Origin of the sequence: Pseudomonas sp. Xaverov 259 (genome assembly GCF_019352915.1) — a bacterium.
GTDB lineage: Bacteria > Pseudomonadota > Gammaproteobacteria > Pseudomonadales > Pseudomonadaceae > Aquipseudomonas.
Window position 1 is genome coordinate 139,031 of sequence record NZ_JAAAFV010000072.1, and the last position, 113,349, is coordinate 252,379.

General features: G+C 59.4%; 108 protein-coding genes and 2 pseudogenes (1 of these 110 running past the window's edge). 34 read left to right on the plus strand and 76 right to left on the minus strand.

Annotated elements, in window-relative coordinates; all coding sequences use genetic code 11:
• Positions 1-433: 433 nt before the first annotated feature.
• Together K0H48_RS29315 and dcd are read right to left on the minus strand one after the other, a co-directional pair.
• The gene (locus tag K0H48_RS29315; RefSeq protein ID WP_017137167.1) at positions 434-634 is read right to left on the minus strand and encodes a hypothetical protein; all 201 of its coding nucleotides are present in this window, start codon (positions 632-634) and stop codon (positions 434-436) included.
• Between the two features lie 107 nt (positions 635-741).
• Positions 742-1,308, minus strand: a complete 567-nt coding sequence (gene dcd / locus K0H48_RS29320; protein WP_138816440.1) for a dCTP deaminase — start codon at positions 1,306-1,308, stop codon at positions 742-744.
• Between the two features lie 389 nt (positions 1,309-1,697).
• Here dcd and K0H48_RS29325 point away from each other — a divergent pair, with 389 nt between their 5' ends.
• A complete protein-coding gene (locus tag K0H48_RS29325; RefSeq protein WP_002554837.1) occupies positions 1,698-1,907 on the plus strand; it encodes a cold-shock protein in 210 nt (69 codons plus the stop codon).
• A gap of 268 nt (positions 1,908-2,175) precedes the next feature.
• On the opposite strand, the gene rpoS is transcribed toward K0H48_RS29325, so the two are convergent.
• From rpoS to K0H48_RS29365, 8 genes are all read right to left on the minus strand, one after another.
• The gene (gene rpoS, locus K0H48_RS29330) at positions 2,176-3,186 is read right to left on the minus strand and encodes an RNA polymerase sigma factor RpoS (protein WP_056857520.1); all 1,011 of its coding nucleotides are present in this window, start codon (positions 3,184-3,186) and stop codon (positions 2,176-2,178) included.
• A 106-nt stretch (positions 3,187-3,292) separates the two neighbouring features.
• Positions 3,293-4,135 carry a peptidoglycan DD-metalloendopeptidase family protein gene (locus tag K0H48_RS29335; RefSeq protein WP_138816441.1) on the minus strand — a complete coding sequence of 281 codons (843 nt, stop codon included), beginning with the start codon at positions 4,133-4,135 and terminating at the stop codon, positions 3,293-3,295.
• Positions 4,136-4,344: 209 nt separating this feature from the next.
• A complete protein-coding gene (locus K0H48_RS29340) occupies positions 4,345-4,980 on the minus strand; it encodes a protein-L-isoaspartate(D-aspartate) O-methyltransferase (protein WP_169850588.1) in 636 nt (211 codons plus the stop codon).
• A 41-nt stretch (positions 4,981-5,021) separates the two neighbouring features.
• On the minus strand, positions 5,022-5,771 hold the full coding sequence (surE, locus tag K0H48_RS29345; protein ID WP_138816442.1) for a 5'/3'-nucleotidase SurE: 750 nt from the start codon (positions 5,769-5,771) through the stop codon (positions 5,022-5,024).
• The gene (gene truD / locus K0H48_RS29350; RefSeq protein ID WP_138816443.1) at positions 5,759-6,817 is read right to left on the minus strand and encodes a tRNA pseudouridine(13) synthase TruD; all 1,059 of its coding nucleotides are present in this window, start codon (positions 6,815-6,817) and stop codon (positions 5,759-5,761) included. The genes surE and truD overlap by 13 nt, the downstream gene beginning before the upstream one ends.
• Positions 6,814-7,287 (minus strand): 2-C-methyl-D-erythritol 2,4-cyclodiphosphate synthase, encoded by a 474-nt coding sequence (gene ispF, locus K0H48_RS29355; RefSeq protein ID WP_012722614.1) that lies wholly within the window; start codon positions 7,285-7,287, stop codon positions 6,814-6,816. The genes truD and ispF overlap by 4 nt, the downstream gene beginning before the upstream one ends.
• 54 nt (positions 7,288-7,341) lie before the next feature.
• Positions 7,342-8,187: an S-formylglutathione hydrolase gene (gene fghA, locus K0H48_RS29360; RefSeq protein WP_017137161.1), complete on the minus strand. Its 846-nt coding sequence runs from the start codon at positions 8,185-8,187 to the stop codon at positions 7,342-7,344.
• A gap of 8 nt (positions 8,188-8,195) precedes the next feature.
• A complete protein-coding gene (locus tag K0H48_RS29365; RefSeq protein WP_105520572.1) occupies positions 8,196-9,308 on the minus strand; it encodes an S-(hydroxymethyl)glutathione dehydrogenase/class III alcohol dehydrogenase in 1,113 nt (370 codons plus the stop codon).
• A gap of 109 nt (positions 9,309-9,417) precedes the next feature.
• On the opposite strand from K0H48_RS29365, the gene K0H48_RS29370 reads away from it, so the two are divergent.
• On the plus strand, positions 9,418-10,314 hold the full coding sequence (locus K0H48_RS29370; protein ID WP_219337729.1) for a LysR substrate-binding domain-containing protein: 897 nt from the start codon (positions 9,418-9,420) through the stop codon (positions 10,312-10,314).
• A gap of 113 nt (positions 10,315-10,427) precedes the next feature.
• Here the strand turns inward: K0H48_RS29370 and ispD are convergent, their stop codons facing one another.
• From ispD to rpsB, 23 genes are all read right to left on the minus strand, one after another.
• Positions 10,428-11,135 (minus strand): 2-C-methyl-D-erythritol 4-phosphate cytidylyltransferase, encoded by a 708-nt coding sequence (ispD, locus tag K0H48_RS29375; RefSeq protein ID WP_219337730.1) that lies wholly within the window; start codon positions 11,133-11,135, stop codon positions 10,428-10,430.
• Positions 11,132-11,410, minus strand: coding sequence for a cell division protein FtsB (gene ftsB, locus K0H48_RS29380; protein WP_058412406.1), 279 nt, complete (start codon positions 11,408-11,410; stop codon positions 11,132-11,134). Before ftsB ends, ispD begins: the two co-directional genes overlap by 4 nt.
• Before the next feature lie 184 nt (positions 11,411-11,594).
• Positions 11,595-12,884 carry a phosphopyruvate hydratase gene (gene eno, locus K0H48_RS29385; protein WP_065928985.1) on the minus strand — a complete coding sequence of 430 codons (1,290 nt, stop codon included), beginning with the start codon at positions 12,882-12,884 and terminating at the stop codon, positions 11,595-11,597.
• Positions 12,885-13,041: 157 nt separating this feature from the next.
• On the minus strand, positions 13,042-13,887 hold the full coding sequence (gene kdsA, locus K0H48_RS29390) for a 3-deoxy-8-phosphooctulonate synthase (RefSeq protein ID WP_219337731.1): 846 nt from the start codon (positions 13,885-13,887) through the stop codon (positions 13,042-13,044).
• A gap of 5 nt (positions 13,888-13,892) precedes the next feature.
• The gene (locus K0H48_RS29395; protein ID WP_056857526.1) at positions 13,893-15,524 is read right to left on the minus strand and encodes a CTP synthase; all 1,632 of its coding nucleotides are present in this window, start codon (positions 15,522-15,524) and stop codon (positions 13,893-13,895) included.
• A gap of 273 nt (positions 15,525-15,797) precedes the next feature.
• Positions 15,798-17,117 (minus strand): tRNA lysidine(34) synthetase TilS, encoded by a 1,320-nt coding sequence (gene tilS / locus K0H48_RS29400; RefSeq protein WP_219337732.1) that lies wholly within the window; start codon positions 17,115-17,117, stop codon positions 15,798-15,800.
• Positions 17,118-17,323: 206 nt separating this feature from the next.
• The gene (locus tag K0H48_RS29405; protein ID WP_065928982.1) at positions 17,324-18,271 is read right to left on the minus strand and encodes an acetyl-CoA carboxylase carboxyltransferase subunit alpha; all 948 of its coding nucleotides are present in this window, start codon (positions 18,269-18,271) and stop codon (positions 17,324-17,326) included.
• A 129-nt stretch (positions 18,272-18,400) separates the two neighbouring features.
• Entirely contained in the window at positions 18,401-21,922 is a 3,522-nt protein-coding gene (dnaE, locus tag K0H48_RS29410) for a DNA polymerase III subunit alpha (protein ID WP_219337733.1), read from the minus strand.
• Positions 21,923-21,999: 77 nt separating this feature from the next.
• Entirely contained in the window at positions 22,000-22,632 is a 633-nt protein-coding gene (gene rnhB, locus K0H48_RS29415; RefSeq protein ID WP_017137151.1) for a ribonuclease HII, read from the minus strand.
• The gene (lpxB, locus tag K0H48_RS29420) at positions 22,629-23,768 is read right to left on the minus strand and encodes a lipid-A-disaccharide synthase (RefSeq protein WP_219337734.1); all 1,140 of its coding nucleotides are present in this window, start codon (positions 23,766-23,768) and stop codon (positions 22,629-22,631) included. The genes rnhB and lpxB overlap by 4 nt, the downstream gene beginning before the upstream one ends.
• A gap of 2 nt (positions 23,769-23,770) precedes the next feature.
• Complete coding sequence (lpxA, locus tag K0H48_RS29425) at positions 23,771-24,547, minus strand: acyl-ACP--UDP-N-acetylglucosamine O-acyltransferase (RefSeq protein WP_056857531.1); 777 nt, start codon at positions 24,545-24,547, stop codon at positions 23,771-23,773.
• Positions 24,544-24,984 (minus strand): 3-hydroxyacyl-ACP dehydratase FabZ, encoded by a 441-nt coding sequence (gene fabZ / locus K0H48_RS29430; RefSeq protein WP_003172281.1) that lies wholly within the window; start codon positions 24,982-24,984, stop codon positions 24,544-24,546. The genes lpxA and fabZ overlap by 4 nt, the downstream gene beginning before the upstream one ends.
• Before the next feature lie 111 nt (positions 24,985-25,095).
• The gene (lpxD, locus tag K0H48_RS29435; RefSeq protein WP_138816453.1) at positions 25,096-26,151 is read right to left on the minus strand and encodes a UDP-3-O-(3-hydroxymyristoyl)glucosamine N-acyltransferase; all 1,056 of its coding nucleotides are present in this window, start codon (positions 26,149-26,151) and stop codon (positions 25,096-25,098) included.
• A 3-nt stretch (positions 26,152-26,154) separates the two neighbouring features.
• Positions 26,155-26,658, minus strand: a complete 504-nt coding sequence (locus K0H48_RS29440) for an OmpH family outer membrane protein (RefSeq protein ID WP_003189173.1) — start codon at positions 26,656-26,658, stop codon at positions 26,155-26,157.
• A 45-nt stretch (positions 26,659-26,703) separates the two neighbouring features.
• Entirely contained in the window at positions 26,704-29,091 is a 2,388-nt protein-coding gene (bamA, locus tag K0H48_RS29445) for an outer membrane protein assembly factor BamA (protein ID WP_138816454.1), read from the minus strand.
• Between the two features lie 74 nt (positions 29,092-29,165).
• Positions 29,166-30,518: a sigma E protease regulator RseP gene (gene rseP, locus K0H48_RS29450; RefSeq protein ID WP_219337735.1), complete on the minus strand. Its 1,353-nt coding sequence runs from the start codon at positions 30,516-30,518 to the stop codon at positions 29,166-29,168.
• 53 nt (positions 30,519-30,571) lie between these two features.
• Positions 30,572-31,762 (minus strand): 1-deoxy-D-xylulose-5-phosphate reductoisomerase, encoded by a 1,191-nt coding sequence (gene ispC / locus K0H48_RS29455; protein WP_219337736.1) that lies wholly within the window; start codon positions 31,760-31,762, stop codon positions 30,572-30,574.
• The gene (locus K0H48_RS29460) at positions 31,759-32,568 is read right to left on the minus strand and encodes a phosphatidate cytidylyltransferase (protein WP_219337737.1); all 810 of its coding nucleotides are present in this window, start codon (positions 32,566-32,568) and stop codon (positions 31,759-31,761) included. Before K0H48_RS29460 ends, ispC begins: the two co-directional genes overlap by 4 nt.
• Positions 32,569-33,324: a polyprenyl diphosphate synthase gene (gene uppS / locus K0H48_RS29465; protein ID WP_017137143.1), complete on the minus strand. Its 756-nt coding sequence runs from the start codon at positions 33,322-33,324 to the stop codon at positions 32,569-32,571.
• 17 nt (positions 33,325-33,341) lie between these two features.
• Positions 33,342-33,899 carry a ribosome recycling factor gene (frr, locus tag K0H48_RS29470; RefSeq protein WP_065886088.1) on the minus strand — a complete coding sequence of 186 codons (558 nt, stop codon included), beginning with the start codon at positions 33,897-33,899 and terminating at the stop codon, positions 33,342-33,344.
• Entirely contained in the window at positions 33,896-34,639 is a 744-nt protein-coding gene (gene pyrH / locus K0H48_RS29475) for a UMP kinase (RefSeq protein WP_003172271.1), read from the minus strand. The genes frr and pyrH overlap by 4 nt, the downstream gene beginning before the upstream one ends.
• Positions 34,640-34,850: 211 nt before the next feature.
• A complete protein-coding gene (gene tsf / locus K0H48_RS29480) occupies positions 34,851-35,714 on the minus strand; it encodes a translation elongation factor Ts (RefSeq protein WP_053254736.1) in 864 nt (287 codons plus the stop codon).
• 191 nt (positions 35,715-35,905) lie between these two features.
• The gene (rpsB, locus tag K0H48_RS29485; protein ID WP_003219330.1) at positions 35,906-36,643 is read right to left on the minus strand and encodes a 30S ribosomal protein S2; all 738 of its coding nucleotides are present in this window, start codon (positions 36,641-36,643) and stop codon (positions 35,906-35,908) included.
• A gap of 388 nt (positions 36,644-37,031) precedes the next feature.
• Between rpsB and map the strand changes: the two genes are divergently transcribed.
• From map to dapC, 3 genes are all read left to right on the plus strand, one after another.
• Entirely contained in the window at positions 37,032-37,814 is a 783-nt protein-coding gene (gene map, locus K0H48_RS29490; RefSeq protein WP_138816458.1) for a type I methionyl aminopeptidase, read from the plus strand.
• A gap of 66 nt (positions 37,815-37,880) precedes the next feature.
• The gene (locus K0H48_RS29495) at positions 37,881-40,583 is read left to right on the plus strand and encodes a [protein-PII] uridylyltransferase (protein WP_138816459.1); all 2,703 of its coding nucleotides are present in this window, start codon (positions 37,881-37,883) and stop codon (positions 40,581-40,583) included.
• 140 nt (positions 40,584-40,723) lie between these two features.
• Positions 40,724-41,923 carry a succinyldiaminopimelate transaminase gene (gene dapC / locus K0H48_RS29500; protein ID WP_219337738.1) on the plus strand — a complete coding sequence of 400 codons (1,200 nt, stop codon included), beginning with the start codon at positions 40,724-40,726 and terminating at the stop codon, positions 41,921-41,923.
• Between the two features lie 56 nt (positions 41,924-41,979).
• Here the strand turns inward: dapC and K0H48_RS30900 are convergent, their stop codons facing one another.
• The 4 genes from K0H48_RS30900 to K0H48_RS29515 form a co-directional block, all read right to left on the minus strand.
• Positions 41,980-42,216: a type II toxin-antitoxin system YhaV family toxin gene (locus K0H48_RS30900; RefSeq protein ID WP_257627151.1), complete on the minus strand. Its 237-nt coding sequence runs from the start codon at positions 42,214-42,216 to the stop codon at positions 41,980-41,982.
• Complete coding sequence (locus K0H48_RS30905; protein WP_368862219.1) at positions 42,140-42,496, minus strand: type II toxin-antitoxin system YhaV family toxin; 357 nt, start codon at positions 42,494-42,496, stop codon at positions 42,140-42,142. Before K0H48_RS30905 ends, K0H48_RS30900 begins: the two co-directional genes overlap by 77 nt.
• A complete protein-coding gene (locus K0H48_RS29510) occupies positions 42,493-42,693 on the minus strand; it encodes a hypothetical protein (RefSeq protein ID WP_219337739.1) in 201 nt (66 codons plus the stop codon). Before K0H48_RS29510 ends, K0H48_RS30905 begins: the two co-directional genes overlap by 4 nt.
• Before the next feature lie 217 nt (positions 42,694-42,910).
• Complete coding sequence (locus tag K0H48_RS29515) at positions 42,911-44,554, minus strand: Na+/H+ antiporter (protein WP_219337740.1); 1,644 nt, start codon at positions 44,552-44,554, stop codon at positions 42,911-42,913.
• A gap of 224 nt (positions 44,555-44,778) precedes the next feature.
• Between K0H48_RS29515 and K0H48_RS29520 the strand changes: the two genes are divergently transcribed.
• From K0H48_RS29520 to K0H48_RS29535, 4 genes are all read left to right on the plus strand, one after another.
• On the plus strand, positions 44,779-45,141 hold the full coding sequence (locus K0H48_RS29520) for an ArsC family reductase (protein ID WP_053137275.1): 363 nt from the start codon (positions 44,779-44,781) through the stop codon (positions 45,139-45,141).
• Between the two features lie 31 nt (positions 45,142-45,172).
• Positions 45,173-46,207 (plus strand): 2,3,4,5-tetrahydropyridine-2,6-dicarboxylate N-succinyltransferase, encoded by a 1,035-nt coding sequence (dapD, locus tag K0H48_RS29525; protein ID WP_219337741.1) that lies wholly within the window; start codon positions 45,173-45,175, stop codon positions 46,205-46,207.
• A 63-nt stretch (positions 46,208-46,270) separates the two neighbouring features.
• On the plus strand, positions 46,271-47,476 hold the full coding sequence (locus K0H48_RS29530) for an aminotransferase class V-fold PLP-dependent enzyme (protein WP_219337742.1): 1,206 nt from the start codon (positions 46,271-46,273) through the stop codon (positions 47,474-47,476).
• Positions 47,473-47,886, plus strand: coding sequence for a SufE family protein (locus K0H48_RS29535; protein ID WP_219337743.1), 414 nt, complete (start codon positions 47,473-47,475; stop codon positions 47,884-47,886). Before K0H48_RS29530 ends, K0H48_RS29535 begins: the two co-directional genes overlap by 4 nt.
• A gap of 124 nt (positions 47,887-48,010) precedes the next feature.
• On the opposite strand, the gene tcdA is transcribed toward K0H48_RS29535, so the two are convergent.
• A complete protein-coding gene (gene tcdA, locus K0H48_RS29540; protein ID WP_219337744.1) occupies positions 48,011-48,832 on the minus strand; it encodes a tRNA cyclic N6-threonylcarbamoyladenosine(37) synthase TcdA in 822 nt (273 codons plus the stop codon).
• A 211-nt stretch (positions 48,833-49,043) separates the two neighbouring features.
• On the opposite strand from tcdA, the gene K0H48_RS29545 reads away from it, so the two are divergent.
• The 4 genes from K0H48_RS29545 (at position 49,044) to K0H48_RS29560 (ending at position 54,281) form a co-directional block, all read left to right on the plus strand.
• On the plus strand, positions 49,044-51,635 hold the full coding sequence (locus tag K0H48_RS29545) for a glycosyltransferase (RefSeq protein WP_219337745.1): 2,592 nt from the start codon (positions 49,044-49,046) through the stop codon (positions 51,633-51,635).
• A 253-nt stretch (positions 51,636-51,888) separates the two neighbouring features.
• Positions 51,889-53,040: a succinyl-diaminopimelate desuccinylase gene (dapE, locus tag K0H48_RS29550; protein WP_056857547.1), complete on the plus strand. Its 1,152-nt coding sequence runs from the start codon at positions 51,889-51,891 to the stop codon at positions 53,038-53,040.
• On the plus strand, positions 53,040-53,849 hold the full coding sequence (locus K0H48_RS29555) for a putative RNA methyltransferase (protein ID WP_219337746.1): 810 nt from the start codon (positions 53,040-53,042) through the stop codon (positions 53,847-53,849). The genes dapE and K0H48_RS29555 overlap by 1 nt, the downstream gene beginning before the upstream one ends.
• 54 nt (positions 53,850-53,903) lie before the next feature.
• Entirely contained in the window at positions 53,904-54,281 is a 378-nt protein-coding gene (locus K0H48_RS29560) for a hypothetical protein (RefSeq protein WP_138816468.1), read from the plus strand.
• A 146-nt stretch (positions 54,282-54,427) separates the two neighbouring features.
• Here K0H48_RS29560 and K0H48_RS29565 read toward each other — a convergent pair whose 3' ends face one another.
• Positions 54,428-54,637, minus strand: coding sequence for a cold-shock protein (locus K0H48_RS29565; RefSeq protein ID WP_003219353.1), 210 nt, complete (start codon positions 54,635-54,637; stop codon positions 54,428-54,430).
• Positions 54,638-54,820: 183 nt separating this feature from the next.
• On the opposite strand from K0H48_RS29565, the gene plsB reads away from it, so the two are divergent.
• The 3 genes from plsB to K0H48_RS29580 are packed head-to-tail and all read left to right on the plus strand — an operon-like array spanning position 54,821 to position 58,507.
• Entirely contained in the window at positions 54,821-57,325 is a 2,505-nt protein-coding gene (gene plsB, locus K0H48_RS29570; RefSeq protein ID WP_219337747.1) for a glycerol-3-phosphate 1-O-acyltransferase PlsB, read from the plus strand.
• Between the two features lie 51 nt (positions 57,326-57,376).
• The gene (locus tag K0H48_RS29575; protein WP_219337748.1) at positions 57,377-57,778 is read left to right on the plus strand and encodes a YbaY family lipoprotein; all 402 of its coding nucleotides are present in this window, start codon (positions 57,377-57,379) and stop codon (positions 57,776-57,778) included.
• Positions 57,779-57,817: 39 nt separating this feature from the next.
• Positions 57,818-58,507: a DUF4197 domain-containing protein gene (locus tag K0H48_RS29580; RefSeq protein WP_138816471.1), complete on the plus strand. Its 690-nt coding sequence runs from the start codon at positions 57,818-57,820 to the stop codon at positions 58,505-58,507.
• Positions 58,508-59,022: 515 nt separating this feature from the next.
• On the opposite strand, the gene K0H48_RS29585 is transcribed toward K0H48_RS29580, so the two are convergent.
• Genes K0H48_RS29585 through K0H48_RS29600 form a run of 4 tightly spaced genes read right to left on the minus strand, consistent with a single transcriptional unit; the run spans position 59,023 to position 62,441 of the window.
• Complete coding sequence (locus K0H48_RS29585; RefSeq protein WP_219337749.1) at positions 59,023-59,616, minus strand: threonine transporter RhtB; 594 nt, start codon at positions 59,614-59,616, stop codon at positions 59,023-59,025.
• A gap of 51 nt (positions 59,617-59,667) precedes the next feature.
• Positions 59,668-60,282 (minus strand): LysE family translocator, encoded by a 615-nt coding sequence (locus tag K0H48_RS29590; RefSeq protein ID WP_138816473.1) that lies wholly within the window; start codon positions 60,280-60,282, stop codon positions 59,668-59,670.
• Positions 60,283-60,315: 33 nt separating this feature from the next.
• Positions 60,316-61,632, minus strand: coding sequence for a serine hydroxymethyltransferase (gene glyA, locus K0H48_RS29595; RefSeq protein ID WP_219337750.1), 1,317 nt, complete (start codon positions 61,630-61,632; stop codon positions 60,316-60,318).
• Positions 61,633-61,676: 44 nt separating this feature from the next.
• Positions 61,677-62,441 (minus strand): ArpA protein, encoded by a 765-nt coding sequence (locus tag K0H48_RS29600; RefSeq protein WP_219337751.1) that lies wholly within the window; start codon positions 62,439-62,441, stop codon positions 61,677-61,679.
• A gap of 165 nt (positions 62,442-62,606) precedes the next feature.
• Here K0H48_RS29600 and K0H48_RS29605 point away from each other — a divergent pair, with 165 nt between their 5' ends.
• Positions 62,607-63,062 (plus strand): Lrp/AsnC family transcriptional regulator, encoded by a 456-nt coding sequence (locus K0H48_RS29605; RefSeq protein WP_138816476.1) that lies wholly within the window; start codon positions 62,607-62,609, stop codon positions 63,060-63,062.
• 105 nt (positions 63,063-63,167) lie between these two features.
• Here K0H48_RS29605 and K0H48_RS29610 read toward each other — a convergent pair whose 3' ends face one another.
• The gene (locus K0H48_RS29610; protein ID WP_219337752.1) at positions 63,168-66,233 is read right to left on the minus strand and encodes an efflux RND transporter permease subunit; all 3,066 of its coding nucleotides are present in this window, start codon (positions 66,231-66,233) and stop codon (positions 63,168-63,170) included.
• Positions 66,234-66,239: 6 nt separating this feature from the next.
• A complete protein-coding gene (locus tag K0H48_RS29615; protein WP_219337753.1) occupies positions 66,240-67,340 on the minus strand; it encodes an efflux RND transporter periplasmic adaptor subunit in 1,101 nt (366 codons plus the stop codon).
• 93 nt (positions 67,341-67,433) lie between these two features.
• Between K0H48_RS29615 and K0H48_RS29620 the strand changes: the two genes are divergently transcribed.
• Complete coding sequence (locus K0H48_RS29620) at positions 67,434-68,069, plus strand: TetR/AcrR family transcriptional regulator (RefSeq protein ID WP_219337754.1); 636 nt, start codon at positions 67,434-67,436, stop codon at positions 68,067-68,069.
• A gap of 98 nt (positions 68,070-68,167) precedes the next feature.
• On the opposite strand, the gene K0H48_RS29625 is transcribed toward K0H48_RS29620, so the two are convergent.
• Entirely contained in the window at positions 68,168-68,950 is a 783-nt protein-coding gene (locus tag K0H48_RS29625) for a class I SAM-dependent methyltransferase (RefSeq protein WP_219337755.1), read from the minus strand.
• A gap of 96 nt (positions 68,951-69,046) precedes the next feature.
• Here K0H48_RS29625 and K0H48_RS29630 point away from each other — a divergent pair, with 96 nt between their 5' ends.
• Positions 69,047-69,667: an energy transducer TonB gene (locus tag K0H48_RS29630; RefSeq protein WP_219337756.1), complete on the plus strand. Its 621-nt coding sequence runs from the start codon at positions 69,047-69,049 to the stop codon at positions 69,665-69,667.
• 1 nt (position 69,668) lies between these two features.
• Here K0H48_RS29630 and K0H48_RS29635 read toward each other — a convergent pair whose 3' ends face one another.
• The 6 genes from K0H48_RS29635 to ppc form a co-directional block, all read right to left on the minus strand.
• On the minus strand, positions 69,669-70,496 hold the full coding sequence (locus K0H48_RS29635; RefSeq protein WP_219337757.1) for an oxaloacetate decarboxylase: 828 nt from the start codon (positions 70,494-70,496) through the stop codon (positions 69,669-69,671).
• 27 nt (positions 70,497-70,523) lie between these two features.
• Positions 70,524-71,384, minus strand: a complete 861-nt coding sequence (locus tag K0H48_RS29640) for a DUF72 domain-containing protein (protein ID WP_219337758.1) — start codon at positions 71,382-71,384, stop codon at positions 70,524-70,526.
• Entirely contained in the window at positions 71,384-71,686 is a 303-nt protein-coding gene (locus tag K0H48_RS29645) for a hypothetical protein (RefSeq protein ID WP_219337759.1), read from the minus strand. Before K0H48_RS29645 ends, K0H48_RS29640 begins: the two co-directional genes overlap by 1 nt.
• 160 nt (positions 71,687-71,846) lie before the next feature.
• A complete protein-coding gene (gene tsaB, locus K0H48_RS29650) occupies positions 71,847-72,533 on the minus strand; it encodes a tRNA (adenosine(37)-N6)-threonylcarbamoyltransferase complex dimerization subunit type 1 TsaB (RefSeq protein ID WP_219337760.1) in 687 nt (228 codons plus the stop codon).
• Between the two features lie 89 nt (positions 72,534-72,622).
• Positions 72,623-73,270: an adenylate kinase gene (gene adk / locus K0H48_RS29655; RefSeq protein ID WP_003189104.1), complete on the minus strand. Its 648-nt coding sequence runs from the start codon at positions 73,268-73,270 to the stop codon at positions 72,623-72,625.
• Between the two features lie 279 nt (positions 73,271-73,549).
• Positions 73,550-76,177, minus strand: a complete 2,628-nt coding sequence (ppc, locus tag K0H48_RS29660; protein ID WP_219337761.1) for a phosphoenolpyruvate carboxylase — start codon at positions 76,175-76,177, stop codon at positions 73,550-73,552.
• A gap of 184 nt (positions 76,178-76,361) precedes the next feature.
• Here ppc and K0H48_RS29665 point away from each other — a divergent pair, with 184 nt between their 5' ends.
• The 3 genes from K0H48_RS29665 to K0H48_RS29675 all read left to right on the plus strand — a co-directional run bounded on the left by K0H48_RS29665 (position 76,362) and on the right by K0H48_RS29675 (position 78,255).
• Positions 76,362-76,706 carry a pilin assembly protein gene (locus K0H48_RS29665; RefSeq protein ID WP_219337762.1) on the plus strand — a complete coding sequence of 115 codons (345 nt, stop codon included), beginning with the start codon at positions 76,362-76,364 and terminating at the stop codon, positions 76,704-76,706.
• A 282-nt stretch (positions 76,707-76,988) separates the two neighbouring features.
• Positions 76,989-77,414 carry a DUF4398 domain-containing protein gene (locus tag K0H48_RS29670; protein ID WP_017137109.1) on the plus strand — a complete coding sequence of 142 codons (426 nt, stop codon included), beginning with the start codon at positions 76,989-76,991 and terminating at the stop codon, positions 77,412-77,414.
• A gap of 55 nt (positions 77,415-77,469) precedes the next feature.
• On the plus strand, positions 77,470-78,255 hold the full coding sequence (locus tag K0H48_RS29675; RefSeq protein WP_138816488.1) for an OmpA family protein: 786 nt from the start codon (positions 77,470-77,472) through the stop codon (positions 78,253-78,255).
• 50 nt (positions 78,256-78,305) lie between these two features.
• Here the strand turns inward: K0H48_RS29675 and K0H48_RS29680 are convergent, their stop codons facing one another.
• The 17 genes from K0H48_RS29680 to K0H48_RS29760 all read right to left on the minus strand — a co-directional run bounded on the left by K0H48_RS29680 (position 78,306) and on the right by K0H48_RS29760 (position 95,303).
• On the minus strand, positions 78,306-78,446 hold the full coding sequence (locus K0H48_RS29680; protein WP_219337763.1) for a hypothetical protein: 141 nt from the start codon (positions 78,444-78,446) through the stop codon (positions 78,306-78,308).
• Between the two features lie 151 nt (positions 78,447-78,597).
• On the minus strand, positions 78,598-78,924 hold the full coding sequence (locus K0H48_RS29685; protein ID WP_069786226.1) for a hypothetical protein: 327 nt from the start codon (positions 78,922-78,924) through the stop codon (positions 78,598-78,600).
• A complete protein-coding gene (locus tag K0H48_RS29690) occupies positions 78,921-79,826 on the minus strand; it encodes an alpha/beta hydrolase (RefSeq protein ID WP_219337764.1) in 906 nt (301 codons plus the stop codon). The genes K0H48_RS29685 and K0H48_RS29690 overlap by 4 nt, the downstream gene beginning before the upstream one ends.
• Positions 79,827-79,906: 80 nt before the next feature.
• The gene (locus K0H48_RS29695; RefSeq protein ID WP_017137104.1) at positions 79,907-81,184 is read right to left on the minus strand and encodes a flavohemoglobin expression-modulating QEGLA motif protein; all 1,278 of its coding nucleotides are present in this window, start codon (positions 81,182-81,184) and stop codon (positions 79,907-79,909) included.
• Between the two features lie 21 nt (positions 81,185-81,205).
• The gene (locus K0H48_RS29700; RefSeq protein ID WP_219337765.1) at positions 81,206-81,766 is read right to left on the minus strand and encodes a hypothetical protein; all 561 of its coding nucleotides are present in this window, start codon (positions 81,764-81,766) and stop codon (positions 81,206-81,208) included.
• Positions 81,767-81,804: 38 nt separating this feature from the next.
• Positions 81,805-82,521, minus strand: coding sequence for a TetR/AcrR family transcriptional regulator (locus K0H48_RS29705; protein WP_138816491.1), 717 nt, complete (start codon positions 82,519-82,521; stop codon positions 81,805-81,807).
• A 95-nt stretch (positions 82,522-82,616) separates the two neighbouring features.
• A complete protein-coding gene (gene lysS, locus K0H48_RS29710) occupies positions 82,617-84,119 on the minus strand; it encodes a lysine--tRNA ligase (RefSeq protein ID WP_219337766.1) in 1,503 nt (500 codons plus the stop codon).
• A 63-nt stretch (positions 84,120-84,182) separates the two neighbouring features.
• A protein-coding gene (prfB, locus tag K0H48_RS29715; RefSeq protein ID WP_096236834.1) for a peptide chain release factor 2 occupies positions 84,183-85,278 on the minus strand; the annotation gives its coding sequence in 2 pieces (ribosomal slippage) (positions 84,183-85,205 and positions 85,207-85,278; 1,095 coding nt in all).
• Complete coding sequence (locus K0H48_RS29720) at positions 85,204-85,548, minus strand: hypothetical protein (RefSeq protein WP_219337871.1); 345 nt, start codon at positions 85,546-85,548, stop codon at positions 85,204-85,206. Before K0H48_RS29720 ends, prfB begins: the two co-directional genes overlap by 75 nt.
• A 469-nt stretch (positions 85,549-86,017) precedes the next feature.
• Entirely contained in the window at positions 86,018-87,019 is a 1,002-nt protein-coding gene (locus K0H48_RS29725) for a PleD family two-component system response regulator (RefSeq protein WP_219337767.1), read from the minus strand.
• Positions 87,020-87,071: 52 nt separating this feature from the next.
• A complete protein-coding gene (locus K0H48_RS29730; RefSeq protein ID WP_219337768.1) occupies positions 87,072-88,082 on the minus strand; it encodes a chemotaxis response regulator protein-glutamate methylesterase in 1,011 nt (336 codons plus the stop codon).
• The gene (locus K0H48_RS29735; protein ID WP_219337769.1) at positions 88,079-90,364 is read right to left on the minus strand and encodes a hybrid sensor histidine kinase/response regulator; all 2,286 of its coding nucleotides are present in this window, start codon (positions 90,362-90,364) and stop codon (positions 88,079-88,081) included. The genes K0H48_RS29730 and K0H48_RS29735 overlap by 4 nt, the downstream gene beginning before the upstream one ends.
• A complete protein-coding gene (locus K0H48_RS29740; RefSeq protein ID WP_138816495.1) occupies positions 90,361-91,062 on the minus strand; it encodes a chemotaxis protein CheW in 702 nt (233 codons plus the stop codon). Before K0H48_RS29740 ends, K0H48_RS29735 begins: the two co-directional genes overlap by 4 nt.
• On the minus strand, positions 91,059-92,312 hold the full coding sequence (locus K0H48_RS29745; RefSeq protein ID WP_138816496.1) for a protein-glutamate O-methyltransferase CheR: 1,254 nt from the start codon (positions 92,310-92,312) through the stop codon (positions 91,059-91,061). The genes K0H48_RS29740 and K0H48_RS29745 overlap by 4 nt, the downstream gene beginning before the upstream one ends.
• Positions 92,309-92,821 (minus strand): chemotaxis protein CheW, encoded by a 513-nt coding sequence (locus K0H48_RS29750; RefSeq protein ID WP_219337770.1) that lies wholly within the window; start codon positions 92,819-92,821, stop codon positions 92,309-92,311. The genes K0H48_RS29745 and K0H48_RS29750 overlap by 4 nt, the downstream gene beginning before the upstream one ends.
• Positions 92,821-94,443, minus strand: a complete 1,623-nt coding sequence (locus tag K0H48_RS29755) for a methyl-accepting chemotaxis protein (protein ID WP_138816498.1) — start codon at positions 94,441-94,443, stop codon at positions 92,821-92,823. Before K0H48_RS29755 ends, K0H48_RS29750 begins: the two co-directional genes overlap by 1 nt.
• Before the next feature lie 149 nt (positions 94,444-94,592).
• Positions 94,593-95,303 (minus strand): tellurite resistance TerB family protein, encoded by a 711-nt coding sequence (locus tag K0H48_RS29760; RefSeq protein WP_065928940.1) that lies wholly within the window; start codon positions 95,301-95,303, stop codon positions 94,593-94,595.
• Between the two features lie 304 nt (positions 95,304-95,607).
• Between K0H48_RS29760 and K0H48_RS29765 the strand changes: the two genes are divergently transcribed.
• A complete protein-coding gene (locus tag K0H48_RS29765) occupies positions 95,608-97,233 on the plus strand; it encodes a glucan biosynthesis protein D (protein WP_219337771.1) in 1,626 nt (541 codons plus the stop codon).
• 53 nt (positions 97,234-97,286) lie between these two features.
• Here the strand turns inward: K0H48_RS29765 and K0H48_RS29770 are convergent, their stop codons facing one another.
• The 3 genes from K0H48_RS29770 to K0H48_RS29780 all read right to left on the minus strand — a co-directional run bounded on the left by K0H48_RS29770 (position 97,287) and on the right by K0H48_RS29780 (position 100,943).
• Positions 97,287-97,472 (minus strand): hypothetical protein, encoded by a 186-nt coding sequence (locus K0H48_RS29770; protein WP_017137090.1) that lies wholly within the window; start codon positions 97,470-97,472, stop codon positions 97,287-97,289.
• Positions 97,473-97,807: 335 nt separating this feature from the next.
• Positions 97,808-98,914, minus strand: coding sequence for an NADH:flavin oxidoreductase/NADH oxidase (locus tag K0H48_RS29775; protein ID WP_065928937.1), 1,107 nt, complete (start codon positions 98,912-98,914; stop codon positions 97,808-97,810).
• Positions 98,915-99,041: 127 nt separating this feature from the next.
• Positions 99,042-100,943, minus strand: coding sequence for a potassium transporter Kup (locus K0H48_RS29780; RefSeq protein ID WP_219337772.1), 1,902 nt, complete (start codon positions 100,941-100,943; stop codon positions 99,042-99,044).
• A 414-nt stretch (positions 100,944-101,357) separates the two neighbouring features.
• Here K0H48_RS29780 and K0H48_RS29785 point away from each other — a divergent pair, with 414 nt between their 5' ends.
• The 4 genes from K0H48_RS29785 to K0H48_RS29800 all read left to right on the plus strand — a co-directional run bounded on the left by K0H48_RS29785 (position 101,358) and on the right by K0H48_RS29800 (position 103,052).
• On the plus strand, positions 101,358-101,681 hold the full coding sequence (locus K0H48_RS29785) for a type II toxin-antitoxin system RelE/ParE family toxin (RefSeq protein WP_219337773.1): 324 nt from the start codon (positions 101,358-101,360) through the stop codon (positions 101,679-101,681).
• Positions 101,678-102,013: an addiction module antidote protein gene (locus tag K0H48_RS29790; protein ID WP_200432985.1), complete on the plus strand. Its 336-nt coding sequence runs from the start codon at positions 101,678-101,680 to the stop codon at positions 102,011-102,013. Before K0H48_RS29785 ends, K0H48_RS29790 begins: the two co-directional genes overlap by 4 nt.
• Before the next feature lie 468 nt (positions 102,014-102,481).
• Positions 102,482-102,766: a class IIb bacteriocin, lactobin A/cerein 7B family gene (locus K0H48_RS31190; protein WP_219337774.1), complete on the plus strand. Its 285-nt coding sequence runs from the start codon at positions 102,482-102,484 to the stop codon at positions 102,764-102,766.
• A 79-nt stretch (positions 102,767-102,845) separates the two neighbouring features.
• Positions 102,846-103,052 (plus strand): hypothetical protein, encoded by a 207-nt coding sequence (locus K0H48_RS29800; protein WP_219337775.1) that lies wholly within the window; start codon positions 102,846-102,848, stop codon positions 103,050-103,052.
• 458 nt (positions 103,053-103,510) lie between these two features.
• On the opposite strand, the gene K0H48_RS29805 is transcribed toward K0H48_RS29800, so the two are convergent.
• A complete protein-coding gene (locus K0H48_RS29805) occupies positions 103,511-104,047 on the minus strand; it encodes a DUF3800 domain-containing protein (RefSeq protein WP_219337776.1) in 537 nt (178 codons plus the stop codon).
• 744 nt (positions 104,048-104,791) lie between these two features.
• Between K0H48_RS29805 and K0H48_RS30910 the strand changes: the two genes are divergently transcribed.
• On the plus strand, positions 104,792-105,088 hold the full coding sequence (locus K0H48_RS30910) for a hypothetical protein (protein WP_257627161.1): 297 nt from the start codon (positions 104,792-104,794) through the stop codon (positions 105,086-105,088).
• A gap of 757 nt (positions 105,089-105,845) precedes the next feature.
• On the opposite strand, the pseudogene K0H48_RS29810 reads toward K0H48_RS30910, so the two are convergent.
• Positions 105,846-106,816: pseudogene (locus tag K0H48_RS29810) on the minus strand (hypothetical protein).
• Positions 106,789-107,243: pseudogene (locus tag K0H48_RS29815) on the minus strand (hypothetical protein); the annotation flags it as partial. The pseudogenes K0H48_RS29810 and K0H48_RS29815, both read right to left, overlap by 28 nt.
• A 181-nt stretch (positions 107,244-107,424) precedes the next feature.
• On the opposite strand from K0H48_RS29815, the gene rimO reads away from it, so the two are divergent.
• The 5 genes from rimO (at position 107,425) to tsaA (ending at position 111,562) form a co-directional block, all read left to right on the plus strand.
• The gene (gene rimO, locus K0H48_RS29820) at positions 107,425-108,753 is read left to right on the plus strand and encodes a 30S ribosomal protein S12 methylthiotransferase RimO (RefSeq protein ID WP_170875830.1); all 1,329 of its coding nucleotides are present in this window, start codon (positions 107,425-107,427) and stop codon (positions 108,751-108,753) included.
• A 158-nt stretch (positions 108,754-108,911) separates the two neighbouring features.
• Positions 108,912-109,379, plus strand: a complete 468-nt coding sequence (locus K0H48_RS29825; RefSeq protein ID WP_138816545.1) for a GNAT family N-acetyltransferase — start codon at positions 108,912-108,914, stop codon at positions 109,377-109,379.
• A gap of 242 nt (positions 109,380-109,621) precedes the next feature.
• A complete protein-coding gene (locus tag K0H48_RS29830; RefSeq protein WP_219337777.1) occupies positions 109,622-110,332 on the plus strand; it encodes an rRNA pseudouridine synthase in 711 nt (236 codons plus the stop codon).
• Positions 110,333-110,401: 69 nt separating this feature from the next.
• Entirely contained in the window at positions 110,402-110,863 is a 462-nt protein-coding gene (locus K0H48_RS29835; protein ID WP_219337778.1) for a DUF1456 family protein, read from the plus strand.
• A 3-nt stretch (positions 110,864-110,866) separates the two neighbouring features.
• Positions 110,867-111,562: a tRNA (N6-threonylcarbamoyladenosine(37)-N6)-methyltransferase TrmO gene (tsaA, locus tag K0H48_RS29840; protein WP_219337779.1), complete on the plus strand. Its 696-nt coding sequence runs from the start codon at positions 110,867-110,869 to the stop codon at positions 111,560-111,562.
• A 148-nt stretch (positions 111,563-111,710) separates the two neighbouring features.
• On the opposite strand, the gene fpr is transcribed toward tsaA, so the two are convergent.
• On the minus strand, positions 111,711-112,490 hold the full coding sequence (gene fpr, locus K0H48_RS29845) for a ferredoxin-NADP reductase (RefSeq protein WP_003189055.1): 780 nt from the start codon (positions 112,488-112,490) through the stop codon (positions 111,711-111,713).
• Between the two features lie 124 nt (positions 112,491-112,614).
• Between fpr and K0H48_RS29850 the strand changes: the two genes are divergently transcribed.
• Positions 112,615-113,349: the 5' portion of a LysR family transcriptional regulator gene (locus K0H48_RS29850; protein WP_026013711.1), read on the plus strand. Its footprint extends 192 nt past the window's final position; 735 of the gene's 927 nt are visible here — the first part of the coding sequence; its start codon is at positions 112,615-112,617; its stop codon lies beyond the right edge, outside the window.

The window sequence follows — 113,349 nt, forward strand, 5'->3', positions numbered from 1 at the left end:
GTCTACAGCACGGCGGCCTGAAAGCCGGCCTGAGTGGTTGAAGCAAGAGCCAGGTCAAGTGCGAAGCAAAAGCCAATCTACCTGATGCAACGCAGTCTAAATGTGGGAGCGGGCTTGCTCGCGAATGCGGTGGGTCAGTTGATTCATCTGTCACTGACCCACCGCATTCGCGAGCAAGCCCGCTCCCACAGTTGACCGCATGCAGTTCTGAATATGAGGTCGACTGCGAATTTGCATGCTCTGAAGAGCTGCTTTTCTGTGGGAGCTGGCTTATCGACTCGTCGCACCGCTGGGATGCAGGCACGTCGGTACATCAGGCACACCGAGTAGATACCATCGCAGCGTTGCGACGAGTCGACAAGCCAGCCCTCATAGGGAATCACTCCTAGGGTCGACTACCACGCTGCTGCGCTGGGCTTTTGAGCGCTTTTAATCAGGCGACAGGTGCGGGAGGCGGCTCATCGGGAAGCACTGGCTCACCGGGCTCGGTGGGCTGCTGTGGCCAATCTTCGTCAGGTTGACCGGGGATGCCGCCCGCATACGCTGGGTCGGCCATCAGGGACCAGGCCAGAACACCAATCTGGTTGGGTTCAAGCCGGGCGAGTTCGGCGCTGATTCGCGGGTCGATCTTCATAAAGTACTCCTCAAGCGTAGCTCGGCGCGTTTTGCACGCGCCGAGGCAGTACACCCAATAGAGTCACTTCACGCAGACTAATTCCCTTTACGTGTAAGACGTTTCGATCAAGCGCGTGGGAGAGTGACGCCGCGCTGGCCCTGATACTTGCCGGCGCGATCTTTATAGGACACTTCACAAGCTTCATCGGACTGCAGGAACAGCATCTGCGCCACGCCTTCGTTGGCGTAGATCTTGGCCGGCAAGGTGGTGGTGTTGGAGAACTCCAGGGTCACGTGGCCTTCCCACTCCGGCTCAAGTGGCGTCACGTTAACGATGATACCGCAGCGCGCGTAGGTGCTTTTACCCAGGCAGATGGTCAGCACGTCACGGGGAATACGGAAGAATTCCACAGTGCGCGCCAGCGCAAAGGAGTTTGGCGGAATGATGCACACGTCGCTTTTAATGTCGACGAAGCTCTTTTCGTCGAAGTTTTTCGGATCGACGATCGCCGAGTTGATGTTGGTGAACACCTTGAATTCATCGGCGCAGCGCACGTCGTAGCCGTAACTGGAAACACCGTAGGAAATCACGGGCGCCGCGCCTTCGCCACGGATCTGGCGCTCAACGAAGGGTTCGATCATGCCGTGTTCTTGCGCCATGCGGCGAATCCACTTGTCCGATTTGATGCTCATGGCGGGTGTCCTGAATAGCGAGGTGGAAAAATTCTGTTGGGCATCTTACCGGGGCCGGCTCTGGGGTTCAAAGGGCGCGGGGGATTTGTTGATGAATGTGCTGCCTGCCATAAGCGGCAGCCAGCGGGGCCGGGACCGTCGTTGCAGTGCCCGGCGACTGTAAATACCACCGCCAGTCACGAAAATAGAGAAACCTTCGGAAATACCATTGGCACGTCCCGGAAAAAGGGTTAAGGTGGCGCCACTGTGCTGCTTGTGTCACTGAGAATCTCTACACGATATGTTGAATTTCGATCCAACCATCTCCAAGAATTTTTCCTGCTCTTTGCACTCAGTCTCGGCCAGGGCTTTTCCTGAGTCGCAGTTAACTTTGTCCAAGGAGATACACCATGTCTAATCGCCAAACTGGTACCGTTAAGTGGTTCAACGATGAAAAAGGCTTCGGCTTCATCACTCCACAATCCGGTGACGACCTGTTCGTTCACTTCAAAGCTATCCAATCCGACGGCTTCAAAAGCCTGAAAGAAGGCCAACAGGTTTCTTTCATCGCTACCCGCGGTCAGAAAGGCATGCAAGCTGAAGAAGTTCAAGTTATCTAACTTGTACTGACTTAGTCGAAAAAACCCCGCCCTTAAAAGCGGGGTTTTTTTATGCCTGATCGTTCCCACGCTCTGCGTGGGAACGCCTCTTGTGACGCTCTGCGTCACGCTGGGGGACGCGGAGCGTGCCGGGCTGCATTCCCACGCAGAGCGTGGGAACGATCAGGCAGTCCGGGCCAAGCACAAAAAAATGTGGGAGCAGGCTTTATGTAGGAACTGGCTTGCCAGCTTCCACATAAAGTCCGCTCCCACATTTGTTCAGCGTCGTTTATTGAAACAACGACTCACTCGACAAGCCATTCTTCTCGAGGATCTCACGCAAGCGTTTGAGGCCCTCTACCTGGATCTGCCGCACCCGCTCACGGGTCAGGCCGATCTCCAGGCCCACATCCTCCAGGGTGCTGCTCTCATGGCCGCGCAGGCCGAAGCGGCGAATCACCACCTCACGCTGCTTGTCCGTGAGCTCCGACAGCCATTGGTCAATGCTTTGGGAAAGATCATCGTCCTGCAACAGCTCACAAGGATCTGTCGGGCGATCATCCGTCAGGGTGTCCAGCAGGGTTTTATCCGAGTCCGGACCCAGCGAGACATCGACCGAAGATACGCGCTCATTCAAGCCGAGCATGCGCTTAACCTCTCCCACTGGCTTTTCCAGCAGGTTGGCGATTTCTTCAGGCGAGGGTTCATGATCGAGTTTTTGTGTCAGCTCACGCGCCGCCCGCAGATAGACGTTGAGCTCCTTGACCACATGGATCGGCAACCGGATCGTGCGGGTCTGATTCATGATCGCCCGTTCGATGGTCTGGCGAATCCACCAGGTAGCATAGGTAGAGAAACGGAAGCCCCGCTCAGGGTCGAACTTCTCCACTGCCCGGATCAAGCCCAGGTTGCCCTCCTCGATCAAGTCCAACAGCGACAGGCCACGATTGACGTAGCGTCGGGCAATTTTCACCACCAGCCGCAGGTTGCTTTCAATCATGCGCTTGCGCCCAGCTGGATCGCCCTTTTGCGACAAGCGCGCAAAATGGACTTCTTCTTCGGGAGTCAGCAAAGGGGAAAAGCCGATTTCATTGAGATACAACTGCGTGGCGTCGAGCGCCCGCGTGTAGTCAATGTACTTGTGTTGCTTCAACGCGGTGGAGTTCTTGGATTTGGTGCGAACTGAAGGAGTTGGAGACCCTTCATCATTCGACATCGATTCCTTTTCGGTGAGTATCTCCATTTCAAGGAGAACCTCATCGTCGATGTCAAACTCCGGCGCTTCTTTACTGAGAGCCATTGTTATAGTCCTTTGGTGAGTTCGACCTCAAGCTCAAGCGACGCCTTTATCCTTGGCAACGCTGGAGCCTGTTCCTTCTACGTGAGGGAACAGGCTGTGCAACACATCAACGACGGGGTAGGAATTGCAGCGGATCTACAGGCTTCCCTTGGCGGCGAATCTCAAAGTGCAGTTTCACCCGGTCTGTACCAGTTGACCCCATTTCGGCAATTGTCTGTCCGACTTTGACCTGCTGCCCCTCCCGAACCAACAGCCTGCGGTTATGACCGTAGGCACTGACGTAGGTATCGCTGTGCTTGATGATGACCAGCTCGCCGTAGCCCCGTAAACCACTCCCGGCGTAAACCACTGTCCCATCAGACGCAGCTAAAACAGGCTGTCCCAAATCTCCGGCGATATCAATGCCTTTATTCAAACTACCGTTTGAAGAGAATTTTCCAATCAACACCCCGTTTGAAGGCCATCCCCAACCGGTCGGCGCCGGCCCGGCAGGTGGCAACGGCGTGGCTGCCGGTTTGCTCGCAACCGTAGGCGCGGCGGTGCCTGCGGGCCGTGTAATGATCGTGGTTTTGCTTGAAGACGAGGCCGAAGATCCGGACTTTGTCACAACTGCCGTAGGCGCTGAACCGGTACGCCCATCGAAACGGATGGTTTGCCCCGGATGTATCGTATAGGGCACAGGAATATTGTTACGAGCTGCGAGCGCCTTGTAATCCCAGCCGTAACGGAAGGCGATCGAGAACATCGTGTCCCCCTTTCGCACCACATATTGCCCGGTGGTGACCGTTGGTTTTTGCGGCACGCTGCTGGCACCGTTTCGGTCGACAACCCGAGCGCCACTGGACGGAGAGCTTGAGCAACCCACCAATAAGGAACTCAAGACAAGGCCAAGCACCAGTCGCTGAAAACTTGTTTTACTCATACGCTGCGCAAGACCTGTGAGACTCACCCGCCGCTCCCTTTGTGCTGGCCGAACATGAATGCCTGTATCAGGCTTGAAATATGTCGCAAGTATAACTGGGCATTGGCTTTTTACCGGCACACGACTGAAACGAAAAATTCATCGTGTTTAAATCCGGCTTCCAATCATGTTGACTCAACAAGCCCCGCCGTAAGACCTATCCCCCTCAACAGAATTCACTGTTTGCGAAGAAATGATCAGGCCAGCGGGCCATTGAGCAGCGGAACGAAGCGCACGGCACCCAATACATGCCGGGAAAAACCTTCGTCCTCACGGATAATGAGCATCAATTGTTGCACTTCACCAGAACCCACCGGGATGACCAGGCGCCCGCCAGGGGCGAGCTGATCGAGTAACGCCTGGGGCACATCGGTGGCGACCGCCGTGACGATGATGCCGTTATACGGCGCCAGCGCCGGCCAGCCTTCCCAACCATCGCCCCAGCGGAACACTACGTTGCGCAGGTTGAGCTCCACCAGGCGCTCCTTGGCGCGGTCCTGCAGGACCTTGATGCGCTCCACCGAGAACACCCGCTCCACCAGCTGCGAGAGTACGGCGGTCTGGTACCCCGAACCGGTACCGATCTCCAGCACCTTGTCCAACGGCCCCGCCGCCAGCAGCAGCTCACTCATGCGCGCAACCATATAAGGCTGCGAGATGGTCTGGTTATGGCCGATCGGCAACGCAGTGTCTTCGTAGGCGCGATGCGCCAGCGCCTCATCTACGAACAGATGCCGAGGCGTGCGCCGGATGACTTCCAGCACTTGGGCGTTGGACAGGCCTTCTTCGTACAGACGCTGGATCAAACGCTCGCGGGTACGCTGGGAGGTCATCCCGATACCACGACGCAACAGGTCGTCTTGTTCACGCGCCATTAACGCAGCCCCTCAAGCCAGCCATCCAGACTACTGAAGGCATCACTGAAGGTGCGATCGAGCTGCAACGGGGTAATCGAAACATAACCTTGCATCACCGCATGAAAGTCGGTGCCGGGGCCGCCGTCTTCGGCATCGCCGGCGGCAGCAATCCAGTAACCTTCCTTGCCACGCGGGTCGACCACCTTCAACGGCGCTGCTGCACGAGAGCGATGGCCCAGGCGGGTCAGCTGGATGCCGCGGATATGGTCGAGGGGCAAATTGGGAATATTGACGTTGAGCACCGTACGCGCAGGCAAGTCCAGCGAGCCATGGGCCTCCACCAGCTTGCGGGCGAAATACGCCGCCGTCGCTAGGTTATCCAGTTGCCGTGAGGCAAACGAAAAAGCGAACGAGGTGCGCCCCAGGAAGCGCCCTTCAAGGGCCGCGGCCACCGTGCCGGAATACAGCACGTCATCGCCCAGGTTGGCGCCCAGGTTGATGCCCGACACTACCAGATCCGGCTCCTGGTCCAACAAGCTGTTGATTGCCAGGTGCACGCAGTCGGTGGGGGTACCGTTCACGCTGATAAAGCCATTGGCCAGAACCTGCGGGTGCAGCGGACGGTCGAGCGTCAGCGAACTGCTGGCGCCGCTCTTGTCCTGGTCCGGGGCAACCACCACGCACTCGGCGTAATCCTGCAGCGCAGCATAAAGCGCGGCAAGACCGGGTGCGGTGGCACCGTCATCGTTTGATATCAGAATACGCATGGGTTGTCCGTCGGCCCCACCGGCACCAGATCAACAAGCTCGCGCACCAAGACAGTGGCGAAGCATCCGGCCGGCAGGACGAATTCCAATTGCAGAATGTCAGGACCGGGATAATGCCACGTCAATCCGCCAATGGGCAGTCGCAGAATGCGACGTTCCTGGCTCATGCCGGCTCTCACCAGCCAATCACGCAGCTCCGGCTCGCTGGCGGCAATGCTTTGCTCAAGCGTGTGGGTCGCGCCGCCGGCCGGTGAATCGCCCTCGCCCCACTGCGGGCCGGTGGGGTGCAGGTCCAGAATCGCCAGGCGCGGGTCGCTGCATTCAGCCTCACCTGCGGGGAAAAAACTGCGACTGTCGGTAAACGCCAGCAGGTCACCGACCTGGGCACGTTGCCAGGATCCATCCGCGACCCGCGCCGCCAACACTTTGTTAAACAAAAAGCTGCGCGCGGTCGACAGCAGCCGCGAACGCACATTGCGCTGCTCCGGCAACGCCTTGCGCGCCGCCCAATCGCGGGCATCCACGACGTTGCCGCCGTTATGCCCGAAACGCTGGGTACCGAAGTAGTTCGGGATGCCGTGCTGGGCGATCAATTGCAAGCGCGCGTCGATGGCGGCGGTATCACCCGCCAATTGCGTCAGGCGCAGGGTAAAGCCATTGGCCGAATGCGCGCCGCGTTGCAGTTTGCGCTTGTGGCGGCCCATTTTGAGGATCTTGAGGGTGTCGTTTTCGGCACCGCTCATGTCCGGGTCAGCCTTGCCTGGCAGTTGCACGCTGAACCACTGACGGGTCAACGCCTGACGGTCCTTGAGCCCGGCGTAGCTGACGGTGCGCAACGGCACGCCGGCAGCCTTGGCGATACGGCGTGCAGCCTCTTCGGTATTCAGGCCGCGCTTTTCGACCCACAGCCACAGGTGCTCACCGTCGCCGCTGAGCGGGATGTCCAGCACTTCGTCGACCTGGAAATCTTCAGCCGTCGCTTTCAGAACCGCGCTGCCCAAGGCTTCGCCATAGGCACGCGGGCCCAGCAATTGCAGATCATTCATGCGCGCAGCAACAAGGCGACGGAGTGCACCGCAATGCCCTCTTCCCGGCCGGTAAACCCGAGCTTTTCGGTGGTGGTGGCTTTCACGTTGACTTGATCCAATTCAATTTGCAGGTCGGCGGCAATCAGCGCGCGCATCGATTCGATGTGGGGCGCCATTTTCGGCGCCTGGGCCACGATGGTGTTGTCGACGTTGCCGACCTTCCAGCCCTTGGCGTGGATCAGGCCGACCACGTGGCGCAGCAAGACACGGCTGTCCGCGCCCTTGAAGGTCGGGTCAGTGTCCGGAAAATGCTTGCCGATATCGCCCAACGCGGCGGCGCCGAGCAAGGCATCGCTCAAGGCATGCAGCACAACGTCGCCGTCGGAATGAGCCAGCAACCCATGGTGGTGTGCAATGCGCACGCCGCCCAAGGTGATGAAATCGCCTTCAGCGAAACGGTGCACATCATAGCCGTGGCCAATACGCATAAAAAAACGCCCCGATTTAATTCAGGGCGTGATTCTACCTACTTTTGCCTCACATTAACCGAGCAAAGCGCGACCATGATGTCGCAAATGGTCTTCGATGAAGCTGGCGATAAAGAAGTAGCTGTGGTCATAGCCCGGCTGCAGGCGCAGTTCCAACGGGTGGTTGGCGGCCTTGGCCGCTTGCTGCAACGCCTCAGGCTTAAGCTGCACGGCAAGGAAATCGTCGCGATCACCCTGGTCCACCAGCAACGGCAGTTTTTCCGAGGCTTCGCTGATGAGCACGCAGGCATCCCACTCGCGCCATTTGGAGCGTTCTTCGCCCAGGTAACGGGAGAAGGCTTTCTGGCCCCACGGGCAATCCATCGGGTTGTTGATCGGCGAAAACGCCGACACCGATTGGTAACGCCCTGGGTTGCGCAAGGCACACACCAGGGCACCGTGACCGCCCATGGAGTGGCCACTGATGCCGCGCTTGTCCGAAGCCGGAAAATGCGCTTCAACCAACGCAGGTAATTCCTGCACGACATAGTCGTGCATCCGATAGTGCTTGGCCCAGGGTTCCTGCGTGGCATTCAGGTAGAAGCCAGCGCCCAGGCCAAAATCCCAGGCGTTGTCCGGGTCGCCCGGCACACCCGGCCCACGCGGGCTGGTGTCGGGTGCGACGATGATCAACCCAAGCTCGGCGGCCATGCGCTGGGCGCCGGCTTTTTGCATGAAGTTCTCATCGGTGCAGGTCAGCCCCGACAGCCAGTACAGCACTGGCAGCTTGCCGCCCTGCTCCGCCTGAGGCGGCAGGTAGACGGCGAACGTCATGTCGCAACCGAGCACATCAGAATGGTGCTTGTAGCGTTTATGCCAGCCGCCGAAGCTCTTCTGGCACGACAGGTTTTCCAGATTCATGGCCGACCTCAAAAGTGGATGACGGTACGAATGCTCTTGCCTTCATGCATCAGGTCAAACGCTTTGTTGATGTCTTCCAGGCCCATGGTGTGGGTGATGAAGGTGTCCAGCGGGATTTCGCCGGTCTGGGCCATTTCCACGTAGCTTGGCAATTCGGTACGGCCGCGCACACCGCCGAACGCCGAACCGCGCCAGACGCGACCGGTGACCAGCTGGAATGGACGCGTAGCGATCTCCTGGCCGGCACCGGCCACACCGATGATCACCGACTCGCCCCAGCCTTTGTGGCAGCACTCAAGGGCGGCGCGCATCAGTTGCACATTGCCGATGCACTCGAAGGAGAAGTCCACGCCGCCGTCAGTGAGGTCAACGATCACGTCCTGGATCGGGCGGTCATAGTCTTTCGGGTTGATGCAGTCGGTAGCGCCCAACTGCTTGGCAATTTCAAACTTGGCCGGGTTGATGTCGATGGCAATGATGCGGCCGGCTTTGGCCTTGACTGCGCCAATGATGGCCGACAGGCCGATACCGCCCAGGCCGAAGATGGCCACGGTGTCGCCCGGCTTGACCTTGGCGGTGTTGATCACTGCACCGATGCCGGTGGTGACACCGCAGCCCAGCAGGCAGACTTTCTCCAGCGGCGCTTCTTTAGGAATCTTGGCCACGGAGATTTCCGGCAACACGGTGTACTCCGAGAAGGTCGAGGTGCCCATGTAGTGGAAAATCGGCTGGCCTTTGTAGGAGAAACGCGTAGTGCCGTCGGGCATCAGGCCTTTGCCCTGGGTGGATCGGATGGCCTGGCACAGGTTGGTCTTGCCCGACAGGCAGAATTTGCACTTGCCGCATTCCGGGGTGTACAGCGGGATGACATGGTCGCCGACGGCCACCGAGGTCACGCCCTCGCCGATCGCCTCGACCACTGCACCACCTTCATGGCCCAGGATCGACGGGAAGATGCCTTCCGGGTCGGCGCCCGACAAGGTGTAGGCGTCGGTATGGCACACACCGGACGCAACCACACGCAACAGCACCTCGCCAGCCTTGGGCATGGCGACATCCACTTCAACGATCTCAAGGGGCTTTTTCGCTTCGAAGGCTACGGCGGCGCGGGACTTGATCATCCGGGTTTCTCCTGGGAATTAAAAACTGAGGCGGAGAGTGTAATACATGGCTTATTGATGAATAATCCGGGAAAAAGCAAAACATTATTGCTACTCAGGGATAATCAACATGCTGGAAAACCGCTGGGAAGGCATCGATGAGTTCGTCGCTGTGGCCGAATGCAGCCAATTCACCGCAGCGGCCGAACGCTTGGGCGTGTCTTCATCGCATATCAGCCGGCAGGTGGCGCGCCTGGAAGAACGGCTGCAAACGCGCTTGCTGTATCGCAGTACGCGCAAAGTGACCCTCACCGAAGCCGGTCAGACCTTTCTGCAACATTGCCAGCGTTTACAAGATGGTCGTGAAGAAGCCTTGCGCGCGGTGAGCGACCTCACCAGCGAGCCCAAGGGCATGTTGCGCATGACCTGCGCGGTGGCGTACGGCGAGCGCTTTATCGTGCCGCTGGTCACGCGGTTCATGGGGCTGTACCCACAGTTGCGCGTGGATATCGAATTGAGTAACCGCCAGTTGGACCTGGTGCATGAGGGCCTGGACCTGGCCATTCGCCTGGGGCGCTTGCAAGACTCACGCATGGTCGCTAGCCGCCTGGCACCTCGGCGTATGTACCTGTGCGCGTCGCCGTCCTACTTGGCACGTTATGGTCGGCCACATAGTTTGTCGGAACTGAGTCGGCATAACTGCCTGATCGGCAGCTCGGATATCTGGCAACTGGCTCAGGATGGGCGGGAATTTTCCCAGCGGGTGCAGGGAAACTGGCGCTGCAACAGTGGGCAGGCGGTACTGGATGCGGCGCTGCAAGGGGTTGGGTTGTGCCAACTGCCGGATTATTACGTGCTGGAGCATTTGCACAGTGGCGCGCTGGTGTCGTTGCTGGAGGCGCATCAGCCGCCGAATACAGCGGTGTGGGCGTTGTATCCGCAGCAGCGGCATTTGTCGCCGAAGGTTCGCAAGCTGGTGGATTACTTGAAGACTGGTCTGGCTGAGCGGCCGGAGTATGGCGGGTAGTTATTCAGTGCCTGTACTGGCCCCTTCGCGAGCAAGCCCGCTCCCACATTTTGAAATGCATTCCAAATGTGAGAGCGGGCTTGCTCGCGAAGGGGTCGACACGGTTTAACTGACTACCTGCGGTTAACCCACCGCAGCCGAAGCCACTCCAGATCTTCTGGCCGGGTCACCTTGATGTTGTCCGCACGCCCCTCGACCAGTCGCGGCGCCTGGCCAGACCATTCCATGGCCGAAGCTTCGTCGGTGATCACCGCATCAGCTACCAGGCTGTCAGCCAAGGCACGGTGCAAGGCGCCCAGGCGGAACATCTGCGGCGTGTAAGCCTGCCAGATCAGGCTGCGATCAACGGTTTCCACCACGCGGCCATGCTTGTCGGCACGCTTGAGGGTGTCGCGAGCCGGCACTGCCAGCAGGCCGCCGACAGGGTCATCAGCCAGTTCGGCCAAGAGCTTGTCGAGGTCATCCCGGCTCAGATTAGGCCGCGCCGCATCGTGCACCAGCACCCAGTCATCATCACTGGCGCCCAGGGCATTGAGTTGCAGCAGCGCATTGAGCACCGAACCCGAGCGCTCCTCGCCACCGTCCGCACGCACGATGCGTGGGTCGTTGGCACACGACAGGTTTGGCCAGTAGGGATCATCGACAGCAAGACTGACCACCAGCCCCTTGAGGCCTGGATGGTCAAGAAAACAACCAAGGCTGTGTTCCAGAATAGTGCGCCCGCCGAGTTGCAGGTACTGCTTGGGACGGTCCGCAGCCATACGGGCACCAACGCCCGCAGCAGGAATCACGGCCCAGAAGGCCGGTACAGACTGACTCATTGGGCCAACTGGTAGAGGGTTTCGCCCTCCTTGACCATGCCCAACTCATGGCGAGCCCGCTCTTCAACGGTCTCGGTGCCTTTTTTCAGCTCAAGCACTTCGGCATCGAGAACGCGGTTGCGCTCCAGCAGGATTTCGTTTTCGGCGTGCTGGTCGGCAATTTGCTGGGTCAGCTCTTTCACCTGCGCAAAGCTGCCATTACCGACCCATAGACGGTACTGCAGGCCAGCCAGCAACAAGAGCAAGACGAGGAACAACCAATTGGGACTGCGCATCGAAATCCGGGTATCCAGTAAAAAAAGACAGCCATGCAAAACTTTTTACAGCAACTGATAGCACGAAGCCTGGAATAACCAGGCTTGTACTTGATAGCCATCAGATTAGCGCCGAAATACACACTGTCGTGATTTTTCCGACGCTACCTGTCGACTTTTTACCATGCCTTACATCAAGTAGCGATCAACCGCGAAACTCGCTGCGACCGTTGTACTTGGCTTTACCCGCCAGTTGCTCTTCGATACGCAGCAATTGGTTGTACTTGGAAACGCGGTCGGAACGGCACAGCGAACCGGTCTTGATCTGGCCCGCCGAGGTGCCCACAGCCAGGTCGGCAATGGTCGAGTCTTCGGTTTCGCCGGAGCGGTGCGAGATCACGGCAGTGTAGCCCGCAGCCTTGGCCATCTGGATGGCTTCCAGGGTTTCGGTCAGGGTGCCGATCTGGTTGAACTTGATCAGGATCGAGTTGGCGATCTTTTTGTCGATGCCTTCTTTCAGGATCTTGGTGTTGGTGACGAACAAGTCGTCGCCTACCAGTTGGATTTTTTCGCCGATCTTGTCGGTGAGGACTTTCCAGCCGTCCCAGTCGGACTCGTCCAGGCCGTCTTCGATCGAGATGATCGGGTAGCGCTCGGTCAAGCCTTTGAGGTAGTCAGCAAAACCTTCCGATGTGAACACGTGGCCTTCGCCGGACAGGTTGTATTTACCGTCCTCGTAGAACTCGCTGGCAGCGCAGTCCAGGGCCAGGGTCACGTCGGTGCCCAGCTTGTAGCCAGCGTTGGCCACGGCTTCGGAGATGACTTTGAGTGCATCTTCGTTGGACGCCAGGTTCGGTGCAAAACCACCTTCGTCACCCACCGCAGTGCTCAGGCCACGGGCCTTCAGCACAGCCTTGAGGTGATGGAAAATCTCGGTGCCCATGCGCAGGCCTTCGGAGAAGGTCTTGGCGCCCACCGGCTGCACCATGAATTCCTGGATATCGACGTTGTTATCGGCGTGCTCGCCACCGTTGATGATGTTCATCATCGGAACCGGCATCGAGTAAACACCCGGGGTGCCGTTCAGGTTGGCGATGTGCGCGTACAGTGGCAGGTCCTGGTCCTGCGCAGCCGCCTTGGCAGCGGCCAGGGACACAGCGAGGATGGCGTTGGCGCCCAGGCTGCCTTTGTTCTCGGTGCCGTCGAGCTTGATCATCGCGTGGTCCAGGGCTTTCTGGTCCAGCGGGTCTTTGCCCAGCAACAGGTCACGGATCGGGCCGTTGATGTTGGCTACAGCTTTGAGTACACCTTTGCCCAGGTAACGGCTCTTGTCGCCATCACGCAGTTCCAGCGCTTCGCGCGAACCGGTAGACGCACCGGACGGCGCGCAGGCGCTGCCGATGATGCCGTTATCGAGAAGCACGTCGGCTTCGACGGTGGGGTTGCCACGGGAGTCGAGAACTTCACGACCTTTGATGTCGACGATTTTTGCCATTGTTGTAAACACTCCAAAGTTGACGAAAACGACGCAGCTGTAGGAAATCTTTTGACCGACCGCAAGGGTGGAACAACAGGGCAGGCTTGCAGGCGACAAGGCTCAGGCCCGCAGGCCTGAGCGTAAAACGAGGGAAAGTCTACCGGAGAAACGACGCTTACGCGGTCTCTACCGTCGGAAAACTCTTGACCAGTTCGTCCAACTGCTTCAACTGGGCCAGGAACGGCTCCAGCTTGTCCAGGCGCAGGGCGCATGGGCCGTCGCACTTGGCGTTGTCCGGGTCCGGGTGGGCTTCCAGGAACAGGCCCGCCAGGGACTGGCTGATGCCCGCCTTGGCCAGGTCCAGCACCTGGGCACGTCGCCCGCCAGCGGAATCTGCGCGACCACCGGGCATTTGCAGCGCGTGGGTCACGTCGAAGAACACCGGGTATTCGAACTGTTTCATGATGCCGAAACCGAGCATGTCCACCACGAGATTGTTGTAGCCGAAGCTCGAACCACGCTCGCAGAGGATCAACTGGTCGTTACCCGCTTCCACGCACTTGCTCAGGATGTGTTTCATTTCCTGGGGTGCGAGGAACTGGGCTTTCTTGATATTGATCACAGCGCCGGTCTTGGCCATCGCCACGACCAGATCGGTCTGGCGCGACAGAAAGGCCGGCAACTGGATGATGTCGCACACCTCGGCGACCACGGCAGCCTGTTCAGGCTCGTGGACGTCGGTGATGATCGGCACGTCGAAGGCTTGCTTGATGTCCTGGAAGATCCGCATGCCTTCTTCAAGGCCTGGGCCACGATAGGAGGTCACGGACGAGCGGTTGGCCTTGTCGAAGCTGGCCTTGAACACGTAAGGGATACCGAGTTTCTCGGTCACTTTTACGTACTCTTCACAGACCTGCATCGCCATGTCGCGGCTTTCCAGCACGTTCATGCCGCCGAACAGCACCATGGGCTTGTCGTTGGCAATCTCGATGTCGCCTACGCGAATGATCTTCTGGGCCATCAGGTTTACGCCTTCTTCTGATGTTGCGTCAGTGCTGCTTTAACGAAACCGCTGAACAACGGGTGACCGTCGCGCGGCGTCGAGGTGAACTCAGGGTGGAACTGGCAGGCCACGAACCAAGGATGATCCGGCGCCTCGACCACTTCAACCAGCTTGCCATCACCAGAGCGACCGGAGATTTTAAGGCCAGCTTCTTTGATCTGCGGCAGCAGGTTGTTGTTCACTTCGTAGCGGTGACGGTGACGCTCGACGATCACGTCCTTGCCGTAGCAGTCGTGAACCAGCGAACCCGGCTCCAGCAGGCAGTCCTGTGCGCCAAGGCGCATGGTGCCGCCCAGGTCGGAGGTTTCGGTACGGGTTTCAACGGCGCCGGTGGCGTCTTCCCACTCGGTGATCAAGCCTACGACCGGGTGGCCGCTGGTGTGATCGAACTCGGTGGAGTTGGCGTCTTTCCAGCCCAGCACGTTACGAGCGAACTCGATAACGGCCACTTGCATGCCCAGGCAGATACCCAGGTACGGCACTTTATTTTCACGGGCGTATTGAACGGCAGTGATCTTGCCTTCCACGCCACGCAGGCCGAAACCGCCGGGTACGAGGATCGCGTCAACACCTTCGAGCAGCGCGGTGCCTTGGTTCTCGATGTCTTCGGAGTCGATGTAGCGCAGGTTGACCTTGGTACGGTTGCTGATACCGGCGTGGCTCATCGCTTCAATCAGCGACTTGTACGCGTCCAGCAGTTCCATGTACTTGCCGACCATGGCGATGGTGACTTCGTGCTCGGGGTTGAGCTTGGCGTCGACTACCGCTTCCCATTCGGAGAGGTCGGCGCTGCCGCACTGCAGGCCGAAGCGCTCGACCACAAAATCATCCAGGCCTTGCGCATGCAGGATGCCCGGGATCTTGTAGATGGTGTCGGCGTCTTCCAGGCCAATCACCGCACGTTCTTCAACGTTGGTGAATTGCGCGATCTTGCGACGCGAGGAGATGTCGATCGGGTGATCGGAGCGGCAGATCAATACGTCCGGCTGCAGGCCGATGGAACGCAGTTCCTTGACGGAATGCTGAGTCGGCTTGGTTTTGGTCTCACCGGCAGTGGCGATGTACGGCACCAGGGTAAGGTGCATCAGCATCGCGCGCTTGGCGCCGATTTCGAAACGCAGCTGACGGATGGCTTCGAGGAACGGTTGGGATTCGATGTCACCCACGGTGCCACCAATCTCGACCATTGCCACATCGGCATCGCCTGCACCCTTGATGATGCGGCGCTTGATTTCGTCGGTGATGTGCGGGATCACCTGGATGGTTGCACCCAGGTAGTCACCACGGCGCTCTTTGCGCAGCACGTGCTCGTAGACACGGCCGGTGGTGAAGTTGTTGTTCTGGGTCATGGTCGTGCGGATGAACCGCTCGTAGTGGCCCAGGTCCAGGTCGGTTTCGGCGCCGTCGTGGGTGACGAACACTTCACCGTGCTGGAACGGGCTCATGGTGCCCGGGTCAACGTTGATGTACGGGTCCAGCTTGAGCATGGTGACCTTAAGTCCCCGCGCCTCCAGGATGGCCGCCAATGAAGCGGAGGCAATGCCTTTCCCCAATGAAGAAACAACACCGCCCGTGACGAATATGTAGCGCGTCATGAAAAACCCTAGAAGTCTGCGTTAAAGCGGTCCGAGCCGCCGGGGAAAGCGAAGGAAGGCCGAAGCCCCCGATCACCTGCATTAATCACAGTGCACCTTTCAAAAAAACCGCCGCGTGGTGACAGACCAGCAATGAAACACCGGTACGTTGATCGCTACACATTTTTTGGAATCGCCCAGCAAAGACTGCTTGGTAATCGGCAACTGCTGCGATTCAGCTGAATCCACAGAAGTTGTATCAAGAAGGGAGCGTAGTCTACCGGAAAGCCTCTATCAGCTCAAACCTTGATCGCACGTCTGTGGCATCCAATGTAATTGCCACTTGCCAGTCGAGCGGGTCCATAGCCCCGCAAGGGCTGGGACAGCCAGCAATTGCTCGCCCTGATACAGCAGCGGCAATCTGCCACGCATGAAGCCTGGCAAGCCACTTTCATTCAGCAGGCGCTTCAGGTCGCGCCGGCCTCGACCTGGCACATCGATGATTTCGCCGCCTTGGCGATAACGAATCACCAACGGGCCTGCGGGCGCCTCTCCGATAAACTCAAGCTGACCATTACCGGGTAACTCTAGTGGGTTTTGCGGATTGGACCAGCTCACCGGCGTGTCGGAAAACTCTGAGTAGGTGGAAGGCAGCCACCACACGCGCTCACCGCTACGGTGCAACTGACCATCGGCCAGGCGCCACAGCGGTTGCGCATCACCCTTGGCATCCCGCAAGGCATACCAACCAGCCCAGTGGTCGCTGTCGGGCAACCGCGTCAGCGGCGTCAGCCAGTGGCGCACGGCGTTGCGCTGGCGGGCGTCGGAAAGCCCGCGCAAGGGAGCGAGGGCCAATGACGGCAAGGCCAGCCAGGGAAACGGCGAAGGCTGGTCGGCGGCGCGCAGGTCAATGACGGCCAATTCGTCGAGCAAACCCTGGGCTTCGCTCAAGTGCTCGGCAGTGCGGGCCAGGCTGGCGACAGCTTGGGGCCAGCGCTCGGTCAGCAGCGGAAAGACACGATTGCGCAGGTAATTGCGCGAAAACCGGGAATCGGCGTTTGAAGGGTCTTCGATCCATTGCAAGTGATGTGCGCGGGCATAGGCCTCCAACTCAACACGCGGTACATCCAGCAGCGGCCGCACCAAGTGCCCTCCCGCCAATGGTCGATGCACAGGCATGGCCGCCAAGCCTCGCACACCCGCTCCCCGCAACAGGCGAAACAGCAGGGTTTCGGCTTGGTCGTCACGATGCTGGCCGGTGAGCATCACCTGCCCTGCCCCGGTCACCTCGATAAACGCCCGGTAGCGCGCATCACGGGCTGCACGCTCAAGGCTGGCACCCGACTGAACGTGCACATGCACCACCCGTAAAGGCACGTTCAGCTCGTCACAGACGGTTTGGCAATGACTGGGCCAGGCATCGGCGGCGGTTTGAAGGCCATGATGGACATGGATTGCACTGAGGCGCGGCAGGGTTTCGGTGTTTGCCAGAGAGGCCAGGAGGTGCAGTAGGACGGTGGAATCAAGGCCGCCAGAAAAGGCGATATGCCAGGCGGGGGCGTTGCGCCAAGGGGCAAGGTTTTGCAGGAGTTTGGCGGGTAAGCTAGGGCTCATCACAAATACCGGCGCAGAACTGGAATACGGCAGCCAAGCATACACAAAGCAAATGTGGGAGCGGGCTTGTGTGGGAGCCGGGCTTGCCCGCGATGCAGACAACTCGGTTTATCTGTTACACCGAGTTGATGCTATCGCAGGCAAGCCAGCTCCCACACAAGCCCGCTCCCACACTAAAAGGCCTTGCCTGTCAGATCAGTGCTTGATCAAAGGCCGTAGCTCATCAGGCGCTCATAACGGCGCTTGAGCAGCGCTTCGTTGTCCAGCTTCTTGAGCATCGCCAGTTGCGAACCCAGCTCCGCGCGGATAGTCGCAGCCGCGGCAGCCGGGTCGCGGTGGGCGCCGCCCAATGGCTCGGCGATAACCTTATCCACGATGCCCAGGCCTTTGAGGCGATCGGCGGTGATGCCCATGGCTTCGGCAGCGTCCGGCGCTTTTTCGGCGGTTTTCCACAGGATCGAGGCGCAACCTTCCGGCGAAATCACCGCGTAGGTCGAATATTGCAGCATGTTCAGTTGGTCGCAGACGCCGATGGCCAGCGCACCGCCGGAACCACCTTCACCGATCACGGTGGCGATGATCGGGGTTTTCAGGCGGGACATGACGCGCAGGTTCCAGGCGATCGCTTCGCTCTGGTTGCGCTCTTCGGCATCGATACCTGGGTAGGCACCCGGGGTGTCGATGAAGGTCAGGATCGGCATTTTGAAGCGCTCGGCCATTTCCATCAGGCGGCACGCTTTGCGGTAGCCTTCCGGGCGCGGCATGCCGAAGTTACGGCGCACCTTTTCACGCACTTCACGGCCTTTCTGGTGACCGATCACCATCACTGGCTGGTCGTCCAGGCGAGCAATACCGCCCACGATGGCTGCGTCGTCAGAGAAGTGGCGATCGCCATGCAACTCGTCGAACTCGGTGAAGATGTGCTGAATGTAGTCCAGGGTGTACGGACGGCGCGGGTGGCGGGCCAGGCGCGCGATCTGCCAGCTGGTCAGCTTGCCGAAGATGTCTTCGGTGAGCGAGCTGCTCTTGTCTTGCAGGCGAGCGATCTCATCGCCGATATTCAGCGAATTGTCATTGCCGACCAGGCGCAGTTCTTCAATCTTGGCTTGCAGGTCAGCGATCGGCTGTTCGAAATCAAGAAAATTCGGGTTCATAAGCGTCCGTCTTGGGTCGACGGCCAGGGAGTGCCTGGCCAGCCGGTTGTCTATTCGCGCCCTACCTTAAGGGAGAGGCGCGTTTAGGTCGAGATTAAATGTTCAGCCGAGATCAGAGTTATCTGACCGTCAGCGGTATTGGAGGAAGACGTTGTCTCGCCCGAACTGGTCACGCAAAGCTTGAATCAAGCCATCAGCGGGATCAATTCGCCACGTCTCACCAAACTGCAACATCGCCTTGGCGTCATTGCCGGTGTACTCCATGGTCACCGGGCATGCGCCACGGTGGCGTTTAAGCAAATCACCCAACCAGCGTAGCTGATCGCCTTTAAGGGCTTCGGTCTTGACCTTCAAGCGCAGGCTTTCGGCCAGGTTGGTGCGCGCATCTTCCATGCTCATCACCCGCTTGATCCGCAGGCGCAGGCCGCCGGAGAAGTCATCGTTGCTGACCTCGCCTTCCACCACCACCATGGCATCGGTCTGCAGCAGCGACTGCGCGGAGTGGAACGCATCGGCAAACAGCGACGCCTCGATGCGACCCGAACGGTCGTCGAGGGTGATAAAGCCCATCTTGTCGCCCTTCTTATTTTTCATCACCCGCAGGGCGATGATCATGCCGGCGACGGTCTGGGTGTCGCGCGCCGGTTTCAGGTCGATGATGCGCTGACGGGCGAAACGGCGTATTTCGCCTTCGTACTCGTCAATCGGGTGACCGGTCAGGTACAGGCCCAAGGTGTCTTTCTCACCTTTGAGACGCTCCTTGAGGGTCAGCTCCTTGGCCTTGCGATGGTTGGCATAAACGTCGGCATCTTCCTCGACAAACAACCCGCCAAACAGGTCGGCGTGGCCACTGTCGTGGGTGCGGGCGGTCTGTTCGGCGGCCTTGATCGCTTCTTCCATGGCGGTGAGCAGTACCGCACGGTTGCGGTCGATATTCGCCTGGTAAGCCTTGGGCTCATCATGGAAATACGGGCCGAGACGATCAAGCGCGCCACTGCGGATCAAACCATCGAGGGTGCGCTTGTTGATGCGCTTGAGGTCAACCCGTGCGCAGAAGTCGAACAGATCCTCGAACGGCCCATGCTGACGCGCTTCGGTGATGGCTTCGACCGGGCCCTCGCCCACGCCCTTGATGGCGCCCAGGCCATAGATGATGCGGCCTTCGTCATTCACCGTGAACTTGAATTCCGAGGCGTTCACGTCCGGCGCGTCGAGGCGCAACTTCATGGTGCGCACTTCCTCGATCAAGGTCACGACCTTGTCGGTGTTGTGCATATCCGCCGAGAGTACCGCAGCCATGAACGGCGCCGGGTAGTGGGCTTTCAGCCAGGCGGTCTGGTACGACACCAGGCCGTAGGCGGCGGAGTGGGATTTGTTGAAGCCGTAACCGGCGAATTTCTCTACCAGATCGAAAATGTTACCGGCCAGGTCGGCGTCGATATTGTTGGTGGCGCAACCCTCGATGAAACCGCCGCGCTGCTTGGCCATTTCTTCGGGCTTTTTCTTACCCATGGCCCGACGCAGCATGTCCGCGCCACCCAGGGTGTAACCGGCCATCACCTGGGCAATCTGCATCACCTGCTCTTGATACAGGATGATGCCGTAGGTAGGCGCCAGTACCGGCTTGAGGCCTTCATACTGGTAATCGGAGTGCGGGTACGCCAGTTCGGCGCGCCCGTGCTTACGGTTGATAAAGTCATCCACCATGCCCGATTGCAGCGGGCCTGGACGGAACAGCGCCACCAGTGCGATCAAGTCTTCCAGGCAGTCGGGCTTGAGCTTTTTGATCAGCTCTTTCATGCCGCGCGACTCAAGCTGGAACACCGCCGTGGTTTCGGCTTTTTGCAGCAATTGGTAAGTCGGTTTGTCGTCCAGCGGGATAAACGCGATATCCAGCGGCTCTTCGTCGACCTTGGCGCGCTCGCGGTTGATGGTCTTGAGCGCCCAGTCGATGATCGTCAGGGTTCGCAGGCCCAGGAAGTCGAACTTCACCAGGCCGGCCGCCTCCACGTCATCCTTGTCGAACTGGGTTACCAGGCCATCGCCTTCTTCGTCGCAATAAATCGGCGAAAAGTCAGTGAGCTTGGTCGGCGCAATCACCACACCACCGGCGTGTTTACCGACGTTACGCACCACCCCTTCGAGTTTGCGCGCCATGTCCCAGATTTCGGCGGCTTCTTCATCGACCTTGATGAAGTCGCGCAGGATTTCTTCCTGCTCATAAGCCTTCTCAAGGGTCATGCCGACTTCAAACGGGATCATCTTCGACAAGCGATCCGCCAGGCCGTAGGACTTGCCCTGCACCCGCGCCACGTCGCGGATTACGGCCTTGGCCGCCATGGAACCGAAGGTGATGATCTGGCTCACGGCGTTGCGGCCGTATTTCTCGGCCACGTATTCGATCACGCGGTCACGACCGTCCATGCAGAAATCGACGTCGAAGTCGGGCATGGAAACCCGTTCCGGGTTCAGGAACCGTTCGAACAGCAGGTCGTATTCCAGCGGGTCAAGGTCGGTGATCTTCTGCACATAGGCCACCAGCGAACCGGCACCCGAACCACGGCCCGGGCCTACCGGCACGCCGTTGCTCTTAGCCCACTGGATAAAGTCCATTACGATCAGGAAGTAACCGGGGAACCCCATCTGGATAATGATATCCAGCTCGAAATTCAGCCGGTCGACGTAGACCTGGCGCTTGGCCTCATAGTCTTCGGTGGTGTCCTTGGGCAGCAGAACACTCAAACGCTCTTCCAGGCCGTCGAACGACACCTTGCGGAAGTACTCATCGATGGTCATGCCATCGGGAATCGGGAAGTTGGGCAGGAAGTGCTTGCCCAGCTTCACTTCGATATTGCAGCGCTTGGCGATTTCGACCGAGTTTTCCAGTGCCTCAGGCAAGTCGCTGAACAACTCGGCCATTTCATCGGCGCTTTTGAGGTACTGCTCTTCGCTGTAGTTCTTGGAGCGGCGCGGGTCATCCAGGGCCCTGCCTTCGCCGATGCACACGCGGGTTTCGTGGGCCTCGAAATCTTCTTTCTTGATAAAGCGCACATCGTTGGTCGCAACCAGCGGCGCGCCCAGCTTGTCGGCCAGGGCCACGGCGGCGTGCAGGTGCTCTTCATCGTTGGGACGGTTGGTGCGCTGGACTTCCAGGTAGAAGCGGTCGGGAAACACGTCCATCCACTCGCGGGCCAACACTTCGGCTTCCTGCGGGTTGCCGCCCAGCAGCGCGATACCGATCTCACCTTCTTTGGCGGCCGAGAGCATGATCACGCCCTCGCTCGCCTCAGCCACCCACTCACGCTCGATGATGATCGAGCCGTTGCGCTGGCCGTCGATAAACCCGCGGGAGATCAATTCGGTAAGGTTGCGATAACCCACGCCATTCATCGCCAGCAGGCTGATGCGGCTCAGGGGGTTATCCGGGTCTTTGTTCGACAGCCACAGGTCGGCGCCGCAGATTGGCTTGATGCCGGCGCCCATGGCGTTCTTGTAGAACTTGACCAGGGAACACATGTTGTTCTGATCGGTAACCGCCACCGCAGGCATGTTCATGCCCACCAGGGTTTTGACCAGCGGTTTGATCCGTACCAGGCCGTCGACCAGGGAGTATTCAGTGTGCAGGCGCAGGTGAACGAATGAAGCCGGCATAGTGATCCTGTCTAAAAACTTAGAAACAACAAGGCCCGGGATTGTACCGGGCCTTGAGCAAAACATCAGCCTCGCGACTAAACCTCGCTGAGGCTCTCGCGTGCCTCGTAAGCCTGGCGGACCGGGGCGAACGAGCGACGGTGGATCGGGGTTGGGCCCAGGCGAGCCAAGGCTTCCAGATGGACGGGCGTCGGGTAGCCTTTATGACCACCAATGCCATAACCCGGATAGATCAATTCGAACGCCGCCATTTCACGGTCACGGCTGACTTTGGCCAGGATCGAGGCGGCGGCAATCGCCGGGACCTTGCTGTCACCCTTGACCACCGCTTCTGACGGCATCGCCAGTTTGGGGCAGCGGTTGCCATCGATCATCGCCATTTTCGGCGTGATGTGCAGCCCTTCGACGGCGCGCTGCATGGCCAGCATCGTGGCGTGAAGAATGTTCAGCTCATCGATTTCTTCGACTTCGGCCCGTGCGATGTGCCAGCTCAGGGCTTTTTCGCAGATCTCGTCGTAGAGCTTTTCACGGCGCGCTTCGGTGAGTTTTTTCGAGTCATTGAGGCCGAGGATCGGGCGGTTTGGGTCGAGGATCACCGCCGCCGTCACCACCGCGCCACACAACGGGCCGCGCCCTACTTCATCAACACCGGCGACCAGTGCATCGGCGTGTGCGACCAGACTGAAATCCAGGCCCATTTGCGTGGTCATAAAGCGTCCTGTTTTTGCCCGATCAGGGTTAATACGGCATCGGCTGCCTGGTTCGATGCATCACGGCGCAGGGTGCGGTGGATGTCGTCAAAACCACGGGTCTGCTCTTCGCCGCCATCGATCAAGGGTAGTAAGGTTTGCGCCAGGGCGTCAGGCGTTGCATCGTCCTGCAATAACTCAGGCACCAGCAGGCGCTGGGCCAGCAGGTTAGGCAAAGAGATGTAAGGGCTCTTGACCATGCGCTTGAGAATCCAGAAGGTCAGCGGCGCCAGGCGATAAGCCACGACCATTGGGCGTTTGTACAGCAGCGCCTCCAGGGTCGCGGTGCCCGAGGCGATCAGCACCGCATCACAGGCAGCCAGGGCCAGGTGCGACTGGCCGTCGAGCAAGGTCAACGGCAGAGTGCGGCCTTCGAGCAAGGTCTCGATTTGCACACGCCGTTGCGGGCTGGCGCAAGGCAATACGAAACGCACGCCTGGCTTCAAGGCTAGAAGACGCTCGGCAGCCTCGAAAAACACACTGGCCAAACGCCCGACTTCGCCGCCACGACTGCCCGGCATCAATGCCACCAGCGGGCCGTCGGGCAAGCCCAACTCGGCACGCGCGGCGGCGCGGTCGGCTTGCAGTGGAATGGTGTCGGCCAAGGTATGCCCGACAAACCGCACCGGCACGCCCTTCTCTTCGTAGAACCGGGCTTCGAACGGCAACAAAGTCAGCATCAAGTCGCAGCCTTCGCGGATCTTCAGCACGCGCTTCTGCCGCCACGCCCATACGGACGGGCTGACGTAATGCACGGTCTTGATTCCGGCCTGACGCAACTTGAGTTCGATATTGAGGGTGAAGTCCGGCGCATCGATACCAATAAAGACATCGGGCTTTTCTTCGATCAGGGTTTGAATCAGCAGCTTGCGGCGCGCCAGCAGCTCACGCAGTCGGCCCAGCACTTCCACCAGCCCCATGACCGACAGGCGCTCCATGGGAAAGTAGGACGTCAGGCCTTCGGCCTGCATAAGCGGGCCGCCCACGCCGATAAACTCCACCGCAGGATGCTGCGCCTTGAGCGCGCGCATCAGGCCAGCGCCCAGAATATCGCCGGAAGCCTCACCGGCCACCAGCGCAATACGCAGATTAGCCATGATCAGCGGGTGATGCCGCGCGTCGATGCCTGGATAGAGTCGCGGAATACCGCGACTTCCGGGAACAACGCTGCCGGCTCGGTCAGTTCAGTCAGGGCCTGCTCAACCGTCAACCCCTGACGGTAAACCGTCTTGTAGGCGCGGCGCAGGGCGTGAATCGCGTCTTCGCTGAAACCGCGGCGGCGCATGCCTTCGAAGTTCATGCTACGGGCTTCGGCAGGGTTGCCGAACACCGTGACAAATGCCGGAACATCCTTGCCGATCGCGGTGCCCATGCCGGAAAAGCTGTGGGCGCCGATATGGCAATACTGGTGGACCAGGGTGAAGCCGGACAGGATCGCCCAGTCATCAACGTGCACATGGCCGGCCAGCGCGGTGTTGTTGACCAGTATGCAATGGTTGCCGATCACACTGTCATGGCCGATATGCGCATAGGCCATGATCAGATTGTGATCACCCAGCGTGGTTTCGGCACGATCCTGCACAGTGCCACGGTGAATGGTCACACCTTCACGGATAATGTTGTGATCACCGATTACCAGGCGTGTTTCTTCACCCTTGTACTTCATGTCCGGGGTGTCTTCGCCTACCGAGGAAAACTGGTAGATGCGATTGTGTTTGCCAATGCGGGTCGGACCTTTGAGGATCACGTGTGGCCCGATGACAGTCCCCTCGCCGATTTCAACACCTGCGCCGACGATCGACCAAGGGCCGACCTCAACGTCGGCGGCCAGAACGGCCGACGGATCGATGATTGCGCGAGGGTCAATCAAACTCATAGTTTGCGTTCCGCGCAGATGATCTCAGCGGAGCACACCGGCTTGCCATCCACCGAGGCCTGGCATTCGAACTTCCAGATCTGGCGCTTGCAGCTGATGAACTTGGCTTCCAGGATCAACTGGTCACCTGGGGTGACCGGGTTGCGAAAGCGCAGTTTGTCGGAGCCCACGAAATAGTAAAGCGTGCCATCGGCAGGCTTGAGGTCGAGCATTTTGAAACCAAGGATACCGGCAGCCTGGGCCATCGCTTCGATGATCAGCACACCCGGCATGATGGGATGCGCGGGGAAGTGACCATTAAAGAACGGTTCGTTGATGCTGACATTCTTGTAGGCACGAATGCGCTTTTCCTCGACATTGAGGTCCACTACACGGTCCACCAGCAGGAACGGGTAACGGTGAGGCAGGTATTCGCGAATCTCGTTGATGTCCATCATTTCGGGGGGAAGCCTGTAATAAAGATTGGGGGCGGGCGTACAAAACGCACGCCCCGCTAGCAAATCAAGGAGGCAGTCTAGCGGCTGTGCACACTTGATATGGAAATGGTATCAGCCTTCTGATGAAGCATTACCGCCAGGGGTCACGTCCTCGACACGCTTTTCGACCTGCTTGAGGCGTCGGGCCATGTCGTCGATCTTGCGCAAACGTGCCGCACTTTTGCGCCATTCAGCCGCCGGCTGCATGGCCGTACCGGAAGAGTAGGAACCCGGCTCGGTAATCGAGTGGGTCACCATGGTCATGCCGGTGATGAAGACGTTGTCGCAAACTTCGATATGCCCCACCAGCCCTACGCCACCGGCGAGCATGCAATGCTTGCCGATCTTGGTACTGCCGGAGATGCCCACGCACGCAGCCATGGCGGTGTGATCGCCAATCTGCACGTTGTGAGCGATCTGGATCTGGTTGTCGAGCTTCACGCCGTTACCGAGCACGGTATCGGCCAAGGCTCCGCGATCCACAGCGGTGTTGACACCGATTTCCACGTCATCGCCGATCAATACGCCGCCAACCTGGGCAATTTTGTGCCAGATACCCTTGGCGTTGGCAAAACCAAACCCTTCGCCACCGATCACGGCGCCCGACTGAATGACCACTCGCTTACCAATACGCACGTCGTGGTAAAGGGTAACCCGAGGCGCCAGCCAACCATCGGCGCCGATTTCGCAGCGCGCACCGATAAAGCAATGCGCCCCCACGGTGACACCGGCAGCAATGCGCGCACCACTCTCGATCACGGCAAACGCGCCAATGCTGGCCGCAGGGTCAACCTGGGCATCATCGGCGATCACGGCTGACGGGTGAATACCAGCCGCCGCCTTGGGTTTAGGATCGAACAGGTGCGAAGCCCGGGCATATGCCAGGTAAGGGTCGGCAACCACCAGCGCATCCCCGGTAAACCCTTCGGCGTCAGCGGCCTTCAGCAACACGGCTGCGGCTTGGCTGTCGACCAGGTATTTACGGTATTGGGGATTTGCGAGGAAGCTCAACTGAGCTGGGCCAGCCTCCTGCAAGGTGGCTAGCCCAGTGATTTCTTTCTCCTTGGAGCCACGCAAGGTGGCTCCAAGGAACTCGGCCAACTCGCCGAGCTTGATAGTCGCGGTCATGGCTTACTTCAGCTGGTTCATGCGCTCGATCACCTGACGGGTGATGTCGTATTGAGGCTTGACGTCAATCACGGCACCGCGCTCGAACACCAGGTCAAAGGCACCTTTCTTGATGACTTCTTCCACAGCGCTGTCGAGCTTAGGCTTGAGCTGCTTGAGCATTTCACGGTCAGCAACGGCTTTGGCTTCGTTCAGCTCCTTGGACTGGAACTGGTAGTCGCGGGCCTTTTGCTTGAATTCAAGCTCCAGGCGCTCACGTTCGCCTTGCTGCATTTTGTCGCCACCGGCTACCAGACGATCCTGGATACCCTTGGCACTGCTTTCCAGGGTCTTGAGCTTGGTCAGTTGCGGACCGAACTTCTTCTCGGCATCCACGGCGTAACGCTTGGCCGCGTCGGATTCCAGCAGGGCCATCTGATAGTTCAGGACGGCGATTTTCATTTCGGCGAAGGCCGGGGTGGTTACCAGCACGGTGGCCAGCAGAACCAATTGAGTCAACTTACGCACGATGTACTCCTACAGAATCCGTTGTCGTTATCTTGGGTCAGACGCTTAGAACGTCTGGCCGAGGGAGAATTGGAAAATCTGGGTTTCAGCGTTATCCGGTTTCTTGATCGGCATGGCCAGAGCAAAGCTCAATGGGCCAAGCGCGGTCACCCACGTCACGCCAACACCTACGGAGCTGGCGAGGTTGCTCAGGCTGACGTCGTTGCACTCAGTCTGGGACTTCACGCCACTCGGGTTGGTGATCTGTTCGCACTTGGAGTCGAACACGTTACCCACGTCCCAGAAGACCGAAGTACGCAGCGAACGCTGATCCTTGACGAATGGCAGCGGGAACAGAATCTCCGCACCACCTTGGATCAAAATGTTACCACCGAACGGCAGTGCGTCATTGTTCGAGTCAACGCTGGTGCCCTGGTTACCGGTTACCGCTTGACCACGGCTTGGTGTACCACGTGGACCCAAGGTGCTGTCCTTGAAGCCGCGAACCGAGTTGAAACCACCTGCATAGTAGTTCTCGTAGAACGGCAGACCGTTGGTCGAACCATAACCGTCGCCATAACCCAGCTCAGTGTGCAGGCGCATGGTGTAGTTATCGCTCAGCGGCTGGAACAACTGGCCACGGTAGTCGAGCTTGAAGAACGACAGGTCGCTGCCTGGCGTAGTAGCTTCCAGGGTCAGGCTCTGGGAGTGGCCACGGGTTGCCAGCACACCTTTGTTCAGGGTCGATTCCGACCAACCGGCCGAGGCCTTGAAGTTCAGGAACTGGTCGCCCTCTTTGCGCACGAAGTTGAAGATTTCGTCGGTGGTGTACACACCGGTCTTGATCTTGTCCTGTTGCGCGGTGAAGCCGAAGGTCAGACGCGAGGTCTCGCTGATCGGGTAACCGATGTTGACACCGGCGCCGAGGCTGTCGATCGCATAGCTTGCAACGTCAACGTCGAGGTCTTTGTAGTCGGTGGTGCGGTAGAAAGCGTTGTAGCCCAGGCTCACACCGTCAGCAGTCCAGTAGGGGTCGACATAACCGAAGTTATAGCGGCTCTGGTATTCGCTTCGGGTCAGGCCGATGGAAACCTTGTTACCAGTACCGAGGAAGTTGTTCTGGGTGATCGAACCACCGAGGATCAGGCCGGCACTCTGTGCAAAACCGACGCTGGCAGTGATCGAGCCCGACGCTTGTTCTTCTACGGCGTAGTTCACGTCAACCTGGTCGTCCACACCCGGTACGGCTGGGGTTTCAACGTTGACTTCCTTAAAGAAGCCCAGGCGCTCAAGACGGGTCTTGGACTGGTCGATCAAGTAAGTCGACGCCCAGCCACCTTCCATCTGACGCATCTCACGGCGCAGCACTTCGTCCGCAGACTTGGTGTTGCCACGGAAGTTGATGCGGTTTACGTAGGCACGCTTGCCCGGGTCGACAACGAAGGTGATGTCCACGGTGTGGTCTTCGTCGTGCGGGGTCGGCACGCCGTTGACGTTGGCAAAGGTATAGCCTTCGTTACCCAGGCGACGGGTGATCAGTTCGGACGTGGTGGTCATCAGCTTGCGCGAGAACACCTGGTCTTTCTGCACCAGCAACAGCGACTTCACCTGGTCCTCAGGGACTTTCAGGTCGCCGCTGAGCTTGACGTCACGCACGGTGTATTTCTCACCTTCGTTGACGTTGACGGTGATGTAGACGTGTTTCTTGTCCGGGGTGATGGACACCTGGGTCGAAGCGATATCCATGTTGATATAGCCACGGTCCAGGTAGTAGGAACGCAGACGTTCCAGGTCACCGGAGAGTTTTTCACGGGCGTACTTGTCATCGTTCTTGAAGAACGACAGCCAGTTGGTGGTCTTGAGTTCGAACAGGTCGATCAGGTCATCATCAGCAAACTTGGTGTTACCCACCACGTTGATGTGCTGGATGGCCGCCACGGTGCCTTCGTTGATCTTGACCTTGAGGCCAACACGGTTACGAGGCTGCGGGATCACTTCGGTTTCCACGGACGCGGAGTAGCGACCCTGGGCAACGTACTGACGTTGCAGTTCGTTACGCACACCCTCAAGGGTGGCGCGCTGGAAGATCTCGCCTTCGGCCAGGCCGGATTGCTTGAGACCCTTCATCAAGTCTTCAGTGGAGATCGCCTTGTTACCCTCGATCTCGATACTGGCGACGGAAGGTCGCTCAACGACGGTGATGACCAGGACGTTACCTTCGCGACCCAGTTGGATATCTTGAAAGAACCCGGTTTTGAACAGCGCACGAGTGGATTCCACCAGGCGACGATCATCCGCCTGTTCCCCGACGTTCAACGGCAAGGCACCAAAGACGCTACCGGCGGAAACCCGCTGGAGGCCGTTGACACGAATATCGGAGATAGTGAAGGACTCGGCGTGAACTTCGGCGATCATCAATACGGTGAGAACCGCAGTTAGCAGCAGACGTTTCATGAAGTCCTTTCTTATTCCAACTGGCAATAAACAAACTGCCGCAAAATGCGGCAGATTCGCAATTCAGCGAAGCGTTACAGTCGTCCCAGATCGTTGACCAGAGCTAACAACATCACTCCGACCACCAAACTGATACCGATCTGTATCCCCCAACCCTGCACCCGATCCGACAAGGGGCGACCACGCACCCACTCGACCAGATAAAACAACAGATGCCCCCCATCCAATACTGGAATGGGCAACAAATTCAGAACTCCAAGGCTAATACTCAGATAAGCCAGGAAATTCAGGAAATCCGCGACACCCGACTGGGCAGAAGCGCCCGCCACTTTAGCAATGGTTATCGGTCCACTCAAGTTTTTTACCGAGAGCTCGCCGAACAACATTTTCTTGAGCGATTCGAGGGTGAGCACACTCATGGTCCAAGTGCGTTTTGCACCCTCGCCAATTGCCGCCAACGGCCCGAAGCTGACCTCACGCACCATCGAAGGTGGCCAGTCGACACCTTTCACCCCGGCACCCAGGTAACCCCCGGCGGCCTTGGCTTCCCCACGCACCGCCAAGGTCACAGGGACGTCGATTTGAGCACCATCGCGCTCAACTTTCAGCACAATTTTGGTATCAGGACGTACACGCACCAGGTCGACCACTTGCTGCCAGTCGCCCAGCGCCTGGCCATCAAGGGCCAACAGGCGGTCGCCGGTTTTCAGACCTGCGGCTTGCGCCGGGCCTTTCGGGTCCAGCTCGGCCAGCACCGGCGGCAAGGCCGGGCGCCAAGGCCGAATCCCCAGCGACTTGATCGGGTCAGGCTCATCTGCGCCCTTGAGCCAGTGATCCAGGGCCAGAGTGCGAGGCGTCTCGGCGGTGGAATCCTGTTCGCGCACCACCACATTAATGGTGCCGCTTTCACCCATGCGGCGTACCAGCTGTAAATTGACCGCGCCCCACCCTGTGGTCGGCTCGCCATCAATGGAAACAATTTCCTGCCCGGCGACCAGGCCGGCCTTGGCCGCCATGCTGTCCGCTTCGACCGCGCCGATGACCGGGCGCACCTGCTGGCTGCCCATCATGGCCAAGACCCAGAAGAACACGATCGCCAAGAGGAAGTTGGCGATCGGACCGGCAGCCACAATCGCGATACGCTGACGAACGGTCTTGCGATTGAAGGACTGGTCCAACTGATCGGCCGGCACTTCGCCTTCACGCTCGTCGAGCATCTTCACGTAGCCGCCCAGTGGAATGGCCGCAATCACGAATTCGGTGCCACGACGATCGTGCCAACGCAGCAACGGCATGCCGAAACCGACGGAAAAGCGCAGTACCTTGACGCCGCAACGACGCGCCACCCAAAAGTGGCCGAATTCGTGGAAGGTAACCAGCACACCCAGAGCAACCAGGGTGCCGACAATCATGTAGAGCGCACTCATCTAATTTCTCCGCATTCCAATCCAGTGCCTGAAGGCTCAAACCTGCCCACAGACTAACGCGCGTTGCGGTTCAACCATTGCTTGGCCAGCGTGCGGGCCTTTGCATCGGCCTCGAACACTGCACTTAAATCATCCACTGCCACAACGGGCTCAAGGCTCAAAACTTCCTCGATGATACTCGGGATCTGCGGGAAGCGAATACGCCCATCAAGAAACGCCGCCACAGCCACCTCATTAGCCGCATTGAGCATCGCCGGTGCGCTGTTGCCCGCTTCTGCCGCTTGCCGCGCCAAACGCAGGCACGGGAAGCGTTGCTCGTCCGGCGCTTCGAAGTCCAGGCGTGCGACGGCGAACAAGTCCAACGGCGCGACACCCGAGTCAATTCGCTCCGGCCAGGCCAGGGCATTGGCGATCGGCGTGCGCATGTCCGGGTTACCCAACTGCGCCAACACCGAGCCATCCACGTAGTCGACCAAGGAATGAATCACACTTTGCGGGTGGATCACCACCTCGACCTGATCAGGCCGCGCATCGAACAGCCAGCACGCCTCAATCAACTCCAGGCCTTTGTTCATCATGCTCGCCGAGTCCACGGAAATTTTACGCCCCATGGACCAGTTCGGGTGCGCACACGCCTGGTCAGGCGACACATGCTCAAGGTCAGCCAAAGGAGTTTGCCGGAATGGGCCACCGGATGCCGTAAGAAGAATCCGCCGTACACCCACTTGGCTCAAGCCGCGGGCAAAATCACCGGGCATGCACTGGAAGATTGCATTGTGTTCACTGTCGAGGGGCAGCAACACTGCGCCGCTCTTGCGGACCGCCTGCATAAAAAGCGTGCCAGACATGACCAACGCTTCTTTATTGGCCAGCAGGATCTTCTTGCCAGCATCCACCGCTGCCAGCGTCGGGCGCAAACCTGCCGCGCCGACAATGGCCGCCACCACGGTGTCTACCTCGGCATCGGCCGACACCTGGCACAGTCCTTCCTCACCCACCAGCACCTGCGTAGCCAGCCCGGCAGCCTGCAACTGCTGCTGCAAGCCACGCGCTGCCGGCACTTCAGGCACCACGGCAAAGCGCGGCGTGTGACGCACGCACAGGGCCAGCAGCTCGCTCAAACGGGTGAAGCCGGTCAAGGCAAACACCTGATAACGATCAGGGTGGCGAGCGATCACATCCAGGGTGCTCAGCCCCACCGAGCCGGTGGCACCCAGCACGGTAACCTGTTGCAAGCGGCTCACGAAGCCGTCATCCACAGCAACACGGCAAAGATCGGGATGGCAGCGGTAAGGCTGTCGATACGGTCCAGCACACCGCCATGACCCGGCAGCAGGTTGCTGCTGTCCTTGATCCCGGCCTGGCGCTTGAACATGCTTTCAGTCAGGTCGCCCACCACCGAGATGAACACCACGACTGCCGTGCCCAGCAGGGCCAGGAGTATTTCCTTTACCGACCAGTCGCGCACAACACCCACTACCAGCGTGATCAGCAAGGTCAACGCCAAACCGCCGTAGACGCCTTCCCAGCTCTTGCCGGGGCTGACAGCCGGAGCCAGCTTGCGCTTGCCGAAGGCGCGGCCAGAGAAGTAGGCACCAATATCGGCGCCCCACACCAACACCATCACCGCCATGATCAGCAGGTTGCCGTTCGGCGCATTCTTGATTTCCACCAGGCCTTGCCAGGCCGGCAGCAAAATCAGCAAGCCAATGACCAACTTGCTGGCAACACTGGACCAATGGCCGCTGGTGCGCGGAAAGGTCAGCACCAGGAAAGTCGCGAGCGCCCACCACAGCACTGCAGCGCCCAACACCCAAGGCACCACAATGCTCGACAGGGTATGCATCAGAAACAGCAACAGCGCCACGACAGCGGCGTAGACCACACGTGGCAATTGCGCATTAAAGCCCGACAGGCGCGCCCATTCCCAGGCCCCCAGGGTCACGACCACGCCGATAAACAGCGCGAAGCCGGAACCGTTGAGAAGGAAAAACCCACACAAGGCAATCGGCAACAGGATCAGTGCGGTGATGATTCGTTGTTTAAGCATTTAAACCCGGGCTCCAGCTTCGATCTGCTCGCTCGTTTTACCGAAGCGGCGCTGACGGGAAGCGAAATCGGCCAGTGCATTACGCATGGCATCGTGTTTGAAGTCCGGCCAGAACAGGTCGGAGAAGTACAGCTCGGTGTAGGCCAGCTGCCACAGCAGGAAATTGCTGATGCGGTGCTCGCCACCGGTGCGGATGCACAGGTCCGGCAACGGCAGGTCGCCGGTCACCAGGCAGGTTTGCAACAATTCGGGCGTGATGTCGTCGGGCCGCAGGTGCCCGGCCTGTACTTCGCGGGCAAGACGCTGCGCGGCCTGGGCGATATCCCACTGGCCGCCATAGTTGGCCGCGATCTGCAGTACAAAACGGTTGCTGCCGGCGGTGATGGCTTCAGCTTCGCGCATGGCTGCCTGCAATTCCGGATGAAACCGCGAGCGGTCACCGATGATACGCAGGCTGATGTTGTTGTCGTTGAGGCGCTTGGCCTCACGACGCAAAGCCTTGAAGAACAGGTCCATCAAGGCGCTGACTTCTTCGGCCGGCCGTTGCCAGTTCTCACTGGAGAAGGCAAACAAGGTCAACACTTCGACCTTGGCCTCGGCACACACCTCAATCACGGCGCGCACTGCATCGACACCCGCTTTATGCCCGGCAACACCCGGCATAAAGCGTTTCTTCGCCCAGCGATTATTCCCATCCATGATGATCGCGACATGGCGCGGCACCACAGAGGGCACAGTCTGCTTGGTCTTTTCCATGAAGGCGTCCTGATCCCTTATACGGCCATCAGGTCCTTTTCTTTCTCTTCCGTGGCCTTCGTGATCTGGGCCTCGGCATCTTTGGTCAGCTTGTCGATATCGGCGACGGCGCGACGTTCTTCGTCTTCGCTGATTTCTTTGTCCTTGACCAGTTTCTTCAGGTCGCCCAGCGCATCACGGCGGATATTACGTACTGCAACCCGCGCATCTTCAGCTGCGCTGCGCGCCTGCTTGGTGAAGCCCTTGCGGGTTTCTTCGGTCAAGGCCGGCATGGAGATCAGCAGCAACTCACCCAGGTTGGTCGGGTTGAGGTTCAAGCCAGCGCTCTGAATGGCTTTGTCGACAGCGCCGAGCATGTTGCGCTCAAAGGCCACAACCTGCAGGGTGCGCGAGTCTTTTACGGTGATGTTGGCCACCTGGGTGATGGAGGTATCTGTGCCGTAGTACGGCACCATCACGCTACCCAAGATGCTTGGGTGAGCCTTACCGGTACGAATCTGACCAAACGCGTGGTTCAGAGACTCCAGGGATTTGTGCATACGCTCTTGAGCGTCTTTCTTGATTTCGTTGATCATTGTTGGCCTTCCTCGATCAGAGTCCCTTCCGCGCCGCCGTGTACGATGTTCAGCAGGGCGCCGGGCTTGTTCATGTTAAATACGCGCAGCGGCATCTTATGGTCGCGGCACAGGCAAATAGCCGTCAGGTCCATCACACCCAGCTTGCGATCCAGCACTTCATCGTAGGTCAGATGATCGAACTTCTCGGCATGCGGGTCTTTGAATGGGTCAGCAGTGTAGACGCCATCCACCTTGGTGGCCTTGAGCACCACGTCGGCATCGATTTCGATGGCACGCAGGCAGGCAGCCGAGTCCGTGGTGAAGAACGGGTTGCCGGTACCGGCAGCAAAAATCACCACTTCTTTGGCGTTCAGGTGGCGCATGGCTTTGCGGCGATCATAGTGATCGGTCACGCCTACCATGGAAATAGCCGACATCACGATGGCCGAGATATTGGCGCGCTCCAGGGCGTCGCGCATGGCCAGGGCGTTCATCACAGTGGCCAGCATGCCCATGTGGTCGCCAGTGACCCGGTCCATACCGGCAGCACTCAATGCCGCGCCACGGAACAGGTTACCGCCGCCAATCACCAGGCCGACTTGTACGCCGATGCCGACCAGTTGGCCAACTTCGAGCGCCATGCGGTCGAGTACTTTGGGATCGATCCCGAACTCTTCCGAGCCCATCAGGGCCTCGCCGCTGAGCTTGAGTAGAATGCGTTTATAGCGAGCCTGATAACCACTGCCCTGCTGAGCCATTGCGAATCTCTCCTGCGGCGTATTTTTTAAAAATTCTTGGCGAGCCGTTTACGGCTTGCGTTCACTCTAGCTGGACGCTATCACAGCGCCATCGGAACACGGCTTTGTAAGCCAGTTCCGAAAGGAAACCAAATAAAAATTGGCCTTCCCATTTGAAAAGAGGCTGCGCGCGTGAGCGGGCAGCCTCTTTCGGCGACAGTTGAAAACTGTCTTATTGCTTGGCGGCAGCCAGCTGGGCAGCAACTTCTTCAGCGAAGTTGTCGACCGGCTTCTCGATGCCCTCGCCTACCTTGTAGTAGGTGAAGGAAACGATTTCAGCACCGGCTTTCTTAGCCAGTTCGCCAACCTTGATTTCAGGGTTCTTGACGAACGCCTGCTCAACCAGGCTCGCTTCAGCCAGGAACTTGCTGATACGGCCTTTGATCATGTTTTCAACGATGTTTTCCGGCTTGCCGGCGATCTTGTCAGCGTTGAGGCTCAGGAACACGGCTTTTTCGCGTTCGATTGCGTCAGCGGAGACTTCCGATGGCAGCAGGAATTCAGGGTTGCTGGCCGCTACGTGCATAGCGATGTCTTTTGCCAGCTCAACGTCGCCGCCTTTCAGGGCAACCACAACGCCGATTTTGTTACCGTGCAGGTAACCACCAACCACATCACCTTCGATGCGAGCCAGGCGACGGATGTTGACGTTTTCGCCAACCTTGCCGACCAGTACCAGGCGATCAGCTTCTTGAGCTTCGATCAACGGCTCAACAGTTGTCAGCTTGTCGTCGAATGCTTTCTTGACGCTGGCAGCAACGAATGCCTTGAAGTCGTCTTGCAGAGCCAGGAAGTCGGTCTGGGAGTTCACTTCCAGCAGAACGGCAGCCTTGCCGTCTTCAACCAGAGCGATAGCGCCTTCAGCAGCGACGTTGCCGGCTTTCTTGGCAGCCTTGATGGCGCCGGAAGCACGCATGTCGTCGATGGCTTTTTCGATGTCGCCGCCAGCCTTGGTCAAGGCCTTTTTGCAATCCATCATGCCTTCGCCGGTACGCTCACGCAGTTCTTTAACCAACGCTGCAGTAATCTCTGCCATTTCAAAATCCTCTTGGATAGGTTTTCAACCATTCCACCCGATCAAACGGGCGATCAATTCTTCCCGAATCACCCTTGTAGGCCGCTGCACGTTACAGAAGTTGTAGCTGCGCTGCCGACAAATGGTTTTCGAGGTGGCAAAAAGGGGGCCAAGCCCCCTTTTTGCTTACTGAGTCAACGCCAGGGCGCTAATTACTCAGCGGCAGCTACCGGAGCTTCTTCAACGAACTGCTCGGTACCACCAGCAACGTGGTTGCGACCACGGATTACAGCGTCAGCCATCGAACCCATGTACAGCTGGATAGCGCGGATTGCGTCATCGTTGCCTGGGATGATGTAGTCAACGCCTTCCGGGCTGCTGTTGGTATCGACTACGCCGATAACCGGGATGCCCAGCTTGTTGGCTTCGGTGATCGCGATGCGCTCGTGATCAACGTCGATAACGAACAGTGCGTCAGGCAGACCGCCCATGTCCTTGATACCACCCAGGGAACGATCGAGCTTTTCCAGGTCGCGAGTGCGCATCAGCGCCTCTTTCTTGGTCAGCTTGGCGAAAGTACCGTCTTCGGCTTGCACTTCAAGGTCACGCAGACGCTTGATGGAAGCACGGATGGTTTTGAAGTTGGTCAGCATGCCGCCCAACCAGCGGTGATCGACGTATGGCGAACCGCAACGTGCTGCTTCTTCAGCAACGATCTTGCCAGCGGAACGCTTGGTGCCGACGAACAGGATCTTGTTTTTGCCCTGGGCCAGACGCTCTACGAAAGTCAGAGCTTCGTTGAACATTGGCAGGGTTTTTTCAAGGTTGATAATGTGGATCTTGTTACGCGCGCCGAAAATGTATTTACCCATTTTCGGGTTCCAGTAACGGGTCTGGTGACCGAAGTGCACACCGGCCTTCAGCATATCGCGCATGTTGACTTGGGACATGATAGTTCCTTAATAAGTCGGGTTTGGCCTCCACGTATCCCAATGACCAACCAGCGGCTTCAAGGCCTCCGGCACCCAGGTCATCGTGTCGACACGTGTGTGGATTTAAGCTTCGCGGGGCATCCCCGGAAAGCGGCGCATTTTATACCACACGAAGGACAAAAACGAAACCCGCAATCACATTTGCCGTGCTCCGCTTTTGCGTAACCCTTTGAATAGAGCCAATATGCCCCCACCTTGATAGACAGAAGCGATCATCAGAGGCTCATGATTTGCCGCCCGCGTCTGTTAGAATCAGGTTTTTTGGGGCTTGTGCGAATTCTGTAACCTTTTGTCGCACGCCCGTAAACCGTATTGATTTCAGCGCGTCGCGCTAGAGAGAGCCTGTATGACCGTTAATTTGAAAACCGCCGAAGACATCGCAGGCATGCGCGTTGCCGGCAAACTGGCTGCCGACGTGCTGGAAATGATTGCCGAACACGTCAAACCCGGCGTCACCACCGAAGCCCTGGACCGCATTTGCCACGACTATATAGTCGACGTGCAAAAAGCCATCCCTGCCCCGCTCAACTACAAGGGCTTCCCCAAGTCGATCTGCACCTCGATCAACCACGTGGTCTGCCACGGGATCCCGGGCGACAAACCGTTGAAGGACGGCGACACCCTGAACATCGACGTCACGGTGATCAAGGATGGCTACCACGGCGACACCAGCCGCATGTTCCACGTCGGCACCGTGCCGGTCTGGGCTGAGCGCCTGTCCCAGGTCACCCAGGAATGCATGTATAAGGCCATCGAGATCGTCAAGCCCGGCTGCCGCCTGGGCGACATCGGTGAAGTGATCCAGAAGCACGCGGAAAAGAACGGTTTCTCGGTAGTCCGTGAATTCTGCGGCCACGGTATCGGCAAGGTGTTCCACGAAGAGCCGCAGATCCTGCACTACGGCCGCGCCGGCACCGGCATGGAGCTCAAGGCGGGCATGACCTTCACCATCGAGCCGATGATCAACCAGGGCAAGGCCGACACCAAGGTGCTGGGCGACGGCTGGACCGCCATCACCAAGGACCGCAAGCTCTCGGCCCAGTGGGAACACACCCTGCTGGTCACCGAAACCGGCTACGAGATCTTCACCCTGCGCGCAGACGACACGATTCCTCGCGTTTCGGCCTGAAGGTTGCCTCGGTTTTCCAGCGACACCGTTGTGACTGACTCCATAGACAGATAGGAAAGCCGATCGATGCCCCAGGTGGATCCCGAACTCTTCGACCGCGGCCAGTTCCAGGCCGAACTGGCGCTGAAGGCAAGCCCCATCGCCGCCTTCAAGAAGGCTATCCGCCAGGCCCGCGACGTGCTCGATGAGCGCTTTCGCAGCGGCCGGGACATTCGTCGGCTGATTGAGGACCGCGCCTGGTTCGTCGACAACATTCTGCAAAAGGCCTGGGAGCAGTTCAGCTGGAGTGAAGACGCCGACATCGCCTTGGTGGCGGTCGGCGGCTACGGTCGCGGCGAGTTGCACCCCTACTCCGACATCGACCTGCTGATCCTGCTGGACAGCGCCGATCATGAGATCTTTCGCGATTCCATCGAGCGTTTTCTGACGCTGTTGTGGGACATCGGCCTGGAAGTTGGCCAGAGCGTGCGCTCGGTGGACGAGTGCGCCGAGGAGGCACGCGCCGACCTCACTGTGATCACCAACCTGATGGAAAGCCGCACCATCGCCGGCCCCGAACGCCTGCGCCAGCGCATGCTGGAGGTCACCAGCACCGCACATATGTGGCCGAGCAAGGAGTTCTTCCTGGCCAAGCGTGCCGAGCAAAAAGCCCGGCACCACAAGTACAACGACACTGAATACAACCTTGAGCCCAACGTCAAAGGCTCACCGGGCGGGCTGCGCGACATCCAAACTATTCTGTGGGTCGCCCGGCGCCAATACGGCACCCTCAACCTGCGCGCCTTGGCTGGCGAGGGCTTTCTGGTCGAGAGCGAAAATGCCCTGCTGGCTTCGTCCCAGGAGTTTCTGTGGAAGGTGCGCTACGCCCTGCACATGCTCGCCGGGCGTTCCGAAGATCGGCTGCTGTTCGACCATCAGCGCTCCATCGCCACCCTGCTGGGCTTTGAAGGCGAGGACGCAAAAACCAGCATCGAAAGCTTCATGCAGCAGTATTACCGCGTGGTCATGAGCATTGCCCAGCTCAGCGACCTGATCATCCAGCACTTCGAAGAAGTGATTCTGGCGCCGGAAGACGAAGCCCCGCCGCAGCCGATCAACTCGCGTTTTCAGTTGCACGACGGATATATCGAGGCGCGCAACGACAATGTGTTCCGGCGCACGCCGTTCGCCATGCTGGAAATTTTCGTGCTGATGGCCCAGCAGCCGGAAATCAAGGGCGTGCGCGCCGACACTATCCGCCTGCTGCGGGAAAACCGTCACCTGATCGACGATGACTTTCGCAACGACATCCGCAATACCAGCCTGTTTATCGAACTGTTCAAGTGCAAGATCGGCATTCACCGCAATCTGCGGCGCATGAACCGTTACGGCATCCTCGGCCGCTACCTGCCGGAATTCGGCTTTATTGTCGGGCAGATGCAACACGACCTGTTCCACATCTATACCGTCGACGCCCACACCCTCAATTTGATCAAACACCTGCGCAAGCTGCAGTACACACAGGTGTCAGAGAAATTCCCGTTGGCCAGCAAGCTCATGGCCAAGCTGCCCAAGCCCGAACTGATCTACCTGGCCGGCCTGTACCACGACATCGGCAAAGGCCGGCATGGCGACCACTCCGAAGTCGGCGCGGTCGATGCCGAAGCCTTCTGCCAGCGCCACCAGCTGCCGCTGTGGGACAGCCGCCTGATCGTGTGGCTGGTGCAGAACCACCTGGTGATGTCGACCACCGCGCAGCGCAAAGACTTGTCCGACCCGCAGGTGATCCACGATTTTGCCGGGATCGTCGGCGATGAAACCCGCCTCGACTATCTCTACGTGCTGACCGTCTCCGACATCAACGCCACCAACCCGACGCTGTGGAACTCCTGGCGTGCCAGCCTGTTGCGCCAGCTCTACACCGAGACCAAGCGCGCGCTGCGCCGTGGCCTGGAAAACCCGGTGGACCGCGAAGAGCAGATCCGCCGCACCCAAAGCGCGGCACTGGATATTCTCGTGCGCGGCGGCAACGACCCGGATGACGTCGAGCAACTGTGGTCGCAACTGGGTGATGATTACTTCCTGCGCCACACCGCCGGCGACGTGGCCTGGCACAGTGACGCGATCCTGCAGCAGCCGGCCGACGGCGGCCCGCTGGTACTGATCAAGGAAACCACCCAACGCGAGTTCGAGGGCGGCACGCAGATCTTCATTTACGCGCCGGACCAGCATGACTTCTTCGCCGTGACCGTGGCCGCCATGGACCAGCTCAACCTGAACATCCATGACGCGCGGGTTATCACCTCCAGCAGCCAGTTCACCCTCGACACCTACATTGTGCTCGACACCGACGGTGACTCAATCGGCGACAACCCGGCGCGCGTGAAAAAGATCCGCGAAGGCCTTACCGAGGCTCTGCGCAACCCTGACGACTACCCGACCATCATCCAGCGTCGGGTACCGCGCCAGCTCAAGCACTTTGCCTTTGCGCCCCAAGTGACCATTTCCAACGACGCCCAGCGCCCGGTGACCGTGCTGGAACTCAGCGCACCGGACCGCCCAGGCTTGCTGGCGCGCATCGGCGGGATTTTCCTGGAGTTCGACCTGTCGTTGCAGAACGCCAAGATTGCGACCCTGGGGGAACGCGTAGAAGACGTGTTCTTTATTACCGACGCCGACAACCAGCCGCTGTCCGACCCGCAGCTGTGCCTGCGGTTGCAGGAAGCTATCGTGCAGCAATTAAGCGTGAGCCAGGAACCGGGTGTCGAGCTGACCAGACTGACCATTTGATTTTTAACATTGTGGACACGATTCATGTGGGAGCTGGCTTGCCTGCGATGCAGACACCTTGGTCTATCAGGCAGACCACAGTGATGCCATCGCAGGCGAGCCAGCTCCCACAGAGTGCGTGCTGACCGTAAGAGGCTTACATGAACAACGCCCTGAACCAGCTGCAGCCCTACCCGTTCGAAAAACTGCGCGCCCTGCTCGGCAGCGTCACACCGAACCCGGATAAACGCCCGATCGCGCTGTCCATCGGCGAGCCGAAGCACAAATCCCCGGCCTTCGTGGCCAAGGCCCTGGCGGATAACCTCGACCAGATGGCGGTTTACCCGACCACCCTGGGCATCCCGGCCCTGCGCGAGGCCATCGGCACCTGGTGCGAGCGGCGCTTTAACGTGCCTAAAGGCTGGCTGGATCCGGCGCGTAACATTTTGCCGGTCAATGGCACCCGCGAGGCGTTGTTTGCCTTCACCCAGACCGTGGTCAACCGCGCTGACGATGCACTGGTGGTCAGCCCGAACCCGTTCTATCAGATCTACGAGGGCGCAGCGTTCCTGGCCGGGGCCAAGCCGCATTACCTGCCGTGCCTGGACAGCAACGGTTTCAACCCGGACTTCGACGCCGTCTCGCCTGACATCTGGAAACGCTGCCAGATCCTGTTCCTGTGCTCCCCCGGCAACCCGACCGGCGCGCTGATCCCAGTCGAGACCCTGAAAAAGCTCATCGCCCTGGCCGACGAATACGACTTCGTGATCGCCGCCGACGAGTGCTACAGCGAGCTGTACTTCGACGAACAGACCCCACCGCCGGGCTTGCTCAGCGCCTGTGTGGAACTGGGCCGCCAGGACTTCAAGCGTTGCGTGGTGTTCCACAGCCTGTCCAAACGCTCCAACCTGCCGGGCCTGCGTTCGGGTTTCGTGGCCGGCGACGCCGATATCCTCAAGGCCTTCCTGCTGTACCGCACCTACCACGGCTGCGCGATGCCGGTGCAAACCCAGCTGGCCAGCATTGCTGCCTGGCAAGACGAGGCTCACGTATTGCTTAACCGGGACATATATCGGGAGAAATTCGACGCCGTGCTGGCGATTCTCAAGCCGGTGCTGGATGTTCAAGCCCCAGACGGCGGCTTCTACCTGTGGCCGAATGTGCAGGGAGACGATGCTGCGTTCTGCCGCGATTTGTTCGTGGAAGAACACGTGACCGTGGTGCCGGGTTCGTACCTGTCGCGCGAAGTGGACGGTTTCAACCCGGGCGCCGGGCGTGTGCGCCTGGCGCTGGTGGCGCCGTTGGCGGAGTGTGTGGAAGCGGCGGAGCGGATTCGGGACTTTATTCGACGCCGTCGGTAAATGCCCATACAAAAAGCCCAGCGGATCAAGCTGGGCTTTTGATTTTTTAAACAGATCTACTCTTCCTCGGTGCCGGTAGCCGCACCATCAAGGCTTAACCCTTTGCACACCGCCATCAACTCAGCAAAGGAATTGGGCATCTTTGCGTTTTTCAACATTGTTGTGAAAACGGCGTAGACATCATTTTTATCGCCAGCCTTGCGCAAGGTTCGCTCATCATTCAGCCAAGCATAAATAATAGTCTTGGGCGCATCGGACCTGAACTGGAAGAACAAGCGATATCGCGGCAACATGCCCTGTTTTTTTCACTCTGAACCAATGTAAAAATTCACGTCCAAGCGTCTTTCCCTGACGGTAACAAGGACGAGTCGGGTCAGCCGGCACGTTATGCAGAATGTTAACGGTTACAGCATCGAACAACTTGTAAGCCGGATGATGATGAAAACCATCAGGATCGCTGACAGCAGCTCGCTCTATCTCAACGGTGAGTTCATCAAGACGTGAAACGAAAAACGGGTGAGCATAAAGAGCCCACCCGTTTTCGACATGAACAGCGCTCTCAGCCGCGCTCACCCTTCTTGCAGCTCGCGACGACGGTTAGCGTCTGCTTTAGCGCGAAGGGTTTCAATGCGCTGCACCAAACCCCGTGGCAATGGCAGAACAGTGTCTGGATTTGCCTTGATATCGTTGTCAAGCAACTCAAGAAAGCCTGCCCCGGCTTGCAGCTCGGCTTTCTTTTCGGTAAACGAGACGACATTGCTTTTAGACATGACTCCTCTCCATGATTTTTTTGACTTTTCATCCGGCAAACGAGCCGCTCAAGCCAGAGGCGATTAGATCTCAAAAATGCATCAGACTGTCTAAGGATCAATGTAGAACACTATTGATCACGAGGGAGGCATTTAACACCATAAAAGCCCCCGAGTGACAGCGGCCCGATAGATGGATATGGCAGCCTTTCCTAGCTCAAACCAATGGTAGGCCAATTTACTTGATAGCCCCCAGATTCGCCTCACTCATATCCAGATCCGCCAACACCTCACGCAAAACGTCATCACCAATCTGGTGATGGCGGCTCAAGCTGTACAACTCCAAGCGCTGCGCGCGCAGGGCCTTGAGGCGCAATTTACGCTCAAGCAAGTCCATCTGGTGCGCCAGCGCCTGGGCTTCGGCTGAATCGTTGAATACTTCCAACTGATGACGATATTCCGACATCAGGCGCGCCTTTAGCTCGGTCGCGAGTGCTGCCTGGGCGGCGTCTGGGGTTTCGGTTTCGGCAGGCTCGTCCGCTTCCAGCGCGTGGATGGCGGCTACGGCGGTCTTTTTCCACGCCTCGCGCACTTCGTTATGGCGCTTTTCATCCGGGCTCTGTTCGATGCCACGCAGCAGCAATGGCAAGGCGATACAGGCGGCGACCAGCGACAACAGGATCACGCCAGCGGCGATGAAAATCAGCAGGTCGCGCTCCGGGAAATCCTGGCCCGGCGCCAGCAGCAGAGGCACCGACATCACACCCGCCAAGGTGACAGCACCGCGCACGCCGCCAACAGTCAACAGCCAGCAGGACCGGGCAGTCGGCACCAATGTCAGCTCGCTTTTACCGCGAATACGCCGCAGTAAACCCGAAAGCCGCCAGATGCTTTGCACCCAGATAAAGCGCAACACCACCAGCACCAGGAAAATCGCAACCACATCCAGGCAGCGATACAGCAAGGTTGGCCACAGTGTCGGCTCGTGACTGACCACGGCCTTTATGATGTCCGGCAGTTGCAGGCCCAGTAGCAAAAAGATCAGACCGTTAAACGCAAACTCCAGCAGCGACCAGACACTGCGGTTGAGCAGGCGCGTACTGGTCTGGCGTGGCAGCAAGTCGAGCCAGCTTTGCATCATGCCCGCCGCCACCGCCGACAGAATGCCCGACGCCCCCAGGCGCTCGGCCAGCACATAGGCTGCGAACGGCAGCAGTAACATAAACACCACGTGGGTGGCCGGGTCGTCCCAGCCACGGGCAATCATCCAGGCACGTAAACGGCCGACCAACCAGCTCAGCGCCACGCCTACCGCGAGGCCGCCCACCGCAACCAGCACAAAAGTCAGGCTGGCATCGGCCAGGGAAAACACGCCGGTCAACGCCGCCGCCAGGGCGAACTTGAAGGTCACCAGGCCCGAGGCATCATTCATCAATGCCTCGCCTTGCAGCATATGCATCAAAGGCTTTGGCAGGCGATTCTGGGAAATGGCTGACACCGCCACGGCGTCAGTCGGGGACAATACGGCTGCCAAGGCGAAGGCCACCGGCAACGGGATCGTAGGCAATATCCAATGGATGAAGTAACCGGCACCGACCACGGTAAACAACACCAGCCCCACCGCCAACGTCAGGATCGGGCCTCTGAGTCGCCACAATTCGCGCTTGGGCATGCGCCAGCCATCGGAGAACAGCAACGGCGGCAGAAACAGAAACAGGAACAGCTCCGGGTCCAGCGCTACATGCAGCCCTAGCGTAGGCCAGGCCAGCAAGGCGCCGGCGGCGATCTGCACCAAGGGCAACGGCAGGGGAATAATGCGCCCGACAAGGCGCGAAACGCTGACCAGCATCAGCAAGATAAGAACGGTATAGGCGGTTTGCATAACGCGGGGTTCCCGGACAATCGACTTGCTATGACACCGATCTGGCAACAACGGGCCGTTGAAGTGCCATATTAAACGGCTATGTTACCCGCTGGGCTGCGCAACCGCTTTTGCACATAAGTCGCACTGAAGCATCGGCAAGTATGACGAGCGGCACCCAAACCCGCTGGTCGTGGCATAATCCGTGACCTTTAACTTTCGTACGTCCAAAGGGGGGCAATTCCTTGACCGCTTCAAGCAAAACCTTGCACCTTTTCGGCATCAAAGCCTGCGACACCATGAAAAAGGCGCGCACCTGGCTCGATGAGCACGCGGTGAGCTATGAGTTCCACGACTACAAAACGGCCGGTATCGACCGCGAACACTTGACCCAATGGTGCAATGAGCACGGTTGGCAGGTGGTTTTGAACCGTGCGGGCACCACCTTTCGCAAACTCGAAGACGAACGCAAAGCCGATCTCGATCAGTCGAAAGCCATTGAATTGATGCTCGCACAACCCTCGATGATCAAGCGCCCGGTGCTCGATCTCGGAGACAGAACCCTGATTGGCTTCAAGCCAGATAGTTATTCGGCGGCCCTCAAGTAGGCCAGCCTTCCATTTTTGTAGAGGTAACAGCATGTCCTATTCCCTGTTCAGCCTGGGCTTCGGCGTCGGCACTCAGAACCGCCAAGGTGCTTGGCTGGAAGTGTTTTACGCACAGCCGCTGCTCAACCCGTCGGCCGAGATCGTTGATGCCATCGCGCCGATCCTTGGTTACACCGAAGGCAACCAGGCCATTACCTTCACCGTGAGCCAGGCGCTGCAACTGGCTGACGCGCTCAAAGGGGTCGACACGGCCCAGGCCGCGTTGCTCAGCCGCCTGGCTGAAAGCCACACACCGCTGGTCGCCACGCTGTTGGCCGAAGACGCCGCGCTCACCTCCACGCCTGAGGCCTACCTCAAGCTGCACCTGCTGTCCCACCGCCTGGTCAAGCCCCACGGCCTGAGCCTGGCCGGTGTGTTCCCGCAGTTGCCGAACGTGGCATGGACCAGCCAGGGCGCAATCGACATCAACGAGCTGGCCGAGCGCCAGCTGGAAGCACGCCTGCGTGGCGAGCTGCTGGAAGTGATCTCGGTGGACAAGTTCCCGAAAATGACTGACTACGTAGTGCCAACCGGTGTGCGTATCGCTGATGCCGCGCGCATCCGCCTGGGCGCCTACGTGGGCGAAGGCACCACGGTGATGCACGAAGGTTTCGTCAACTTCAACGGCGGCACCGAAGGCCCTGGCATGATCGAAGGCCGTGTATCGGCAGGTGTATTCGTCGGCAAGGGTTCGGACCTGGGCGGCGGTTGCTCTACCATGGGCACCCTGTCGGGTGGCGGCAACATCGTGATCAAGGTTGGCGAAGGCTGCCTGATCGGCGCCAACGCCGGTATCGGTATCCCGTTGGGCGACCGCAATACCGTGGAATCGGGCCTGTACGTGACTGCCGGCACCAAGGTTGCCCTGCTCGACGAGCACAACCAACTGGTCAAAGTGGTCAAGGCGCGCGAACTGGCCGGCCAGTCGGACCTGCTGTTCCGCCGCAATTCCCAGACCGGTGCCGTGGAGTGCAAAACCCACAAATCGGCGATCGAACTGAACGAAGCGCTGCACGCTCACAACTAAGCAGCCACTCGATGCCACTAGCGGGCCCCAAACCTGGGGCTCGCTTATACGAGTCTTAATACCATGCTTGTGCCCTCTCCCTGGCGCGCCGATTTCCCGGCCATCGCCACCCTGCAACGGCAAGACCAGACCTACCTGGACAACGCCGCCACCACGCAAAAACCCCAAGCCCTGTTGGATGCCATCAGCCATTACTACGCCAATGGCGCAGCCAATGTGCACCGTGCCCAGCATTTGCCGGGTGCCCATGCGACTCAGGCGTTTGAAGACAGTCGCAGCAAGGTCGCGCAGTGGTTGAACGCAGGTGATAACGGGCAGATCGTGTTTACCCACGGCGCGACGTCAGCGCTGAACCTCTTGGCCTATGGCCTTGAGCACTTATTCAATGCGGGCGATGAGATTGTCATCAGCGCCCTGGAACACCACGCCAACCTGCTGCCCTGGCAGCAACTGGCCAAGCGTCGCGCGCTGACGCTGGTGGTATTGCCCCTTGGCGATGATGGCGTGATTGACCTGCAGGCCGCCGCCGAACTGATCGGCCCGCGCACGCGGCTGCTGGCAGTGAGCCAGCTGTCCAACGTACTCGGCGCCTGGCAACCGTTGCAAGCCTTGCTGCCAATGGCCAAGGCCCACGGCGCTTTGACCGTGGTCGATGGCGCCCAAGGCATTGTCCACGGTCGCCACGACGTACAGGCGCTGGGTTGCGACTTCTACGTGTTTTCCAGCCATAAGCTCTACGGCCCGGACGGCGTCGGCGTGCTGTATGGCCGCAACGAAGCGCTGCATCACCTGCGCCACTGGCAGTTCGGCGGCGAGATGGTGCAGCAGGCCGATTATCAGAGTGCGAGCTTTCGCCCTGCCCCGCTGGGTTTCGAAGCGGGCACGCCGCCGATTGCGAGTGTGATCGGCCTGGGCGCCACGCTGGATTACCTGAACTCCCTGGACCCGCTGGCTGTGGTCACCCATGAAGCGGCCCTGCATGACTACCTGCTGCGCGGCCTGAAAGCGCGCAATGGCGTGCGCGTACTCGGCTCGCCACAGGTGGCACTCGCCAGTTTCGTCGTGGATGGCGTGCATAACGCCGACCTGGCTCACCTGCTCACCGAGCAAGGTATTGCCGTGCGGGCCGGCCACCATTGCGCAATGCCGTTGCTCAAAGCCATGCACTTGTCCGGGGCGATCCGTGTGTCCCTGGCGCTGTACAACGATTCCGATGACCTGGAACGCTTCTTTGAAGCGCTCGACCAGGCGCTGGATATGTTGCGATGAGCTTGCCTGTGGATGCTATCAGCGCGCTTGAGTCGTTTCAGGCAGTCGGCAGTTGGGAGCAGCGCGCCCGCATGCTGATGCAATGGGGCGAGCGGCTGCCGTCGTTGGCGGATGACGAAAAGGTCGAGGCTAACCTCGTGCAGGGCTGTGAAAGCCTGGTGTGGTTGGTCGGCCGTTTGCAGGATGGTCATTGGCAATTTGCCGCCAGCAGCGATGCGCGCATGATTCGGGGGTTGGTGGCGTTGCTGCTGGCACGGGTCAATGGGTTGTCGGCAAGTGAGTTGCAGGCCGTTGACCTGCCGGACTGGTTTGCTCAACTGGGGCTTTCCCGGCAGCTGTCGCCGTCGCGCAGTAACGGCTTGAATGCGGTACTGCAGCGCATGCGCGAATTAAGCCGTACACAACACTAAATGTGGGAGCGGGCTTGTGTGGGAGCTGGCTTGCCTGCGATGCAGACACCTCGGTCTATCAGTCAGACCGCAGTGATGCTATCGCAGGCAAGCCAGCTCCCACATTTAGATTTGTGCAGGACAGCTAGATCTGGGTAGGTTTAACCCGCTCCGACGGCCTGCGCACCCCGGCCACAATCTTGTCCACCGCCTTGGTCGCCGCCACCATGCCAAACGTGGCCGTGACCATCATCACCGCGCCAAACCCACCGGCACAGTCCAGCTTCACGCCGTCACCGACAAAACTCTTCTGCAAACAAATGCTGCCGTCCGGCTTGGGATAACGCAGCTGCTCGGTAGAGAACACACACGGCACGCTGTAATGGCGGGTCACGGTGCGCGAAAAACCATAGTCGCGGCGTAACGTGGAGCGCACTTTCGAGGCCAGCGGGTCATTGAAGGTGCGGTTCAGGTCGCAGACCTGGATCAGCGTCGGGTCGATCTGCCCGCCGGCGCCGCCGGTGGTGATGATCTGGATCTTGCGGCGCTTGCACCAGGCGATCAGCGCGGCCTTGGCATTGACGGCGTCGATGCAGTCGATCACGCAATCGATATTCGGTGTGATGTACTCGGCCATAGTGTCACGGGTCACGAAGTCCGCCACCGCGTGCACCCTGCAGTCTGGGTTGATGCCGCGCAGGCGTTCGGCCATCACTTCGACCTTGGGCTTGCCCACGGTGCTGTCCAGGGCGTGCAACTGGCGGTTGCTGTTACTGACGCAGACATCGTCCAGGTCAAACAGCGAAATCTCGCCTACTCCGCAACGGGCGATGGCTTCCGCCGCCCACGAGCCCACACCGCCGACGCCGACGATCGCCACATGGGCCGCTTTCAAGCGTTCCAGGCCTTCAATGCCATACAAGCGGGCGACGCCTGCAAACCGTGGATCTTCTGTGCTCATGACCATTACCCCAAAAACCGGCGCGCATTATGGACTACGCAGCGACAAGTTCGAAGCTTGCAGCTACAAGTAAAGAACTTAGAGGGTCTTTCGCTGACTAACGTCCGGCTTTTCTCTGTCTGCTGTACGCTCAGTTAAAGGCCGGTGTAGGATGCGCGCCGTTCGGCGTAGGCCGACACCTCTTTTCGTTCCACACCCTTTGGAACCCGAAATAGCCATGTCATCGCGTAAATTTGGACTCAACCTGGTGGTGGTGCTGGCAATTGCCGCGCTCTTCACCGGCTTCTGGGCGCTGATCAACCGCCCGGTCACCACCCCCAACTGGCCTGAACAGATCTCCGGGTTCTCCTACTCGCCGTTCCAACAAGGCCAGTTCCCGCAGAAAGACCAGTACCCCACTGACGACCAGATGCGCCAGGACCTGGCGATCATGAGCAAGCTGACGGACAACATCCGGACTTACTCGGTCGATGGCACCTTGGGCGATATCCCCAAACTGGCCGAAGAGTTCGGCCTGCGCGTGACCCTGGGGATCTGGATCAGCCCGGACCTGGAACGCAACGAGCGTGAAATCCAGCGCGCCATCGAGATCGCCAACACCTCGCGCAGCGTTGTGCGTGTGGTAGTCGGTAACGAGGCGTTGTTCCGTGAGGAAATCACCCCAGAGGCGCTGATCGTGCTGCTGGACCGGGTGCGCGCCGCCGTGAAAGTACCGGTGACCACCTCCGAGCAATGGCACATCTGGGAAAAGAACCCGCAACTGGCCAAGCACGTCGACCTGATCGCCGCGCACATCCTGCCGTTCTGGGAGTTCATCCCGATGGACAAGGCCGGCCAATACGTACTCGACCGTGCCCGGGACCTGAAAAAGCTGTTCCCGAAAAAACCGCTGCTGCTCTCGGAAGTGGGCTGGCCGAGCAACGGCCGTATGCGCGGTGGCAATGAAACCTCGCCGGCAGACCAGGCGATTTACCTGCGTACGCTGGTCAACAAGCTCAACCGCCAGGGTTACAACTACTTCGTGATCGAGGCCTTCGACCAGCCGTGGAAAGTCAGTGACGAAGGTTCGGCCGGCGCCTATTGGGGCGTGTACAACGCCGCACGCCAGCAGAAATTCAACTTTGAGGGCCCGGTCGTCGCCATCCCGCAATGGCGCGTGCTGGCCATCGGCTCGGTGGTGCTGGCGCTGCTGTCGCTGACCCTGCTGATGATCGACGGCTCGGCCCTGCGCCAGCGTGGCCGCACCTTCCTGACGTTTATCGCGTTCCTGTGCGGTTCGGTATTGGTCTGGATCGGCTACGACTACAGCCAGCAATACAGCACCTGGTTCAGTGTGACGGTCGGCATCTTGCTGGCACTTGGCGCCTTGGGCGTGTTTATCGTATTGCTCACCGAAGCCCACGAACTGGCGGAAGCGGTGTGGACCCACAAGCGCCGGCGTGAATTCCTGCCGGTGGAAGGTGATTCGCACTACCGCCCGAAAGTCTCGATTCATGTGCCGTGCTACAACGAGCCGCCGGAGATGGTCAAACAGACCCTCGACGCCCTGGCCGCCCTCGATTACCCGGACTTCGAAGTCCTGATCATCGACAACAACACCAAAGACCCGGCCGTCTGGGAGCCGGTGCGTGAATACTGCGAAACCCTCGGCCCGCGCTTCAAGTTCTTCCACGTCTCGCCCCTGGCCGGTTTCAAGGGTGGCGCGCTGAACTACCTGATCCCACACACCGCCAAGGATGCCGAAGTGATCGCGGTGATCGACTCGGACTACTGCGTGTCGCCTAACTGGCTCAAGCACATGGTGCCGCACTTCGCCGACCCGAAAATCGCCGTGGTGCAGTCGCCACAGGATTACCGCGACCAGAACGAAAGCACCTTCAAGAAGCTCTGCTATGCCGAATACAAAGGCTTCTTCCATATCGGCATGGTCACCCGTAACGACCGTGACGCGATCATCCAGCACGGCACCATGACCATGACCCGTCGCTCGGTGCTCGAAGAACTCGGTTGGGCCGACTGGTGCATCTGTGAAGATGCCGAACTCGGCCTGCGCGTATTCGAGAAAGGCCTGTCGGCGGCGTATTACCACGACAGTTACGGCAAGGGCTTGATGCCGGATACCTTTATCGACTTCAAGAAACAGCGTTTCCGCTGGGCCTACGGCGCGATCCAGATCATCAAGCGCCACACCGCCAGCCTGTTGCGCGGCAAGGGCACCGAGCTGACCCGTGGCCAGCGTTACCACTTCCTCGCAGGCTGGTTGCCGTGGGTGGCGGATGGCATGAACATCTTCTTCACCGTCGGCGCTCTGTTGTGGTCGGCGGCGATGATCATCGTGCCGACCCGTGTTGACCCGCCGCTGTTGATTTTCGCGATCCCGCCATTGGCGTTGTTTGTGTTCAAGGTCGGCAAAATCGTCTTCCTCTACCGCCGAGCGGTGGGTGTGAACCTCAAAGACGCGTTCTGCGCGGCGCTGGCCGGGTTGGCGTTGTCGCACACCATCGCCAAGGCGGTGCTGTATGGCTTCTTCACCACCAGTATCCCGTTCTTTCGCACACCGAAAAATGCCGATAACCACGGTTTCTGGGTGGCGATTTCCGAAGCCCGCGAAGAGATGTTCATCATGTTGCTGTTGTGGGGCGCCGCACTGGGGATTTACCTGGTGCAGGGCCTGCCAAGCAATGACATACGCTTCTGGGTGGTGATGCTGCTGGTGCAATCGCTGCCGTATGTGGCGGCGCTGATCATGGCGTTCCTGTCGTCGCTGCCAAAACCTGCACCTAAGGTTGAGCCGGCAACGGCTGAGTAAAAACTTGCGCAATGCACTAAACGGCGGCCTCTGGCCGCCGTTTTGCTATAAGATAACGGCCGTTTTGCGAGACTTGGCCTAGCCCTGTTTTCTGTGGGAGCTGGCTTGCCTGCGATGCAGACGCCACGGTCTGGCAGGTACACCGCGGCGATGCTATCGCAGGCAAGCCAGCTCCCATATTAGATTTGCGCCGATTCAGGTTCTGTATTCCACATTCGTCCTGCGCCCCTTACACGCTTCCCGGAGTTTTCCCATGACGGCCCACGCCGACCTTTCGCCGACCCTTCAACTTGCCATCGACTTGATCCGTCGCCCCTCGGTGACGCCGATCGATGCCGACTGCCAGAAGCTGATGATGCAGCGCCTGGGCGACGCCGGTTTTGCACTTGAGCCGATGCGTATCGAAGACGTGGACAACTTCTGGGCCACCCATGGCAAACACGAAGGCCCGGTACTGTGCTTTGCCGGCCACACCGACGTGGTACCAACCGGCCCGGTGCAGGCCTGGCAGAACGACCCGTTCGATGCGTTGATCGACGAACACGGCATGCTCTGCGGGCGTGGCGCGGCGGACATGAAAGGCAGCCTGGCGGCGATGCTGGTGGCCTCGGAGCGTTTTGTGACCGACTACCCGGACCACAAGGGTTCGGTGGCTTTTCTGATCACCAGCGATGAAGAAGGCCCGGCGCACCACGGCACCAAAGCGGTGATCGAACGCCTGGCGGCCCGCAAAGAGCGTCTGGACTGGTGCATCGTCGGCGAACCGTCGAGCACCACGCTGGTAGGCGATGTGGTCAAGAACGGCCGTCGCGGCTCCCTGGGTGCCACCCTGACCGTGCGCGGCGTGCAAGGCCACGTGGCGTACCCGCACCTGGCAAAGAACCCGATCCACCTGGCGGCCCCGGCGTTGGCGGAACTCGCCGCAGAGCATTGGGACGACGGCAACACCTTTTTCCCGCCGACCAGCTTCCAGATCTCCAACCTCAATTCCGGCACCGGCGCCACCAACGTGATCCCCGGCGACCTGACGGCGGTGTTCAACTTCCGCTTCTCCACCGAGTCCACCGTCGAAGGCCTGCAACAGCGGGTTGCGGCGATTCTGGATAAACACGGCCTGGACTGGCACGTTGAATGGGCCTTGTCTGGCCTGCCATTCCTCACCGAGCCGGGCGCGTTGCTCGACGCGGTATCGGCCAGCATCAAGGCGATTACCGGCCGCGAGACCAAGGCGTCCACCAGCGGTGGCACATCCGATGGGCGTTTCATCGCCACATTGGGCACCCAAGTGGTCGAGCTGGGCCCGGTCAACGCGACGATCCATCAGGTCAACGAACGCATCCTGGCCAGTGACCTCGATGTGCTGACCGAAATCTACTACCAAACCCTGATCAAGTTGCTCGCCTGATGCTCGCTTGCCCCCTTTGCAGCGCACCGCTCAACGCGGTGGATAATGGCGTGGCGTGCCCGGCCGGGCACCGTTTCGACCGTGCGCGCCAGGGTTACCTGAACCTGTTGCCGGTGCAGCACAAAAACAGCCGTGACCCAGGCGACAACCTCGCCATGGTCGAGGCACGCCGCGACTTTCTCAACGCCGGGCACTATGCGCCGGTGGCCAAGCGCCTGGCCGAACTGGCCGCCGAGCGCGCGCCGCAGCGCTGGGTGGACATCGGGTGTGGCGAGGGTTACTACACCGCACAAATCGCCCAAGCCCTGCCCCACGCTGACGGCTATGCGCTGGATATCTCCAAGGAAGCGGTGAAACGCGCATGCAAACGCAACCCGGCGCTGACCTGGTTGATCGCCAGCATGGCCCGCGTGCCGTTGGCGTCGGGCAGTTGCCAGTTTCTCGCCAGCGTGTTCAGCCCTTTGGACTGGGAAGAGGCTAAGCGCCTGCTCAGCCCCGGCGGCGGCTTGATGAAGGTCGGCCCGACCGCCGGCCACTTGATGGAACTGCGCGAACGCCTGTACGACGAAGTGCGTGAATACACCGACGACAAGCATTTGGCTCTGGTGCCCGAAGGCATGAGCCTGGAGCACAGTGAAACGCTGGAGTTCACCCTGAGCCTGATCGAACCCCAGGACCGCGCCAACCTGCTGGCGATGACGCCCCATGGCTGGCGCGCGAGTGCCGAGCGCCGTACTGAAGTAATCGAGGCCGCCGAGCCGCTACGGGTCACAGTGTCGATGCGCTACGATTATTTCGTGCTTCAATAACCGACTTTTAAGTATCCGCGAATGGATTTTCGAATCCCGCAACGAGGAACATCCATGCGCCAACCTGATATCGAGATTTACCTGAAAGACGCCGACGTCGACTACAAGGCCATCGCCGCCTGGCTGGGTGCCGCCCTGGGCCCATGCACCGACTGGGTACAGAAAGGCCAGACCTACAAGTGCAAAGCCGGCACTGTGCCGGTCACCTGGCTGCCAAAAGCCGTGGGCAAATGGAACAGTCTGCACCTGGACAGCGACCAGACGCCGTGGGACGACGACATCGCCTGCGCCCGCGCCGCCTTTGCCGCGCTGAACGTCGAAGTGCGCTGCGCGCCGGGTACGTGGGTTGAAGAAGAAGGTGAAGAAAGCGCTGATACCTGGATTCGCGTCAGTGCGGACGGCGAAGAGCAGATCACCTGGAAAACTGCATAACCCATAGATTGTGAACCCAATCAAAATGTGGGAGCGGGCTTGCTCGCGAAAGCGGTGGATCAGTCAACAGATGTATTAACTGACACACCGTATTCGCGAGCAAGCCCGCTCCCACATGGGTTCAGCGGTGTTGCAAAAATCAATTGTTACAGGCCCACCACATCCTCAGCCTGCAAACCCTTCTCGCCAGTCACCACGGCGTATTCCACCTGCTGACCCTCGGCCAATGAGCGGTGGCCCTCACCGCGAATGGCGCGGTAGTGCACAAACACATCCTTGCCGTCTTCACGCTGGATAAAGCCATAGCCCTTTGCATCGTTGAACCACTTCACATTGCCGGTTTCACGCGTTGCCATCTGTTCTTACTCCCACATGCATTTTTATTGTTGAGTCGCTCGCATTGAACTGCCGAGTATAAGACAGGCTCAAAAACGATCAACTCAAGTTTACATCGCTGCTTTTTTGCCGATTTTCGGCGAATACGGCACACTACCCGCCCGAGCACCTGCTCGGTTTTTTCCACTTGAAGCAGCACGCCTATGACCCGCTCCCCGTTCCGCCGTCTGGTGTTTGGCACCTTGCGCCGACTGTTGTACCTCTGGGTTCGCTCCGAGACGATCAACCAGTCGTCCCTAACCCTTAACCTGGACCGCAGCCGGCCGGTGTTTTACGTCCTGCAATCGCCCTCTCTCACCGAATTGGCGGTGGTCGATAAGGAATGCACCAAGGCCGGCCTGCCGCGCCCGGTGCTGCCGGTGTCAGTGGGCTCGCTGATCGAACCCGCCGCGTTCTTCTACCTCACGCCCGAACCCGACTGGCTCGGTCGCCAGGACAAGCGCGGCGCGCCGCCAACCTTGACGCGCCTGGTCAACAGCCTGAGCGAGCACGCCGAAGAGAATGCACAAATCATTCCGGTCAGCGTGTTCTGGGGGCAGTCGCCCGAAAGCGAGTCCAGCCCATGGAAACTGCTGTTTGCCGACAGCTGGGCGGTCACCGGGCGTCTGCGCCGCTTGTTGAGCATTTTGATCCTGGGTCGCAAGACCCGCGTGCAATTCTCCGCGCCTATCAACCTGCGTGAATTGATCGAGCACAATAAAGGTCACGAACGCACCGTGCGCATGGCCCAACGCATCCTGCGTGTGCACTTTCGTAATCTGAAGACTGCGGTGATCGGCCCCGACCTGTCTCACCGCCGCAACCTGGTCAAAGGCCTGGTCAACATGCCGCTGGTGCGCCAGGCCATCGCCGATGAAGCCGAACGCGAGAAAATCACCCCGGAAAAAGCCAAGGCCCAGGCCCTGCGCTACGGCAACGAGATCGCCTCGGACTACACCTACACCGCGATCCGCTTTCTGGAAGTGGTGTTGAGCTGGTTCTGGAACAAGATCTACGACGGCATCAAGGTCAACAATATCGAAGGTGTGCAAAAGGTCGCCCAGGGTTACGAGGTGATCTACGTGCCTTGCCACCGCAGCCATATCGACTACCTGTTGCTGTCCTACCTGCTGTTCAAAAACGGCCTGACTCCGCCGCACATTGCCGCCGGCATCAACCTGAACATGCCCGTGATCGGCAGCCTGCTGCGCCGTGGCGGTGCGTTTTTCATGCGCCGCACCTTCAAGGGCAACCCGCTGTACACCTCGGTGTTCAACGAATACCTGCACACCCTGTTCACCAAGGGCTTCCCGGTGGAGTACTTCGTCGAAGGCGGCCGCTCGCGCACCGGGCGCATGTTGCAACCGAAAACCGGGATGCTGGCGATCACCCTGCGCAGCTTTTTGCGCTCCTCACGCATGCCGATCGTGTTTGTGCCGGTGTACATCGGCTATGAGCGCGTGCTCGAAGGCCGTACTTACCTGGGCGAGCTGCGCGGGGCGAGCAAGAAGAAAGAATCGATCTTCGATATTTTCAAAGTGGTCGGCGCGCTCAAGCAGCGCTTTGGCCAGGTCGCGGTCAACTTCGGTGAGCCGATCAAGCTGGCCGAGTTCCTCGATGCCGAGCAGCCGGATTGGCGTGCCCAAGAGCTGGGCCCGAATTACAAACCGGCGTGGCTCAACGAAACCACCAACCGCCTCGGCGAGCAGGTGGCGCGCCACCTCAACGAAGCCGCAGCGGTCAACCCGGTGAACCTGGTGGCCCTGGCGCTGCTTTCGACCACGCGCCTGGCCCTGGATGAACAGGCCATGGCCCGCCAGCTGGACCTGTACCTGGCGCTGCTGCGCCGCGTGCCCTACTCGCCGCACACCACTTTGCCGGAAGGCGATGGCCTGGCACTGATCAAGCACGTCAAGGACATGAACCTGCTGTCGGAGCAGAGTGACGCCCTGGGCAAGATTGTGTATCTGGATGAGCAGAACGCCGTCCTGATGACCTACTACCGCAACAACGTGCTGCACATCTTCGCCCTGCCGGCGCTGCTGGCGAGTTTTTTCCAGAGCAGCTCACGCATGAGCCGCGAACAGATCCTGCGCTACACCCGCGCGCTCTACCCGTACTTGCAGTCGGAGCTGTTTATTCGCTGGTCGCTGGAAGAATTGGACGCGGTCGTCGACCAATGGCTGGAAGCCTTCGTCGAGCAAGGCCTGTTGCGTTTTGAAAACGTTGTCTACCTGCGCCCGGCCCCGAGCTCGCGGCACTTTGTGCTGCTGACGCTGCTGTCCAAGAGCATCGCCCAGACCCTGCAACGTTTCTACATGGCGATCTCGCTGCTGCTCAACAGCGGCCAGAACAGCATCAGTGCCGAAGAACTGGAAGACCTGTGCACGATCATGGCCCAGCGTCTGTCGATCCTGCATGGCCTGAATGCGCCGGAATTCTTCGACAAGAGCCTTTTCCGACATTTTATCCAGACATTGCTGGAGCAAGATGTGCTGCGCCGCGACGAAGCCGGCAAGCTGAGTTACCACGACCTGCTCGGCGAACTGGCGGAGGGCGCGGCCAAACGCGTATTGCCTGCCGACATTCGCCTGTCGATTCGCCAGGTGGCTTTGCACCGCGTCGACGGTGCAGCCGAAGCGCCTGTGGAACCGGCAGAAAGCCGCTAGATTGACTGAGGCGCCGGGCTGTTTCCGGCGCCGTTGAAAAGGAGCTGTACCATGAAAAAGATCATCCTCCTGGGCCTTACCGCCCTGATCGGAGCCTGCCAATCCATGACTCCAGCCTCCAAGGCCAGCCTCGACGGCGAAGTGTTCTACCTGCAACGCATCGCGTTGCCGCCCGCTGCCACCTTGAGTGTCAGCCTGCAGGACGTGTCGCTGATGGACGCCCCGGCGGTGACCCTCGCCGAACAGAAAGGCCCGGTCAAAGGCCAGGTGCCGTTGCCGTTTCACTTGAGCTATGACCCGGCCCAAATCAAGCCAGGCCACACTTACTCGGTGAGTGCTCGCATCGAGCTGGACGGCAAGCTACTGTTTATTACCACCGAACGCCACGCGGTGCAGCTCGACGGCAAGGACGCACAACCTCTGCGCCTGCGCGTTGATGCTGTCGCACACTGACATTCTCTAGAACATAAGCCCGAACATAAGGAAGCGCTCATGCTCCGTAACTCTCTTCGCCTCACTGCCCTGTGCGCCGGCCTGCTACTCGGTGCCAACGCCATGGCCCTCGACCTTGGCAGCCTGTCCCAGGGCGACGCCAGCGGCGGCCTCAAGGACGCCCTGACCCAAGGCGCACAGATCGCCGTGAAACAACTGGGCGCGCCCGGTGGTTTCAGCAACAACCCCGAAGTGAAGATCGGCTTGCCAGGCAAACTGGGCAAAGTCGCCGACAAGCTGAAGATGTTCGGCATGGGTGACCAGGTCACGCAGCTGGAAACCAGCATGAACAAGGCCGCCGAAACGGCCGTGACCCAGGCGCAGCCGATCCTGGTCAATGCGGTAAAAAACATGAGTGTGACCGACGCCAAGGGCATTCTCAGCGGCGGCCAGGACTCGGCGACGCAGTACCTGAATAAAAGCAGCCGCGAACAGATCCGCGCCAAGTTCCTGCCGATCGTCAAGGCCGCTACCGACAAGGTTGGGGTTGCTCAGCAGTACAACGCCCTGGCCGGCAAGGCGGCAGCCTTTGGCGCAGTGGATGCCAAAAGTGCCAACGTTGAAAACTACGTGACCGAACAGGCGCTGGACGGCTTGTTCAAGATGATCGCGCAGCAGGAAGAAACCATTCGCAAAAACCCGGCGGCGGCGGCCACCAGCCTGGCGAAGAAGGTGTTTGGCGCGCTGTAAGCCCCGAACACGCTGGACCTACTGCGCCAAGGCCGCTTACCACGGGCCTTGGCGCAGTTGTTTCAGGCCAAGCCTGTTAACGACTCAGCGTGTAAAGCGGATAGGTAGGCCTGTAGGGTGAAGGCTGCTCGTGGACCGTGTGTTGTTGTGGATACGGCCTGCCATGGTTGGTCTGGGTTGGATAGGTATGGCCCGCGTGTGGCCGCACTGTATGAGGACGATGTTGGTGATGATGGTGGTGGTGGTGGTGATCGTTTGTTGCGTGCCCTGACCTATACCCCCTTCCAAAATCATTGCGCGGTACGTTATTGCCCAGCAAGGCCCCGAGAAACGCATCTTTGAAAGCAGCAATAGCATCTAAAAAAGCCATGTAAAACTCCATAAACTCATTCAAAAAGGCCAGACTGCCGAATTGGCAACGTCCAAACCTGTGCCTGTCCATCAGGCAATTCTGAGTGGAGTAAAAAAAACAAACGTTCCAAAGCCACACACGCCTGTTTGCATCAGCATGTGAATCAGTGAATCACCGCCCCTGCCAATCGGCCCATCATGATTGTGGCAAAACAACCGATAGCCACAGAGGTGATGCGGTTGATCTTCAAGGGGGTCAACCAGGCTTTCTGAACCCCTTCAAAACGGCTGCCCAGTACGATCCAGGCAGCGCCTACCGGTATCACCACCATCGCCAGCAGAGCCATGAATCCGGCATACCCCGACAACGAGGCGAATGTACCGATCGGCGCGATAAACGAAACAATCAGCAGGCCCTTGGGGTTCATCACCGTAAGCCAGAAAAAATGCAGGCCTGATAACCGATCGTGGGTTGAGTCGACGCTGCTGGTATGGCGTTGCCACAGCGTGAATGACAATTTGAGCAGGTAGCAGGCCGCCGCCATTTGCGTGGCTTTCACCGCCCACGGTGACCAGGCCGAGAGGTAAAACAGCAGCACGCCCCAGACAGAGACTTGCAGCAGGTAAGCCAGGCATTCAATCAATGCCATACGCCACGAAGCGGCAAACCCAAACAAGACGCCCGCGCGTAACAGCAGCGTGTTCGTCGGCCCGGGCACGACCAGTAACAGCACCAGTGTAGAAACGGTCCCAAACATGAAGGTTATCCTCGGTTGGAATGATCATGGGTCTTTCCACCGATAGCGCTACTACGTCAGCGTGAATGACCAGGCGACCGTCGCTACCATCAAAATCGCGAAGCTTACGTTAAGTCGTCGACTCCAAACGGGATGGATGAACAACTTGCGCATCCGGCTGCCCGCAAAAAGCCATAAAAAATCGAATACCACACAAACCAATAAGCAAATAAGCGCCTTGGTGCCCTGCTCCCAGGCGGGCGACGTGCCCAAGGTGAAACTGCCCAGTAACGCTGCGAACGCGGCATACGCCTTGATATTCGCAACCCCCAGCACAAAACCGGCACCCCAGCCCGGCGTGACCACGGCTTGCTCATCCTCAATGGGCGGTGCCGTACCAATGCGGTAAGCCAGCCAAAAAATATAAACAATGGAGATGACCGTCAGCGCCACTGCCAACCCGGGAAAGCTGTGCAAGACCACATACAGCCCCGAGGCTACCAACGCCATGGCAATCACTAACCCCAGGGTGATTCCGACAAAAAACTGAAACGAGCGCTGCATGCCATAAGCCGCGCCGCTGGCTGCCAGCGCCAGGGTGGCGGGGCCAGGGCTGGCAAGTAAGGCGATCGCCGCGAGGGTGAAGGTGAATATCGCCTGGTAAACGGAAATCAGGATGTCAGGCATGCACGCTTCCTTTGTGACTACGTTCAGGATGGCTCAACCGGGTAGCCCATTTTCGTGGCAGTAATAGATTGTCCTGTGGTTCTTCATGAAATCAATCACACCATTGGCAACGCCCATCGGGTCCTCTTTATGCAGGAGCACCCGGGCAATCTGCTCGGCGATCCAGGCCATTTCCGGCTCCTTCATGCCCAGGCGAGTAACCTCGACAGTACCGAGCCGAATGCCTGTTTCTCGGTAAGGGTCGGTGTCCCAAGGCAGCGGCATTTCGTTGGTGATGATGTTGGCGGCCTCCAGGCGCTGTACGGCCTCACGGCCGCAGGCGAAGGGCTTTGAATCAATCACAATCTGATGGGTTCGGGTGTAACCCTGTTCTCGATAGAACGCAGTCACCCCCCGAAGCTCCAGGTGCCTGGCCAACGCCTGGGCGTTACTGACCACCTGTTTCATATAGCGTTGCCCGAACTCGAGCATTTCTGTGGCCGCCACCGCGAGCGCAGCCACGCGGTTGATTTGATGGCTACCGGTCAGCGTAGGGAAAATCGCCTCGTGCAGAGGCGCTGTCAGTGCTGCATCGTTCCAGACAATGACGCCGCCCTGAGGGCCACTGAACGTCTTCCCGGAAGACCCGGTCATCAGGTCGGCGCCCTCAGCCAATGGGTCTTGGAACAACCCGGCACTGATCAAGCCCAATTGGTGGGCGGCGTCGAAATAGACCTTGCCACCCCAGGGTGAAACGATGCCTTTGATGTCCGCCAACGGCAACGGAAACAAGGTCAGTGTCATGCCCAACCCAATCACAGCAGGTTTGAGGGTCTGAGCAATTTCACTGAAGCGTGTCAGGTCGATGTCTGCAGTTTTATGCACAAACGGAATGTCCCACACCTTGAGTCCGCGAATCCCCGGCGGCCCGTTGGTGCGGTTACTGGTATCTCCACCGCGGATCACTGGCACAGTCATCACGTTATCTTCAGGACGGGCCAACGCTGTGTACGCAGCCAGTACAGCCGCCATACCGCCCATCAAACGATGATCGGCGTGCCGGGCACGCAGCGTGATTTTAAGCAGTTCCACGCAAAGCGATTCCAGCTCGTCGATGTTCTTCATGCCGGAGAAAAAACGGTTGTCACGCCCGATATGCCCACCCGATGCGCGCGTACCCACCTCACTGGCCAGTAACGCACGCACCGAGGGGCTGGTGGGTGATTCAGCTGCCACCAGATTAATGCACTGCTGCCCACGCCATTGCTCATTGCGAACCACCGCCGCCCGGACCAGATCGGCCATGGCCGAGTGTGATTGCGCCTGCTTGAGCAAGGCATTGGCGCGCTGGAGGCATTCAATATCATGCATGACCCTTATCCCATCTGTTCGCGTGACAACCAGCCACAGGTGTTTTACGTCAGGCTTTTGGCGGCCTCAACATGCTGGTCTTCCCACCAGCGATCATTGCCGTGCAGGTTTCGGCTGAGATCTTTTTCTGCCGCCCACGTCATATTGAGGATGATCCGGGTGGCATCTTCATTGAGTGGAATGGTGCGGTGCAGGATGGTATCGGTGCGCAGGAAATAAATATCTCCGGTCGTGAAACCGTAAGTCGCAATCGGGTTACTGCACAGCAGCTCGTGAATCCTCGGGTTGGATTTGTCCCACGAGGTATGGGGCACGCACTGCAACATCCCGCCCTTGGCGACAGGGGGCGTTTCGATAATCCAGATCAGTGCGAAGCTGTAATCCCCCCAGTGCCATCCATGGGTGTCGCCTTTGCGCTCCTGCTTGGTGATCAGGTATTCCTCGTCTTTGGAGACGGACGGGACAATACGGGTTCCGGCTATCTGTGACAGAGTGCCAAGCAACACATCAGACTTCGACAGCGCATTAATGAGAAGGCTGTTTTCAGCAATGAACTCGCTGCGCACGACACTCATATAACGCGGCGTATTATCGGTAGTTGCCAGGTGCAGGTCACGCCGTTCAAGTTGGCGCTCAATCAAACTTTTTACTTCAACGGTAATCTGCTCACGTAAATCATCATCCACAACATCCCGTAACTTTATAAACCCATCGCGGGCAAACTCATGACGTTGCGAAAACAATCGTTGCTCAGAAAAATTATTATTATGGTGCTTTTGCAAGCGTGCCTCATCAAGTACGTGGTTCATTTCAATCCCTCGATAAATAGATCAAGTTGAAATAGCGCTACAGTACTGCGTATGACTGCAGACAAAACAATAGGTAGGACTTTTCGAAAAATCCATTCTTTTTTCAGGGATCTGTGGTATGTAAGATTTTCACGCTATTTCATCAATGTTCGTAAGGTCCATCTAATGAAAAGGCTTACAAAAAACGATCAGACACTCGATGCAATTGATCGCGCGCTGCTGGTCGCCCTGCATCAGAATGCCCGTGCCTCTATCCGTGCGCTCGGTCGGCAGGTGGGACTTTCCGCTCCTGGTTGCAGCGAGCGTCTCAAACGCCTGGAAGTGGCAGGGGTTATAAGTGGGTTCAGCGTAGAGTTGGACGCGCAGGCGCTGGGGTTTGCGCTGCAGGCACTGGTGCGGGTAAAACCGCTGACGGGAAATTTTCAAACAGTGGAGCAGCTACTGTCAGACATGCCTGAATGTATTGTCTGTTACAAGATCACCGGGGAAGACAGTTTCGTCTGCCATCTGTACACACACTCCGTCAGCCACCTTGATCAAACCTTGCAAAAAATAACGCCATTGGCCGACACTAACACCTCGATTATAAAAACCGTCGAGAAGAAACTGCCCATATTCTAAATAAACAAGTGGGAGACATTCAGGCTTAAACAGCAGTTATCGAATTTCAGGCTTTTCCCACACCCGTCAATACTATCGACACGCCTTCACGCCTCCCGTTATGAACTAGTGCGCCTCCTTCTTAATGCGAAACCATGCCGCATACAGCGCCGGCAAGAACAATAACGTCAACGCCGTCGCCACAATCAGCCCGCCCATGATTGCCACAGCCATCGGCCCGAAGAACACGCTGCGCGACAGCGGAATCATCGCCAGTACCGCCGCAAGCGCCGTCAGCACAATCGGGCGAAAGCGTCGCACGGTGGCTTCGATGATTGCCTGCCAAGGCGCGAGCCCGGCCTTGATGTCTTGTTCGATCTGGTCCACCAGGATCACCGAGTTACGCATGATCATGCCCGACAGCGCGATGGTGCCGAGCATGGCGACAAAGCCGAAGGGCTGGCGGAACACCAGCAGGAACAAGGTCACGCCGATCAAGCCCAGCGGCGCCGTCAGAAACACCATCGCCGTGCGCGAGAAGCTGCGCAGTTGCAGCATCAGCAAGGTCAGCACCACCACGATAAACAGCGGCACACCGGCCTTGACCGAATTCTGGCCACGGGCCGAATCCTCGACGGTGCCGCCCACTTCGAGCAGGTAACCGTCGGGCAATTCGGCGCGCACACCTTCCAGGGTCGGCAGGATCTGCTGGACCAGGGTCGCCGGCTGTTCCTTGCCGTAGATGTCGGCACGCACGGTCACCGTCGGCAGGCGATTGCGGTGCCAGATGATGCCTTCTTCGAAGCCATATTCGAGGGTCGCAATCTGCGACAGCGCTACGCTTTTGCCATTGTCGGTCGGCACCGCCAGGCTCGGCAGCAGCGACAGTTCGGTACGTTCATGCACGGTGCCGCGCAGCAGGATTTCGATCAACTCGTTGTCCTCGCGGTACTGGCTGACGCTGGAACCGGTCAAGGAACTTTGCAGGAACTTCGACAAGTTGGCGGTGCTGACGCCGAGGGCACGGGCGCGATCCTGGTCGATATTCAGGTAGACGATCTTGCTCGGCTCTTCCCAGTCCAGGTGCACGTTGACCACGTGGGTATTTTCGCGAACCTTGGCCGCGACCTTGCGTGCCAGGGCACGGACTTCTTCGATGTGCTCGCCGGTCACACGAAACTGCACCGGGTAGCCCACGGGCGGGCCGTTTTCCAGGCGTGTGACGCGAGAACGCAGGTCGGGGAATTGTTCGTTAAGGGTCTCGATCAGCCAGGTGCGCAGGCTTTCACGTTCTTCGATGGTTTTGGCCAACACCACAAACTGCGCAAAGCTGGCGGCCGGCAGTTGCTGGTCCAGCGGCAGGTAGAAACGCGGCGAACCGGTGCCCACGTAGGCCACGTAGTTGTCGATGCCAGCATGTTCCTTGAGCAAGACTTCCAGACGCTTGACCTGATCGGCGGTGTTGCTCAGCGAGGCACCTTCAGCCAGTTTCAGGTCGACCATCAACTCCAGGCGACCGGAGGCCGGGAAGAACTGCTGTGGCACAAAACGAAACAGCGCCACCGAGCCGATAAACAACAACAAGGTCAATACGATCACGGTTTTGCGCCGACGCACACACCATTCGACCAAACGTCTTACACGCTGGTAGAAGGGTGTGCCGTAGGGATCTGGCCCGTCGGTGCCGTGTTTGGCCGCATGAATTTTCGCCAGGTCCGGCAGGAGTTTTTCCCCCAGGTACGGCACAAACACCACCGCCGCGACCCACGAGGCCAGCAGGGCAATGGTCACCACCTGAAAAATCGAACGGGTGTATTCGCCGGTGCTCGATTGCGCAGTGGCAATTGGCAGGAAACCTGCGGCGGTAATCAATGTGCCAGTGAGCATTGGGAACGCGGTGCTGGTCCAGGCAAAACTCGCGGCCTTGAGCCGGTCGTAGCCCTGCTCCATTTTGATCGCCATCATTTCCACGGCGATGATTGCATCGTCCACCAGCAAGCCCAGGGCCAGCACCAAGGCGCCAAGGGAAATTTTGTGCAGGCCGATGCCCAGGTAATACATGGTCGCAAAGGTCATCGCCAGCACCAGCGGAATCGCCAGGGCCACCACCATGCCGGTGCGTACGCCGAGGGAGAAGAAGCTCACCAGCAGCACGATGGCCAAGGCTTCAGCCAGTACCTGGACGAATTCGCCGACGCTGGTTTTCACCGCCGCCGGCTGGTCCGAGACCTTGCGCAGTTCCATGCCTGCCGGAAGGTTATTCTGCAGGCGTGCGAATTCGCCTTCGAGCGCCTTGCCCAGTACCAGAATGTCACCGCCGTCACGCATCGCCACGGCCAGGCCGATGGCGTCTGCGCCCATGTAGCGCATGCGCGGCGCGGGTGGGTCGTTGAAGCCGCGGTGGATTTGCGCCACGTCACCAATACGGAAGGTGCGGTCACCGACGCGGATGGGGAAGTTGCGGATCTCATCGACCGTTTTGAAGTTACCCGAGACCCGCAGTTGCACGCGCTCCATCGGGGTTTCAAAGAAACCGGCGGTGGAGACGGCGTTCTGCTCTTGCAGTGCCTGCTGCACCGCAGCCAATGGCAAGCCGAGGGTGGCGAGCTTGAGGTTGGACAGCTCGATCCAGATCTTCTCGTCCTGCAGGCCCAGCAGCTCGACCTTGCCCACATCCGGCACGCGTTGCAGTTGAATCTGGATGCGGTCGGCGTAGTCCTTGAGCACCGCGTAGTCAAAACCGTCACCGGTCAGGGCGTAGATATTGCCGAAGGTGGTGCCGAATTCATCGTTGAAAAACGGCCCCTGGATATCCGGTGGCAAGGTCTGGCGAATATCGCTGATCTTCTTGCGTACCTGGTACCACAGCTCCGGGATTTGCGCCGAGTGCATCGAGTCGCGGGCCATGAAGGTGACCTGGGACTCACCGGGCCGCGAGAACGAGACAATGCGCTCGTACTCGCCCGTCTCCATCAGCTTCTTTTCGATACGTTCGGTGACCTGGCGCGAGACCTCCTGGGCCGTGGCGCCCGGCCAGTTGGTCTTGATGACCATGGCCTTGAAGGTAAACGGCGGGTCTTCACTTTGCCCCAGCTTGGTGTAGGACAAGGTGCCGACCACTGCCAGCAGGATCATCAGGAACAGCACGATCTGGCGATTACGCAACGCCCATTCGGAAAGATTGAAACCCATCGGGGACTACTCCTTGGCCGCCAGATCCACAACTCGGTTGGAGCGATCCACCGGGCGCACTTGCTGGCCCTCATGGAGCACATGCACACCCGCCGCGATCACCCAATCGGTGGGGGCCAAGCCTTCGAGCACCGGCACGGTTTTTTCACCAAAGGCACCGATGCGCACCGGCGTTCGCTTAAGCGTGTTGTCCGGCTGTACCCGCCAGACATAGGACGCACCGTTCTCCGCACTCAAAGCCGACAGCGGCACGGACAGTGGAACGACGCCATCGGCCTGGATGAAGACGCGGGCACTCTGGCCCAGCTCGGCAGGGACTTTGCCGCCAGTGAAGGCGACACGTGCAGCGAAGGTGCGGGATTTCGGGTCCGCAGCGGGTGAAAGTTCACGGATGCGCCCGGCAAAACGCTGGTCGGGTTGGCTCCACAACTCTACCGACACCGGCTGGCCAATCTTGAAGCGGCCAAAACCTTGCTCGGGCAGGCTGATCAGCACTTCGCGCTCGCCGTCGGTGGCCAGGGTGAACACGGTTTGGCCGGCGGACACCACTTGGCCGACTTCCACCGCACGCTTGGCAACCACGCCATCTTGAGGCGCACGCAGCACGGCATAGCCGGCCTGGTTGCTCGATACGTCGAACTCGGCCTTGATCTGCTTAAGGCGTGCTTCACCGGATCGGTAGAGGTTTTCGGAATTGTCGTACTGCGAACGGCTGACCATCTGACGGTCCATCAGGGTCTTGTAGCGGTCGCGTTCGGCGCGCACCAGGCTCAGGTTGGCTTCGGCGGCCGCAACCTGGGCGCGGGTGGCTTCCAGTTGCAGGCGCACGTCCTGGGGGTCGAGCTCTGCCAATGGCTGGTTGGCCTTGACCCGCTCGCCCTCCTCCACCAGGCGCTTATTGACTTTGCCGCCGATGCGAAAGGCCAGGTCCGGCTCATAACGGGCGCGTACTTCCCCCGGAAAACTGTCCATCGCCAATGCCGAAGGCTGCGGTTGCACCACCATGGCCGGGCGGACGGTGGTTTGGGCCGCTTCTTCATGGCCGCAGGCGGCCAACAGGAAGACCAGGCTGACAGGCAACGCAAGGGGCAGGAAAGTACTGCGCATGCTGAAGGACCTTTCGCAAATGGAGCTAGGAATAATTATACTGGCCGGTATGTTATTAATACCAAACTCACCAGTCCAGTATTAAAGGTGAAAATGTCCGACAATCGTGTAAACACCAATAGCCCCGGGCGTCCCAAGGACATGGCAAAACGCCAGGCAATCCTCGAAGCAGCCAAAATCCTGTTTTTGAGCAATGGCTACGCCAGCACCAGCATGGATGCCGTGGCCCTGGAGGCCGGCGTGTCAAAACTGACGGTCTACAGCCACTTCACCGATAAAGAGACCTTGTTCACCGCCGCCGTCGTGGCCAAGTGTGAGGAACAACTGCCGGTGATGTATTTCGAGTTGCCCGCAGGCATCCCGGTACACACCGTGCTGCTGAACATCGCGCGCGGCTTTCATCGGCTGATCAACAGCGAAGAATCGGTGAACCTGCACCGCTTGATGATGACCACCGGCAACCAGGACGTGAAACTCTCGCAGATCTTCTTTGAAGCCGGGCCTATGCGCATGCTGCAAGGCATGGAGCGCTTGCTCAGCCGTATCGACCAGAGCGGCGCCTTGAGCATCGACAAACCGTTTACGGCGGCCGAGCACTTCTTTTGCCTGCTCAAGGGCACGGCGAATTTTTGCTTGTTGTATGGGTGTGGCGGGCAGTTGAGCGAAGAAGCCGCCGAAGCGCATGTGCAGGAGGTGGTGGGGTTGTTTATGCGGGCGTATCGGCCTTAAGGATTTGAGTTGCCTGATCGGGCGCTATCGCAGGCAAGCCAGCTCCCACCTTTTGATTTGTGAACACCATCAAAGGTGGGAGCTGGCTTGCCAATGATTCAGGATTTGAGCGCCTTCTTGGGGTAGATGTCATACCGGCTGGACTTGCCATCCAACGCGTGGCTCGGTTTCGGCCCGTCAATACACGGTGCCTTGCGCGGGCGCTTGACCACCACGCGGTGGCTGGCCAGGGCCAAGGCGGCAGCGAGCAAGGCCGGTGCGTCCGGGTCATCACCCACCAATGGGCGAAACAGGCGCATTTCCTTCTTTACCAGCGCCGTTTTCTCACGGTGCGGGAACATCGGGTCCAGGTAGATCACCTGCGGCGGCTCGCCCTCCCAGTTGCGCATCACCTCGATCGAGTTGCCCTTGAGCAACTGCATGCGCGCCACAATGGGCGCCACTTCAAAGTCATCCGCACCACGGGCCAGGCCGTCCTCGAGCAAGGCACCAATCAATGGCTGACGCTCGATCAGGCTCATCTCGCAGCCCAGGCTGGCGAGTACGAACGCGTCCTTGCCCAAGCCCGCCGTGGCGTCCAGCACCCGTGGGCGCACGCCTTGGGCAACGCCGACCGCCTTGGCGATCATCTGCCCGCTGCCACCGCCGTATAAACGCCGATGCGCCGCGCCGCCTTCGACGAAGTCCACGCGTACCGGCCCTGGCGCGTCAGGCCCGAGCTGTTGCAATTGCAGGCCGTGTTCCCCGACTTGCAGGGAAAAATCCGCCTCATCCAGCTGCAGAGGCAGACCAAGCTGCGCGGCCCAGTGCTCGGCACGGGCCTTGAAACCGTCGGCCAAAGCCTCGACCCGAATGCGGCTGGCCGCTGGTTGTTCGCTCATCAATCGCTACGCTCAAAAATATTAAGGATCGGCAAACAACGGCCGATAAAAACAACAGTCAGGTATTTTGCCAGAGCTGAGCGTCGACCGAGAAAAATGTCAGACATTCTTCCCCTAACCATCGGTGTACTGCCGACCCACAACCACTACGGCCTGCGCAATACTCAAGCGCTGGCCGGGGTGAGCCATGTGTGGCAGGACTTCTTCGCCCGTGCGTTGGCCGAGCAGCTTGGCGATACGCCGGGTGCGCTGGCGGCCAAAGCGCCGGCACCGAAGGACCCGGCGGTAGAGCCCAGCGAAGGCGCCGACCTGTTGTCGCAGATCCTCACCCAGCGTGAGTGCGACGTACAAGACACTGAGATCGCCCCGCCGGAGCCGCTGTTCCTGCCCATCGCCGAATTTGAAACCGAACTGCTGCCACCGCCTGCCACGCCGTTCCCGGCAGAAGAAATCATCGCCCAGCAGCGCCAGCAAAACTACGACAGCGGCTGGGTCCGCCCGCTTGTGCTCAACGCCGGCAACCCGCCGCCTGAGCCTGGCCCGGCGCCGCAACCCCACCCGTTGCACCTGCCGATTGCCGAATTCGAACTGGACCTGCTGCCACCGCCTGCCACGCCTTACCCGGCCGAGGAGCTGGTGGCGCAACAGAAGGCGCTGGACTTCGACTACCATTGGGCACGCCCGCTGATCCTCAATAACCTGCGCCTGGCGGCCTGATTCAGTCTTTGAAAAAACCGTTGGCCTGACTGAACGGCATCTTGCGTTCAGTGAAGGTAAAGGTGCCCAACTCATACACCTCCTGCGCCGCCCGATAGAACTCGCCATACGCCGCCAGGGCCATGGCCGAGCCGACACTGATGCGGCGCACGCCCATTTCGCTCAACTGCGCCACGTTCAGATTCAAGCCACCGGACATCAACACATTCACAGGTTTGGGCGCCACCGCCTTGACCACGGCGAGCACTTCTTCGGCATTGCGCAAAGCGGGGGCGTAGAGCACGTCCGCACCGGCTTCGGCGTAGGCTTGCAGGCGGCGGATGGTGTCAGGCAAATCCAGGCGACCATGCAGGAGGTTTTCTGCACGGGCTGTGAGCGTGAAGGCAAATGGCAAGCTGCGGGCAGCGGCGACGGCGGCTTCCACACGCTCTACCGACAGGTCAAACGGATAGATCGGGTCGACCGCAATGCCTGTGGCGTCTTCGATAGAGCCACCCACAATACCGCTGGCCGCGGCGCGCAGGATGGTCTGGGCGCAGCCTTCAGGAGTGTCGCTGAAGCCGTTCTCCAGATCAGCCGCCACCGGCAGCGCAGTAGCCCGCACAATCGCTGACGCATTGCTCAACGTGTCTTCAAGCGATAATGCCCCTTCCGCATCCGGTCGCCCGAGGCTGAACGCATAGCCCGCACTGGTCGTGGCCAACGCTTCGAAACCCAAGCTGGCGAGCATGATGGCGGAGCCGGCATCCCACGGGTTGGGCATCACGAACGCGCGGTCACGCTCATGCAAGGCCTTGAAGGTTTCGGCGCGAAGGGTTTGGGCATCCATGGCTGACTCCTGTCGGAAAAAGGAGCCCTAGAGTAACCCCAGTTGCTCCGCTGCGGGTTCCCGATGCAAGGTCGGCAGCGCTGGCAAACCCGGCAGGCGCAGCATCAACTGTTGGTGAAAACGCAGCGCCAGTTGCGCGGCAAGGCGGTTATCCGAGGTGTGCAGGAACACATAGGGCGTGCGCCCCTCTTCGATCCAGCCAGCAATTTTTTCCACCCACGGGATCAGGAACGGGTCATTGGCCTCCAATTGCGGATGGCCAATGAAGCGTACTTGAGGAAACAGCGTCAGCGCCGCCGGCCGTGTTGGCACCTTGGGCTTTTTCGATTGGGCGTGCAGTACGGCCGCCGACGTTGAAGTGCAACTGAACAGCGCACGCGGATCAAGGCAAATACGCTCGACGCCACGGTCGCGCAACAGGCGGTTGAGCATGCGCTCGGCATCGCCCTTGGCGAAGAACTCCGGGTGGCGCACTTCCACGGCCAGCGGGCGTTCCAGGCCATCAATGAAACCGGCCAGCTCCCCCAGGCGCTGCGGTGAAAAGCTCGCCGACAATTGCAGCCACAGCGGTGAAACCCGCTCACCCAGCGGGCTCATCAAGCCGACAAAACTTTCTGCCGCCGGTAACTGCTCGCGCAGGTCACCGCCGTGGCTGATATCGCCGGGGAATTTGGCGGTGAAGCGAAAATCCTCTGGCATGATTTCAGCCCAGCGCTGCACCGTGGCGGCCGAGGGGCGGGCATAAAAGGTGGTGTTGCCTTCAACAGCATTAAAGACTTGGGAATACAGGGCGAGGTAGTCGCTGGAACGCGCATCGGCCGGGTACAGGTACTCGCGCCAGGCGTTTTCACTCCAGGACGGGCAGCCGATGTAGTAAGGCAGGCGCATCAGATGTGGATGTCGAGACCCAGCACTTCCATATCCCATTCGACAAAGCCGGCAGTGGTCAGGTAGCTGGCCAGCGCGGTGGCGACGCTTTTGCTCATGGAACGGGGGAAGACCATGTCTTGCTGACGGGCCGGAAGGCCACTGATGCGTGCAGCGCTAGAACCTTGGGCACTGGGCTGCGACTCGGACTGAACCTCGATGAAGTCCGGCGAATCTTCGACGGACTCGTCTACCGTGACGTTCGCCTTGCGCGGCTTACGCTTGAGTGGGTAGGACTGTGAGGAAAAGCCGTCTATACGCATACATGCAGACTCGGTATCAATGATGGCAATTTAGCGGCACTTTCCGTAGCGCGCAAATGCTCTGGTGATAACTAGAACACATAATTTGTAAAAGGTTTACAAACCGGGTCAAATTCTGACGATTGGGGATTTTTGCTCCAAATTGCCAGCATTCTTGACGTCAAATAATCCCGCGCTCAGCCTTGGTTTGCGCAACTTTATCACGCAGATAAACCGGTGCAGCCTGGTCGGCCGGAATCGCTTCGCCGCGCTCGAAAGCGAAACGTGCCAGGGTCAGCAAGTCTTCGGCGTGGGGCAACATGGCAGCGTCCTGCCCCGCCAGTTGCACATTGATGCGTTCGCCATAACCCCAGCCAGTACCGGCACCAAACCAATCGCCGCTGGCGTCAGCAGGCAACACCGACAATTGCGGAGGCTGTACGGCTTCCACGCCGACTAAACGCATTTCGCCAGCGGTTTCGCGGTAGCAGCCCCAATACACTTCGTCCATGCGCGCATCAATCGCCGCTGCCACCTGCGAGGCGCCGTGTTCACGCAATGCGCGCTGGGCCAACACCGCAAGGTTGGAGACCGGTAATACCGGGCGCTCCAGCGCAAAGGCAAGGCCCTGCACCACACCAATGGCGATACGCACGCCAGTAAACGCGCCTGGGCCACGGCCAAAAGCAATCGCATCCACGGCTGACAGCGTGGTGCCCGCGTCTTCCAGCAATTGCTTGATCATCGGCAACAGCTTCTGCGCATGCAGACGCGGGATCACCTCGTAGTGGCTCGTGACCTTGCCATCGTGCAGCAAGGCGACGGAGCAAGCTTCAGTCGCGGTGTCCAGGGCCAGCAGGGTGCTCATCGGTGTAGGTGTCCAAGTCGAAAAAAGTGCGCCAGTATAAACAACAACGGCCCGCAAGCGGGCCGTTGTACGCAAAGCCGATCGAAGGATCAGCTCAGTGCTTGCAACACCTTGGCGGTGATGGCTTCTACCGAACCCACGCCAGGGATGTGGCTGTACTTCGGCTTGCCTTGTGCAGCCGACAGCTTCTGGTAGAAATCCACCAGCGGCTTGGTCTGCGAATGGTAGACCGACAGGCGATGGCGCACGGTTTCTTCGGTGTCGTCCTTACGCTGTACCAGGTCTTCACCGGTCACATCGTCCTTGCCTTCAACCTTTGGCGGGTTGTAGACGATGTGGTACACACGGCCCGAGCCTTCGTGAACGCGACGGCCCGCAATACGCTGAACGATTTCTTCGTCTTCAACTGCGATTTCAACCACAGCGTCCAGCTCAACGCCGGCTTTCACCAGGGCTTCCGCCTGGGGAATGGTGCGCGGGAAACCGTCGAACAGGAAACCGTTCTTGCAGTCTTCCTGGCTGATGCGTTCCTTGACCAGGTTGATGATCAGGTCATCGGAGACCAGGCCGCCGCTGTCCATCACGCTCTTGGCGATCAGGCCCAGCTCGGTGCCGGCCTTGACGGCGGCACGCAGCATGTCGCCGGTGGAGATTTGTGGAATGCCGAATTTTTCAGTGATGAACTTTGCCTGAGTACCTTTACCGGCCCCGGGAGCTCCCAGCAGAATGACGCGCATCGATGTGCTCCTCAATTTTTTATAGAGATGACGCTCGGATTCGCCGCGTGGGGCCAATCTCGTAAAATGTGGGTCCTGGCCGATCAAACGGCCAAAGGCTGATCAAGATACACAGCGGGCTCTATCCATACAAGCCGCCAAAAGTCGCAAGAACCGCGCCCGGCATGCAGTCATAGGTAGGGTGTGCCTGAGTGCAACCCCGCCTCATAAACGCCGACCGCCCGTTTCCGGGCGGCCGTCGTTGTTTATCTGCAAGCCATTGAGAACACGCAGAAAACCTCAGCCAGTGTTGCGCAAACCGGCGGCAATACCGGCCACAGACACCAGCAGCGCCTGTTCCAGAGGGCTGTCCTGCGCCGCCTCCTGTTGACGCGAACGTGCCAGCAACTCGGCCTGCAGCAGGTGCAACGGGTCGAGGTACGTGTTGCGCAAGCGAATGAACTCAAGCGTGTCAGGGCTATGGGCCAGCAGTTGCGACTGGCCGGTCAGGCCAAGCACCACGTTGCATGCCTGCGACAATAGGTCGCGTAAGTGCGCACCCAATGGCAGCAGGTCCGGCTGCACCAAACGCTCGTCATACAGCCGCGCGATGTCGGCATCGGCCTTGGCCAGCACCATCTCGAGCATATCGATGCGGGTGCGGAAGAACGGCCATTGCTCGCGCATCTGCCCCAGCAACTCGCCTTCACCCCGCTCCAGTGCCTTGCTTAATGCCGCTTCCCAGCCTAGCCAGGCGGGCAGCATCAGCCGGGTTTGGGTCCAACCGAAGATCCATGGAATTGCGCGCAGGCTCTCGATACCGCCCGCACGACGCTTGGCCGGGCGACTGCCCAATGGCAAGCGGCCCAGCTCCTGCTCGGGCGTGGACTGGCGAAAGTACTCGACGAACTGGGGATTTTCGCGCACCACGGCGCGGTAAGCACTGACACCGTCTGCCGCCAATTCATCCATCAGATGGCGCCAGGCCGGCTCAGGTGGTGGTGGTGGCAGCAACGTGGCTTCCAGCACGGCAGCCAGATAAAGGTTGAGGTTCTGCTCGGCAATATCCGGCAGGCCGAACTTGAAGCGGATCATCTCGCCTTGTTCGGTCGTACGGAAACGCCCCGCCACCGAGCCTGGCGGCTGCGACAGGATCGCCGCATGCGCCGGGCCACCGCCACGACCAACGGTGCCGCCACGACCGTGGAACAACAGCAACTCCACCTGTTGCTCGCGGCAGATATCCACCAGCCGTTCCTGCGCCCGGTACTGCGCCCAGGCCGCGGCCGTGGTGCCGGCGTCCTTGGCCGAGTCCGAATAGCCGATCATCACTTCCTGCGGGCCTTGCAAACGCGCGCGATAACCCGGCAATTGCAACAGGCGCTCCATCACCGGCCCGGCGTTATCCAGGTCGGCCAGGGTTTCAAACAGCGGCACCACGCGCATCGGCCGTTGCACGCCCGACTCTTTAAGCAACAGTTGCACCGCCAGCACGTCCGAGGCAGCACCCGCCATCGAGATCACGTAAGAGCCGAGTGACGCTGCCGGCGCGGCGGCGATTTCCTTGCAGGTGTTCAACACCTCTGCAGTGTCTGCCGACGGTTTGAAATAACCCGGCAGCAGCGGCCGACGATTGGTCAGCTCTTTGCTGAGGAAGCTGATGCGCGCTTCTTCGTCCCAGTCTTCATAACGGCCCAGGCCCAGATAATCGGTGATTTCGGTCATGGCCGCCGAGTGGCGGCTGGAATCCTGACGCACGTCCAGGCGCACCAGGAACAGGCCAAAGGTCACGGCGCGGCGCAGGCAATCGAGCAACGGGCCATCAGCGATCACGCCCATGCCGCACTCATGCAGCGACTGGTAGCACAGCTCCAGCGGGTCGAGCAGGTCGCGGTTGTTTTGCAGCACTTCGGCAGGCGCCGGCGTGCTGGCCGTGAGCGAGGTATGCGCCCACTGGCGCGTGGCGCGCAGGCGTTCGCGCAGTTGCTTGAGCAAGGCACGGTAAGGTTCGACGCTATCACCGACCTTGGCCTGCAACGCAGGGCTGGCCTGCTGCATGGACAGCTCGGAGGCCAAGTGATCGACATCGCGCAGATACAAGTCCGCCGCCATCCAGCGCGCCAGCAGCAACACTTCGCGGGTGACCGGCGCGGTGACATTCGGGTTGCCGTCACGGTCGCCGCCCATCCACGAAGCAAAGCGAATTGGCGCCGCCTCAAGTGGCAGGCGCAGGCCGGTGGCGGCGTGCAAGGCCTGGTCGGCCTTGCGCAAATAATTGGGAATGGCATGCCACAGCGAATGCTCGATCACCGCAAAGCCCCACTTGGCTTCGTCTACCGGCGTAGGCCGGATGCGGCGGATCTCTTCGGTGTGCCAGGCTTCGGCGATCAGCCGCTGCAAACGCTGGCGAATCTGCTCGCGCTCGGCGCTGGTGAGGTCGCGGTGATCCTGCAACGCCAGTTGCGCGGCGATCGCATCGTATTTCTGGATCAGCGTGCGGCGCGCCACTTCGGTCGGGTGGGCGGTGAGCACCAGCTCAATCTCCAGGCGTGCCAGCTGGCGGGCCAGGGACTCATTGCTGTGACCTTCGCTTTGCAGGCGCGCCAGCAATTCCGGCAACACTCGGGATTCGAACGGCGCCGGTTGCGATTCATCGCGCCGATGGATCAGTTGGTACTGCTCGGCGATATTGGCCAGGTTAAGGAATTGGTTGAACGCCCGGGCCACGGGCAGCAGTTGGTCTTCTTCTAGCTGATTGAGACTGGTGCTCAGCTCATCGCCGGCACCTCGCCTGTCAGCCTTGGCACCTATACGGATCTGCTCGATCTTGTCGAGAAAAGCATCGCCGTACTGCTCTCGAATGGTGTTGCCCAGCAGCTCACCCAGCAGGTGAACGTCCTCACGCAAGCGTGCATCGATATCACTCATCAACCAATCTCCAGCCAGAAATCCGGGACGCGCAGGCCTTCCAGAGTGCCGCCCGCGTCAGTTTCTGACAAGACACTTTAAACCTTGCGACTTGCAGCTAGTCTCAACACTGAGTCGCAGCGTTACCCACGCAGGCGACTGGACACCCATCACCGCCTGCCATCGCGGGCTTATTGAGGTTGCCATGAAAATTCGAGAACTGGCCCAGCATTGGGAAGAGAACGCCAAGGGTCGCCTGACCAAAACCGAATACGCGATCCATTTGGACGTCGAGTCCGCTGCGCGCCTGGCCGCTATCGCCGAGATGTACCCCAAACGCAGCACCGAAGAATTGCTCGGCGAGCTGATCGGCGCGGCCCTTGAAGAACTGGAAGCGAGCTTCCCCTACATCAAGGGCCAGCATGTGATCGCCACCGATGAAGAGGGTGACCCACTGTATGAAGACGTCGGCCCTACACCGCGCTTTCTGACTTTGTCACGCCGCTATCTGCATGATTTGTCAGCCACCTCCGACAAACTGCAGCACTGATAAACATTCGATAAACCCCGTTTAACCCCCGGTATTCCGGGCCTCACAAGGGCTCGGCGTACCTCTGCGCAACGCAAAAGTTCAAACTTTTGAACGCTGACCAAACAGTCAGATATTTTTTTAGGCAAATCGCCATCTTCGCTGAACTTTTGAAAAAAGCCTCCGGTCACAGCCAGTAAGCCATCACTTGGAACGGCCGTTTGAAAGGGCATTTGGTGCTTTACCGCCGGGCTCGCAACCGCCAACCAATGAAGTGGATTTTGATTTTTCAGGAGTTATCCAATGGAGTTGAAGACGATGAAGACCAGCACTGCCAAATCCTCGTTTAACCATCTGCGCGGGCTGAAATTGGCCGCGCTGGCAATCGGCACCAGCTTCGTTCTGGCGGGCTGCGCCGGCAACCCGCCGACCGAGCAATACGCCGTGACCCAGTCTGCCGTAAACAGCGCGGTCAGCGCCGGCGGCACCGAGTACGCAGCGGTAGAAATGAAGTCGGCCCAGGACAAGCTCAAAGCTGCTGAACTGGCCATGCATGACAAGAACTACGACAAAGCGCGCCAGCTGGCTGAACAAGCCGAGTGGGATGCCCGTGTCGCAGAGCGCAAGGCCCAGGCTGCCAAGGCTGACCAGGCTGTGAAGGATTCCCAGAAAGCTGTTCAGGAGCTGCGTCAGGAAGGCATGCGCCCAGCTGTTATCAAACAGCAATAAGCCGCCGCCACTGATTGCATTGCACCCGATATCGAATTGAAAGGACGACACGACTATGCGTAAACAATTGATGATCCCTGCCCTGCTGGCGATGAGCGTTGCTCTGGCGGCCTGCTCCACCCCGCCGAACCAGAACCTGGAAAACGCACGGACCAACTTCTCGGCCCTGCAAGCCAACCCGCAAGCCACCAAGATTGCGGCGCTGGAAACCAAGGACGCCAGCGACTGGCTGGACAAGGCTGACAAAGCCTACCGCGACAAGGAAGACGAGAAGAAAGTCGACCAGTTGGCTTACCTGACCAACCAGCGCGTTGAAGTGGCCAAAGACACCATCTCGTTGCGTGAGTCCGAAGCCAAGCTGAAAAACGCCGGTGACGAACGTGCCAAGGCGCTGCTGCAAGCCCGTGATGCACAGATCAAGCAACTGCAAGACAGCTTGAACGCCAAGCAGACTGATCGCGGCACCCTGGTGACCTTCGGTGACGTACTGTTCGCCACCAACAAGTCCGACCTGAAGTCCAGCGGCCTGGTGAACATCACCAAGCTGGCGCAGTTCCTGCGCGACAACCCGGACCGTAAAGTGATCGTCGAAGGCTACACCGACAGCACCGGTTCCGACTCGTACAACCAGAGCCTGTCCGAGCGTCGTGCGGCTTCGGTACAACGCGCACTGGCTCAACAAGGCGTGGATATCTCGCGCATCGTGACCCAGGGTTACGGCAAGGAATACCCGGTTGCCGACAACGGCAGCGTTTCGGGCCGTGCCATGAACCGCCGCGTTGAAGTGACCATCTCCAACGACAACCAGCCAGTCAAGCCACGTTCTTCCGTTGCTAACTGATTGATTGACGCAGGATGAAAAAACCACCGGAAACGGTGGTTTTTTTTGCTTCAGAATTGGATCTGACGATTGCTGTCGTCGCTGCCCGCAAGCTCGAACTCCGTGCGCCGCTTGGTTTCGTCCTGCTCGTTCTGGGAAAGCTCAGCGTCCCACTCGCTGAACTCATCCAGACTTTGCTGCGCTCGGGCCATATCCAACATCCTGTCTATTGCACCAATATTCACCGTAACTCTCCCTTGGCTGGCCATTCATAAGTTATCCATCAGCAACGCTGACAAGCCCTTAAGTGGCGTCTTACGGAATACGGTTCCAGATATTTCAGTATCGCTGCATCGAAACGCTTTACTCCTGAAGTTGCGGCGTTTCCTGGCCCATGCAACGCACGGCTTGTTTCTTGTTGTTCACCAGCACACCGCTCAAGCCTTTCTGTTCGGTATCAAACATCACCAGCACCCCATCAATGCATTGCGCCACTTGCGCAGCCGGGGTCAGCGAGACCTTGTAGTCCTCGCCCGGCACGGTCTTGAGCAGGGTGAAGTCGCTGAGCAACAAGGCGTCTTCCGGCTTGGCAAAGTGCAGGTAGCCGTAGAACCACAGGCAGCCGACGGTGCCGATGATGGTGCCGATGCCGGTGAGAATCAGCGGGATCATGTTGCGTTCTTCGCTCATTGCGGGCTCTCTGATGAATCAACTTTAGGAATAGGGTAATTCGGGATCTCGCCCAGGCGGCGCAGGCCGTTGAAGTGCTGCGGGTCGTCCAGATAGCGCAGCATCACGGTTTGCCAGGTCTTGTCGGCAAAGGTCTGCACATGGCCGCCACGGGTCAACTGCAACACCCTCGGTGGCGGCGCAGCCTGGTACAGGCGAATGCCGTTGGCCACCGGCACAATCGGGTCATCCAGGCTGTGAAACAGCAGCTTGGGCACGCCGGTGAGCTGGGGCATGGCATTGATCGCACTGTCGGCGTCGGGCACCAGCCACGACAGCGGCACCTGAAACGGCCATGTTAACCAGGACGTGCTGAGGGCGAATTGTCCTACGTCACGATAACTGGCAGGCACGCCGTCCAGGACCAGGGCCTTGAGCTGGGTTTGACGCTGCGGGTGTGCCGCCAAGTAATGCACCGCCAGCGCACCGCCCAGGCTCTGGCCCAACACGATCAGCGGCTGGCCTTGGGTTTCTGGGGCCTTGTCGATCCAGCCGAATGCCGCATCGATGTCCTGATACACCGCCGGCAAAGACGGCTTGCCTTCAGACAGGCCATAACCGCGATAGTCCAGCAGCAGCACTTGATAGCCCTGCTCCGGTAACCACCAACTGCCGCCCAGGTGCCAGGCCAGGTTGCCGCCATTGCCGTGCAGGTGCAGCACCGTGCCTTTGAGCGGTACACCGGGTTTGGCCGGCAACCACCAGGCATGCAGCTTTACGCCGTCGGCGGTGGTAAGGGTGACGTCGCGGTATTGCAGTTGGGCTTTTTCCGGCGTGAACGGCAGACCGGGTTCGGGGTAGAACAGCAGTGAGCTGCAGCCGTTTAAAGTGAATAGCAGGCAAAGAATGCCGAGGATTCTCATCCGTTGAAGCCTCGCGATTTGGCCGCGATCTGCAGCCTTGTGGAGTTCCATTTTTGATTCGGTTTCTTCAGGTGTATCGCCTATAGGATATTCGAGTAATCCGCCTCGATCCGGTCCAGGCTCAGGTGGTTGAGGAAGTTGGAGAAGCACATCCACGCCGCCAGCGCGTTCATGTCGCGAAACTGCTCGGGCAGGTACTTGGGTGGCACCACCAGGCCTTCGTCGACCAGTTGGCGCAAGGTGCGCATGTCTTCCAGGGTGGTCTTGCCGCAGAACAGCAGCGGCACTTGTTCCAGCTTGCCTTTGCGCACCGCCAGCTGGATGTAGTTGTAGACCATGATAAAGCCCTTGAGGTAGGACAGATCCTTGGTAAACGGCAACCCCGTCGGCGTCGAACCACGGAACACCCGGCTGGCATTGCCGTAGCTTTCGGCCATCTCAAAGCCTTGCTCGCGGAAGAACTCGAACACCTGCAGGAAGTCGGCGCCCTCCTCGACCATATGGATGGCGCGGGTGCGGTTGGTCAGTTTGCGCAGGCGGCTGGGGTAAGAGGCAAAGGTGATGATCTCCATCAGAATCGCCAGGCCTTCCTGGGTCACTGTTGACGAGGGCGGCCCTTTGGACAGGAACGTGCAGATTGGCTGGTTCTGGCCATTGAGCGTGGTGCCGACGTGCACCAGGCCTTCGTGCACTTCCAGCGCGCGCACATCACGCTCGTTGAACATCGCGTCGGCGCGGATCTTGATGTAGTCGGCGCCGGCCGCCGCATCGGCAACGATACCGTCGGACTCGAACACGCGGATGGTCTCCTCGGCCTCACCGAACACCTTGTTCAACCGGGTTTGCAGCAAGGCCACCGCATGCTTGGCCGTGAGCGTCTTGGCTTCGTCCTTGAGGTCGCCACGGCCGTCGATCTGGTTCAGGTAGTCGGACATCATCAGGCCCAGGTCGGCCAGTGTCGGGTCCCCGGCATGAAAAGCGTCCGAGGCGGCGCCATAGAGTTCCTGTGAAATCAGGCCGAAATCCTCGGTGCCACGCGCTTCGAGCATACGCACCACCATGCGGTACTCGCGGCACATACGGCGCATGATCTGCCCCACCGGGCTGAACTGGCCGAGACGTCGGGTGATGTCGCGCTCGATGTTCTGGAACTCCAGCTTCACCGCGCTGGAGTCGAATGACAGCGGCCGGCCCAGGTAGTAATCGCGGTCCACGGCCGGCATGGCCTTGCCCTTGGCCTTGAGAAAGCCCTGGCGAATGTTCTCGTCCCACTTCACAGCGTCGAGGACGCGAATCGGTGTTTGCGCCAGCACAATGCGATCGGACAAGGTGCGTATCGTCTGCTGGTAATCGTCCACCCGGTGCTTCCTCTTTAAACGTTATTTGCCCGCGCGCTGGTAGCGCACGGCTTCGACGAACACATCGGCATTGGCCGGGTCATCCAGGTAGGCAAACACCTGGTCCATGGAGCTGTCGACCCGCACGCCGGCACCTTCGACGGTTTCCACCGTGCTGCCGCGCAGGGCGTTCTGACCTATGGCTTGATGGATCTGCTCAAGGTCGAGGTTGTAGACCACCAATTCACGCTGTTTGTCACCCTCGCCTTCAAAGTCGAACCCGGCCAGAAAATAATTGCCACCGAATGCCGCCGGCAACGGCGCCGACAGGTACCAGCGGTTGCCATGGCGCGACACCGTAAACAGGTACTCATCACGCTGGCCCGGTTTGGCTTTAGGGTAGCTCACAGCCTTGTAATGCTGCTGATCGACACGGGTGATCTGCAGATTCAGCGGTTCGCCCCAGGCGTTTTTACTCGCCCAGCGGCCGAGCAAGGCGTCGGGCGCGGCTTCACGGGCCGGGAGCGGGTCCTTGAAGGTAACCAGGCAACCGCTGAGCAGCAGAAACGACAAGGCGATTGCAATGACACGCCAGGCTTTCATCGAATACCCCACATAAAGTGGATCGCACAGGGGCTGGGCTAGACCGAGGCCAACACCAAATGCATGTAACGCTTGAGAATCTCAAGCATCTCGTCACCCGTCAGAGGCTCAGGGCCGCCAAGCAGGCCCTGATATTCCATCCGACCGATTATCGCCGTCAACACTCTGGCATCCTGTTGCGGCTCGCGGGAGCCCAATACCTGGAAAAACTGCCCGGTGCCCTGCAACAGAATCTGCTGGTGCGAGCGCACCAGCTCAGCCAGGCGCGGGTTGAGCAAGGCTTCCTGGCGAAAGGCCTGTTCGGCCATCAAGTGTTCGCGGCGGTTGGTCAGTTGGCGCATCACATAGTCAGCGGTCAGCCGCGCAATGTCATCGGCCAGTTGTGAGCGTGACTGCGGGCTGCCATCGCCATAGGCGACCATCTCGCGCAGCAGGCCTTCGTTGCGCACCCACAGCTTGCCCATGAAGGCAGCGCTGCGCTCCACGTATTGGGCGAAGGTATCGGTGAGCAGGTCATCGATGTCCTTGAAGTAATAGGTGGTAGCCGACAACGGCACGCCGGCCTCTGCTGCCACCGCGCGATGGCGCACACCGCGTACACCATCACGCACGACGATGCGCATGGCCGCATCGAGAATGTCTTGCCGGCGTTGCTCGCTGCCTCGGCGGCTGGCCTTGCGGCCCTGGTACTGGACACTTTCAGCCACGGCAGCAGCAATGCCGGCGGCGCCTTCTTGAGCCATTACGCGGTTCACGACAGATCTTCCTTTAAGGGCGCCGTTCTGTTGACGGCTGAAATCGCCACACAAAAAAGCCGCCTTATAAAAGGCGGCTTCGGATTTCGCTACGGTTACGCTTGTGGCCGCATGTGCGGGAACAAGATCACATCGCGGATCGACGGCGAGTTGGTCAACAGCATCACCAACCGGTCGATGCCGATACCTTCACCGGCGGTTGGCGGCATGCCGTATTCCAGGGCACGAACAAAGTCGGCGTCGTAGTGCATCGCCTCGTCGTCGCCAGCGTCCTTGTCGGCCACCTGGGCCATGAAGCGCTCAGCCTGGTCTTCCGCATCGTTAAGCTCGGAGTAGGCGTTGGCGATTTCGCGGCCGCCGATGAACAGCTCGAAACGGTCGGTGACGTTCGGGTTGTCATCGTTGCGACGGGCCAGCGGCGACACTTCGAACGGGTACTGGGTAATGAAGTGCGGCTGTTCCAGCTTGTGCTCCACCAGTTCTTCGAAAATCATCACCTGCAATTTGCCCAGGCCTTCGAAGCCCAGCACCTTGGCGCCGGCTTTTTTGGCGATGGCGCGGGCCTTGTCGATGTCGGTCAGGTCGTCAGCGGTCAACTCAGGGTTGTACTTGAGGATCGAGTCGAACACCGACAGACGCACGAACGGCTCGCCGAAGTAGAACACCTTGTCGCCGTAAGGCACGTCGGTGCTGCCCAGCACCAACTGCGCCAATTCGCGGAACAGTTCTTCGGTGAGGTCCATGTTGTCTTCGTAGTCGGCGTAAGCCTGGTAGAACTCCAACATGGTGAATTCCGGGTTGTGACGGGTCGAGACACCTTCGTTACGGAAGTTGCGGTTGATCTCGAACACCTTCTCGAAGCCGCCAACCACCAGGCGCTTGAGGTACAGCTCCGGCGCGATACGCAGGAACATTTCCAGGTCCAGCGCGTTGTGGTGGGTTTCGAACGGCTTGGCTGCGGCACCACCGGGGATGGTTTGCAGCATCGGCGTTTCCACTTCAAGGAAGTCACGCTTCATCAGGAAGCTGCGGATGTGCGCAATCACTTGCGAACGCACGCGGAAGGTCTGGCGCACGTCTTCGTTGACGATCAGGTCAACGTAGCGCTGGCGATAGCGTTGCTCGGTGTCGGTCAGGCCGTGGTGCTTGTCCGGCAGCGGGCGCAGCGACTTGGTCAGCAGGCGCACGCTGGTCATTTCAACGTACAGGTCGCCCTTGCCGGAACGCGCCAGGGTGCCTTCGGCTGCAATAATGTCGCCCATGTCCCAGGTTTTCACCGAGGCCAGGGTTTCTTCAGGCAGGGTTTTACGGTTGACGTACACCTGAATGCGACCGGTCATATCCTGGATCACCATGAACGAGCCACGGTTGAGCATGATGCGACCCGCTACCTTGACCGGGATTGCAGCCTCTGCCAGCTCTTCCTTGGTCTTGTCCGCGTACTGTTTCTGCAAGGCATCGCAGTAGTTGTCACGGCGGAAGTCGTTCGGGAAGGCATTGCCCTTGGCGCGCTCGGCAGCAAGCTTTTCCTTGCGCAGGGCGATCAGGGAGTTTTCTTCCTGTTGCAGGGCTTGCGGGTCGAGTTGTTGGTCGCTCATGTCTTTAAATTTTCCATCAGGTTCGTTGTCCCCGGCGTAGGCCGGGGATCGCCTACAATCTTTTTACAGGCCGGATTTCAGGCTGGCTTCCAGGTATTCGTCGATATCGCCGTCGAGCACCTTGTCGCAGTCGCTGCGTTCGATGTTCGTGCGCAGATCCTTGATCCGCGACGCATCCAGCACATACGAACGGATCTGGTGGCCCCAGCCGATATCCGACTTGGTGTCTTCCAGCGCCTGGGACGCCGCGTTGCGCTTCTGCATTTCCTGCTCGTACAACTTGGCCCGCAGCATTTTCATGGCGGTGTCCTTGTTGGCGTGCTGGGAACGTTCGTTCTGGCAGCTGACCACGGTGTTGGTCGGTACGTGGGTAATACGTACGGCCGAGTCGGTGGTGTTTACGTGCTGGCCACCGGCACCGGAGGAGCGGTAGGTGTCGATGCGCAGGTCGGCCGGGTTGATCTCGATTTCCACCTTGTCGTCGATCTCTGGCGAGACGAAAACTGCGGAGAACGACGTATGGCGACGGTTGCCGGAGTCGAACGGGCTCTTGCGCACCAGGCGGTGTACGCCGATCTCGGTGCGCAACCAGCCAAAGGCGTATTCGCCCTTGATGTGTACGGTCGCGCCCTTGATGCCAGCGACTTCACCGGCCGACAGTTCCATGATAGTGGCGTCGAAACCGCGTTTATCCGCCCAGCGCAGGTACATGCGCAGCAGGATGTTGGCCCAATCCTGGGCCTCGGTGCCGCCGGAGCCGGCCTGGATGTCCAGGTAGGCGTTGTTCGGGTCCATTTCATGGCTGAACATGCGGCGGAATTCAAGCTTGGCGAGGTTTTCCTCGAGACGGGCCAGCTCGGCGACGACATCGCCCACTGCGCCTTCGTCGTTTTCTTCGACGGCCATGTCCAGCAGGTCGCGGCAATCGCCCAGACCGGTGTTCAGTTCGTCGAGGGTGTCGACGATCTGCGCCAGCGCAGCACGCTCGCGGCCCAGCTCTTGGGCGTATTCAGGTTTGTTCCAGACAGCCGGATCTTCAAGCTCGCGATTGACTTCGGTCAGACGCTCATGCTTTTGATCGTAGTCAAAGATACCCCCGAATAGTTTCGGAGCGCTCGGACAGGTCCTTGATGGTGTTAAGGATCGGGTTGATTTCCATGGCGGGCAGCACTCGTTGGCGAACTTTTGAAAGCCGACGAGTATAACGACAAACCGGCGCTAACGGCAGCCCGCTTGGCGAAAAGGCGGGGTTGTTGACGATCTCCAGCGCGACAGAGATCAAATGTTGGAGCTGGCTTGCCTGCGATAACATCAACTCGGTGTGCCTGATGTACCGAGGTGCCTGCATCGCAGCGGTGCAACGATTCGACAAGCCAGCTCCCACAGAAAAGCAGATCTTCAGTGCATGCAAATCCGCAGCCGATCTCATATTCAAAACCGCATGCGGTCAACTGTGGGAGCGGGCTTGCTCGCGAAGGCGGTGTATCAGTGACAAATAAATTGACTGACCCGCCGCATTCGCGAGCAAGCCCGCTCCCACATTTAGACCGCGTTGCATCAGGTAGACAGGCTTTTGCTTCAACCACTCAGGTCGGCTTTCAGGCCGCCGTGCTGTAGATTTTGATCTGAGACGCCCCGTCAACCACGATGGCCGGAGCGAGGTGCCGAGTGGTGGGGCGAAGACCTTTTGGTTACTTTTGGCTGGGCCGGCATTCCGGGCGTTTGCCAAAAGTAACCCGCCGTCAGGGCGCAACCCTAGAGCCGCCATTACCCAAATAACGGATATACACCCCTACCGCGACGATAAAACAACCCAACACCACAGACACCAATATTTGTGTAGATGCCGCCGCTATCGCAGGCAAGCCAGCTCCCACAAGGGTTCGGCGGTGTTCTGCCTACTCGATACCGACCTGATTACGCCCATTATGCTTAGCCGTATACAGCCCCTTGTCCGCCGCCATGATCAGCTGCCGACAATCCGTGCCCTGCACCGGCGTCATGGTCGACAGGCCGATACTGATAGTCAGGCTCGCCCCTTCTGCCGGAGCAATGTGCGGGATCTTCAGCCCGGCAACGGCCATGCGCAGCTTCTCGGCCACCAGGCGCGCACCGCCCGGCGAGGTATTGGGCAATACCAACGCAAACTCTTCACCGCCGTACCGCGCCGGCAAGTCCGAAGGTCGGCTGCTGGCATCACGGATGCTGGCGGCGACTTTGCGCAGGGCTTCATCACCCTCAACATGGCCAAAGCTGTCGTTGTAGGTCTTGAAAAAGTCCACGTCGATCATCAACAACGACAGCTGGGTCTGGTCACGCATGGCACGGCGCCATTCCAGCTCCAGGTATTCGTCAAAGTGACGGCGGTTGGACAGCCCGGTGAGGCCATCGGAGTTCATCAACCGTTGCAGCACCAAATTGGTGTCCAGCAACTGCTGCTGGCTCACGCGCAGCGCGCGATAAGCCGCATCACGCTGCAACAGCGTCATATACGAGCGCGAGTGATAACGAATGCGCGCCACCAGTTCGATGTTATCCGGCAGCTTGACCAGGTAATCATTGGCCCCGGCCGAAAACGCCGCGCTCTTGATCAGCGGGTCTTCCTTGGTGGAAAGCACGATGATCGGAATATTCGCCGTGGCCGGGTGGTTGCGGTATTCGCGCACCAGTGTCAGGCCATCAAGGCCGGGCATCACCAGGTCTTGCAGGATCACCGTCGGCTTGATTCGGATCGCCTGGGCAATCGCCTGATGCGGGTCGGCGCAAAAGTGAAAGTCGATGTTTTCTTCGTGGGCCAGGCCACGTCGTACGGCTTCGCCGATCATGGCCTGGTCGTCGACCAGCAACACCATGGCAGCGTTTTCATCGGTCTTGATGTCGTCGATCTGTAAATCATTCATGTGCAGTCACCTGAATTACTGTCCTGCAAGCCGGCACCGCGAGAGGTCTTGATCATTTTGCAAATACCTCCAGCAATCGGGGCGCAATTCTGTCCAGTGGGCGAATTTCAACAGCAGCATCAATGGCCGCCGCCGCTTTGGGCATGCCATACACCGCACAGCTCTGCTGATCCTGGGCGATGGTCAAATAGCCTTGTTCACGCAATATCTTGAGGCCCTGGGCCCCGTCGCGCCCCATACCGGTCAGCAGCACGCCGACGGCATCCCCATTCCAGTGGCTGGCGACGCTCTCGAAAAACACGTCGATGGACGGCCGGTAAATCTCGTTCACAGGCTCCGCGGTATAGGCTAGCGTGCCATTTTTCAACAGGCGAATGTGGTGGTTGGTACCGGCCAGCAGCACCACACCGCTTTGTGGCGGCTCGCCCTCCCGCGCCAGGCGCACCGGCAAGCCGGAGGCACTGCTCAGCCACTCGGCCATGCCGGAGGCAAATACCTGGTCCACATGCTGCACCAGCACAATGGCGGCGGGAAAGTCGCGGGGCAAGCCCTTGAGCAGGATTTCCAGGGCGGCCGGGCCGCCCGCCGAAGAACCAATCGCCACCAGGCTCTGACGTTTGCCGGTGGTGCGTGCCGGCGCGGTTTCGGCGCGTACACGGCTGCCACGCTGGCCGATCAACCAGCCAATATTGAGGATCTTGCGCAGCAACGGCGCCGCCGCATCCTTGGGGTTGCCCACCCCCAGCGCCGGGGTGTCCACCACATCCAGGGCGCCATGGCCCATGGCTTCGAACACGCGGCTCATGTTGGCCTGGCGGTCGACGGTCACCAGCAAAATCGCGCACGGGGTCTCGGCCATGATCTGCCGAGTGGCCTCCACGCCGTCCATCACCGGCATGATCAAGTCCATCAGGATCAGGTCCGGGGTCAGTTCGGCGCAGCGCTGTACGGCTTCCAGGCCATTGTTGGCCACCCACACAACCTCGTGCGCGGGCTCGAAACTCAGGGCACGGCGCAGCGCCTCTACTGCCAGGGGCATGTCATTGACGATCGCAATCCTCATGCCCGGGCGCCTCCAATCAGTTCCATCACGGCATCCAGCAGGGCGTCGTCATGGAAACTGGCTTTAGCTAGATAATAGTCGGCGCCGGCGTCCAGTCCACGGCGGCGGTCTTCTTCGCGATCCTTGTACGACACCACCATCACCGGCAACGATTGCAGGCGACTATCACGGCGCAAGAGTGTGACCAATTCGATCCCGTCCATACGAGGCATATCAATGTCAGTGATCAGCAGGTCGAAGTCTTCAGAGCGCAGTGCGTTCCAGCCATCCATGCCATCGACCGCGACCGCCACTTCATAACCACGATTAAGCAATAATTTGCGTTGCAGCTCACGCACGGTGAGCGAGTCGTCCACCACCAGAACGCGCTTGCGCGGCGTTTCGGTGGCCTGCTGGCTGCGCCGTGCGATGCGTTCCAGGCGCCCGGTGTTGAGCAATTTGTCCACCGAACGCAGCATGTCTTCGACGTCGACAATCAACACCACCGAGCCGTCATCCAACAAAGCACCGGCGGAAATATCCTGGACCTTGCCCAAACGGTCATCCAGCGGCAGTACCACCAGGGTGCGCTCGCCGATAAAACGTTCCACCGCAATGCCATACACCGCATCGCGCTCGCGGATGACCACCACCTTCAAGGTTTCGTCATTGCTCTGCCCCGGCGGGCGCTGCAACAACTGGCTGGCGGCCACCAGGCCAACATGCCGGCCTTCGTGCCAGAAATGCTGGCGGCCTTCCAGCTGCACAATATCCTCCGGCGCCAGGTCGCACATGCGTTCGATATGCGCCAGCGGGAAGGCATAGGCTTCCTCGCCGACTTCCACCACCAGGCTGCGCACCACCGACAGGGTCAACGGCACCTCCAAGTGGAAGCGGCTGCCCTGCCCCGCCGTCTGCTCCAGCACCACCGCGCCGCGCAGTTGGCGGACCATGTGCTGCACCGCATCCAGGCCGACGCCGCGCCCGGACACTTCGGTGACCTTGTCGCGCAGGCTGAAACCCGGCAGGAACAGGAATGTCAGCAGTTCTTCTTCACTCAATCGCAGCGCGGTTTCCAGCGGTGACAGGTGCCGGTCGACGATGGTGCCGCGCAGGCGCTCCAGGTCGACACCATTGCCGTCGTCGCTTAACTCCAGCACCAGCAAACCGGCCTGGTGGGAGGCGCGCAGGCGGATCACGCCTTCGGCGGGTTTACCCGCCAATACCCGCTGCTCGGGCATTTCAATGCCGTGGTCGACGGCATTGCGCAATAAATGCGTAAGCGGCGCTTCGAGTTTTTCCAGCACGTCACGGTCGACCTGGGTCTTTTCACCCTCGATCTCCAAGCGCACCTGCTTGCCGAGGCTGCGGCCAAGGTCGCGCACCATGCGCACCTGGCCGGCGAGTACATCGGCAAACGGGCGCATGCGGCAGGCCAGCGCGGTGTCATAAAGCACTTGGGCACGCTGCCCGGCCTGCCAGCCGAACTCATCCAGCTCGGCGGTTTTTTCCGCCAGCAACGCCTGGGCTTCACTCAACAGGCGGCGCGTGTCGGCCAGGGCTTCCTGGGCTTCGAGGCTCAAGTCCATGGCCTTGAGCTGGCCATCGAGCGTGTCCAGGGCCCGCGCGCTGTTGCTTTGAATGCGCTTGAGGCGCTGCATGCTCACCAGGTAAGGCTTGAGCCGCTGGGTCTCCACCAGGGATTTACTCGACAGGTCGAGCAGGCTGTTCAAGCGCTCGGCGGTGACCCGCAGCACGCGCTCGCCGCCTTCGGTCATGCGTTTGTTCTGGCGCGGCAGGTCAGTGCTGACAGGCGGCGCGGGCTCAGGCTCCGGCGGCAATGGGTCAATCAACGGTGCAGGCGCAGGTTCCGGAGCGGCGGCGGCGGCCGGTGTGGCTTGGACGATCGGCTGCGACGGATCCAGCAGGCGCTCCATCAGCGCCACATACCCTTCGATATCCGCCGAGCCTACGTTATTGCCCGGCGTGGCGATGCGCATCAGCAGGTCGGTGCCCTGCAGCAAAGCGTCGATATGCTCGGGTTGCAGATACAGGCGGTTTTCCTGGGCGCTGACCAGGCAATCCTCCATCACGTGGGCAACGCTGACGCCGGCGTCCACGCCGACAATCCGCGCTGCGCCCTTGAGCGAGTGCGCGGCGCGCATGCACGCCTCAAGCTGGTCGGCCTGGGTCGGGTTGCGTTCCAGGGCCAGCAGGCCCGCGCTCAATACCTGGGTCTGCGCATCGGCCTCCAGGCTGAACAGTTCCAGCAGCGAGGCATCGCGCATCTGGTCGGGGGTCATGTGAGGCTCCGGGTCACGGCGGACAACAATTGCGCCTCGTCCAGCCAACGCAGGCTGCGGCCTTTCCACTGCAACACGCCTTGGGTGAAGCGCGCACTGGCCTGGGTGCCGGAGGCCGACGCGGCCTTCAAGGCGCGCTCATCGATGGCATGGATGCCGTCGACTTCATCCACCGGCACCACCACCGGACCGTCCTGGGCAGCAATAATCAACATGCGCGGCATCACCCGCGCACCGCTTGCGCCGGTGCTGGCAGGGTCCAGCCCGAGCAGCTCCACCAGTGACAAACACGCCACCAGCGCGCCGCGCACATTCGCAACGCCCAGTAATGCGCGGGAACGCTGGTGCGGTAACGAGTGAATCGGCTGCAGCGGGGCCACCTCCACCAGGCATCGGGTGGCAATGCCCAGCCACTCTTCACCCAGACGGAACATCAGAATCGAACGGGTGACGATGTCTTCGTCAGCTTCTGCGGGTGCATACGCCTGCCGGTCGTCCTGCTGCAACGCGTAGCGGTCGAGCAGACGCGTGGCGGCGGCGGAATACACCGAGCAGTTGCGGCAGTGGATATGTTCGGCGAGCAACGGGCAGGACTTGTCGCCATGGATGCCGATACGGTTCCAGCAGTCGTCGATGGCTTGGGTGTCGGCCAGGGTCAGGTCCAGGCCTGCGGTGTCGAGCGCATCAAGGTTATTCATCGTTTGGACTCACTGTCTGCACGCTCGCTACGCGCGGCGCGCGCCTGCAAGCGGCGCGCACCCGCACTGTCGCCCTGGGATTCGAGCAATGCGGCCAGGTGCATCAAGGCCTGCGGGTGCTGCGGTTCCAGGTACAAGGCTTTGCGGTAATAACCCTGGGCTTCCAGGGCGCTGCCGGCCACGTCGCTGAGCAGCCCCAGCCAGTAAAACACCTGGGCGGCCGGCGGGTGGTTACTCAAATACTGTTCACAGGCGGCGCGGGCCTCGGCACTTTTGCCTTCGTTGGCCAGCGTGGCGATGCGGCTGAGCAAGTCGCCCGCATCGCTGTGCGGTGCCTTGATCGGCACCACTTGGGCGCTCACTGTGCTGAACGGGCGCGGCTTGGTCGGAATCGGTGCTGCGCTGCGTTGGGGGATGGGCAGCGGCACAAACACCGGTTCAGGCTTGACCGGTTCGGCATGCCGGCTGAATGCAAAGGATTGCGGCACGCCAATCGAACGCATGCCGTGGCGCCCCAGCAGGCTGCCTTCGGCGGGGCCGATAAACAGCACGCCGTCGACGTGGGTCAGGCTCTTGAGCACATCGAAAACTTGCTTCTGGGTGGGTTGGTCGAAGTAGATCAGCAGGTTGCGGCAGAACACAAAATCGTAGGTGGGCTCATTGGCCAGCAACGCCGGGTCGAGCAAATTACCGACTTGCAGGCGCACTTGTTCGCGCACTCGCTCGGCGATGTGGAAACCATCGGGCTGTTCGCTGAAGTGACGCTCGCGAAACTCGATATCGCCGCCGCGAAAGGAATTCTTGCCGTACACGCCACGCTTGGCGCGCTCCACCGACAGCGGGCTGACGTCCAGCCCCAGCACCTTGAACTGGTGCGGCGCCAGCCCGGCATCGAGCAAGGCCATGGCAATCGAATAAGGCTCCTCGCCGGTGGAACACGGCAGGCTGAGAATGCGCAGGGCGCGCATCTGCTTGATCGCCGCCAGGCGCTCCTTGGCCAAACGCGCCAAGGTCGCAAAGGACTCGGGATAGCGGAAAAACCAGGTCTCGGGAACGATCACCGCTTCGATCAGCGCCTGCTGCTCATCCTGCGAACTCTGCAAATGCTGCCAGTAATCCTGCGCCGTCTGCGCCTGCACGGCCTGGCTGCGCTGGCGCACCGCACGCTCGATGATCGCCTCGCCCACCGAGGCGACATCCAGGCCAATGCGGTCCTTCAAGAAGGCAAAGAAGCGTGGGTCGTTGCTCATAGGCTCAACTCGCTGGAAAACAGCAAGGCGCGCACGTCATCGGTGAGCAAGTCGGCCACGCCGATCCATTGCATCAAACCCAAGGCATCTTCACGCACCGGCCCCAGGTACGGCGCCGCGCGGTTATCCAGGCCATAAGGCTGGAACTCGGCCGGGTCGCAACGCAGGGTGTCGGTAGCCTGCTCCAGGATCAGCCCCAGCCAGCGCGCCTCGAGCCAAGGTTGCGGCTGGTAATTGACCAGTACCAATCGCGTACTGGTGCGGGCCTGGGCCGGTTTGCCGAAGGTCAACGCACACAGGTCGATGACCGGCACCAGTGCACCACGGTGGGCAAAGACACCCGCCACCCACAGTGGCGCATGGGCGATGGGTTTGAGCGGCAGGCGCGGCAGCACCTCGGCCACTTCCGTGGCCTTGAGGGCATAACGTTCGCCGCCGATGTGGAACACCAGGAACAACGCCTTTTTCGCTGCCGGGACGGCGCCGCGTTTAGCCGCGAGGTCGCTCATCAGACTTTGAAACGCGACACGCCGCTGCGCAGACCGACCGCGACCTGGCTCAGCTCATCAATGGCAAAGCTGGCCTGGCGCAGGGACTCCACGGTCTGGCTGCTGGCATCGCCCAGTTGCACCAGCGCGTGGTTGATCTGCTCGGCGCCGGTGGCCTGGGCCTGCATGCCTTCGTTGACCATCAACACCCGCGGCGCCAGGGCCTGTACCTGATGGATGATCTGCGACAGCTGTTCGCCGACTTGCTGTACTTCGAACATGCCGCGACGCACTTCTTCGGAGAACTTGTCCATGCCCATCACGCCCGCCGACACCGCCGACTGGATCTCGCGCACCATCTGCTCGATGTCGTAGGTGGCTACGGCAGTCTGGTCGGCCAGGCGGCGCACTTCGGTGGCCACCACGGCAAACCCGCGCCCGTACTCACCGGCCTTCTCGGCTTCGATGGCGGCGTTGAGCGACAGCAGATTGGTCTGGTCGGCCACCTTGACGATGGTCACCACCACTTGGTTGATGTTACCGGCCTTCTCATTAAGGATCGCCAGCTTGGCGTTCACCAGGTCGGCGGCGCCCATCACCGAGTGCATGGTTTCTTCCATGCGCGCCAGGCCTTGCTGGCCGGAACCGGCAGCGACCGACGCCTGATCGGCGGCGGTGGAGACTTCGGTCATGGTGCGCACCAGGTCTTTGGACGTGGCGGCAATTTCCCGCGACGTCGCGCCGATTTCGGTGGTGGTGGCCGCTGTTTCGGTAGCCGTGGCTTGTTGTTGCTTGGAGGTGGCGGCGATCTCGGTGACCGAGGTGGTCACCTGCACCGACGAGCGCTGGGCCTGGGAAACCAGGGCGGTCAGCTCGGTCATCATGTCATTGAAGCCGGTTTCGACAGCGTTGAATTCGTCCTTGCGCTCAAGGTTCAGGCGTTTGCTCAGGTCACCCGTGCGCATGGTTTCGAGGATTTCGACGATGCGATTCATCGGCGCCATGATCGCGCGCATCAGCAACAGGCCGCACAAACCGGCAGCGAGGATGGCCACGGCCAACGACACGAACATGCTGACTTTGGCGGCGGCCACTGCATCATCGATGGCGGCGGTGGCGTTATCGGCGACCTGTTTGTTCTCATTGATAATGTCATTGAGCTTCATGCGGCCTGCGGTCCAGGCGGGCGTGAGCTGTTCGTCGAACAGCTTTTGCGCCTCGACGGCGTTGCCAGCCTGATGGGCGTCCAGCACCAGGGCAAGATTCTTGTTGTAGGCCTGGTGGAGTTTTTCAAAGGCGTCGAACTCAGTACGATCCTGATCGATATTGATCGTGCTCGCGTAACTGGCCATGTGTTGTTCCAGGCGCGCCTCAAACGACTTGTAGTCCTGTTTGTCGGCGTCTGAGATGCCCTGATTACGGAGGGCGCCAACCAACTCCTGGGTTTGCAGGTAACTGTCGACCCAGGCGCTGCGGATCATCGAACTGAAAAACACCCCAGGCACGGCGTCATCCCGGACGGAATTTTCGCTGACCTCAATCTTCAGCAGGCGCGAATACGAGACCACGACCATCAACAGCATGATCGCGATAATTACCGCAAAGCTCGCCAAAATCCGTTGGCGCAAGGTCCAGTTCTTCACAGTAATTCCTCGAAGGGCCGATCAAATGCCGAGGAGTATAGCTGAGCGGATGCCCGCATTTATCAACAGGTTTTGATGTAGCGCTCACAGAACGCAAAAACACCCCGAACCGCTACTGCGGCCGGGGTGTTGTCTGGCAGGGAACGCGGTCAGAGCGTGGCTTGGCGTACCTGTTTTTCCAGCTCGGCCTTTAGGCCAGGCTCCAGTTTGAGTTGGCGCGCCAGCTCGTCGAGGTAGGCTTTTTCCATGAAGTTTTCCTCGTCCACCAGCATCACGCTGGCGATGTACATCTCGGCGGCCATTTCCGGCGTGCTCGCTGCGCGCGCCACATCAGCGGGGTCCAGGGGCTTGTTCAGCTCGGCGTGCAGCCAGCTTTGCAACTCGCGGTCGTTATCGAGCTTGGTGAATTCGCCTTCGATCAGGGCGCGCTCACGCTCGTCTACATGCCCGTCGGCTTTGGCGGCGGCGACCAGCGCCTTGAGAATGCCCTGGCTATGTTGCTCGACCTGGGCCGGCGGCAGGCGGTCGATGGTTTGCGGCTCGCCTTGGGGGGCGCCGGCCTGTTGCGCCTGCCAATTGCCGTACGCTTTGTAGGCAATCACACCGAGGGCTGCCAGCCCGCCATAGGTGAGCGCCTTGCCGCCGAATTTGCGCGCCTTTTTATTCCCCAGCAACAGCCCCATCGCACCCGCCGCCAGGGCACCGCCGCCCGCACCGCCGAGCAAACTGCCAAGCCCACCGCCGCCAAGCAAGCCGCCGAGGGCGCTTTTGTCGTCCGATTTGCGTTGCCCGCCGGCTTTGTTTTGCAACATGTCCTGGCCGGATTTGAGCAACTGATCGAGCAATCCACGGGTATTCATGCGTAGCCTCCAGACACTTGGGTTCGTAGGACCAATAGGCTCCCAGCGTAAAACTAAGTGCCAAAAAGCCGCGATCTAGAGTGCTTCCAGATGTAACGCCAGCAGTGCGTATTTGAAACGTCTTGTTTCATATGCAACGCCATCACCCCGCCATCAATCAATTTTCCTTCTGCATCGAACCGCTTAAGCTATCGGGCGTCTGTTTATTGTCCGTTGCGTTTGGTCGAAGGCATGTCCGAACCGTTATTTCTTATCCGTTACGTGCCAGGAACGGCGCGGGATTTGCTCACGACAGGTTGTCTCTATGCACCGCAGGAATTTGCTCAAAGCGTCCATGGCCATTGCGGCTTACACCGGTTTGTCGGCCAGTGGCCTGTTGGCCGCGCAGGCCTGGGCCGGGAACCGTGCCGCCGATGGCAAGGCCGTGGCGTTCGACTTCGAAACGCTCAAGGCCCAGGCCAAACAGCTCGCCGCCACCGCATACAAAGACACTAAACAGGTACTGCCGCCGACCCTGGCGACCATGACCCCGCAGAATTTCAATGCCATTGGCTACGACGGCAACCATTCGCTGTGGAAGGAGCTGAACGGCCAGCTCGACGTGCAATTCTTCCATGTCGGCATGGGTTTCAAGACGCCAGTACGCATGCATAGCGTCGATCCCAAGACCCGCGAAGCCCGCGAGGTGCATTTCCGCCCGTCGCTGTTCAACTATGCCAAGACCACGGTGGACACTAAACAGCTGACCGGCGACCTGGGCTTCTCCGGCTTCAAGCTGTTCAAGGCGCCGGAACTGGACCGCCATGACGTGCTGTCGTTTCTCGGCGCCAGCTACTTTCGTGCGGTAGATGCAACCGGCCAGTACGGCCTCTCCGCACGCGGCCTGGCGATTGATACCTACGCGAAAAAACGCGAAGAATTCCCCGACTTCACGCAGTTCTGGTTCGAAACCCCAAGCAAGGACGCCACGCGTTTTGTGGTCTACGCCCTGCTCGACTCGCCGAGCGCCACCGGCGCTTATCGCTTTGACATCGATTGCCAGGCCAGCCAGGTGGTGATGGCCATCGACGCGCACATCAATGCGCGCACCGCCATCGAGCAACTGGGCATCGCGCCCATGACCAGCATGTTCAGCTGCGGCACCCATGAACGCCGGATGTGCGACACCATCCACCCGCAAATCCACGACTCGGACCGCCTGGCCATGTGGCGTGGCAACGGCGAGTGGATCTGCCGCCCGCTGAACAACCCGGCCAAGCTGCAATTCAACGCCTTTTCCGACACCGACCCGAAAGGTTTCGGCCTGGTACAGACCGACCATGAGTTCGCCAGCTACCAGGACACTGTGGACTGGTACAGCAAGCGCCCAAGCCTGTGGGTGGAACCGACCACCGCCTGGGGCGAAGGCTCGATCGACCTGCTGGAAATCCCCACCACCGGCGAGACCCTGGACAACATCGTGGCCTTCTGGACCCCGAAAAAGCCTGTGGCCGCCGGTGAATCACTCAACTATGGCTACAAGCTGTACTGGAGCGCGCTGCCGCCGGTGAGCACACCGCTGGCGCAAGTGGATGCCACCCGTTCCGGCATGGGCGGTTTTACCGAAGGCTGGGCACCGGGCGAGCATTACCCCGAAGTGTGGGCACGCCGCTTTGCCGTGGATTTCAAGGGCGGAGGCCTGGATCGCCTGCCAGCCGGCACCGGGATCGAACCGGTGGTGACCTGCTCCCACGGTCAAGTCAAAGACTTCAGTGTGCTGGTGCTGGACAACATCAAGGGCTATCGCATTCTGTTTGATTGGTACCCGACCAGCGACAGTGTGGAGCCGGTTGAACTGCGGCTGTTTATCCGCACCCAGGACCGCACCTTGAGTGAGACCTGGCTGTATCAGTACTTCCCGCCGGCACCGGACCAGCGCAAGTACAGCTGATACGCCCCATCAGATCCTCCCCACGTTCCCGCGTGGGAAGGATCTAATGCCGGTTAAAACCGCGACACACTCTTCATTGCGCCGATCAAATAGCGCATCGCCACCTGATCGTTTTCGGTCAGGGCGCGATACTGCGCCAGCAATTCCACCTCATCCGAACTCAACCTTCGCCCTCGCAAGGACATCCGGCGACTCCAAAAAGACGCCACCGCACCCGCTACGCCATAGGATTTGGTCATGGACCGTTACTCCTGATATCAGTCAAATACTCCTGGTGCCCATTCCCAACGCTCGCGAAGCGCAATGGCTTCGAGGACAAACAGCCTGACTCCCTGGGCCAGAAATCACACTTACCCTAAGCGTAGAAACAATCTCGACACGTGTGGGATTTTTTTAGAGTATTCACTTAAAAAAATACTTCGGTAACAAATACCTACAACCCTTTCGCACGCAGCAGTCGGTAAAGGTGGGCATCGTGAGGCTCCGCTCATACAGCTGCGGATCAGGCTTGCATTAAACGCGGGAAACAAAAAACCCACCGAGTCGGGTGGGTTTATTGCAGGCAGGCGCGGGCTCAATCCCGCAGGTCAGACTCATGAATCGGCTGATCACGGTGAGTCGCACGCTGGTACTGCGCGGGCCAGATGGCTTTGCGCCCACCCAGGTCATCGTCGGCATGCAGCGGCCAGTAAGGGTCACGCAACAGCTCACGGGCGAGGAAGATGATATCGGCCTGGCAGGTGCGCAGGATGTGTTCAGCCTGGGCCGGCTCGGTAATCATGCCCACCGTGCCGGTGGCGATACCGGATTCTTTGCGCACGCGCTCGGCAAACCGCGTCTGGTAGCCCGGGCCGGTGGGGATCTCAGCGTTGGCGGCGGTGCCACCAGAGGACACGTCGATAAGGTCCACGCCCAGGTCTTTAAGGCGGCGCGCCAGCTCCACAGTTTCATCGGGGTTCCAGCCGTCTTCCACCCAATCGGTGGCCGACACCCGCACAAACAGCGGCAGCTCCTGGGGCCAGACGGCGCGCACGGCCTTGGTGACTTCGAGCACCAGGCGGATACGGTTTTCAAACGAGCCGCCGTAGTGATCCTGACGCTGGTTGCTGATCGGCGAGAGGAACTGATGCAACAGGTAACCGTGGGCGGCGTGGATTTCCACCACTTCGAAACCGGCGGTCAGCGCACGCTTGGCGGCGGCGACAAAGTCGGCAATCACCTGCTGGATCTGCCCCTCATCGAGTGGCTTGGGTTGCGTATGGTTCGGGTCAAAGGCAATCGGCGAGGGGCCCACCGGCACCCAGCCGCCGTCTTCCGGCTTGACGCTGCCGTGCTTGCCGATCCACGGCCGGTGGGTGCTGGCCTTACGCCCGGCGTGCGCCAGCTGGATACCCGCCACCGCGCCTTGGGCGGCAATAAAGCGGGTGATGCGTTGCAACGGTTCGATCTGCGCGTCATTCCACAGGCCCAGGTCCTGGGCGGTGATGCGGCCATCGGCGGTGACGGCGGTGGCTTCGGTAAAAATCAGCCCAGCGCCACCGACGGCGCGGCTGCCCAGGTGCACCAGGTGCCAGTCATTGGCCAGGCCATCGTCGGACGAGTATTGGCACATCGGCGACACGGCGATGCGGTTAAGGAGGGTCAATTGACGGAGGGTGTAGGGTTCGAGCAGCTGACTCATGGCGCACCTCTTCTGGGTTCTGTGGGCACTATTCAAACAGTGCTTAGAGCCTAGTCGACAACGCTGGATTGCACAGGGTTCAGAAAGGAAAGCGGGAGCCACGTGCCGGCTCCCGTGTTGCAAAAGATTACATCTCGACCTGGGTGCCCAGCTCGATCACCCGGTTTACCGGGAGTTTGAAGAAGCGAAGGTTGCCGTTGGCGTTTTTCAACATGAACGCAAACAGCGCTTCGCGCCAGCGCGCCATGCCTTTGATGCGCGAGGCGATCACGGTTTCGCGGCTGAGGAAGTAGGTGGTGCGCATCGGGCTGAAGTCCAGCTCGTCCAGATGGCACAGCTTCAGGGCTTCGGGCACGTCCGGCTCATCCGCAAACCCGAAATGCAGGATGACCCGGAAGAAGCCTTCGCCGTAGGCATCGACCTCGAAACGCCGCGTAACCGGCACGCGGGGAATGTCCTCGTAAACCACCGTCAACAGCACCACCTGCTCGTGCAAAACCTGGTTATGCAGCAGGTTGTGCAACAGCGCGTGGGGTACGGCGTCCGGCCGCGCGGTCAGAAACACCGCCGTGCCCTGCACGCGGTGGGGCGGCTGCACGCGGATGCTGCTGATAAAGATCGGCAACGGCAGCCCGCCTTCGTCGAGGCGCTCGACCAGCAACTGCTTGCCGCGCTTCCAGGTGGTCATCAGCACGAACAGCACAATCCCCGCGAGCACCGGGAAGGCGCCGCCCTGGATGATCTTCGGCACGTTGGCGGCAAAATACAGGCCGTCCACCAACAGGCAGCAGACCAGCACCGGCACCGCCAGGATCGGTGGCCACTTCCACAGCAGCAGCATCACCGCCGACACCAGGATGGTGGTCATCAGCATGGTGCCGGTCACCGCCACGCCGTAGGCCGAGGCCAGTGCGTTGGAGGACTCGAAGCCAATCACCAGCAGGATCACGCCGACCATCAACGCCCAGTTCACCGCGCCGATGTAGATCTGGCCCTGCTCGGCGCTGGAGGTGTGCTGGATGTGCATGCGTGGGATGTAACCCAGCTGGATCGCCTGGCGCGTCAACGAGAACGCACCTGAAATCACCGCCTGGGAAGCAATCACCGTGGCCAGGGTGGACAACACCACCAGCGGGATCAGCGCCCAGCTCGGCGCCAGCAGGTAGAACGGGTTGCGCGCGGCTTCCGGGTCGCCAAGCAGCATGGCGCCCTGGCCGAAATAGTTGAGCACCAGTGCCGGCAACACCAAAATGAACCAGGCGCGGGCAATGGGTTTGCGCCCGAAGTGGCCCATGTCGGCGTACAGCGCCTCGGCACCGGTCAGTGCCAGCACCACGGCGCCAAGGATCGCCACGCCAATGCCTGGGTGGGCCTCAAAGAACCGCACGGCCCACATCGGGTTCATCGCGCTGAGCACTTCAGGGTGCAAGGTGATGCCATAGATCCCAAGGCCGCCCAGCACCAGGAACCAGGTGACCATCACCGGCCCGAACAGCTTGCCGATACGGTCGGTGCCGTGTTTCTGGATCAGGAACAGCGCCACCAGCACCACCAGTGCAATTGGCACGACCCATTTGTCCAGGCCATCGAACGCCAATTCCAGACCTTCAATGGCCGACAACACCGAAATCGCCGGGGTGATCATGCTGTCGCCGTAGAACAGCGCCGCACCGCACAGGCCGCACACCACCAGAAAACTGCGCAGGCGCTTGCGCGTGCCTGCCGCCCGCCGTGCCAGTGCCGTCAGCGCCATGATGCCGCCCTCGCCCTGGTTGTCGGCGCGCAGCACGAACAGCATGTATTTGATCGATACAACCCAGATCAGCGACCAGAAGATCAGCGCCAGGATACCCAGCACGCCATCATGGTTGACCTGCACACCGTAACCACCGGTAAACACTTCTTTAAGGGTATAGAGCGGGCTGGTACCGATATCGCCGTAAACCACCCCGACCGCCGCCACCAGCATGCCAATCGGCTTTGCATTGGAATGCTCGGCACCTGCCGCCTGACTATTTGCCTGACCCATCAACCACTCCTGCCCTTTGACCTGAGGTCTTTTATAAACAACGCGCCTAAGCAGACCCTAGCATGCGCTGTTTTACTTCTCGTAACAGACGTTTTATTGACCCCGGGGTTTCACCCGTGCGCAACGGCGCGAAGCATAGCGCAGCACTCGTCGCATTTCCCTGCTCAAGTGCTTTGGGTATCGTTTTAGGCCGTGAGTAATAGGGGACAGGGCATTTTGGAGCCTATTTGCCTGCATTGATCACTTGTAGGGCGGACCGTATGTTTTTGGTTTTACTCGCTAGGACTGCCTCAGCGGTGTCGACGGGAACCTCCTGGCTGACTCACCGGATTCAAAAATCGTGCTCCCCTGCATGGCGCGCGCAGTCGATATAAAAACTCAATCATCGACCTGTCTCTTTTAAGGTACATTTTCATGTACGAAGTCAAACACATGCTGTCTGCCAACGGCGTGGATATCTACCAAGCCTGGCTGGACACCGTGCAAGACACGCGCTCAAAAGCAAGAATCACCACCCGAGTGGACCGTGCGTCTCTGGGGCACTTTGGAGTTACCGAGCCGATAGGTGATGGCGTCTTTGAAATGAAGCTCGACTTCGGACCTGGGTTCCGCGTGTATTACGCAATCCAGGATCGAGAAATCATTTTCCTGCTGGGCGCAGGCTCAAAGGTCAGGCAGCAGAACGACATCGATCAAGCCAAGGCTCTCTGGAAATCTTACAAGGCGTACCAAAAATGACCATTCGTACACGTTCTCATGAAGATAGCGTCCTTGAAATGCTCCGAGACGACGAAGCATTTGCCCTTGAATACCTGTCCGTCGCGCTTGAGGAGATCGACGAAGCAGGTGGCGAGGACGCCTTTCTCGTTGCTGTCCGTCGAGTGGCAGAGGCTCGCGGCGGGATGCTCAGCTTGTCGCAGAACACGGGGCTTAATAGAGCTAACCTCTATCGATCTCTCGCAGCCGGCGGCGACCCAAAGCTGTCCACTCTCCTGAAGGTGCTTCAGGCCTTGGGTGTAGGCCTTTCTAAAGTTGTAACGCACAGTACGGCACAAGATGCACGCACTTGAAAGGGTACCAAGGGCGCTACAAATCCCCCAACACAGCACTCGTCGCATTTCCCCGTATAAAGCTGGTCAAGCGCGCTGCCCGTCGATAGAAATCCGCACTTTTTGATCAGAGGCGCACCAAGCGCCCGTCTACCGCCGTGTCGTGCCCGACTGGCGGCGTCATTCAATACCGAGGTTAGGCATGTCCACCACCATCGCAAAAGCCAACCCCAAGGTCGGCTTTGTATCCCTGGGCTGCCCTAAAGATGGTTAAAGTGAACAAATAATTCGCACAAAAAAAGGCCATGAGTAGCAAGGAAACTCCTTACTACGCAGGCCTTATGACTTTCACCCAACCTCTTTGTCTGCACCCTACACATGTAGGGACTTCTAAGGCAGTTACGCAGCGATCTATACTTTCTTGCCAACGTCGAGCAAGGCTTGAGTGATAACCGAGAAAACATCAATTCGATTATAGGTCTATGAAAAATGCGTAAATTGACACCTGAGGAAATTGAGAACGTCACAGGTGCAGTCGGGCCCTTTGGGGCTGCCGCAGGCGCAGTGGCAGCTGGGATGGCTTACGTAGGAACCCAAGCTGGCAGTGGACAGCCTGCAACCCTTAGAGGAGCGGCATCAGCAATCGTGACAGGCGCGGTTCTCGGATTTTATACACCGACGACAACCGCTCAGTCAGCAGGTATTGCTATGGGTAGCTTATACGGCGGGCTAGCCGGTGGATATATGAGTAGAGACAACTGGAATGGTAAATGAGGGTCAGATCGTCAATGGTCTTGCTCTCATGTTCGCAAGCTACTCATTAGTTGAAATATTACCTCGCTGAGGAAATTGTATGAATGATTTTTTCTTTGGGGAGTTCTTCGACTTCAACATTTTTTGTTGGGGCCTGATTATTTTTGGGATCACACGGTTGCTGATTGTCGGATTCGAAAAAATTAACCGCCGTAAGATCCCCCAGGCTCTAAAGGCGGCGATTCAGATACCTATAGTGTTGTCTATTGCACTTTTATGCGCCGCTAAATTCCCCTTACCAATTTAAGCTTGGTTCCTGTAAGTGATATAGATGATTCACTGTCTGATAAGCGACGCACGCCGATTATATATTGAGCTTGCGTTTACCCCTAAGATCCCACAAACATACCAAACTTTCTGCAAATCTCCTTTCTTCCATCCCTTCTGCAGAAGAGCTTATGCCTCTGCAGGGCGCCCGAAGATTCGGCAGTAGTTTGCGAGATAAGGGGGTAGTCAGGCCCGCCACGTAAAATGGCTGCACCTGACACGCAAAAGCCACGCAATGCGCGGCTTTTGCGTTGGTAGGTTCAAACGGACTTGAACCGTGGACAAAAGTATTATGAGCCCGAGTCGACCTACCCTGTTGATTGGTCAAAGCCAGTAAAATCATTGGCTATGGAATGTATATGCGTATATGTGCTGCATACCAAATCACCTAAATTGGATGGGCGTTGGGCGGCCGGCGATACTGGCGCTACTAAGAGTTCAGTGTGTAATCATGGAGCGTTGTTGCCGCCTCATCATCCTGACGAGACGCTCAGTAGGCTTGTCCAGTACCGCTTCCTCGCCAAGTGACAACAACAACAACAGAGGTCGCCGCCGATGGCCGCGATTGACCATTAATCTGCCTAAAAATGTCGCAGCTCCAAGGTTGTCATTGAACTCCTTTTTTAGACATCGCCTTAACCCAGACGTCAATAGATCAGCAATCTGAACGCCAAAATCGCCTTTAGAGTCAACGAACTGGATGTCGTCTCCGATCAGCCTGCCGATATCAAACACGCCGCTCAGGTCGACTTCGACTCCGTAATGCTCCTTGAGATATGTGCTCATCTCGTTGCGTACTTTTCCGAGCTTAAACTCCTCATTCAATGGACATCCATTCTCGGCTTTGAACTGTTGAAGTGCACTTTCAGCCGCATCCATTTCCTGTTCCAAAATAACGACCGCGCCCACGGCACTCCACGCGTTGTGATCGTCTGCATAGGTGAATGAACCTGACTCGTCGATAAAAATGCGCATACTTTCTCCATTCTGCGACTTGCGGGTCATCGTGTTCCGTACGTCGAATCTCGCGAGCAGATCGTTTTGATGATAGTGAAAATTGGTGAAACGCCTTTATTCTAGAGAAGCGCGGCCAGCATAGCCTTCATGGGGTTTTCATTGCTTCGATGCATTCAGAATCTGAGCGAAAAATGCTTAGAGTCAAATACGAAAACCGAAGAAAACGATTGTTTTTCAGTGGTAAATCCCCGTAATCATTGGGCTTAACGGCCACGCTTTTTAGGGCCGCTCTTGTGAGAAGTGCGCTCATGCGTTTCACTTCCTTACAAAACTTTGCATTCGGTGCAGTTCGTAACTTGGTCGGCAGCCCCCGGCCGGCGTGACTTGCGTTCATGATGTACATACCAGCGCTATTTGCACAAAAAAGGGACACAAACCCCGTCGGCGGGAGGGGGATAAGTGCTTTTTCTTCAAGTTTTTTTATCTCCGACCGGCTTTTTACCAATCAACCCTGCATGCAAATAGCCTCCTCGAGTCGAAGACGATCAACACCTGGTTAGCATGACTACGTGACGAAGTAGCACTGCTCAGGCAACCGGGTGCCTATCACAAAAATCTTGGTCGAACAGGCCAATGAGCTATACAGAGCGCGCCTAGTTGACCGAGAAGGCCTTAGCGATTTACTTGAACAAGCGGATGACGCGTTGGCATACGCCATCGAAGCACTTCTGGATGGGCGCAACGATCAATAGGTGGGACTTTATGCATATGCTGATCACGCCGATGCGGTGCAAAGGGATCGCTTTAAGTCCGCAAGAAAGACGGCGCTATCCTGCTATCAAGGGAGATGTGCTGGTTGCTCCACAGGTAGCAAATGAGCTTGGCCGTAGTTCAAATGTAGCAAGGGTGGCTAGAGGGTTACCGCTTGAACCAGATCCACTCCCTGCGCTACTGGACGCATCACTGGCACGAATGGCCCCGTCAGGTTTTGTTCTAAGCGGGATTGAGTACGTGGACGGGTGTGCTTACGCGCAGTCTTGGTGGTGCCGGCCGGGGTAAATTGAGTCAGAAAAACAGGGGCCGAAGCCCCTGTCTATTTACTTTACAAAAACAGCTCGATACCCAGGAGGACCAATTTGGTCAACCAGTAGGCTGCTTCAAGCGCGTGAACGGCGACTTCAAGCAAACCCTGAATCATCACTAACTTCATGTCGATTATCTCCGAAGCTAAGCAGGACCCGTCACCTGGTAGAAAGGTTACGGAGTTTCCACCTAACTGGTAACTCGCCTTGCAAGTTTACGAACCAGCCTGCTGACCAGTCGTAATTATTTACGATTCAATCGAGTGATTAAATCTCATAACTAACGACAGTTCGACAAGTGATCGGGCTTGACGGGCGAGTCGCAGACCCATACGCTTCGAAGTGTCTAGATCCAAAGCTGTACAGTGTTAAGTAGTTGATCAGATGCTACCACGGTTTTTTCCGAAGGGAATATACCCGATCGCATCTACGCAAAGCCCGCCCCGTGCGGGCTTTGTCGTTTCTGGCTCCCGGGCGGTCTGCTGCTGCGCCCGGGGCACCCCACCAAGCTAGTGTTTTCGCGGGGTTGGGGTGTAAAGATTTTTTTTGATCTTTTTTTATGTCGATTATTACTAGGACTTAAAGACCTAATATCAATCCGACGAACGGTAACACCCCAAGCACAACAAGTAAGTGCCCGGGCGTTAGTTATGATTTCCCGGGCGCTCTGCATGTCATTTATAAACGACAGTTCATACACAGAAAACGCTATCAAACATGAACAAGCAACTGACCTATAGTGTGACTGCTTGAACTTTTGATAGCATTTTCTGTGCGTCAACTGAATTGACAGTAAAGGCAGCGGCATTACCTGGCACTGGCGTCGGCCCGTGGGTGTGACCCGCCAGTTGAGAGTTCATCTGCTGGACCAGCTCGAGCAAATCACACAGCACCTGCTGCACGTTGACTCCCTCGGAACCCAACCAGGTCTTGGGCGCCACCATTCGTTGATTTACCGCTGCCACACTCTTACGCAACCCTCAATCCTTTCCTCCATGTCGCCACCCACCGTGGCGTTGTGCTTCTGCCCTACCACCAGGTTCAAGTCGCGCCCGGTCGCCCGGTGCAAGTCATCCACCGCTGCCAGGCTCGCAGATCCGCCCGACAGCAGCTTAAGCGCGTCCAGGGCTTCAAGGGTCTTAATGCCCCCTACCGATTCGGTTGAATGATCGTCCACGGTCCTGTTGTGGCTCTGGTAGCGCTCAGTGTTGCCCATCGCTTCCACTTCTCGCTCGATCGCCTTGTCCAGGATCTTGCCGTCAGTCTGGCGCAGCCAATTGCCGTCCGCGTCGACAGGCTGCTGACAGGCTTCGCTGTGCTGCCATACCTGGTCACCCTTCGGGACGCTGGGCATGCTCAGACCGTGGGGCAAAATGGTTTGGATATAGGGCTTGTGTGGCAGGCCGTAGGCAAAGCACACCACAACTTGGGTGCCTTCCTCGGGGAACGCATAGATGCCCATTTCCTCGCCACCGATGGGCAGCGGCAAAGGCACGCCGGCAAGGATCGCCAGCTTGGTGTCTGGCTCGCCGTCCGGTCCAATGACCTCGATGTCGACCGCGTAGCGTGGCCGAAAGTCGTCACAGATCCCGGCGCCGGCGGGCGCGTCGGCCACGGCGACGACCCGGGCAAAGCGCGGCAGGAGGTCACCACCGGTGAGTTCGGGGAATTGTCGTTCTACGCTGCGGCGGATTGCGTCGTCCATCGGATGGCCATCTGGTTGTCGATGAGCGCGACACTGGTGATGCGCTCGCCGTGGTTGATCGTTGCACCTGGTCGCAACCCGGGAAGGGCTGCAATCATCGCGCTTTGGTTGCCCTGGTAGTCGTCGAATAGTTCCACCGGCAGCTGCAGGGGCGGGCGAATTCCAAAGAAGCCGTCAGTACAACTGCCCACGAAAACCTTCCCGTCACCCTGCTGCTGACAGATAAAGTCAGAAATGTCGAAAACCCGGGCTAGGCCGTCCATCGCCTGATAGCCAGCGGCCAGGCTATAGAAAAAGCGCTTTCACGCCGGCGTAGAGCTGATTTGGTACACGAACGAGCAGACCTGTCCGCCGTCAATTCGACATGGCGCAGGTTCAGCGGCAGCGGATTTGTCAGGATTGCAGCCAGCTCCCGGCAAACACCAACTGAGGGCAACTGATAGCCACGCCGCACTCGTCGCATTTCCCCGTATAAAGCTGGTCAAGCGCGCTGCCCGTCGATAGAATTGCGCACTTTTTGATCAGAGGCGCACCAAGCGCCCGTCTACCGCCGTGTCGTGCCCGACTGGCGGCGTCATTCAATACCGAGGTTAGACATGTCCACCACCATCGCAAAAGCCAACCCCAAGGTCGGCTTTGTATCCCTGGGTTGCCCGAAGGCTCTGGTCGACTCGGAGCGCATCCTTACGCAACTGCGTATGGAAGGCTACGACGTTGTGTCCACCTACCAGGACGCCGACGTGGTGGTGGTCAACACCTGCGGCTTCATCGACTCGGCCAAGGCTGAGTCCCTGGAAGTGATCGGCGAAGCCATCAAGGAAAACGGCAAGGTCATCGTCACCGGCTGCATGGGTGTGGAAGAAGGCAATATCCGCAACGTGCACCCAAGCGTGCTGGCCGTGACCGGCCCGCAGCAGTACGAGCAGGTGGTCAATGCCGTGCACCAAGTGGTGCCGCCGCGCCAGGACCACAACCCGCTGATCGACCTGGTGCCGCCGCAAGGCATCAAGCTGACGCCGCGCCACTATGCCTACCTGAAGATTTCCGAAGGCTGCAACCACAGCTGCAGCTTCTGCATCATCCCGTCGATGCGCGGCAAGCTGGTCAGTCGCCCGGTGGGTGACGTGCTGGACGAAGCCCAGCGCCTGGTCAAATCCGGCGTTAAAGAGCTGTTGGTGATCTCCCAGGACACCAGCGCCTACGGCGTCGACGTGAAATACCGCACCGGTTTCTGGAACGGCGCGCCGGTCAAAACCCGCATGACCGAACTGTGCGAAGCCTTGAGCAGCCTGGGTGTATGGGTGCGCCTGCACTACGTTTATCCGTACCCGCACGTCGACGAGCTGATCCCGTTGATGGCCGCCGGCAAGATCCTGCCGTACCTGGACATCCCGTTCCAGCACGCCAGCCCGAAAGTCCTCAAGGCCATGAAACGCCCGGCCTTTGAAGACAAGACCCTGGCGCGCATCAAGAACTGGCGCGAGATCTGCCCGGAGCTGATCATCCGTTCGACCTTTATCGTCGGCTTCCCAGGCGAAACCGAAGAAGACTTCCAGTACCTGCTGGACTGGCTGACCGAAGCGCAGCTGGATCGCGTTGGTTGCTTCCAGTACTCGCCGGTGGAAGGCGCTCCGGCCAACCTGCTGGATGCGGCCATCGTGCCGGACGACGTCAAGCAGGAACGTTGGGAGCGTTTCATGGCCCATCAACAGGCCATCAGCTCGGCGCGCCTGCAACTGCGCATTGGCAAGGAAATCGAAGTGCTGATCGACGAAGTCGACGAGCAAGGCGCAGTGGGCCGTTGCTTCTTCGATGCGCCGGAAATCGACGGTAACGTGTTTATCGACGATGCCAGCGGCTTGAAGCCGGGTGACAAGGTCTGGTGCACCGTGACAGATGCTGACGAGTACGACCTGTGGGCTGAAAAGCGCGACTAGCTCTGCGCACGCAGAGCGTCCGGCGAGGCATTCCCACGCAGAGCGTGGGAACGATCGGCGTGAAAAATTGAAAAAGCCTCGTGTCTGAGCAAGATGCGGGGCTTTTTTAGGTCTATCGTTTGCCCATCAGCGCCGATCATCGGCAAGGGGCAGCGGGCATGCGTCAGCATTCGGTTATCCACACACCTAAAACCAGCGACTACGCGCAATTGGCGCAAATCTGGGAAGACTCCGTGCGAGCGACCCATGATTTTTTGCCGGACAGCTACATCGTACTGCTCAAAGAGCTGGTGCTGACGCGCTACCTGGACGCGGTGATGCTGATCTGCACCAAGGACGCGCGCCAGCGCATCACCGGGTTTGCCGGGGTGGCAGCGGGCAAGGTCGAGATGCTGTTTATCGACCCGCAGTACCGTGGCCAGGGCTTGGGTCGGCAATTGCTGCGATACGCGATCGAGCACCTGAATGCCGATGCCTTGGACGTTAACGAGCAGAACCCGCAGGCCCTGGGGTTCTACTTCAAGCAGGGTTTCGAGGTGGTCGGACGGGCGGAGCATGATGGCTTGGGCCAGCCGTACCCGCTGCTGCATATGCGCTTGCGCCAACAACAGCTGCGTAGTGGGTGACACAACACCGAAGACATGTGGCAGCTGGCTTGTGTGGGAGCTGGCTTGCCTGCGATGCAGACACCTCGGTCGTGCATTTGGAATCGAGGTGATGCCATCGCAGGCAAGCCAGCTCCCACACAAGCCCGCTCCCACATTTTGAACCGTGTACCAACCAATAAAGCCACTACGCTGAAATGGGTCCGGGATTAACCGGCGCCACACAGGTACAATAGCCGCCCCCTTTTGCTACGGCCCTTGTCATGACTGACCCCATACGCCTTTCCAAACGCCTTATCGAACTGGTCGGTTGCTCCCGTCGGGAGGCTGAGCTGTTCATCGAAGGCGGCTGGGTCTCGGTGGACGGTGAAGTGATCGACGAACCGCAATTCAAGGTCACCACCCAGAAGGTCGAGCTGGACCCAGAGGCTAAAGCCACGGTGCCGGAACCGGTGACCATCCTGCTGCACGCCCCGGTGGGTGTGAATGTGGAAACGGCGATGGCCTCGATCAGCGCCGAGACGCTGTCCGAAGAGCACCGTTTCAGCAAACGCCCGCTCAAGGGCCACTTCCTGCGCCTGACCGCCAGCGCCGACCTGCAGGCCAAGGCCAGCGGCCTGTTGGTGTTCACCCAGGACTGGAAGACTCTGCGCAAGTTGACCGCCGATGCCGCCAAGATCGAGCAGGAATACGTGGTCGAGGTTGAAGGCGACATGGTTGCCCATGGCCTCAACCGCCTGAACCACGGCCTGACCTACAAAGGCAAAGAGCTGCCGGCCGTCAAAGCCAGCTGGCAGAACGAAAACCGCCTGCGGTTTGCACTGAAAAACCCGCAACCGGGCGTGATCGCCCTGTTTTGCGAAGCGGTCGGCCTGAAAGTCATCGCCATCCGTCGCATCCGCATCGGCGGCGTGTCCATCGGCAAGGTGCCGGTCGGCCAATGGCGTTACCTGTCCGGCAAAGAGAAGTTCTAAGCCGCCCCCCTTTTCTCGGCACCGGCGACTCTGCGCGGTGCCCTCAGTTGAATACCAGGATTGCCCACCATGATTCACAACGACGTATTGCGCAGCGTGCGCTACATGCTCGACATCAGCGACAACAAGATGGTCGAGATCATCAAAATCGGCGGCATGGACGTCACCAAGGAAGACCTGCTGACTTACCTCAAGAAAGACGAGGAAGAAGGTTTTGTGTTCTGCCCGGACGACGTCATGGCGCACTTCCTCGATGGCCTGGTGATCTTCAAGCGTGGCAAGGACGAAAGCCGTCCGCCGCAGCCGATCGAAACCCCGGTGACCAACAACATCATCCTCAAGAAGCTGCGCGTGGCCTTCGAACTGAAGGAAGACGACATGCACGCCATCCTCAAGGCTGCTGAGTTCCCGGTGTCCAAGCCTGAGCTGAGCGCATTGTTTCGCAAGTTCGGTCACACCAACTACCGCACCTGTGGTGACCAGTTGCTGCGCAACTTCCTCAAGGGCCTGACGCTGCGAGTTCGTGCGTAAGCCATGAGCTACTCGGTCTCGCCCGTCGGCTTCGTGCGCTCCTGCTTCAAGGAGAAGTTCGCCATCCCGCGCCAGCCGCAGTTGGCCCCGGCCGCCCGCGGCGTGCTGGAGCTGGTGGCGCCGTTCGACCAGGGCGAGGCGGTGCAGGGCCTGGAGCAAGTCAGCCATGTGTGGCTGCTGTTTCTGTTCCACCAGGCCCTGGAAGACAAGCCGCGCCTCAAGGTGCGGCCGCCACGCCTGGGCGGCAACACATCGATGGGCGTGTTCGCCACCCGCGCAACGCACCGCCCCAACGGCATTGGCCAGTCGGTGGTGAAGTTGGATAAGGTCGAGCCGGGCCGCCTGTGGGTTTCCGGGATCGATTTGCTCGACGGCACGCCGGTGCTGGATATCAAGCCGTACGTGCCGTACGCGGACATCATTGACACCGCCACCAATGAGATTGCCAGCAGTGCGCCGCAGCTGATTCCCGTGCAGTGGTTGAAGGCCGCCCTGTTGCAGGCGCAAGGCCATGCGCAGCGCCTTGATGAGCCGCTGGTGGCGCTGATCGAGCAGTGTTTGGCCCAGGACCCACGACCGGCGTATCAGACGCCAGGGCCTGAGCGTGAATACGGCGCGCAGTTCTGGGATGTGGATGTGCGTTGGCACTATCCAGAGGCGGGCCTGATTTGTGTGCTGGAAGTGGTTCCAGCCAAGTAAACGCCGAAAATAACTGTGGGAGCCGCTCATGTGGGAGCTGGCTTGCCTGCGATGCAGACACCTCGGTCATTCAGTTGAACTGAGGTGATGCTATCGCAGGCAAGCCAGCTCCCACACAAACCGGCTCCCACATTTTTTTGAGCAGTGTTTACTTCTCGACGAACGCGCGCTCGATCAAGTAATCACCCGGCTCACGCATACGCGGCGAAACTTTCAGGCCGAAGCTGTTCAGTACTTCGCTGGTCTCGTCCAACATGCTTGGGCTGCCGCACAGCATGGCGCGGTCGTCCTCGGGGTTGATCGGCGGCAGGCCGATGTCGCTGAACAGCTTGCCGCTGCGCATCAGGTCGGTCAGGCGGCCTTCGTTTTCGAACGGTTCGCGGGTCACGGTCGGGTAATAGATCAACTTGTCACGCAGCGCCTCACCGAAGAATTCGTTCTGCGGCAGGTGCTCGGTGATGAATTCGCGGTAAGCGACTTCGTTGACGTAACGCACGCCGTGGCACAGGATCACTTTTTCGAAGCGCTCATAGGTTTCCGGGTCCTGGATCACGCTCATGAATGGAGCAAGGCCAGTGCCGGTGCTGAGCAGGTACAGGTGTTTGCCCGGCTTCAAATCGTCAAGCACCAGAGTGCCTGTCGGTTTTTTGCTGATGATGATCTCGTCGCCTTCCTTCAAGTGCTGCAATTGGGAAGTCAGCGGGCCATCGGGCACCTTGATGCTGAAGAACTCCAGATGCTCTTCCCAGTTCGGGCTGGCAATGGAGTACGCGCGCATGAGTGGGCGGCCATTGGGCTGTTGCAGGCCGATCATCACGAACTGACCGTTCTCGAAGCGCAGGCCCGGATCGCGGGTGCACTTGAAGCTGAACAGCGTGTCGTTCCAGTGATGAACACTGAGGACACGTTCGTGGTTCATGTTGCTCATGTACGGGGAACTCCTGGAAATGGGTCTGCGCCAAAGATGAGATGCGCAATTGCACAGCATTCTAATGGCGGCGACAATATCTGTTAACTGGATTATTAAGATAAGGGTTATCGGTTATATCGATATGCGATTTACTCTACGTCAACTGCAAGTCTTCGTCGCCGTCGCCCAGCAGGAAAGCGTCTCACGCGCTGCTGGCCTTCTGGCCTTATCTCAATCCGCCGCCAGCACCTCGATCACCGAGCTGGAGCGTCAATCCAGCTGCCAATTATTCGACCGCGCGGGCAAGCGCCTGAGCCTCAACGCCCTCGGCCATCAGCTATTGCCCCAGGCCGTGGCCCTGCTGGACCAGGCCAAGGAAATCGAAGACCTGCTCAACGGCAAGTCGGGCTTTGGCTCCCTGGCGGTTGGCGCCACCCTGACCATCGGCAATTACCTGGCCACCCTGCTGATCGGCAGCTTCATGCAGCAGCACCCCGAAAGCCAGGTGAAGCTGCATGTGCAGAATACTGCCAATATCGTGCACCAAGTGGCGCATTACGAAATTGACCTGGGTCTAATCGAAGGCGACTGCAGCCACCCGGACATCGAGGTGCAAACCTGGGTCGAGGATGAGTTGGTGGTGTTCTGTGCGCCGCAGCATCACTTGGCCAAGCGCGGTGTGGCGACCATGGAAGAGCTGACCCACGAAGCATGGATCCTGCGCGAACAGGGCTCGGGCACGCGTCTGACCTTTGACCAGGCCATGCGCCATCACCGCAGCGCGCTGAATATCCGCCTGGAGCTGGAACACACCGAAGCGATCAAGCGCGCAGTGGAGTCAGGGTTGGGGATTGGCTGCATTTCCCGGCTGGCGCTA

Coding starts and splice junctions, on each gene's coding strand:
- K0H48_RS29315 (WP_017137167.1), bottom strand. CDS start 634: ATGAAGATCGACCCGCGAATCAGCGCCGAACTCGCCCGGCTTGAACCC.
- dcd (WP_138816440.1), bottom strand. CDS start 1,308: ATGAGCATCAAATCGGACAAGTGGATTCGCCGCATGGCGCAAGAACAC.
- K0H48_RS29325 (WP_002554837.1), top strand. CDS start 1,698: ATGTCTAATCGCCAAACTGGTACCGTTAAGTGGTTCAACGATGAAAAA.
- rpoS (WP_056857520.1), bottom strand. CDS start 3,186: ATGGCTCTCAGTAAAGAAGCGCCGGAGTTTGACATCGACGATGAGGTT.
- K0H48_RS29340 (WP_169850588.1), bottom strand. CDS start 4,980: ATGACCTCCCAGCGTACCCGCGAGCGTTTGATCCAGCGTCTGTACGAA.
- surE (WP_138816442.1), bottom strand. CDS start 5,771: ATGCGTATTCTGATATCAAACGATGACGGTGCCACCGCACCCGGTCTT.
- truD (WP_138816443.1), bottom strand. CDS start 6,817: ATGAATGATCTGCAATTGCTGGGCCCGCGTGCCTATGGCGAAGCCTTG.
- ispF (WP_012722614.1), bottom strand. CDS start 7,287: ATGCGTATTGGCCACGGCTATGATGTGCACCGTTTCGCTGAAGGCGAT.
- fghA (WP_017137161.1), bottom strand. CDS start 8,187: ATGAATCTGGAAAACCTGTCGTGCCAGAAGAGCTTCGGCGGCTGGCAT.
- K0H48_RS29365 (WP_105520572.1), bottom strand. CDS start 9,308: ATGATCAAGTCCCGCGCCGCCGTAGCCTTCGAAGCGAAAAAGCCCCTT.
- K0H48_RS29370 (WP_219337729.1), top strand. CDS start 9,418: ATGCTGGAAAACCGCTGGGAAGGCATCGATGAGTTCGTCGCTGTGGCC.
- ispD (WP_219337730.1), bottom strand. CDS start 11,135: ATGAGTCAGTCTGTACCGGCCTTCTGGGCCGTGATTCCTGCTGCGGGC.
- ftsB (WP_058412406.1), bottom strand. CDS start 11,410: ATGCGCAGTCCCAATTGGTTGTTCCTCGTCTTGCTCTTGTTGCTGGCT.
- eno (WP_065928985.1), bottom strand. CDS start 12,884: ATGGCAAAAATCGTCGACATCAAAGGTCGTGAAGTTCTCGACTCCCGT.
- kdsA (WP_219337731.1), bottom strand. CDS start 13,887: ATGGCCCAGAAGATCATTCGCGTAGGCGACATCGAGATTGCCAACGAC.
- K0H48_RS29395 (WP_056857526.1), bottom strand. CDS start 15,524: ATGACGCGCTACATATTCGTCACGGGCGGTGTTGTTTCTTCATTGGGG.
- tilS (WP_219337732.1), bottom strand. CDS start 17,117: ATGAGCCCTAGCTTACCCGCCAAACTCCTGCAAAACCTTGCCCCTTGG.
- K0H48_RS29405 (WP_065928982.1), bottom strand. CDS start 18,271: ATGAACCCGAATTTTCTTGATTTCGAACAGCCGATCGCTGACCTGCAA.
- dnaE (WP_219337733.1), bottom strand. CDS start 21,922: ATGCCGGCTTCATTCGTTCACCTGCGCCTGCACACTGAATACTCCCTG.
- rnhB (WP_017137151.1), bottom strand. CDS start 22,632: ATGACCACGCAAATGGGCCTGGATTTCAGTCTGGTCGCACACGCCGAT.
- lpxB (WP_219337734.1), bottom strand. CDS start 23,768: ATGGCTAATCTGCGTATTGCGCTGGTGGCCGGTGAGGCTTCCGGCGAT.
- lpxA (WP_056857531.1), bottom strand. CDS start 24,547: ATGAGTTTGATTGACCCTCGCGCAATCATCGATCCGTCGGCCGTTCTG.
- fabZ (WP_003172281.1), bottom strand. CDS start 24,984: ATGATGGACATCAACGAGATTCGCGAATACCTGCCTCACCGTTACCCG.
- lpxD (WP_138816453.1), bottom strand. CDS start 26,151: ATGACCGCGACTATCAAGCTCGGCGAGTTGGCCGAGTTCCTTGGAGCC.
- bamA (WP_138816454.1), bottom strand. CDS start 29,091: ATGAAACGTCTGCTGCTAACTGCGGTTCTCACCGTATTGATGATCGCC.
- rseP (WP_219337735.1), bottom strand. CDS start 30,518: ATGAGTGCGCTCTACATGATTGTCGGCACCCTGGTTGCTCTGGGTGTG.
- K0H48_RS29460 (WP_219337737.1), bottom strand. CDS start 32,568: ATGCTTAAACAACGAATCATCACCGCACTGATCCTGTTGCCGATTGCC.
- uppS (WP_017137143.1), bottom strand. CDS start 33,324: ATGGAAAAGACCAAGCAGACTGTGCCCTCTGTGGTGCCGCGCCATGTC.
- frr (WP_065886088.1), bottom strand. CDS start 33,899: ATGATCAACGAAATCAAGAAAGACGCTCAAGAGCGTATGCACAAATCC.
- pyrH (WP_003172271.1), bottom strand. CDS start 34,639: ATGGCTCAGCAGGGCAGTGGTTATCAGGCTCGCTATAAACGCATTCTA.
- tsf (WP_053254736.1), bottom strand. CDS start 35,714: ATGGCAGAGATTACTGCAGCGTTGGTTAAAGAACTGCGTGAGCGTACC.
- rpsB (WP_003219330.1), bottom strand. CDS start 36,643: ATGTCCCAAGTCAACATGCGCGATATGCTGAAGGCCGGTGTGCACTTC.
- map (WP_138816458.1), top strand. CDS start 37,032: ATGACCGTTAATTTGAAAACCGCCGAAGACATCGCAGGCATGCGCGTT.
- K0H48_RS29495 (WP_138816459.1), top strand. CDS start 37,881: ATGCCCCAGGTGGATCCCGAACTCTTCGACCGCGGCCAGTTCCAGGCC.
- dapC (WP_219337738.1), top strand. CDS start 40,724: ATGAACAACGCCCTGAACCAGCTGCAGCCCTACCCGTTCGAAAAACTG.
- K0H48_RS30900 (WP_257627151.1), bottom strand. CDS start 42,216: ATGTTGCCGCGATATCGCTTGTTCTTCCAGTTCAGGTCCGATGCGCCC.
- K0H48_RS29510 (WP_219337739.1), bottom strand. CDS start 42,693: ATGTCTAAAAGCAATGTCGTCTCGTTTACCGAAAAGAAAGCCGAGCTG.
- K0H48_RS29515 (WP_219337740.1), bottom strand. CDS start 44,554: ATGCAAACCGCCTATACCGTTCTTATCTTGCTGATGCTGGTCAGCGTT.
- dapD (WP_219337741.1), top strand. CDS start 45,173: ATGTCCTATTCCCTGTTCAGCCTGGGCTTCGGCGTCGGCACTCAGAAC.
- K0H48_RS29530 (WP_219337742.1), top strand. CDS start 46,271: ATGCTTGTGCCCTCTCCCTGGCGCGCCGATTTCCCGGCCATCGCCACC.
- K0H48_RS29535 (WP_219337743.1), top strand. CDS start 47,473: ATGAGCTTGCCTGTGGATGCTATCAGCGCGCTTGAGTCGTTTCAGGCA.
- tcdA (WP_219337744.1), bottom strand. CDS start 48,832: ATGGTCATGAGCACAGAAGATCCACGGTTTGCAGGCGTCGCCCGCTTG.
- K0H48_RS29545 (WP_219337745.1), top strand. CDS start 49,044: ATGTCATCGCGTAAATTTGGACTCAACCTGGTGGTGGTGCTGGCAATT.
- dapE (WP_056857547.1), top strand. CDS start 51,889: ATGACGGCCCACGCCGACCTTTCGCCGACCCTTCAACTTGCCATCGAC.
- K0H48_RS29555 (WP_219337746.1), top strand. CDS start 53,040: ATGCTCGCTTGCCCCCTTTGCAGCGCACCGCTCAACGCGGTGGATAAT.
- K0H48_RS29560 (WP_138816468.1), top strand. CDS start 53,904: ATGCGCCAACCTGATATCGAGATTTACCTGAAAGACGCCGACGTCGAC.
- K0H48_RS29565 (WP_003219353.1), bottom strand. CDS start 54,637: ATGGCAACGCGTGAAACCGGCAATGTGAAGTGGTTCAACGATGCAAAG.
- plsB (WP_219337747.1), top strand. CDS start 54,821: ATGACCCGCTCCCCGTTCCGCCGTCTGGTGTTTGGCACCTTGCGCCGA.
- K0H48_RS29575 (WP_219337748.1), top strand. CDS start 57,377: ATGAAAAAGATCATCCTCCTGGGCCTTACCGCCCTGATCGGAGCCTGC.
- K0H48_RS29580 (WP_138816471.1), top strand. CDS start 57,818: ATGCTCCGTAACTCTCTTCGCCTCACTGCCCTGTGCGCCGGCCTGCTA.
- K0H48_RS29585 (WP_219337749.1), bottom strand. CDS start 59,616: ATGTTTGGGACCGTTTCTACACTGGTGCTGTTACTGGTCGTGCCCGGG.
- K0H48_RS29590 (WP_138816473.1), bottom strand. CDS start 60,282: ATGCCTGACATCCTGATTTCCGTTTACCAGGCGATATTCACCTTCACC.
- glyA (WP_219337750.1), bottom strand. CDS start 61,632: ATGCATGATATTGAATGCCTCCAGCGCGCCAATGCCTTGCTCAAGCAG.
- K0H48_RS29600 (WP_219337751.1), bottom strand. CDS start 62,441: ATGAACCACGTACTTGATGAGGCACGCTTGCAAAAGCACCATAATAAT.
- K0H48_RS29605 (WP_138816476.1), top strand. CDS start 62,607: ATGAAAAGGCTTACAAAAAACGATCAGACACTCGATGCAATTGATCGC.
- K0H48_RS29610 (WP_219337752.1), bottom strand. CDS start 66,233: ATGGGTTTCAATCTTTCCGAATGGGCGTTGCGTAATCGCCAGATCGTG.
- K0H48_RS29615 (WP_219337753.1), bottom strand. CDS start 67,340: ATGCGCAGTACTTTCCTGCCCCTTGCGTTGCCTGTCAGCCTGGTCTTC.
- K0H48_RS29620 (WP_219337754.1), top strand. CDS start 67,434: ATGTCCGACAATCGTGTAAACACCAATAGCCCCGGGCGTCCCAAGGAC.
- K0H48_RS29625 (WP_219337755.1), bottom strand. CDS start 68,950: ATGAGCGAACAACCAGCGGCCAGCCGCATTCGGGTCGAGGCTTTGGCC.
- K0H48_RS29630 (WP_219337756.1), top strand. CDS start 69,047: ATGTCAGACATTCTTCCCCTAACCATCGGTGTACTGCCGACCCACAAC.
- K0H48_RS29635 (WP_219337757.1), bottom strand. CDS start 70,496: ATGGATGCCCAAACCCTTCGCGCCGAAACCTTCAAGGCCTTGCATGAG.
- K0H48_RS29640 (WP_219337758.1), bottom strand. CDS start 71,384: ATGCGCCTGCCTTACTACATCGGCTGCCCGTCCTGGAGTGAAAACGCC.
- K0H48_RS29645 (WP_219337759.1), bottom strand. CDS start 71,686: ATGCGTATAGACGGCTTTTCCTCACAGTCCTACCCACTCAAGCGTAAG.
- tsaB (WP_219337760.1), bottom strand. CDS start 72,533: ATGAGCACCCTGCTGGCCCTGGACACCGCGACTGAAGCTTGCTCCGTC.
- adk (WP_003189104.1), bottom strand. CDS start 73,270: ATGCGCGTCATTCTGCTGGGAGCTCCCGGGGCCGGTAAAGGTACTCAG.
- ppc (WP_219337761.1), bottom strand. CDS start 76,177: ATGAGTGATATCGATGCACGCTTGCGTGAGGACGTTCACCTGCTGGGT.
- K0H48_RS29665 (WP_219337762.1), top strand. CDS start 76,362: ATGAAAATTCGAGAACTGGCCCAGCATTGGGAAGAGAACGCCAAGGGT.
- K0H48_RS29670 (WP_017137109.1), top strand. CDS start 76,989: ATGGAGTTGAAGACGATGAAGACCAGCACTGCCAAATCCTCGTTTAAC.
- K0H48_RS29675 (WP_138816488.1), top strand. CDS start 77,470: ATGCGTAAACAATTGATGATCCCTGCCCTGCTGGCGATGAGCGTTGCT.
- K0H48_RS29680 (WP_219337763.1), bottom strand. CDS start 78,446: ATGGCCCGAGCGCAGCAAAGTCTGGATGAGTTCAGCGAGTGGGACGCT.
- K0H48_RS29685 (WP_069786226.1), bottom strand. CDS start 78,924: ATGAGCGAAGAACGCAACATGATCCCGCTGATTCTCACCGGCATCGGC.
- K0H48_RS29690 (WP_219337764.1), bottom strand. CDS start 79,826: ATGAGAATCCTCGGCATTCTTTGCCTGCTATTCACTTTAAACGGCTGC.
- K0H48_RS29700 (WP_219337765.1), bottom strand. CDS start 81,766: ATGAAAGCCTGGCGTGTCATTGCAATCGCCTTGTCGTTTCTGCTGCTC.
- lysS (WP_219337766.1), bottom strand. CDS start 84,119: ATGAGCGACCAACAACTCGACCCGCAAGCCCTGCAACAGGAAGAAAAC.
- K0H48_RS29720 (WP_219337871.1), bottom strand. CDS start 85,548: ATGAGATCGGCTGCGGATTTGCATGCACTGAAGATCTGCTTTTCTGTG.
- K0H48_RS29725 (WP_219337767.1), bottom strand. CDS start 87,019: ATGAATGATTTACAGATCGACGACATCAAGACCGATGAAAACGCTGCC.
- K0H48_RS29730 (WP_219337768.1), bottom strand. CDS start 88,082: ATGAGGATTGCGATCGTCAATGACATGCCCCTGGCAGTAGAGGCGCTG.
- K0H48_RS29735 (WP_219337769.1), bottom strand. CDS start 90,364: ATGACCCCCGACCAGATGCGCGATGCCTCGCTGCTGGAACTGTTCAGC.
- K0H48_RS29740 (WP_138816495.1), bottom strand. CDS start 91,062: ATGAATAACCTTGATGCGCTCGACACCGCAGGCCTGGACCTGACCCTG.
- K0H48_RS29745 (WP_138816496.1), bottom strand. CDS start 92,312: ATGAGCAACGACCCACGCTTCTTTGCCTTCTTGAAGGACCGCATTGGC.
- K0H48_RS29750 (WP_219337770.1), bottom strand. CDS start 92,821: ATGAGCGACCTCGCGGCTAAACGCGGCGCCGTCCCGGCAGCGAAAAAG.
- K0H48_RS29760 (WP_065928940.1), bottom strand. CDS start 95,303: ATGAATACCCGTGGATTGCTCGATCAGTTGCTCAAATCCGGCCAGGAC.
- K0H48_RS29765 (WP_219337771.1), top strand. CDS start 95,608: ATGCACCGCAGGAATTTGCTCAAAGCGTCCATGGCCATTGCGGCTTAC.
- K0H48_RS29770 (WP_017137090.1), bottom strand. CDS start 97,472: ATGACCAAATCCTATGGCGTAGCGGGTGCGGTGGCGTCTTTTTGGAGT.
- K0H48_RS29775 (WP_065928937.1), bottom strand. CDS start 98,914: ATGAGTCAGCTGCTCGAACCCTACACCCTCCGTCAATTGACCCTCCTT.
- K0H48_RS29780 (WP_219337772.1), bottom strand. CDS start 100,943: ATGGGTCAGGCAAATAGTCAGGCGGCAGGTGCCGAGCATTCCAATGCA.
- K0H48_RS29785 (WP_219337773.1), top strand. CDS start 101,358: ATGTACGAAGTCAAACACATGCTGTCTGCCAACGGCGTGGATATCTAC.
- K0H48_RS29790 (WP_200432985.1), top strand. CDS start 101,678: ATGACCATTCGTACACGTTCTCATGAAGATAGCGTCCTTGAAATGCTC.
- K0H48_RS31190 (WP_219337774.1), top strand. CDS start 102,482: ATGCGTAAATTGACACCTGAGGAAATTGAGAACGTCACAGGTGCAGTC.
- K0H48_RS29800 (WP_219337775.1), top strand. CDS start 102,846: ATGAATGATTTTTTCTTTGGGGAGTTCTTCGACTTCAACATTTTTTGT.
- K0H48_RS29805 (WP_219337776.1), bottom strand. CDS start 104,047: ATGCGCATTTTTATCGACGAGTCAGGTTCATTCACCTATGCAGACGAT.
- K0H48_RS30910 (WP_257627161.1), top strand. CDS start 104,792: ATGCATATGCTGATCACGCCGATGCGGTGCAAAGGGATCGCTTTAAGT.
- K0H48_RS29825 (WP_138816545.1), top strand. CDS start 108,912: ATGCGTCAGCATTCGGTTATCCACACACCTAAAACCAGCGACTACGCG.
- K0H48_RS29830 (WP_219337777.1), top strand. CDS start 109,622: ATGACTGACCCCATACGCCTTTCCAAACGCCTTATCGAACTGGTCGGT.
- K0H48_RS29835 (WP_219337778.1), top strand. CDS start 110,402: ATGATTCACAACGACGTATTGCGCAGCGTGCGCTACATGCTCGACATC.
- tsaA (WP_219337779.1), top strand. CDS start 110,867: ATGAGCTACTCGGTCTCGCCCGTCGGCTTCGTGCGCTCCTGCTTCAAG.
- fpr (WP_003189055.1), bottom strand. CDS start 112,490: ATGAGCAACATGAACCACGAACGTGTCCTCAGTGTTCATCACTGGAAC.